The following is a 115,343-nucleotide window of genomic DNA, read 5'->3' as shown; positions in this document are numbered from 1 at the left end:
TCAACGACTCGGGCGGCGCGCGCATCCAGGAGGGTGTCGTCGCGCTCGGCCTGTACGCCGAGATCTTCAAGCGCAACACCCACGCCTCGGGCGTGATCCCGCAGATCTCCCTGATCATGGGCCCCGCGGCCGGCGGTGCGGTCTACTCGCCCGCGCTGACCGACTTCGTCGTCATGGTCGACAAGACCTCGCACATGTTCATCACCGGGCCGGACGTCATCAAGACGGTCACCGGCGAGGAGGTGACGTTCGAGGACCTCGGCGGCGCGCACTCCCACAACACCAAGTCCGGTGTGGCGCACTACCAGGCGACGGACGAGCAGGACGCCATCGACTTCGTCAAGGCGCTGCTGTCCTACCTGCCCTCGAACAACATGTCGGAGGCCCCCGCGTACGACGCGGACGCGCCGCTCGACGTGCTCGACGAGGACCTCGCGCTGGACACCCTCATCCCGGACTCGCCGAACCAGCCCTATGACATGCACACGGTCCTGGAGTCCGTCCTGGACGACGGCGAGTTCCTCGAGGTGCACCCGCTGTTCGCGCCGAACATGGTGTGCGGCTTCGGCCGGGTCGAGGGCCGCTCGGTGGGCATCGTGGCCAACCAGCCCATGCACTTCGCCGGCACGCTCGACATCGACGCGTCCGAGAAGGCCGCGCGGTTCGTCCGCACCTGCGACGCCTTCAACGTCCCGGTGCTGACCTTCGTGGACGTGCCCGGGTTCCTGCCGGGCACCGACCAGGAGTGGAACGGCATCATCCGGCGCGGCGCCAAGCTCCTGTACGCCTACGCCGAGGCGACGGTGCCGCTCGTGACGGTGATCACCCGCAAGGCGTACGGCGGGGCGTACGACGTCATGGGCTCCAAGCACCTGGGCGCGGACATCAACCTCGCCTGGCCGACGGCCCAGATCGCGGTGATGGGCGCGCAGGGCGCGGTCAACATCCTGTACCGCCGGGAGCTCGCCTCCGCCGACGACCCGGACACGCGCCGCGCCGAGCTCGTCACCGAGTACGAGGACACGCTCGCGAACCCCTACATCGCCGCGGACCGCGGTTACGTGGACGCGGTGATCAAGCCGTCGGAGACCCGCAGCCAGATCGTCAAGGCCCTGCGCGCGCTCCGCGAGAAGCGCAAGACGCTGCCGCCGAAGAAGCACGGGAACATTCCACTGTGATGCCCGAGCAGAGGTTCCTGCAGGTCGTACGCGGCGATCCCACACCCGAGGAGATCGCCGCACTGGTCGCGGTGCTGACCGCGCGTGCGCGTGCGGCCACCGGCCCCGCGCCACGCCCACGGCGGTCCGCGTGGTCGGACCCGTCACGCCGCCTCCGCCGCCCCCTGCCCCACGGCCCGGGCGCCTGGCGCACCTCGGCGCTGCCCGGCTGAGCCTCCCGGGCCCGTGACTTTCCGTGCGCGGATGGACACGCCTCATGGTGCTGTCTAGACTGTCTGGACAGAGGGGGTGCCGCGGTGACGCTGACGAATGAACGCGAGCCCGGACAGCGCTGGCAGGTCCAGGAGGCCAAGCAGCGATTCAGCGAGGTCCTGCGGAAGGCACACGACGAGGGACCTCAGATCATCACCCGGCACGGCGAGGAGGTGGCGATCATCATCGACATGGACGAATACCGCCACGGCACCGGCGCGAGGATGAGCTTCCACGACTATCTCGTGTCGGGCCCCCCGTTCCCCGACGACTTCGACGAGCTCATCGAACGCGACAAGGACTACGGCCGCGACGTCTCCTTCCTGTTCGAGGAGTGAGCGTGGCCTACCTGCTCGACACCAACATCATCTCCGAGCTGCGCAAGCCGAAATGCGACTCGAACGTCCGGGGCTGGTACGACTCGATCGAAGGTGCGGGCGAGTACATCAGCTCCCTGGTCATCGGGGAGCTCGCGCGAGGCATCCACCTCCTGGCCGGCCGCGACGACCCACAGGCCGACCGGCTCGCCGACTGGCTGAACGGGATCACCGAGGCGTACGGATCCCGCATCGTGCCCGTTGACACGGCCACGGCGGTCGTCTGGGGACGGTGGAACGCGTCGCGGCCGATGCCGGTCGTCGACGGTCTCATGGCGGCCACGGCGTACGTCCGCGACTGGACCTTCGTCACGCGCAACACCAAGGATGTCGAGCGCACGGGGGTGCGGACGCTCAACCCGTTCACCGCGGACATCATCTCTTCGTAGTTATCCGCTCACAACCTGTCCCCGAGTGGATAGAGTCCGACCTTTGTGGGGAGTTGCCGACGAGCACGCGGCGGCCGGGTCGCGACCGCCGCCTCGTTGGCCTTGGCCGGCGCGCTGTCGGGGCTGGTCAGCGGGTGCCGATCGCCGGTGCCGTTCCGCGGCGGTGCCGGGCCGGACGCGCCGGTCGCCGCGCTGGGCGCCCCGGTGCCCTACATCCCGCTCTCCCACGCGCGGCCGCCCGTGCTCGACCAGCGAGGCGACCTGCCCGAGGCTCCGCCGGACATCTACGCCTCCACCCAGGCAGGACCGCTGAGCGCCGCGGTCCGTGACCTGCCGCGCCGGGTGTACGTCCCCGACGCGGGCGGCGCGGCCGTCGACGTCGTCGACCCCGCCACCTACCGGGTCCTCCGCCGCATCCCGGTCGGACGCGCGCCGCAGCAGGTCGTGCCCTCGTGGGACCTGAGGACGCTGTGGGTCACCAAGCCGGCGGGCCTGGTGCCGATCAACGCACGTACTGGGGCCGTGGGCCGTACGGTCCCGGTCAAGGCACCGTCCGACCTGTACTTCTCCGTCGACGGCCGCACGGCGCTGGTGCTGGACTCCCGGCACGGGCGGATCGACCTCCGTGACCCGCAGACGATGCGCCACCGGAGCACGATCCGGGTGCCCTGCACGGGCCTGACCCGGGCCGACTTCTCCGCCACCGGCGACACACTGGTCGTCGGCTGCGCGTCCGGCCGTCTCGCCCGCGTGGACCTCGTCCGGCGCAAGGCCACGGGGACGCTACGGCTGAGAGCCGGCGCCGACCCGCAGGACGTACGCCTGTCCCCGGACGGGACGACGTTCTACGTCGCCGACCGGGACCATGGCGGCGTGTGGCTGGTCGACGCGGCCCGCTTCCGCGCGACCGGCTTCATCCGTACGGGCCGCGGCGCGCACGGTCTGTATCCCAGCCGCGACGCCACCGTCCTCTACGTCACCAACGGCGGCGAGCGCACGGTCTCCCTGGTCTCGTTCGCGGGCCGCCGGCGGATCGGCCGGTGGCGGCTGCCCGCGGCACCCGACATGGGCGGCGTGTCACCGACCGGCCGGGTGTTCTGGGTCTCGGCACGCGCGGCCGGCATGGTCTACGCGGTCTCCACCCGGACGGGCCGGGTCGTACGCAAGATCCGGGTCGGTGGCGGTCCGCACGGCCTGTGCGTGCACCCGCAGCCCGGCCGCTTCTCCCTCGGCAACACCGGCAACTACCGCTGACGCCCCTTCGTACGCCGTCAGCCGGCGCCACCGGCGGCGACGCCGCGCCACTGCGGGACGAGCTCCTCCATCAGGGCCTCGGTCTCGGGCTGCATCTGGTCGGTGTACGGGTCGGACTCGACGCGTTCGCGCAGCTCCTCGACGACGTCGCGTACCTGGGCCGCGTCGCCGGTGGCGTGGGTGGCCCGCAGCAGGTCGCGCCACAGGCCCTCGTCCGCGGTGGCGAGTCGCAGGCCGGCGCGTGCCGCCGCCACCGCGCCACGCGCGTCACCCTCGTCGAGACGCATCAGGACGAGCCGGTGCGCGACGTCGGTGATCCGCGCGGTCGCCTCGTACTCGAAGTCCTCGGCGGCCAGCCAGCCGTAGCGCCCACTCGGCCGGCCGTCCATCAGCCGCCCGCGTACGAGCTCCAGGGCATAGGTCATGTACGCCATCTCGGAACCGGGCTCGGCCGCCGACCGCCAGACCAGCCAGCGGAACGTCTCCCAGTCGACGCGCACCTCCGAGCCCAGCCGGATCCGGCCGCGCTCGTCGTAGTACAGGTTGGGACGGCCGCGTGAGTCGCGGCCCAGCCAGTCCGCGACCCGGGCCACGGTCGCGTCGCGGACGCTCGCGGACACTCCCCGCGGCCACACGGCGCCGCCGAGCACGGTCGGGTGCACGCCCTCCGGATGTGTCGCCAGGTAGACGAGGACCTCGGTACAGAGCACGCGACGGCTCTCGTCCAGGGGCTCAGGCGCGTCGACCTCGATCGCGCCGAGCAGGCGGATGTCGACCGACGGCTGCACGTCGGCGCCGGGCGGCGTGATCGGCGGCTCGTCCTCAGGGTCGTTGTACGGGATGCCGTCGGTACGACCGGCGGTGCGGAACAGCTCGACGACCGCCCGATAGTGGCGTTCGGGCACGAGCTGTGCGTCCACGTCGAAGCCGAGCACCCCGGCGCGCAGCTGGGCGTCGGCCGTGACATCCCAGGTCCAGGTCGCTCCCGGCGTCTCCCCGCCGACGATGTAGCCGGCCGCCATCCGCTGGCCGGTACGTGCGAGCGCCACGAGCCGCTCGACCTCATCCGGCTCCGGCGGGTCGGCCATGATCAGGTAGTGCGGCATCCACGCCTCGCCGAACACCCCGCGGCAGCGGCCGGTGAGCACCGAGTCAGAACCCGAGGCCGCGAGCGCCTGGCGTACCTCCTCGCTGCGTCCCTCCAGCTCCGGCAGCGCCTCGGTGAGGGAGCCGACCACGCGGATCCGGTCCGGGGCGACCAGCGCGAGCTCCTCGTCGAAGCCGACCAGCGTCACCCGCATGTGGTCCGACCAGCGGTTGGTGGCCAGCTCCACCGCGACCGCGGCGAGTACCGCGCGGCGCACGTCGTCGGGGCCGTGCAGGGCGATCAGGCCGTGCGCCGCCTCCAGGTCGACCAGGATCCGGCCGGTGTCGTTGACGCCGATCGAGACCAGGCCCGGGTACGGCGCGAGCACGTCGGCGAAGTCGGCGGTCGCCATGCCGTCGAGCGCGTTCGCGTTCAGCCGCCAGACCTGGCCGTTGTCGTACTCCTGCCACGGCGCGGGAGGGTTGCGGTCGGCCGGGGCGATCCACAGGTCCAGGCTGTCGGCGCCGAGGTGCACGCCGTACACCGTGGGCAGGGTCCGGTCGTCGGCGGCGAGGGCCTGGGACATCTGCCGGAGCCCGAGGTCGAGCAGGCGCGTCGCCTCGGTGTCGGCGCCGATGCGCAGGGCGTGCTCGGCCAGCGCCGCGTCACCCTCCGGCCGAGGGATCATGGTGCCGAAGGCGCGGCGCCAGAGCTGTTCGCGGCGGCGGCGGCCCAGGCCGGCGAGCAGCCCGGCCGCCAGCAGTGACGCGACGGCCAGCTCCTGCGGCCAGCCGAACGCCGGCCCCTGCTGCGTGGGCTGCGGCTGCTGCTGCGGGGGTTCTTGAGGCGGGGGTTCCTGGTGGGAGGGGTGCTCCACCGGCGGAGGCTGGACCTCGCCGCCCGGGGCGGGCACCTCCGGTCCCTCCTCGATCGGGGGGCGGCCGGCCTCCCGGTCGGCGCGGTCGTCGCGCGTCTCCTGCTGTGCGGCGTGCCGCGCGGCCTGAACGGCCTCCTGCTCGGTGTTGACGTACCCGTGGTGGTGCACGCCACCCGGCACGTCCGAGTGCGGTTCGCCGTGTTCGTGCTGCCCGTCGTGCGGACCCTTGTCGATGATCTCGACATGGGTGGCATCGGAGGGCATGTCGAGCACCCAGCCGGGCCGGATCAGGCTGGCCATGGTGAGACGGGTGCCATCGGGCTGCAGCTTGCCCTTGTTGAGCGAGTAGATCTCGCGATAGCGCCGTCCGTCGCCCAGGCACTTCTCGGCGATCTCCCAGAGGCTCTCGTGGTGCCGTCCGGCCGGCGGGCGTACGCGGTAGATCTTCCGTACGGCGTTCTTCTCCATCAGCGTCGGGTTGTCCGGGCTCTGCTCCTGGGCGATCGGCTCGGACGCCGGGCGCGCGTGCGCGGGCTCCCGGTGCTCGGGCGGGTTCACCCGCTGCTGGATGTGCGTCGACCGCACCCCGGTTATCACCGGCATGACCGCCGTGGTGGCGGTGAACAGCAGCAGCGCCGCGACGACCAGCCGGTGCGCGAGCGCCTGCGGCCCACCGGCGAGCGGCACGCGTGCCGGCACTCCGACCCCGCGGACGCCCGCGTACGCCTCGACCAGCACACAGGCGGCTAGCTGTATCCAGGCCAGCCACACGATGATCACCAGCACGTGCATCAGCGCGGTGGTGTCGAGCCGCTGGGTGAGGGTCTCGGTGGACGGCAGCTTGTGCGGGATCGGCGACCCGAAGAAGGTCAGCAGGGCGAACGGGACCCCGAGAAGGAGCGCGGCGAGCGCGACCATCGCGAGGACTCCGGCCAGCACGTCACCGGCACTCCGTCCCGGGTCGATCCGCACCGGAGGCCGCTGAATCGAGCTCATCGGGTGCGCGGCGTCGAGTCTCCGGCCTGCCGGCCGGGGAGAAGACGCCGCTCCCTCCTCGGGATCTCGGTGATGGTCGAGGGCGCGTCCAGCATGGGCGGCCGAGCCGTCCCGATCGGTTCTGGCGGTGGGGAGGCGTCTTTCGCCGGCCGGGTTCGCAGATGCCGCAGCAGGAGGCTGTCGGTGGTCTCACCGAGGCGGTGAGCGGTCTCTCCGGAGGGGCAGGTCGCGGGTCGGTCTGACATCACCCGGGTCGGCATGAGGACCCGCGGGTCCTCGCCCGCCACGACGGAGGCGGTGAGTGTTGTCCTCGCCTCGGCGTGATCCGGGCCGGGCGTCATGGTGTTCTCGGCCCGGCCGCCATCGGCCGTACTCGTCAGGACTCCGGCCACGGCCGAGCGTGCCGGGACCGGGGCGACCGGCACCGGCCGGCGATCCCACGGTCGACCGGGGGGCGAGGCCACGCCGGCTTCCGCTGATCCCATGAGCACGCGGGCTAGAGCCGCCCGGCCACGCGGCGCCCGGTCGCGTACACCGGCGTTCCACGCGCGCTCCGCGGGAGAGGCACCACGACCCGAGGCGACGCCGGTCTCCAGACCGGCTCCCGCCGACCCCAAGAGCACCCGCGCCAAAGCCACCCGGCCATACGGCGGCAGGTCACGTACACCGGCATTCCACGCGCGCTCCGCCGGAGAGGCGCCGCTGACGTCCTCACGGGGGGCGAGCCGCCGCGAGGGCCCGGCCCGCAGAACGAGCACATCGCCGCCGGGCGGGCGGTGACCGCTCGGGGAGGCCGGCCGGGTGGCCGGTCGGCGAACCGCGAACCTCAACCTGTTCACTCCTCTGCGTAGGACCGGGTGGAACTTCCTCGCCGTCGGGCGAGAGCCGAAGTCAGATTCCCTCCTGCGGATGGGCCGATGCCGCTGAGGACATTGTCATGTCCGAGAAGCCGAAAGCGCTAAGCAGTTGGAACTTCACCCGGATCTGCACGATGACGCGGGCGTCCTGGCCGTCGGAGGTGTCGCACTGGATCGGCCCCGTCACCTCGGGGTACTTGCTGGCGAGTAGCCGTGCCCGCCGGCACGGCGCGTCGGTGGCCACGATGCGCGCCCTGCCCGTCCGCCGGAGATAGTCGACGTCGACCTCGTCCGCGGCGGCGCGTGCCGCCTGTTCGGCGATGTCGGCGGCGCGCTGGCGGGCGTGGATCGTGAGGCCGCCGTCGACGAGGAGACCGGCCAGGATCAGGACGAACATGGCGAAGATCGTCGTGAAGAGGGCGACCGTCCCCCGGTCACCCCCGGGCCGCCTCACTCGATCCTCCTCAACGTGTCGATCGGCGCCGTGGCCGTACCGGTCATGGTCCTGGACGGGCTGAAGCCGATGAGCGACAGGCCTGCCAGGTTGATGTCGCAGCGGACCGCCACCGAGACCTGGCCGCCCCGCTGCCACTCGGAGAAGTCCACGTCGGTGGTCGGCTGCCTGCTGCACCACTTGCGGCCGCCCAGCGTCTGGTCCGCGGCGTCTTTCGCGGCCGCGTTCGCGCCCGGCTGGGTGCGCCCGAGGGAGGCGGCGCGCGCGGCGTCACGCGCGGCGCCGTCGACCTGGCTCTGCGCCTCGACCACGCGGCCCAGCCCGACCATCACCATCATGAAGGCCACGAGCAGCGGCGTCAGCAGCGCCAGCTCGAGTGCCATCGTCCCCGCGTCCCGTCTCTTGGCTATCCGCATGTCTCGCCCGCGCCTACGTCGGGCCGGTAGCACTCGACCGGGCCACCGGAGTGTTCGCTGACATGGAACTTGAAGAACGGCACCACCGGGACGGCATAGCCGCCGATGGTGACGCCGCGCTGGTTCGCGCCCCCGTCCGGGACCGCCTCGACCTTGGTCAGGAGCTGCGGGCCGATCTTGTTGACGTACTCGACCCCCTCGGTCCTGGCGGCCGACCGCCAGTCGCCGGTGCGCTGTTCGCGGGCGACACGTGCGGCGGCCTGCGCGGCTGCGAGCGCGACGTGGCGAGCGTGGAACACCAGGGCGAACTGAACGACGAACAAGATGACGAGAAGCAGGATCGGTGTCAGCAGGGCAAGCTCAAGGGTGTTCGCACCCCGATCGCGCCGCCCCCCGGCCGACGCGCGGCAGGCCGCCTTGAAGGCGGCGAGCCCCCCAGACCGACCGCGCATTGCTCTCACTTCCCCGCTCGTCCCTCCGCGATTTCACCTGGCTCGCGTATCAGCCACTACCAGGTCCGTTGTTCACGTTGATCTTGTTGGCGGCGGCCGTGACGCGCCGGTAGATGACCCAGCCCACCGTGATCGCGATAAGGGCGAGAATGCCGGTGATGATGGCCCATTCGATCGCCGAGGCGCCGCGCGTGCGATCGGTCTCATTGCGCAAGCGGTAAATCCGCGACCCAACGGATGACCGGAAATAGGCGACGCGGGGGTCATTCATCGGGTTCAGCCACTGCATGGAGCACCTCGCAGGGATAGGGACTGTCTGAACGAGAACCGAGCCATCACGAGGCGACCACGCGCATCACCGCCGGATAGGCAAGGAAGATCAAGAACCCGGCGCACAGCAGGAGCTGGGCGACGAGCATGGACTGGGATTGTTCACCGGCCTTTCCTTCGATGTCGGACAGCTCGCGGCTGCGCATGCTGGCCGCGCGGGCGGACAGGGACTGGCGCACCTTCGCCCCGTCGTCGGCCACCAGCGCGAGCGCGGCGGACAGGTCGCGCAGCTCGTCGACGTTCACGTCCTCGCCGAGCCGGCCCAGCGCCTGCCAGGGAGTGATCCCGGTGATCCGGGCGTTGGACAGCGCGTCCCGGATGCGGCGTACGGCCCAGCCGTCGCCGACGTTGGCCGCGGTCATCAGGGCTTCGGGCACACCGCGGCCACCGGCGAGGTTCATCGAGACGAGGTCGAGGAAGGCGCTGACCGCGTGCCGGAAGTCGCGCCGCCGTGACGCCGCCTCGCTCCTCAGCTGCATGTCCGGCAGCAGGAAGAAGATCAGCGCGAAGAAGATGCCCAGCCACACGGGGACCGCGATCACGACGTCGAGGCCCAGGACCGCGAAGTAGGCGACCAGGATCGGGATGAACACGATCGCCGCGGTCGCGAGCAGGAACTTCGTCGCCAGGAAGGTCTCGAACGAGCGGTCCAGCAGGGCCAGGTCCGCGCGTACCGAGCGCTGCTGCCACCCCCGCGCCTCGTAGAAGGCCGCGAGGGACTTGCCGACTCGGGCGCGCAGCCCGGTGACCCGCTCGGCGGCGCTCGTGGCGCGGGACGGATCGGCCTCGCCGCGCCGGCGTGCGGCGTCGAAGGCGGCGAGCCGCGCCGACAGGCCGGGGCGCGGCGGGAAGATCGCACGGAACAGCAGGTAAGCGCCGAGCCCGAAGAAGGCTCCGGCCAGCAGTGCGACGGTCATCGCGCGCCTCCTCGGGGGTCGGCCGCGGTGGTGCTGCCGTTCGCGGGGGTCTGGCCCTGCCAGCGCGCGACGGTCTCCGGCACCTCGGCGGGCACACCCGGCCTGGCCGACGACGGCTTTTCGGAGTCGGCCGAGGCCAGGAAGCGCTGCGGCGTCTCGTACTTGGCCAGGCGCCGGAGCCAGACGAACCCGGCCGCGAAAAGGCCCACGACGACCGCCAGGACCAGCTGGCCGGTGAACGTGTCGTACATCGAGACGTAGGCGCGGTTGACCACGGAGAGCAGCAGCGCGGTGCCCACCGAGACGCCGACGACGATCTGGACGCTGCGACGGGTGGTCCGGCGGTTCGCCTCGACCCGGCGGCGCATGTCGAGCTCGGCGCGGGCGGAGGTGGAGAGCGCGCCGAGCATGTCGCGCAGGCCCGGTCCGCGCAGCCGCGCGTTGAGGATCAGCGCGGCGACCACGAGATCGGCGGACGCGTCGTCGAGGTCGTCGCCGAACCGGCGCAGAGCGTCCGCGAGCGGCACGCGCGTGTGCATGCGGTCGACCAGCGCCTGTACGTGGGGATGCAGGACCGGGGCCACCGCACGCAGCGACGACGGGACGGCCTGTTCGAGCCCGACCGCGCCCGCGATGGTGTCGCGCAGCGACTCGGTCCACGCGGCGAGGGCCTCCAGGCGTGCCATCGAGCGGCGTTCTTCCGCGGCACCGCCGCCGATGCTGTTCCAGCCGAGGACGAGCAGTGCGGCGCCGATGCTCGCGACCGGCCACCGGGTGACGACCAGTACGACCACTCCGACGACGACGGCCAGCGCGGTGCGCGTCGTGAGGGTGCGTATCAGTTCCTCGCGGCTGCGTCCGGACGGCTTGCCGGGCCTTGGCCGGACGCCGCGTATCGCCACGATGAGCAGCAGCACACCGCCGCCGACCAGCGCTCCGGCGATGATCGCGAGTGCGAGGTCCCCCGAGAGTGCGCCTGTCACCAGACCGCTCCGTGTGACGGGTCGTAGCCGTAGGGCACGAGCTCCTGCGCGCAGGCGATCGGCGCGGCCGGCCGCGCGGTGCCGTCGTGGCCGGGTTCGAAGATCTCGCTGGACAGCACCCGGCCGTCGCAGCCGGTCACCTCGCGGATGCTGGAGACGAACCGGCGCAGCCGGCCGCCCTGCATGTAGTCGTTGCGCTTCTCGATGAACACCACGAAGTCGATGGCACCCGCGATGAGCATGTGCGTCGCCTCGATGGGCAGCCGCTCGTCGGACTGCAGCGCGTACGTCGCGATGCGGTTGAAGACCTCCCAGGAGGAGTTCGCGTGGATCGTGGACAGCGATCCGTCATTGCCCTGGGTCATCGCGTTGAGCATGGTGACGATCTCGTCGCCGAGGACCTCACCGACGATCACGCGCGAGGGGTTCATGCGCAGGGACCGGCGTACGAGCCCGGCCATCGTGATCGTGCCCTGGCCCTCGGAGTTGGGCAGGCGCTCCTCCAGCGCGACGACGTTGGGGTGCAGCTCGGGGAACTGGTCCAGGCCGAGTTCGAGGGCGCGCTCCACGGTGATGAGCCGCTCGTTGGCCGGGATCTCGTTCGCGATCGCCCGCAGCATCGTGGTCTTTCCGGCGTTGGTCGCTCCGGCGATCATGATGTTCTTGCGCGCTCCGACGGCCGCGCGCAGGAAGAGGCCGATCTCGGTGCTGATGCTGCCGTTGCCGATCAGGTCGGCGAGGAAGACCTTGCCGAGCCGCGCGCGCCGGATCGACAGCGCCGGCCGTACAGTCACGTCCATGACCGCCGACAGCCGGGAGCCGTCGGGCAGCCGCAGGTCGAGCTGGGGGTTGGCCGAGTCGAACGGCCGGCTGGACAGCCCGCTGTAGGCGGCCAGGATCTGGATCAGGTCGACGAGCTCCTCGTCGGACTCGGCGACCGGCTCGGCCATCACCTCGCGGCCGTCGGCGTACCCGATGAAGACCTTGTCGCAGCCGTTGACGTCGACGTTCTCGATCTCGTTGTCCTCGAGCAGCGGCTGGAGCCGTCCGACGCCGAACAGTGCGGCGTGCACACCCGCGGCGAGTTGCTCTTCTTCTTCGGCGTTGGGCGGACGGCGGCCGGCGCCGATCTCGGCGCGGGCGAACTCCTCCAGGACCTGGCCGATGAGGGCGCGGGCAAACTGGCGTTCGTCCTCGGGGTTCATCGCGGCGATGCCGTTGGCCGCGTCGAGCCGCCGCTGGTCGGCCAGCCTGGCTCCGACGTCCTGGCGAAGGCGCTTAACGAGGCTGTGGTCCACTTGCCACTCCCTGCGTCTCGCGATCCGCCCCCGGCCCACTCGCGACCCGTGCGGCGAGCTGACCCGCGATCTGCCGGGCCGAACGGATCAGCAGTGATCGGTCGAGTCGGCCACCCCACTGGCCCCTCAGCATTTCAGCACCCTTGGGATCCATGGCGAAACCCCCGAGGACGGTGGCCGGCAGTTTCGCGTTCGAAATGATCCGGCCGACCTCGGTTATGGAGGCCCGGTATTCGCTCGGATCGGCGACGACGACGATTCCGATCGGCGGCGCGGCGTGGCCGCCGAGTTCGCTGGAAAGGGAATTAATGCGTTCGCGCAGGTGAGCGACGTGCTCGAGAGTCGCGCGAGTGAACAGGAGAATCATTGACGCCTCGCGCAACAGATCGGTCACGGCCGATCCGGCGCCCAGGCGGCCACAATCGGCCACCACATCGGTGCCCGGCAGAGTCGCGAATGCACGGCCGAGGGGATTCCACAGCCAGGTGAGGCCCTGCGCCTGTTCGGCACGTGCGAGGCCGACGAGGACGTCCAGCCCGCCGTCGAGCCGCTGTGTGTGCTCCCAGATCTGCTCGGCGCGCAGGCCGCGCCGCGCGGTCGCGGCGAGGCTGAGCATGCCGCGGGCGGGGTTGAGCATGCCGCCGCCCTCCGCGGGCAGCCGGTAGACCAGGTCACCGCCGGCCTGGTCGCATTCGGCCAGCAGCACGGGGCGTGGCCAGACGGCTCCAAGGGCGACCGCGGCCGTCGTGACGCCCGGCGCTCCCTTGTCGGCCGCGAGGACGACGAGCCCCATCAGGGGGTGCCCGTCGATCGGGTGGTGTGCGGTGTGGCCTGGGGCTGGCTCGGTTGCTCGTCGCCTTGTTTGGGTGACGGCGCGGGCTGCCGGGGCGACTGCGGGGCCTTCTCCCCCGGCGGAAGCAGCGCGACCGCGACGGCGCCCGCGGACGACGCCTGGGTCACCTGGGGCGCCTGGTCGACCGGGACGGTCACCGAGACCGTGACCTGGTCGGCCTGGATGTCGTTCTCGCCGGGCCGCACGACGTCGTAGACGGTCGCGGCCGGGGCGAGCACGGTGCCGCTCTGCGCGCCGCTCTGGCCGCCCTGGGAGGCGACGGCGTACAGCGCGACCCGGTCGCCCGGCTGGAGGCCGCCCGCCGGCATCTGGCCGGGCTTGAGCGCGAGGCCGATCACGACACTGCCCTTGGCCACCGAGGAGTCCGTGCTGATCATGCCGTTGGTGAGCAGCGCGCCCTTCACGAGCGTCACCGTGGCGAAGGTCTGGGTCACCTTGGCCCGGTCGGCCCACGGAATGTAGTCGAGCCCGCCGGTGGCCGAGACCTGGACCTCGCGCAGCGCCGAGGCCGGGATCTGCTGGCCCGCCGCGACCGGCTGGGCGATGCTGATCACGGGGACGCGCCGGCCGCTCGCCATCACGAGATAGGCGCTGACCAGGGCGCCACCGACGATGAGCAGTACGGCCAACGCCGCCATGGCCGGCTTGCGCTCCCGCCGTGGAACCGGGATGCGCTGACCGGCGGCCGCTCCGAGCGAAGGACGCCCGTCGGTCTTGCGATCACTGCTCGTCGTCACAGGCTGCTCCGCCAATTCGGGTGATTGCGGACTGATTACGTTTGACGGGACGCGGCGAACCATCGTTCCGCCCTTAACGCCGTGCGTCAATGCGGCAACGACAGATTGTTTGCGCAGCAAGTCCCGCAACTTGTCAAGTGATCAAGAAACGACTCCCACCGAGGCGCTGCCGAGCGGCTCGCCTGCTCTCTATTGTGGTTCCGCAAGCTGGGGATGCGGAGGGTGAATGCGAATCTCGCTCACGGCGTTGACCGATCAAGGTCCCCGTGACGTTGTGGTCAGCGGCGATTCCGATATGACGGTCGGAACTCTTGCTCGGTCACTTATTGCCACATTGAACGCAGACGCTGTCAAGGAGCCGCTAGCGGAAGTCGTACGCCTTCCGAGCGCGCGCTGGATCGAAGATCCACCGCACCCGCTTTGGGCGAACGGCCGGATGCTCGATCCGTCCGCGCCGGCCGGCCGGCTGCTCCGCGACGGCGCGGTCGTGGCCGTCCATCAGAGCGCCGCGCCCGGGACCGTGCTCACCGAGCCGACCGGCATCGCCGAGGTACGGGTCAGCGGCGGCCCCGCGTCCGGGTCCGTGCACCGCCTGGGGATCGGCCAGACCACCTTCGGCACCGGCTCTGACGTGGACGTACGCCTGCCCGACCCCACCGTTCCCCCACACGCGCTGAAGGTCACGGTCGAGTCCCGTCGCGTGACCGTACAGGGCTCGGGCGTGCTCGACCAGGTCCCGCTGGACGGCACGGTGGAGTGGCCGCCCGGCGGGGTGCTCGCGGTCGGCTCGACCGTGCTCACGCTGGTTCCCCAGGTCGCACCGGACGCCCACCTGTCGGCGCTCGAGGACGGCGGCCTGGCCTACAACCGGCCGCCGCGCATCCGCGCGCAGTCCGGGCCGCGCCAGATCGAGGTGCCGCAGGAGCCGGAGAAGGGCCAGCGGGAGCGGCTGCGGCTGCTCGGCTCGCTGCTGTTCGCCGCGACCGGCGTCGTCATGGTCGTCTTCACCGGCCAGTGGTACTGGGCGCTGATGGCCCTCGCGTACCCCGTCATCCAGGTCGGCGAGTGGATCGCCGACCGCCTGTACGGCCGCAAGTCGTACAAGAAGGCTCTTCGCGAATACCGCGCGAAGAAGGCGGAGTTCGACGGCGCGCTGGAGAGCCTGCGGCGTGCCGACCAGGCGGAGTGGCGCGCGCTGGCACCGGACCCGGCCGAGGTCCTGCTCACCGCGACCGGCCCGCGCCGCCGACTGTGGGAGCGCCGCGTCACCGATCCCGACACGCTCCACCTGCGCATCGGCCTGGCCGACCTGCCCGCCCGCATCGAGCTGCGGGCGGGCCGCGGCGGTGGTGACGAGCCGTCGATGCCGCCGGCCCCCGTCGCTCACGCCGTGCCCGTACCCCTGCCCTTGGCCGAGCTGGGCGTGGTGGGTCTGTCGGGCGCCCGCGACCGTTCCCGTGCGCTGGCCCGCTGGCTGGTCGCCCAGGCTGCCGCGCTGCACAGCCCGCGCGACCTGTCGATCGTTGTCCTGTCGGCGTCGCCGGACGCCGCCTCGCACTGGAACTGGGTGCGCTGGCTGCCCCACTGCGCGCCGCGCGAGGGCGAGGACTGCGTCGCCCTCATCGGAGCCGACCCGGACACGGTGGCCCGGCGCGTGACGGAGCTGGCCATCCGCATCACCGAACGCCGCCGCTCGGCGGAGCCGTCCTTCGGTGTCACGCCGTCGGCTCCCTCGTCGTACAACATCCTCCTCGTACTCGACGGGGCCCGGCAGCTGCGCCGGGTCCCGGGCATGCCACAGGTACTGAGCGGCGGTCCTTCTGTCGGACTGCACGCGATCTGCATCGACGACGACGAACGCCTCCTGCCGGAGGAGTGCACGGCGGTCGCCGTGTGGGACTGGGACCGCCCAACGCACGTACGGCTGCACGGCAACGGCCTGGACTCGGTCGGCGCGGTACTGGCCGACCAGGTGACACCGGCCTGGTGCGACCGCCTGGCCCGAGCGCTGGCCCCCGTACGCGACGTGTCCCGAGACGACGCCGAGTCGATGATCCCGTCGTCGGCGCGGCTGCTGGAGCTTCTGCACATGCCGTCGCCTTCCGCCGCCCAGATCCAGGCGGTGTGGCAGGCCGGGGGCCGTACGACGTCGGTGCCCGTCGGCGTGTCCGCGGATGGCGTCTTCACGGTGGACCTGCGCTTTGACGGGCCGCACGGTTTGATCGCGGGGACGACGGGCGCGGGTAAGTCGGAGCTGCTGCAGACGTTGATCGCTTCTTTGGCCGTGGCCAACCGGCCGGACGAGATGACGTTCGTCCTGATCGACTACAAAGGTGGCGCGGCGTTCGCGGACTGCGCGTCCCTGCCTCATGTGGTCGGGATGGTGACGGACCTCGACGGCCATTTGACGGAGCGGGCGCTGGAGTCCCTGGGAGCCGAGGTACGGCGGCGGGAGTCACTGCTGCTGCACGCGGGTGCCAAGGACATCGAGGATTACTGCGCTTTGTTCGACGCGGGCGACCGGCGGGCGCCGTCGCGCGTACCGCGGCTGGTCCTGGTCATCGATGAGTTCGCGGCGATGGCGGGAGAGTTGCCGGACTTCGTCGAGGGTTTGGTCGATATCGGGCGCCGAGGGCGGTCGCTGGGGGTGCACCTGCTGCTGGCCACCCAGCGCCCGGCCGGTGTGGTCACCGGTGACATCCGGGCGAACACGAACCTGCGCATCGCGCTGCGGGTGACGGACGCGGACGAGTCGTCGGACGTTCTGGATGACCCGTCGGCCGCGCGCATCTCCAAGTCCTCGCCGGGGCGGTGTTATGTACGGTCGGGCGCGGCCGCGCCGGTGGCCGTCCAGGCAGCCCGAATCGGCGGCCGCCGCCCGGGGAACGTGTCCTCGGTGCCCGCGCAGGTCGTGCCTTTGCCATGGGCTCGCCTTGGCCGGCCATTGGCTCTGTCATCTGCTGTCGAGGACGAGTCATCGATGGTGACGGACCTGAAGGTGCTGGTGGCCGCTGTTCGCGAGGCGTGTGACCGGTCGGGGATCACGGAGGAGGCACCGCCGTGGCTGGCACCGTTGCCATCGGTGGTGACGCTGGATGACCTGCCCGCAGTGTTCGCCGATGAGGACGACGTGGCGCCGTTGGCCTTCGGCCTGACGGACCTGCCGGCCTCCCAGTCCCGGTCTGCGCTCTGTCTCGATCTGGTGCATGGAGGACATCTGTACGTGGCCGGTTCGTCGCGGTCGGGGCGTTCAACGGTGCTACGCACTCTGGCGGGAGCCTTGGCCTCGTCATGCGCACCTTCGGACGTCCACCTGTACGCGATCGACTGCGGCGCGAACGCCCTGCTGCCGTTGGTGGCCTTGCCACACTGCGGCGCGGTCGTGGGCCGCGACCAGATCGAGCGGATGGAGCGACTGCTGGCCCGGCTGCACACGGAGGTATCCCGTCGGCAGCAGGTGTTGGCGGCCACGGGGTTCGCGTCTTTGGCGGAACAGCGTGCGGCGGTAACGCCTTCGGAGCGGCTGCCGTGGATGCTCCTGATGCTGGACCGATGGGAGGGCTTCGTCGCGGCGTTCGAGAACTATGACTACGGGCGGCTGATCGATTCGGTGCTGCGTTTGCTCCGCGAAGGCACCGCCGTAGGCCTTCGTGCGGTCTTCACGGGCGACCGGTCGGGTTTGGGCGGTCAGGTGTCGACCGTCTTCGACGACCGCCTGATCCTGCGAATGTCGGACCCGAACGACTACAACTACGCCGGCATCAACGAACGGCATGTCCCATCGGAGATGCCGGCCGGACGAGTGCTGGAAGCCGTCGGTGCATCGTCTTTGCGTGCGTCCCAGATCGCCCTCCTTGACCCCAATGCAGCAGGCACTGCGCAGGTGGCTGCGTTGCAGCAACTGTCGCGCACCGCTGAACGGTCATTCAGTCGTCCATCGCCGGAGCTTCGACCCATGCATGTGGATGAACTGCCGGTACGGGTGACGTATGCAGAGGCTCTTGCCACGGATCCGGACTTCAAGGCGCCATCTCCGCTGTGGGCCATGGTCGGCGCCGGCGGGGACGAGCTTCGTCCGATCGGTGTCGATCTTCTGGCGGAGGGTCCGGGATTCACGATCGCCGGTCCACCCCGCTCCGGCCGATCGACCGTCCTCATGACCATGGTGAGGTCATTGCTGGACCCTGACATCGGCGAGGGTTCTGTCCCGGTCGCACTAGTCTGCCCTCGCCGCTCGCCATTGCTCATCCTGGAAGACGAGCCGGGCGTCCTCGGAGTCCTGTCAGCGGACGCTGACGAGGATGCGCTGGGGTCACTCATAGGTGATTGCCAGCGATACGTCGTCGCGGTCGATGACGCGGAGCTTCTGGACCGCAGCGACGTGGGCGAGGCTTTGGAAGGAGTTCTGCGGTCAGCGCGGGACGGAGATCATGGGGTGATAATCGCCGGCACGAACGAGGATCTCACGCGGGCGTACAACGGATTCATCCCCGGCTGCCGGCGTTCTCGATCCGGTGTGCTGCTGGCCGTACAGTCTTCGGACGACGGCGAGCTTTTGGGCCTCCGCCTCCCCCGCAACGCCTCGAGCACAGGTGCCATCGGCCGCGCACTCCACGTAAGCCTTGGCGTCGATGTCCCCGTACAGGTTGCAGTCACACACTGAGCCGACGCTCGTGTCCGCCTTCCGGACTAGCGCGGTACTTGGCCCTGGCGTAGGAGGTATGTCTGGGCGACCTCCGGCTTCACCATGTCGGGAGTGGATTTCAACTTCGCCTCCACATCGTCGACCAGGGCCCTCGCCAACGTCCTGAGCCGTTTCTTGTTGGGGGCCAATCCCCCGTCTCTCCACTGACGTGCCGCAGGCCCTATCCACACGTCGTCGGACTGCATGCTACTAACGGACTTGTCGAGCAGTGATCCGAGCGAGTGCTCTGCAGCCTTGACGTCGATAAGGAGCTTCTGCAGATCCTGATACAGCGGATTAGGAACAAGGTCACTCACGACGGCCGCCCCAAGAACACAAAGATCTAATATCGGGTGGGGGGGTTGCACCCTTTGCGTGAACGGTCGATGTACAGCGTTCTTGGCTTCTCCGGCGAAGGTCCCGCGCAATCTTGGAGTCAACCTTCAGGCAAGCCCCGTAGAGCCACGACCTGGCATGCGAGACTCCATCGAATCCCGTGAAATGGAATTCACTGCCATCTTTCTTTAGTCGGAAATCCAGATCACTAGCACCCGGTTCGACAATCCATCCGGACGGCACGAGCGTACGCTGGATATCATGAAGGTAGTCTACGCTTGAAGCCTTTTCGTCGTAAAACAAGACCGAACTCTGAACAAGATAATTAACGCCATTACTCCCACACGGGAGATATCCCGCAATTGCGGCACCACTCCACATAGTGCGCGGCAACTTGTTACGGAAGTCCTGAAATTGCAGTTGTACCGACCTTCGGCTTGCGTCAGCGAGCTCACGCTGCTTCTTCTCTGACCCCTCACCTCCTCTACAGCTTACCGCCGCAACCAGGGAAAGAAGCGCGAGACCTCCCGAAACCGCCAGGGAGCCCCGGGCCTTCGAGAGCCTAAGCATGCTCATACGGTCACCTTAATTCCCACCAGGGAGCCCTCGCTCTCGATTCACAAACCTCTCCGTTGCGCGAATTACAGCAGGATCTTTCAACCACTCATTATAAGCAAGTAGAGCTTTCGGATCTTGCGTAATTTTGTCCAGGGGCATGACATGCCCACTTTCGTCAGTAAACTTAGCCCCGAAATTCTTCTCAAATTTGCGAGGATCACCCTGCCAGGGCAGACCCCCCTGGTGCGCGTTCGCCAAACGCTGTTCCCAAACGTCTGCCGCATTTCCTTGCCAGGAATCCCGTCCTCCGAATTGCGGCCTATCTTGGAGCTGATCAACCTTACCGGGCTTATCGTCACCGAATAGAAAGTCGAGCCCCTTGCTCGCAACCAGGCTAGCAGTGCTCGTCGCCCAATCGATATCCGCTCCCGGATTCAACTTTTCGATGCCCTTATCGGCGAGCCATTTCGTCGCATCCTTAACCGAGCCTTTTACGTCGCCATTAAACTTATCCCTAGCATCACTTCCCTGCTTCGCAATATCGCTTGAAACGTCACTGTAGGTACCATGAAGGAAATCTCTCATGGCGGCAATCGACTGACCCTCCCAATTCTCCGGGGTCGCACCTATCGGCGTTTCAGAGACCGCCTTACGACGAGCGTCCTCCAGCCACTTCCTATGCTTGATCAGAATGTCTGCAGCAGCTTGCGGATCGTGCATTGTCTCATTAAGGAAAGGTTTCCAGGCATCTTCCGAGACTTCAATTCCTTTGCGAAACGGATTGTCAATAGCACCCGCTTCTTTTACAGGTGAGGACACGGAATACACTAGATCATCCCAATACTCCTTCGCCATGTCGGCGTACGCCAGCCTTATTGGACTGGTGGTGTGATCACCGGGGTGATTCTTCCAATAATAGATAGTCTGACCAGCATTGAACTCCGCAAGCCATCGATCTACTTTCCTGCCGTCGATAGTCGCCGCCCTTACGACACCCGCAAATGCATTGGCGACGCCGCCACTCAGCCCTGGGCCGTGGATGCTGACGTAATGCTGCACTGCAAGAAAATGATCATGATAGAACTCTGTTGATGCACGCGGGTTTTTGGCCAAAGCCTGCCAAATCTTCTGCGACGGACCAGGTTTGATATTTCCGGCCACGACATGAACACCGAGCAGCTTGAGCCAATCTTTGTCGAAGTTCCCATATTCCAAGAAAGGCGCGAGGGCCGCCGGTCCGTCACTGGCCGCGATCGCCGGGCTCGATGACAGCTGATTTAGCCACTTGTCATCTATGTGAATTCTATGGCTAGCCGTCGCCAACGATCTTCCTACTGCTTCCCGTGCGCTCTTCGGGTCGACCGAACTATTGTCCCCCATTTGGCCGATAGCAAGACTCAACGCGCGGATTCCGGAGGGCCCCAGCCTTCGATAAAAGGCTTCAGCATAGTCAGGATCCAGAGAGTTGATTTTAAGTCGCCTGAGGACATCCCCGATATCGTGCTCACTCTTCAGAGTTGAGAGCGCATCGTCAGCGTCCGCCTTGCCTGCCCGTTTAGCCTCGCCTGAATCCTTGAAACCATCGAGGACTCCAGCGCCAGCACTGACCATCGGGACCGAGCTTTGGAGATCAAACTTCTCCACTCCGGCTTGCTCCGCAAGACTCTGCCTACGGCGCAGCATAGGAATTTGGTCGTTAGCCCACTTGAGGACACTCTCAATCTGAGCGATATGACTGGTCGAGATACCGTAGCGTGAAAATGAGTTTTTCAAGCTGGATATCTGCGGATAGCCACTTTCCACCTTCGACTGCAGATCGGCGATGAATTCACTCAGAGCTGCGGGCGCGATCCCTACAGCTTTCGGATCTCGGCGAGATGTCATACGGCTACACTCTCAGTACTAGTCCAAAATAATAAGCTTAGACAACTAACCACTGGGCGCAATAGCAAGGTTAGAATGTTAACAACAAGCACCTTCAGCGACTAGTGTTCGGAATCTCATATGGACCCGCTTGATATTTTTCGCCCTCTTCGGTGATAAGAAACACGATGCCGAGCCGGGTCACGGCCCTCTGTCCAAGAGCCGTGACCCGGCACGACTTTAGCTGGTCGCGCGTTCGATGTTCTGTGCGGACTTCTTGACGTCCTGGCCGCCCTCTTCCAGGGCGTGGGCCATCTTGTCGAAGGACCCCTTGGCCTCCTGCCATGCCTGGCGGAAACGTTCCGCGCCGGGGCCCCACCAGTCGTTCTGGCTGTTGACGGTCTTGCCGTTCAGGTCACGGATGATCTGGTCGAGGTTCTTCGAGTGCTTACTGAACATCGTTGACAGGTCGTGCAGAGCGCCAAGATTTCCGCCGCGCTTGTCTCCGGACATTGTCTTTCCCTTCTTCGAGAACCTATTGAATGAAGCATGGCATTAGCTGAGCTCGTCCCTGACCTCTATAAACGGTGGAGTCCTCCGAACCGGAAGCATGATTCGGTGCCTTTCCGATCGGACGGCGGGTGACGAGCTCGGGTTCCACCTAGCTCATCCGCAGTCACCGAACGCCCGAGCACGCGACCTCCTCTTCGAGGCGGATACGGCCGGAGCGCTGATGTCGTCTTCTTCCCTCGCGCTGGTCTACTTCTCCTTCGGAGTGGACTCTGGTCGGCCGTGTTCGACCGAACGGGCAGCGACGGTGCGTGACGGATGCTGCATGTGTGAACGGCTGTTCGATCCGGTCGCCGGCATCTCCGACCAGCGAGCGAGTGAGGACGCCAGGTCGCGACGGGCTCCCCGTCCCCGCGGGGGGACGCGGGTAAGGGGAGCGTCATCTCGGGAACGGCCGTTCGCGCACAAGACCACTTGTTCGTGCTCCGAACCGAAATGGGCTTCAGTGCACGAACGCGGCATGGCGAGTGGTGCGGGAGGCGCCGTATCGAACATAGAGACTCAGCCTAACGAACTTTCGCCGCAGCTTTCCAGATCGCGCTGCAAATTAACCATCCGACCAGGCGTTGGTGACAGGTTCTTGACTGTCCGGTTCCGGACAGTCTCTCGAGAAGAGCAGCCACGTACCCGCGTGTCTCGCATAACCGGCATGCGCGATGGAAGACCAAAAGAGGCAAATTATGCATGCCGCCGTCCGAAATAGATGATCAATGATTCTGTTCCCTCTCGCGGCCCCTCATCGGCACCGCACATCCTGGGATCGCACCTACTCGCCGGCCGGCAGGAGCCTGGGACACCTTCCATCGCAGGGGTGCGCGGGCCGTTGGCGTCTAAGACCCACGTGCGGTGACCGAACGAGACGACCTCGCCGACCCCACGACGCACCCGATGAGCACCGACGCGAGCCGGACGTCGCGGTGGGCGAAGCCGACAACTCGGCGGGCATTGGTGAGGGGCATGACCGGCTTGCCTAGACTCTGTGCGATCGGCAAGAGCGAGGAGTCGTCGTGCGTAAGGTCATGATTGCCAACCGGGGTGAGATCGCGGTGCGGATCGCGCGTGCCTGTAAGGACGCTGGGATCGGCAGTGTTGCCGTCTACTCCGAGCCTGACCTCGACGGATTGCACGTTCAGGTCGCCGACGAGGCGTACGCGCTCGGGGGGCAGAGTGCGGCTGAGAGCTACCTCGACATCGGCAAGCTTCTCGGCGTCGCCAAAGAGAGTGGTGCCGACGCCGTGCATCCCGGCTACGGGTTCCTCGCTGAGAACGCCGGGTTCGCCCAAGCCGTCATCGACGCCGGGCTCACCTGGATCGGGCCTCCGCCCAGTGCGATCGAGGCGCTCGGGGACAAGGTGCAGGCGCGGCATATCGCGCAGAAGGTCGGGGCTCCCCTCGTCGCCGGTACCAAGGATCCGGTCAACGACGCCGGCGAGGTCGTGGAGTTCGCTAGAGAGCACGGCCTGCCGATCGCGATCAAGGCGGCGTTCGGCGGGGGTGGGCGGGGGCTGAAGGTCGCCCGCACGCTCGAAGAAGTGCCTGACCACTACGAGTCCGCCGTACGCGAGGCGGTCGGCGCGTTCGGGCGTGGGGAGTGCTTCGTCGAGCGGTACCTCGACAAGCCGCGCCACGTCGAGACCCAGTGTCTCGCCGACAAGGACGGCAACGTCGTCGTCGTCTCCACCCGCGACTGCTCACTGCAGCGCCGCCACCAGAAGCTCGTCGAAGAGGCGCCCGCTCCGTTTCTGACCACAGAACAGAGAGACCTCCTCTACAACAGCTCCAAGGCCATCCTCAAAGAGGCCGGGTACGTCGGCGCCGGCACCTGTGAGTTCCTCGTCGGCCAGGACGGCACGATCTCCTTCCTCGAGGTCAACACCCGCCTGCAGGTCGAGCACCCGGTGAGCGAGGAGGTCGCCGGGGTCGACCTCGTACGCGAGCAGTTCCGGATCGCGGACGGCGAGACGATCGGCTACGACGACCCTGAGCTGCGCGGGCACTCCTTCGAGTTCCGGATCAACGCCGAGGACGCCGGGCGTAACTTCCTGCCGGCGCCCGGGACCGTACGGAAGTGGAGCCCGCCCACCGGGCCCGGGGTGCGGCTCGACACCGGGTTCGAGCAGGGCATGACGGTTCCTCAGATGTACGACTCGATGATCGCCAAGCTCGTCGTCACCGGCGCGGACCGGACGCAGGCTCTGCAGCGGGCGCGGCGGGCGCTCGCCGAGTTCGAGATCGAGGGCATGCCCACCGTCATCGCGTTCCATCGGACGGTGGTCGAGGATCCGGCGTTCACCGACGAGCCGTTCCGTGTGCACACGCGGTGGATCGAGACCGAGTTCGACAACCGCATCGCGCCGTACGAGGGAGTGGCCGAGGGCGACGAGCCCGGCGAGCGGGAGAAGGTCACGGTCGAGGTCGGTGGCAAGCGCATCGAGGTCGTGCTCCCCGCGGGGCTGGGCGGCGGCGCCCCGGCCGCGGCGGCGTCCGCTCCGGCCAAGCGGAGGGGCGGGCAGAAGGCCGGCGCCCGCGAGATCGGTGGTGACGCCCTGGTCAGCCCCATGCAGGGCACCATCGTCAAGGTCGTGGCCGAGGACGGCGCCACCGTGGCGGCGGGCGACCCGATCGTCGTGCTGGAGGCGATGAAGATGGAGCAGCCGCTTACCGCGCACAAGGCCGGTACGGTCAGCGGGCTTTCCGCCGAGGTCGGCCAGACCGTCTCCAGCGGCGCGGTGATCTGTGAGATCAAGGAAGGCTGAGCGTCTCTAGCTCGTGAGCCTGGGCGAGGCGCTGGTGGGCGCCGGCGGCCGGCTGCGGGACGCGCCCGACGCCTACAGCGCGGCCGGGAAGGCCCTCGACGCGGCCCGTAGGGTGCCGGACCTGGCCGAGGTATCAGGGCCCTGTCTCAAAGTCCCGCTTTGCCGTGTGGCGCCGCCTGGGTGACGCCTGGGGTTATCCACAGAACCCCGCTCTGCTTTCGCCCGTCGTTGTTCTGGCTGGACAATGAGAGTGGGATGGCAACCCCCGGGTGGGTGGGCTCCAGGTGGGTGGGCTCCAGGTGGGTGGGCTCCAGACGGGAGGGCTCCAGACGGGAGGGCTCCAGACGGAGCGGGGCCCAGACCGAGGACTTCGGATGAGGCCTTAGTCCTGATCGACATGGGCCGCGGCGCGTCGGAGGCGGCCCGTAACGGGCGAGGGCTCACCCCTGCTGGTTCAAACCCACTGCACGGGGACGGCACGGTGGCAAGCGGCCGGCGGTACGCGCCTGCCCCGCGTACGCCCCGGCCGTGAGGGCCCGGGAGACCCCTGACCTGCTTCGAGAAGGGGCCACTCCGTACTACGAGGTCGATCCTGAGCGTAGCGTGTGGGCTACAACGGGCTACGGTCAGTTCAGGGGGGACCTCGTGCAGCAGTGCTACGCAACGATCTCCATCGCTCCTGATCGGAACAAACCAGGCGAGCTTTTCGTCCGTCGTAGTAAAACAAAGGTAAAACTGATCACTATGAAGGCGTCATGAAGATTCGCCGTATAACGATTCCCGCCGTACTGGCCGCGATCATCGCCGTGTTCCTGGGGTTCGCGTCCCCGGCCGGCGCCGACTCGTTCGACAAGGTGGTGCAGGGGCTGAAGTCCCAGCGCTTCTACCTGTCTCAGGACTCCGGCGCCAAGTTGTCCTCCGGGGACCAGCAGGCCGTGGTCAGCACGCTCAAGGACGACAAGTCCACGATCCGGATCGCGATCGTCAAGACCGAGCGTGTGAACTCCAGCGGCCTGACCCAGCTCGACCGCGCGCTGGGCCGGAAGGGCAGCCTGATCCTGCTCGACGCCCAGGGCTCCAAGGTGATCGCCGGATCCCACGACGGCCTGGACAGCAGCAAGATCAACGAGCTGGTCGCGCAGGCGCGCGGGCAGTCCTCCGACCTCAAGAGTCTGCTGCTCAACCTCGACCAGCAGTTCGACAAGGCCGTCCAGGACAAGAAGTCGAGCAGCGCCGCGGGCACGACCGTCGTCCTGGTCATCCTCGTCCTGCTCGTCGCCGGCGGTGTCGGCGCGATCATCTTCGTCTCCCGGCGCCGCAAGCGGCGCAAGGCGCAGGAGATGGCCGAGCTGAAGGACAGCGTGTACGAGGACGTCACTCGCCTGGGCGAGGACATCTCCGCGCTCAACCTCAACGTCATGGACCCCAGCCTCGACCCGCAGGCCAAAGAGGACTACGAGAAGGCCCTGGGCTCCTATGACCAGGCCAAGACCGCGGTCGACACGGCTCAGCGGCCCGAGGACATGCGCAAGGTCACCACGGCGCTGGAGGACGGTCGTTACTTCATGACCGCGGTACGCGCGCGGGTCGACGGCGAGCCGGTGCCCGAGCGGCGCGCTCCCTGCTTCTTCAACCCCCAGCACGGCCCGTCCGTGCAGGACGTCTCCTGGGCTCCTCCCGGCGGCGCACCGCGTTCAGTCCCCGCGTGCGCGGCCGACACGCAGCGTGTGCTGTCCGGCCAGGACCCCGACGCGCGGCTCGTCTCGGTCGGCGGTTACCAGCGGCCGTACTGGGACGCGGGACCGATGTACGCCCCGTACGCCGGTGGGTACTACTCCGGCTTCGGCGGCGGTGACATGCTGAGCGGCATCCTGATCGGCACCGCACTCGGCTCGATGTTCGGTGGCGGTTTCGGCGGCGGCTTCGGTGGTTTCGGCGGCGGATACGGCGGCTACGACGGAGGAGGCAACGACGGTGGCGGAGGCGACAGCGGCTTCGACATCGGAGGCGGCGACTTCGGCGGCTTCGACGGTGGAGACTTCGGTGGCGGTGACTTCGGCGGGGGCGACTGGTAAGCGGGGTTCCCGCTGACCCGGCTGCCCGGGGATCCGGGACCCCTGCGGCGTATCCGGTACGCCGCTGGGTTCCGGCTGCCGGAAGAACACCGCAGCTGGGTACAGCACGACCTGACCGACGCGGGGTGGCGTGGCCGCATACTGGCCCGCCACCTCGCGCTCATGGTCCCGCTGTGCGTCCTGCTCGGCCTGCTGCCCGCCGAGTGGGGCATCCGTGTGGCCGTCGCCGTACTGGCCCTGCTGGGCAGCACGTTCGTCGTGGTGATCAACTTCAGTGACATCCGCCAGGCCCGGCTACGCCAGCACGGCCTCCCTGTCCCCGACGATCCGCAGCGCGGCCACCCGCCCCACTGAACTTGTCCACAGCCCGTGGATGAGTCAGTGTCGAGCGGTGACGAGGAGCTCGGTGATGGCCTGGAGTACGGCGTCGGGGCGTTCCTCGTGGGCCCAGCCGTGACCGGCGTCCTCGAGGACGCGGTGCTCGCCACGCGGCACCGAGGCCGCCAGCTCCGCGTGCAGGGCGCGCTTGCCGTCATTGATCTCGCGCAGGAGCTCCTCGGGCCACAGGTGCGCCTGGGTGGCGTCGTGGCCCATCGCGGACAGGACGATCAGGGGCACGTCGGGGAGCTCGGGGGCGTTCCGGAGCTCGCCGGCGACCTCGTCGTAGAGATTGCGGCCCTCGTACCAGCCGGTCCGCCAGGCGGCCAGGTGGTATTCGACGAGCGGCCGGCGTACGCGCTCCGGCCACGTCTTGAAGTGCTCTTCGACAGGGCCTCGTGAGGCCTCGATCTGCTCCTCGGTCGCCTCCGGAAGCTCCTGGTTCTTCATCTGCTCCAGCATCTCCAGCACCTGCCGCGGGGCGCGGGCGGCCATGTCCTCGTGGAAGGGGTCCAGCAGGAGCAGCCCGGCCACCTCGCCGGGGAAACGCTGGGCGAAGTGGCGCGCGTAGGCGCCTCCCAGAGAGTGACCGGCCAGCACGTACGGGGCAGGTACGCCAGCGGTGCGCAGCAGGTCGTGCAGCTCGCCGGTGACCTCGGCCGCGGTACGGGGCAGGTCGGCGGGCTCGCTCCAGCCGGTGCCCGCCCGGTCGTACAGCACGCTCGTGGTCAGCTCGGCGACTCGCTCGTGGATGTTCACGTAGTCGAGGCCGACGAGGGCCGACCCTGGCAGGAACACCACCGCCGGGCCTCCCTGACCGGAGCGGTGCAGCATCAGGCGCCGCCCACCGGCCTCGTACAGGCGGCCCAGCGGTGGGGCGACGGCGGCGGTGGGTGATCGGTCGGGCATGGTCCACCTCTCTATCTTTCTCAAGTTTGAGAAAGGTATCAAGTGTGAGATCGTGCGTCCATGGACACGGTGGACCTGCTCCTGCATCCGGTGCGGCTCCGCATCGTGCACGCCATGTCCGGCGGGCGGGCGCTCACCACCGCGCAGCTCTGCGAACTGCTGCCCGACGTCTCCAAGGCCACGGTGTACCGCCACGTCGGCCTGCTGGCCGAGGGTGGTCTGCTCGAGGTGGACGGCGAACACCGGGTGCGCGGGGCCGTCGAACGCCGGTACCGGCTGCGTCGGGCACGAGCCGTGATCGACGCAGAGACGGCCGCGTCGGTATCCGTGGAGGATCACCGCCGGGTGTTCGCCCTGGCCATGGCCGTCCTGCTGGCCGAGTTCAACGCCTACCTCGACCGGGACCAGGCCGACCCCGCGGCCGACAACGTGGGCTACCGGCAGCACGCCCTCTGGCTCAGCCCGGACGAGCTGGTCGAGATGATCGGCGAGCTGCGCGCCGTGATCGTGCCCCGCATGAGGAACGGACCCTCACCGGAACGCACGCGGCACCTGCTCAGCCCGATCATGTTCCCGGCCGAGGAACCGCCCGGCCAGTAGTGCTACTGCTGCCTGTCTCGAAGTCCTCGGTCTGGGGTCCCGCCCCGCTCTGGAGCCGCCCAGTCCTGGAGCCGCCCAGTCCTGGAGCCCACCCGCCCGGGGGTGCCATCCCACTCTCATTGTCCAGTGGGATCAGCGGCGGGCGAAAGTAGAGCGGGATTCTGTGGATAACGCCACCCCGGCGCCACCCAGGCGGCGCCGCACGACAACAGCATGACTTCGGGACAAGTCCCTAGGGCCTGTTTTGTGGATCTTGGTTGAGCCACAAGATGAGGCTGGCGATGGTCACCACACTCCGATAATGAGCGGCGAGTTTTTCGTAGCGGGTGGCGAGTCCGCGGAAGCGTTTGAGGTGGCCGAAGCAGCGTTCGACGACGTTGCGGCGCCGGTAGATCTCCTTGTCGAAGCCGCAGCGGCGCCAACCACGCCGGGCGCGCACGGCGAGTTGGTCACGGCGTTCGGGGATGGTGTGCGGGATCCGGCGCAGGCGCAGGTAGAGGCGGATCTTGTTGGTGGAATAGCCCTTGTCGGCGATGAGGTGGATCGGCCGGACGCGCGGCCGCCCCGCGTGGGTGCGGGGGATCCGGATCGCTTCGATGACCTGGATCAGGCGGGTGCAGTCGTTGATGTTGCCGCCCGTGATCACGAACGCCAGCGGCAGGCCGCGTCCGTCACAGGCCAGGTGGACCTTGGTGGTCAGCCCGCCGCGGGATCGTCCGAGCGCCCGGTCCGTTTGGTGATCTTGCTGCCCGTTCGTCCCGGCAGGGTCCCCTTTTTGCGGGCGCCTGCGGAATGCTGATGAGCGCGCACGATGGTGGAGTCCACGCACACACCCGTCATGTCCACCTCACCGATCGCATCATCGCGGATCTGGACGTGTTCGAGCAGGCGGTTCCAGGTGCCATCGGCTGACCAGCGGCTGAACCGTTGATAGACCGTCTGCCAGGGCCCATACCGTTCCGGGATGTCCCGCCAATCGGCGCCCGTGCGGATCTTCCACACGATTCCGTTGACCACCTGCCGGTGATCCCGCCACCGCCCGCCCTGACGCGGATGAGCAGGCAACAACGGCTCGATCCGCGCCCACGCGGCATCACTCAACTCATGACGACGCACCATGACACGCCATCAACCCACACTCACCGACCAAGATCCACAAAACAAGTCCCTAGTAGGCCGAGTCCTGCATCAGACGGCGGGCCGCCTCGGTGATGCTGCCCGAGACCGAGGGATAGACGGCGAACGTGTGGGCGACCTGGTCGACGGTCAGGTGTTGCTGGACCGCCATGGACAGGCCGAGGATCAGCTCGCTCGCCCGCGGGGCGACGATCACGCCGCCGAGCACGATGCCCGTCGCCGGGCGGCAGAACAGCTTCACGAAGCCGTCGAGGAAGCCCTGCATCTTGGCGCGCGGGTTGGTCGAGAGCGGCAGCTTGACGATCCGCGCCGGCACCTCGCCCGAGTCGATCTGTGCCTGGGTGACGCCGACCGCGGCGACCTCCGGGTCGGTGAAGATGTTCGCGGACACCCAGCCCTGCTTCAGCGGCTGTACGGCCTCGCCGAGGGCGTGCCACATGGCGATCCGGCCCTGCATGGCGGCGACCGAGGCGAGCATCAGGATGCCGGTGCAGTCGCCCGCCGCGTACACGTGCGCCGCCGACGTGCGCGAGACCTTGTCCACGCGTACGAAGCCGCGCTCGTCCAGGACGACGCCGGCCTCCTCCAGGCCGAGGCCCTGGGTGTTGGGCACCATGCCGACGGTCATCAGGCAGTGCGACCCCTCGACCTTGCGGCCGTCCGTCAGCGTCACCTCGACGCCGTCGGCGGTCCGGCGTACACCGGCCGCACGCGAGCGGGCCAGCAGCTCCATGCCGCGGCGCTGGAAGACGTCCTCGAGCACGTGGGCCGCGTCCTCGTCCTCGTTGGGCAGGACGTGGTCGCGCGAGGACACCAGAGTGACCCGTGAGCCCAGGGCGAGGTACGCGCCGGCGAACTCCGCGCCGGTCACGCCGGAGCCCACCACGATCAGGTGCTCGGGCAGCTCGGACAGGTCGTACAACTGGCGCCAGGTGAGGATCCGCTCGCCGTCGGGCTCGGAGCCGGGCAGCTCGCGCGGCGTCGCGCCGGTGGCGATGAGGATGATGTCGGCCCGGATGCGCTCGTCGCCGACGGCCACGATCTGGGGGTCGACGAAGCGCGCGGAGCCATGGACGATCCGGACGCCCTCGCCGGCGACGCGCTTCTCGATGTCGCCGGACTGCGCCCAGGCGAGTTCCTTCACCCGTTTGTTCACGAGCGGGAGATCGACCTCGATGCCGCCGACGACACCGTCGCCGCCGCCGGAGAACCGGACTCCCAGTGAGGCCGACTCCGACAGGGTGGCCATGCGGGTCGAGGTCGCGATGAGTGTCTTGGAGGGGACGCAGTCGGTCAGCACGCAAGCGCCTCCGGGGCCGTCGCGTTCGACGACGGTCACGTCGGCGCCCAGCTGTGCGGCGACGAGGGCGGCTTCGTAGCCGCCGGGGCCCCCTCCGATGATGGCGATGCGTGTCACATCCTTCATTCTCCCGCACTCCGGGAGTTAACGTGCCGCCGCGCCCGTACAGGCCGTACGCTGGGCGACCGTGGCCTTGTATGCGGCGTACGCCTCCAACATGGATCCCGACCAGATGGCGCGGCGGGCTCCGCACTCGCCCCTGCGCACCACCGGCTGGCTGCAGGACTGGCGGCTGACGTTCGGCGGCGAGAACGTCGGGTTCGAAGGAGCCCTGGCCACCGTCGCCGAGGACTCCGGCGAGCACGTCTTCGTCTCGCTCTACGACGTGCCGGATCTCGACGAGCAGGCGCTGGACGAGTGGGAGGGCGCGGCCCTCGGGGTCTACCGCAAGACCCGCGTACGTATCGCCACCCTCGACGGTGACGTCCTCGCCTGGCTCTACGTCCTCGACGCTTACGAGGGCGGCCTGCCCTCCGCGCGTTACCTGGGCATCCTCGCCGACGCGGCGGAGAAGGCCGGAGCGCCCGACGACTACGTCAAGGATCTGCGCACCCGGCCCTGCCGCTCGCTCGGCGACTGATCGAAACCGGTCAGAGCTGGGTAATCTTGGCGCCTGTGAGCAACGACGCCTACGATCTCGCCCATTGGGCAGCCGACGGGCTGCGCCGGCACACCACGACCGAAACCTTCGACGTCGCCCTGGTCATGGGCTCGGGGTGGGTGCCTGCCGCGGACGCGCTGGGCACGCCCGACCTGGACCTCGGCATGACCGAGCTGCCCGGGTTCGCACCGCCGGCCGTACCCGGCCACCAGGGACGGATCCGCGTCCTCGATGTCGGCTCGAAGCGCGTACTGATCTTCCTGGGCCGTACCCACCTGTACGAGGGGCACGGCCCCGCGTCCGTCGTGCACGGCGTCCGTACGGCTCTGGCGGCGGGCGTCCAGACCGTCGTGCTCACCAACGCGGCGGGTGGCACCCGGCCGGAGACACAGCAGGTCGGCGACCCGGTCCTCATCTCGGACCACCTCAACCTCACCGGCCACAACCCCATCATCGGCCCGACCTTCGTGGACCTGACCGACGCGTACTCCCCGGCCCTGCGTGCCCTCGCCAAGGAGATCGACCCGACGCTCGCCGAGGGTGTGTACGCGGCGCTGCCCGGCCCGTCGTACGAGACCCCGGCCGAGATCCGGATGCTGCGGACGCTCGGCGCGGACCTGGTCGGCATGTCGACCGTGCCGGAGACGATCGCGGCGCGTGAGGGCGGCGCCGACGTACTGGGTATCTCCCTCGTGACGAACATCGCCGCCGGGCTCGCCGGCAAGCCCCTGGACCACCAGGAGGTGCTGGCCGCCGGCCGCGATGCCGCGGCGCGCATGGGCGAGCTGCTCGGCAAGCTCGTGAAGGGCCTGTGAGGGAGGCGCGGTGAGCGACAGGGCGCGGGCCGACGCGTGGCTGGAGCAGGACCCGGATCCGGAGACGCGCGCCGAGCTGGCGGCGCTTCTCGATGATCCGGAGGCCCTGGCCGACCGCTTCGGGGCGAAGCTGGAGTTCGGCACGGCGGGTCTGCGCGGTGAGCTCGGCGCGGGGCCGAACCGCATGAACCGCGTCACGGTGATGCGCGCCGCAGCGGGCCTGGCCTCCGTCCTGGCCTCGCGCGACGACCTCGCGGCGCCGCCTTCCGTGGTGATCGGCTACGACGCGCGGCACAAGTCCGACGTGTTCGCCCAGGACTCCGCGGCGATACTCGGCGGAGCCGGCATCACCGTGCACCTGATGCCCCGGCCACTGCCGACACCGGTCCTCGCGTACGCCGTCCGCCACCTCGGGTGTTCCGCCGGGATCATGGTGACGGCCAGCCACAACCCGCCGCGTGACAACGGGTACAAGGTCTACTGGGAGGACGGCGCGCAGATCATCCCGCCGCTCGACGAGGAGATCTCGACGGCGATCGACGCGGTCGGCCGGGTGGACGAGCTGCCGCGGGGCGACGACTGGCGCATGCTGGACGACGGGATCGTCGAGTCCTACCTGCGTTCGCTCGCGCGGCTGCCCCTCGGGACGCACCGCGACGTGACGATCGCCTACACGCCGCTCCACGGCGTCGGCGGCGCGGTGTTGCGGCGGGCGTTCGAATGGTGCGGGTTCCCGGTGCCGGACGTCGTGGCCGAGCAGGCCGAGCCGGACCCGGACTTCCCGACCGTCTCCTTTCCGAACCCCGAGGAGCCCGGCGCCATGGACCTGGCGCTCGCCCTCGGCAAGAACCGCGACCTGGTGATCGCGAACGACCCCGACGCGGACCGGTGCGCGGTCGCGGCCGGCGGGCGGATGCTGACCGGAGACGAGGTCGGCGGGTTGCTCGCCGAACACGTCCTGCGGCACACCGACGGGGCAGACCGGCTGGTCGCCACCACGATCGTGTCCTCGTCCCTGCTGGGCAAGATCGCGGCGGAGTACGGCGTGCGGTACGCCGAGACGCTCACCGGCTTCAAATGGATCATGAAGGGCGGCTCTGACCGGGACCGGCTGGTCTATGGGTACGAGGAGGCGCTCGGCTACTGCGTCGGCGGCGACGAGGGCGTGCCCGTACACGACAAGGACGGCATCGGCGCGGCGCTCACGGTGGCCGGGCTGGCCGCCGAGGCCAAGGCCGAGGGCCGTACGCTGCTGGACCTGCTGGAGGACCAGGCGCGGCGGTACGGCCTGCACGCGACCGCGCAGGTGTCGGTACGGGTGGACGACCTGTCGCTGATCTCGGACGCGATGGCACGGCTGCGGGAGGCCCCGCCGGCGGAGCTGGCCGGGCACGCGGTGACCGAGGCCGACGATCTGGCCACCGGTTTCGACGGCCTGCCGCCGTCGGACGTCCTGCGCTATCGCCTGTCCGGCGGCGGGCGCGTCGTCGTACGCCCGTCCGGCACCGAGCCCAAGCTCAAGGCGTACCTGGAGGTCGTCGTTCCGGTGACCGGCTCCACCGAGGAGGCTCAGGCGACGGCCACCGGCGAGCTGGCCGCCCTGCGGGAGTCCGTCGCCGACGCCCTGGGGCTCTGACGCCCGCCGTACGCCTTCCCGCCCAGGTGACCGCGACCGACGGCTAGCCGGCGTCGACTTTGGTCGCTATGCGGCACCCAGGCGGCCCGCATACCGTGGTGGACCATGAGCGGTATCGCGGCCCCCCGGCCCGACCATCCATCGCTGCTGCCGGCGCTGCTGGCCGCGGACGCCCCCGAGGACCGGATTCGCCGCTCGGGGCGCGACTGGGCGATCGACGTGCTGTGCTTCGTGCTGGCGGCCGGTTCCGGCGTGTTCATGCTCTACGTCACCAGCCATCCGCCCCACTCGATGCCCCACCCACCACGGCCCCCGGACGTCATCCTCGGGTCGGCGGCGTGCCTCCTGCTCTGGGTACGCCGCCGCTGGCCGGTGCCGCTCGCGCTCGCCCTCGCCGTCACCGGGCTCTTCTCGGTGACGTCCATCGGGGCGGCCGCCATTCTGGTCTTCACGGTCGCGGTCCACCGGCCGTTCCGTACGGTGGCGCTCGTCGCCGTGGCACACGTCGGCAGCAGCGCGGTCTACACGGCGATCTATCCCGACCCGACCCAGTCGTACTGGGTCTCGATGACCTGGACCGTCGTCCTGATCGGCGCGGTCGTCGCGTGGGGCATGTTCGTACGCGCGCGGCGGCAGCTGGTCCTCTCGCTGCGCGACCGGGCGGTACGCGCCGAGTCCGAGCAGCAGTTGCGCGTGGAGCAGGCGCGGCACCAGGAGCGGGCCCGGATCGCGCGGGAGATGCACGACGTGCTGGCACACCGGATCTCGCTGCTGAGCGTGCACGCGGGCGCGCTGGAGTTCCGTCCCGACGCTCCGCCGGTGGAGATCGCGCAGGCGGCCGGCGTCATCCGGGCCAGCGCGCACCAAGCGCTGCAGGACCTGCGGGAGGTGATCGGCGTGCTCCGCGACGACGCGGGCGACGGGGCGCCCGAGCGCCCGCAGCCCAGCCTGACCGACCTTCCCGCACTGATCGACGAGTCCCGCCGGGCCGGTATGGCGGTGAGATGGGACAACCAGGTCGACGACGACTCCATCGTCCCGGCCAACATCGGCCGCAGCGCCTACCGTACGGTCCAGGAGGGGCTGACCAACGCGCGTAAGCACGCGCCGGGAGCCGCCGTGCGGGTGATGGTGGGCGGCTCGGCCGGCTCCGGCCTCACTGTCGAGGTGCGAAACTCGCTGGTGAAGACCGCACCGGAGATCCCCGGTGCGGGCGCCGGACTCATCGGCCTCACCGAACGCGCGATGCTGGCCGGCGGCCGGCTGGAGCACGGCCGTACCCTCCAGGGCGACTTCCGCGTTCACGCGTGGCTTCCGTGGCCCGAGGCGACGTGAGGACCGGACCCGCGGCGGCCTGATCCGGCCGGAGCGCGACCACACGGCGCCGGTTAGTCTGAGCGGCGTGACCATCCGCGTGCTGATCGTCGATGACGATGCTCTGGTCCGTACGGGGTTGTCGATGATGCTGGCCGGAGCCGAGGATCTGCGGATCGTCGCCGAGGCCGATGACGGTGACAAGGTCGGCGCGCTGGTGGCCGAGCACACGCCGGACGTGGTGCTGATGGACATCCGGATGCCACGGATGGACGGGCTGGCCGCGACCGAGCAGATCCGGGGGCGCGACGGCGCACCCGAGATCATCATCCTCACCACGTTCGACGCGGACGAGCACGTCGTACGGGCGCTGCGCGCGGGCGCGGGCGGGTTCCTGCTCAAGGACACTCCGCCGGCCGAGATCATCAACGCCATCCGCCGGGTGGCGGCCGGGGAGCCGATCCTGTCCCCCAGCGTCACCCGCCGACTGATCGCGCAGGTCACAGAGGTGCACCGCAGTCCCGCGCGCGAGCTCCTGGGCCGGCTCAGCGACCGCGAGCGCGAAGTGGTCATCGCCATCGGGCAGGGCAAGTCCAACGCCCAGATCGGCACCGAGCTGTACATGAGCGTCGCGACGGTCAAGGCACACGTCTCGCGGCTGCTCACCAAGCTCGGCCTCAACAACCGTGTTCAGGTCGCCCTGCTCGCCCATGACGCCGGTCTCGTCTGAAGTCCGGTATTCTGGCGCGTAATGCGGACGTGGCTCAGCTGGTAGAGCATCACCTTGCCAAGGTGAGGGTCGCGGGTTCGAATCCCGTCGTCCGCTCCAGTCTTGTCCGGCTTTCAGGCCACCGCGATGGCGATCGTCACCACGACCAGCAGGCCCGGCACCACCAGCGCCAGAACCGCCGGCCAGAACCACGTCACGGCCGCCTCGGCGACGCCGTCCTTCGAACGGTGCCGTCCGGCCATCTCACGCAGCTGCTCGACCGTGAAGTCGGTCGCGGTACGGCCCCTCATGTACGCCGCGACGGCCTCGGGCAGCTTTTTCTCCTCGCGCCGGGCCTTCATCTCCGACCTGGCACGCGCGCGGGGCGACGTCTGCAGGATGAAGGCACGGAACCTGCGGTCGCCGACGTGCGCGTACACGGCGTCGCCGCCCTCGAAGCGCGTCACGGCCTCCCACGGCAGCCGTACGTCGCGCAACAGGTTGTGGAACGACACGGCCTCGTCGTCGGCGACGATGCGCGGCCGCAGCGCGACGGCGTACGCGATGCCGGTGCCCAGCAGCATCAGGGCCGCGGCGATCGCCGAGGCCATGTCACGGCCCCGCCAGATCAGGTCGACGAAGTTGAGGGCGGCGAACACCATCCACGCCCAGCCCGCGAAGCGCAGGACTCCCGAACGGAAGACGCGTGCGCCCGGCGGCGTCTTGCGGAACACCGCGGCGGTCATGGGTGGGACCTCCATTTCAGCTGGGCGAAGCCCGGCTTGATGACACCGTTGATGAGCTCCAGCCTTTCGTCGAAGCCGAGGAAGGCCGACTTCATGGCGTTGACCGTGAACCACTGCAGGTCGTCCCAGCCGTAGTCGAACGCCTCGACCAGCTTGGCGAACTCCTCCGACAGCGTGGTGCCGCTCATCAGCCGGTTGTCGGTGTTGACGGTGACGCGGAAGTAGAGACGGCGCAGCAGCCCGATCGGGTGCGCGGCGATCGACTTGGCCGCGCCGGTCTGGACGTTGGAGCTCGGGCACATCTCCAGCGGGATGCGCTTGTCGCGTACGTACGCGGCGAGCCGGCCCAGCTGGGGCTCCTCGCCGTCGCGGTCCGTGATGTCGTCGATGATCCGTACGCCGTGACCGAGCCGGTCGGCGCCGCACCACTGGATGGCCTGCCAGATCGACGGCAGCCCGAACGCCTCACCCGCGTGGATCGTGAAGTGGGAGTTCTCGCGCTGGAGGTACTCGAAGGCGTCCAGGTGCCGGGTGGGCGGGTAGCCCGCCTCCGCGCCGGCGATGTCGAAGCCGACCACCCCGGCGTCGCGGTAGCGGACCGCGAGCTCGGCGATCTCCATGCTCCGAGCCTGGTGGCGCATCGCGGTCAGCAGGGTGCCGACCCGGATGCCGTGGTCACGGCCGGCGTCCGCGAAGCCCCTGAGCACGGCCTCGACGACCTGCTCCAGGGTGAGCGCGCGCGAGCCGTCGCCGGGGGTGCCCCGGGTGTGCTGCTCGGGGGCGTAGCGGACCTCGGCGTACACGACGCCGTCGTTCGCGAGATCCTCGGCGCACTCGTACGCGACGCGGGTCAGCGCCTCCTCGGTCTGCATGACGCCGACCGTGTGGTCGAACGTCTCGAGGTAGCGCTCCAGCGATCCCGAGTCGGACGCCTCCGCGAACCAGGTGCGCAGGTTGTCCGGGTCGGTCGTGGGCAGCCGGTCATAGCCGCTCGCGCGGGCGAGTTCGGCGATGGTCGCCGGGCGCAGCCCCCCGTCAAGGTGATCGTGCAACAGCACCTTGGGGGCCCGCCGGATGTCATCGAGCACAGGCCGGTTCGTCACGCCTCGCACATTACCCGCCAGGGGTCATTGCCATCATCCGCCGGCGAGGGGCAGGCTGAGGGCGCTTCCGGCGTCGACCGACACCTTCGTACCCGCCGGATAACGCAGCGTGTAGTCGTGGTCGGTCGCCATGATCACCAGGCCGATCCGGTGGCCCGGCTTGAAGACGTAGTCGTAGGGGACCATCGGCCAGCCGAACCCGTACGTGCTGCCGGGGGTGACCGCCTCGGTCCGCGCCTGCGAACGGCGGTTGCGCGTGTCCAGCCAGCCGCGCGTGACGATCTGGTACGGCGTCCGCTTGGTGACGTACTGCCTCACCGGCCGGCACCCCTGGTCGCCCGGGATGCCGTCGCCGTAGCACCACCGCCTGCCCGTCGGGACGAAGCCGGCGAACCGGGTGTCCGTGCCGTAGTCGACGAGCATCGCCGACAGGTACGGCGACCGGCCGTCCACCCTGGCCCGGAGGTTCACCTCGGGGGTGCCGCTGAGCCGCATCGGCTTGGTGAGGGCGGGTGTCAGGTAGATCAGGCGGTTCGGGTCGGCGTGGTCCGGGTCGGCGCTGAGCTGCTCGGCCGTACGGGAGGGCGCGTCCGTGAATCCCTGGCTTGTCGTCAGTTCTTTGCCGCCCAGGGTGCCCGGCTGCGCGCCGCCGAGACGCATCGTGACCGTACGCGCGGCCGGGTCCGGCCAGTCCGCGGCGGTGGTCCACTGCCCCGGCGCGCGTTCCAGGTCGACCTTGGGCTCGGACATGATGCCGTTCGGGATGCCGTAGAGCCAGTACGCGAACCAGCGGTTGAGGGTGTCGAGCCAGACCTGGCCGCGTACGTCGATGGGGTCGTCGTGCTGGGCCTGGTGGATCCACAGCTTGCGGGGCACCCCGGCACGGCCGAGCGCCTTCCACAGGTTGAGGAACTGGTTCGGCTTGACGTTCCAGTCGTTCAGGCCGCCGGTCACGAAGACACTGGCACGGAAGCGCCCGGCGTCCTTGGCGAAGTTGCGCTCGTCCCAGAAGCGGTTGTAGTCGCCGCTGACCCGGTCCATCTCCTGCTCGATCCGGTGTATCGCGGGGGCGCAGACCGCCGGGTTCCTGCGGGTCAGCACGACCTTGGCGTGCAGGTCGGCGTCCTCGCCCTCGTAGCCGCCGGGGGCGATGACGCCGCCGTCGCCGCGGTAGTAGTCGTACCAGCTCGCGACGCCCGACACCGACACGACCGTCTTGAGCCCGTCGACGCCGGTGGCCGCCGTCGCCAGCGGCAGCGTGCCGTCGTAGGACTTGCCCGCCATGGCGACGTTGTGGGTGGACCAGCCGGCGGCGACCGGCCTGCCGTCTGCGGCGTACGCCTTGGCCCGGCCGGTCAGCCACTGGATGACGGCCTTCATCGCGGTGGTCTCATCCGGGCTGACGGCGCCGGGGCAGCCGGTGGAGTCACCGGTGCCGAGCGTGCTGGCGGCCAGGACCGCGTAGCCCCGGGAGACGAAGTAGTTGTCGTAGTAGACGCGGGTGTAGTCGGGCGGCCTCCAGGGACCGCGCGAGGGCGACCAGGGCGCGAGCCGCGGGCGGTCGGTGACGTCGGCCGGGTGGTAGGGCGTGTCGACGGTGCCGCCGAAGTACGGGCTCGCCTCCAGGATCGAGGCGACCTTGAGCCCTGAGGAGGTCTCCTTGGGCCGGATGACGTACACCGCCACCCGGTCGTGCCTGCCGTCATGGTCACTGTCGACGGGCGCGTCGACATAGACCGTCTCGCGGATGGCGTCCTGGTAGGAGAACGAGCGCTGCGTCATCCCGTCCTTGACGACGACGCGCGGGTCGGCGGTGGCCGGTAGCGGGGTAGCCAGTGGGGCGCCGTGCTGCGAGGCGAGTGCGGGTGGGGCCGTGGCGGGTGGGGCGCCGTGCTGGGGGGCATCTGCGGGTAGGGCGGCGGCCGGTGGCGCTGTGGCGGGTCGCACGTTCGCGGTGGCGGGTCGCACGGTGGTGGGTCGCGCGGCAGATGGCGGCGCGGCGGCCGGTAGGCCGGCGGCCTGTGGGGCGAGCAGCCCTAGGGTCACCATGGCCACCGACAGGCCTGGCAGTCGCATCGCCACTCCTTACACTCACCGCGCTGGACCGTGGCAAGTTATCCACAGCCTGTGGAACACCCTTGTGGCCAAACCCGCAGGCCACGAGGATAGGAGTGGGATAGTCCCCCCTGGGCGGGCGGGGAGTGCCTCCCTCCCGCGGCATGACGGGTCGATCAAGTGTCGCTTTCGGGGGTCGAGTTATGGAGTCAAGGAGCTTGCTGAGTTCGGTCAGGTGATGCAAATTCTGCGGCGAAGCCCCTGGTCCCATGAGTGATCGTGCCCGCTCGGGGGCGAGCGCATTCGTCGGGTGGGGGATCGATCGGTGGCTTGGGTGTTCGCGTTGGTGGTCGGCCCGGACGGCGAGTCGTCCCGGTAGGTCGGCGGCGGTGGCGTTGTGCCGAGGCAGGTCGACCTGCCTCGGCGCCTACGACCTGGGATAGGCGTGACAGGCCAGGTTCCAGCGCTTTCACGGCGTTCTGCGTGTACGGCGGGATCCGACGCTCCGCCCTGCCGGGCCATGAGCAGCGGTACGGCGCTGGCGCCCAGCGAGGCATCTCCGAGGACACTCCGCACGAATTCTCAACGAAATACTCACGCTCTGCGGCGGCCCACAGAATCGAATAGACACGTACCAACTAGCCGATTACGCCCACTGTGACGCGACCCAGCACGGACGCTAACCGCCTCGACAAAAAGGAGCTTGGCCATCTACCACGTCTCCTGCGAATTCGATGGGCGAGGAGGCCGGAGAAATCCACAGCACCCACTCTGCCTCACGACGCCGGCTCACTCGATTGACGCGCCGTTAACGATGACATCGAAGGCCGCGTCCAGCGCCCGTCTCGGGTCAGCCGAGCGGATCGCGAAAGTGATTGCCTCCAGGACGAAATGGGCGGTGACCGCCGGGCGCAGGTCGTCGTCCCCCGCGCCGATCTCATCGCGGATGGCCGTGGCGAGGACGTTCTCGTGTCCCATCCAGGTCTTGTGCCAGTACTCGGACAGGTCGCGGTTCTCCAGCACGAGTGCGATGAAGCGCTTCGAGTCCGGGTCGTTCGCCGCCGCGGCCCGGTCGACCCGGTCGCGGGCGTATCCCCGTAGCGCGTCGAGGATGCCGGTGTCAGGCGTGCGGTCCACCACGGCTCTCGTCAGCTCCACCGCGATCTCATCCCCGAGATCGACGACGAGGGCCTCTTTCGTCGGGAAGTGGTTCAGCAGCGTGGTGGGAGACACATCGGCCGCGGCGGCGACGTCGCGCACCGTCACGTTCTCGTAGCCCCTCTCCAGGAACAGGCCCAGCGCGGCATCCGCGATGTGCGTGCGAGTGGCCGCCTTCTTCCGCTCCCGGCGACCGACCGGACCCTGCGCTACATCCATGGCCCGAGGCTACCATTTATGGTACCAGACCAACATTGATGCAGTATCAAACATGGTACGGTACCACCCAATGGTTCCGACAGCCGTCGAAGGAGTTCCATGGACGCCGATGTGATCATCGCGGGTGCCGGGCCGACCGGCCTGACGGTGGCGACCGAGCTGGCCCTGGCCGGTGTGCGGCCGATCGTCGTCGAGGCACTCGACGTACGTAGTGGGCAGAGCAAGGCGATGAACCTGCAGCCGCGCACCGCCGAGCTCTTCGACCTGCGCGGGCTGCTGCCGGACGCGGGCGAACACGCGATCGGCCGGATCGACGGGGGCCACTTCGCGGGCGTCTCCCTCGACTACACCGCGCTCGACACCCGGTACCCGTACCAGATGGGGGTCCTTCAGGCACGTGTCGAGGAGCTTCTGGAGGACCGGCTCGGGGGCCTCGGTGGCGACCTGCGCCGGGACTGGCGGCTGATCGGGTTCGAGCAGGACGACGAGGGCGTCACCGTTCACGGACCCGAGACGCTGCGGGCGCGCTGTCTGGTCGGGTGCGACGGCGGTCGCAGCACCGTACGCAAGCTGCTCGGAGTGGCGTTCCCCGGCACCGACGCCACGCGATGGAACACCGTCGCCGACGTCATCCTCGGCGCGGGCACGGCACGACCACCGGCCGGGTGGAGCTCGATGGGCCAGGCGCGGCGGCGCCGACCCGACGGGACCTTCGCCAGCGTCGTGCCGATCGGTGAGCCGGGCCTGTACCGGTTCGTCTATTCCGGTGGGGACGCCGACGAGCCCACGACGGCGGAGGTGACCGACCGGTTCCACCTGTTCTACGGCGACGAGTACGAGCTGGTCGACATCCCGTACGCCTCACGCTTCGGCAACGCGGCCCGCCAGGCCGAGAAGTATCGCGTGGGCCGCGTGTTCCTGGCCGGCGACGCCGCCCACGTCCACCTGCCGATCGGCGGCCAAGGACTGAACACCGGCGTCCAGGACGCGTTCAACCTGGGCTGGAAACTGGCCGCCGTCCTCACCGGCCAGGTCCCCGACGGCCTGCTCGACACCTACGAGACCGAAAGGCACCCCGTCGGCGCAAGCGTGCTGGCCAACGTCCGCGCACAGTCCGCCGTGCAGGGCCCCGACCCCGGCAACACAGCCTTGCACGACATCCTGACCACCTTGCTCGCCCTACCCGACGCCAACCGCGTCACGGCCGGCATGATCAGCGGTCTGGGCGTCGACTACGGTGGCCCCGGCCACGTCGGCACCCGCCTGCCCGACTTCCGGACCGGAACCGGCTGGGCGAGCGAGTTGTTCCACACCGGCCACGGCGTCCTGCTGGCCACCCGCGAGGACCACCTCGCTCCCGCCCTGCCCTACCACGGCCGGATCGTATCCGCCCTGGTAGACGCCCTGCCCTGGGACGACGTCGAAGCAGTGCTGGTCAGGCCGGACGGGTACGTGTGCGCGGCGGCACCCGGCGAGGACGTCAAGGGGCCACTGCGGGCCTGGTTCGGCGCCGCGGAGTGCTCGAGCGCAAACATCTGACGGCCGGGCCCGAGGCCACGATGCCCCTCGCGTACGGTGCGGCCCGGACCGACAGATACCGGCAGGTCACGCGATCCGGTCGATGATCAGTGGCAGCCGTTCCGGCTCGCCACCCACCTCGTACGCGCCCTCCAGTGCCTCCAAGGCGCGCTCGAACCGGTCCGCCGAGTCGGCGTGCAGTGTCAGCAGCGGCTGTCCCTCGCGTACCGTGTCGCCCGGCTTGGCGTGCAGGGTGATGCCGGCGGCATGCGAGACCGGGTCCTCTTTGCGTGCACGGCCGGCGCCCAGGCGCCAGGCGGCCACCCCCACGCCGTACGCGTCCAGGCGTGAGAGTACGCCCGACTCGGGTGCCAGGACGTCGTGCGACTCGTTCGGCGTGGGGAGCGCGGCGTCCGGGTCACCGCCCTGGGCGGTGATCATGAGCCGCCAGGCGTCCATCGCCGAGCCGTCGCGTAGCGCCTCGGCCGGGTCCTTGCCGCCGGTCAGGTCGGCGGCGGCCAGCATCTCGCGGGCCAGGGCGACGGTCAGCTCGACCACGTCGGAGGGCCCGCCTCCCGCGAGTACCTCCACGGACTCGGTCACCTCGACCGCGTTGCCCACGGCGCGGCCGAGCGGCGTGTCCATGGCGGTGAGGAGCGCGACCGTCCTGACCCCGTGGTCGGTGCCGATGCCGACCATGGTCCGGGCCAGTTCGCGGGCGTCGTCGGCGTTCTTCATGAACGCCCCCGAGCCCGCCTTGACGTCGAGCACCAGAGCACCCGTGCCCTCGGCGATCTTCTTGGACATGATCGAGCTGGCGATGAGCGGGATGGACTCGACGGTGCCGGTGACGTCGCGCAGCGCGTACAGCTTGCGGTCGGCCGGTGCCAGGCCCGAGCCGGCCGCGCACACGACCGCGCCCGCCTTGGCGAGGACGTCCAGCATCTCCTCGTTCGACAGCGAGGCGCGCCAGCCGGGGATGGACTCCAGCTTGTCGAGCGTGCCGCCGGTGTGGCCGAGGCCGCGTCCGGACAGTTGCGGCACCGCCGCGCCGCACGCGGCGACCGTCGGCGCCAATGGCAGCGTGATCTTGTCTCCGACCCCGCCCGTGGAGTGCTTGTCGGTCGTCGGCCGCGAGAGCCGGGACCAGTCCATCCGCTCGCCCGAGCGGATCATGGCGTCGGTCCAGCGCGCGACCTCGGCACGCGTCATCCCCCGGAGCAGGATCGCCATCGCCAGGGAGGCCATCTGCTCCTCGGCGATCGTGCCCTGGGTGTAAGCGTCGACCGCCCAGTCGATCTGTTCGGGGCTCAGCGAACCGCCGTCACGCTTGGTCCGGATGACGTCGACCGCGTCGAAGATCATGTTCACCTTTCGAGGTCCTCGGGGCCGAACGCGTCCGGCAGCACCTCACGCATCGGCCGCACGCCGCGTACGGTCTCCAGGAGCAGGTCCGGGCCGCCGTGCTCCCACAGCAACTGGCGGCAGCGCCCACAGGGCATCACCGGCTCGCCGCGCCCCTCGACCACCGAGACCGCCACGAGCCGCCCGCCGCCGGTGCCGTGCAGCGCCGAGACCAGGCCGCACTCCGCGCAGAGCCCCAGCCCGTACGAGGCGTTCTCCACGTTGCAGCCGGTGACGATCCGCCCGTCGTCGGTCAGCCCGGCCGCACCGACCGGATAGCCGGAGTACGGCGCGTAGGCACCGGCCATGGCCGTACGCGCGGCCTCCCGCAGCGCGGGCCAGTCGACCATCAAGCTCCCTCACCCTTGCGATAACGCATGCCGTCGGCGGCGGGCATTCGCAGCCGTTGCGCGGCGAACGCGAGCACCAGCAGCGTCGTGATGTGCGGGCTGTACGTGACGATCTCCCGCGGCAGCTCGTCGGTCAGGAAGAACCACAGGAGCACGCCGACGGCGACCACGGCCGAGATCACCGCGGCGACGTAACGGCCCTTGTAGCCGCGCCAGACCGCCAGTGCCAGCAGGCCGATGCCGATCAGCAGCAGCATGGCGTGCACCGCGCCCGCGCCGCCGCGCAGCTGCAGCGCGTCGGCGTAGCCGAACAGGCCGGCGCCGCCGGCGACCATGCCCGGCCGCCAGTTGCCGAAGATCATCGCGGCGAGGCCGATGTAACCGCGGCCGTTGACCTGCCCCTCCTGGTAGTTCGAGGACGCCACCATGGCCAGGAACACCCCGCCGAGACCGGCGAGGCCACCGGAGATCACCACGGCGGCGTACTTCATCCGGTAAACCTTCACGCCGAGCGACTCGGCGGCGATGGGGTTCTCCCCGCACGAACGCAGCCGCAACCCGAAGGCCGTACGCCACAGCAGGAAGAAGGAGGCCGGGACCAGCAGGATCGCGATCAGCGTGATCGGCGAGAGTCCCGTCAGCACTCCGCGTACGAGGCCGGCCAGGTCCGAGATCAGGATCCAGTGGTGGTTCTCGAGCGAGCCGAGCGGCTTGCCGACGCCGGGCACGCTCCACGTCGGGAAGCTCGGCAGCGGCGGCGACTGGGTCGCGCCGCCGCCCTGCTCGTCGGTGAAGAGCAGGTCCGACAGGTAACGCGTGACGCCCGGCGCGAGGATGGTGATCGCCACGCCGGACACGATGTGGTCGACGCCGAAGGTCACCGTGGCGATCGCGTGCAGCAGCCCGCCCAGCGCGCCGCCGATGACGCCGCAGAGCAGTCCCAGCCAGGGGTTGCCGCTGAAGTACGCGCCGAAGGCCGCGCCCCAGGTGCCGAAGGTCATCATGCCTTCGAGGCCGATGTTGACCACGCCGGAGCGTTCGGACCACAGGCCGCCGAGCGCGGCCATGCCGATCGGCACCGCGAGGGCGAGCGTCGCGCCCATCGTGCCGCTGGACGTGATGTCGGTCTCGCCGGTGATCAGCCGCAGCAGGATCAGGGCGACGAAGACCCCCAGGCCGATGACCAGACCACGGGTGGCGCCCCGCGGACGCGCGCCGCCGGTGTCCGGCGCCGGGGTCCGGACCTCCTGTTCGATCATGCTGGGACCTCTCCGAGCTGCGCGGCGACGTGCCGCTGGTCGATGCGCTTACCGACTCGGTTGACGATCTCGTAGACGACCACCACCGACAGCAGGACCGCGGCCTGGGTGATCGCCACGATCTCCTTCGGGATGTCGTTGAAGTCCAGGATCTGCGATGACTGGTCCAGGAACGCCCAGAGCAGGGATGCGAACGCGATGCCGACCGGGCTGTTGCGGCCGAGGAGCGCGATGCCGATCCCGGTGAACCCGATCCCGGTGGGGAAGTCGAGTGAGTAGGAGTACGAGCCGCCGAGCAGCTGCGGCATGCCGACCAGGCCCGCGATCGCGCCGGACATGCACATCGCGACGACGACCATGCGCTTCGCGTCGACGCCGCTGGCCACCGCCGCACTCTGGGACAGGCCCGTGGCCCGCAGGTCGTAGCCGAACCGGGTGCGGTTGACCATGAACCAGAAGGCGAAACCGGCCAGGGCGGCGACCAGCACGAAGCTGTAGACCTTCAGCTCGCTGCCGGGGTAGGTGATGCCGGGCATCCGGCCGGAGGAGGAGATCGGCTTGGTGCCGATGTTGTTGCTGCCGGCCACCTTGGTCGCCAGGCGACTCGGGTTCAGCAGGAAGGCGATGACGCCGGAGGCGATGAAGTTCAGCATGATCGTCGAGATGACCTCGCTGACGCCCCGGGTCACCTTGAGGAAGGCCGCGATGGCGGCCCAGAGGCCGCCGACGACGACCGCCACCACGACGATCACGACCTGGTGCAGCACGACCGGCAGCGCCCACGCGCCTCCCGCCGCCGCCGCGAGCATCGCCGCGAGGCGGTACTGCCCGTCGACGCCGATGTTGAACAGGTTCATCCGGAAGCCGACCGCGACGGCGAGCGCGGACAGGTAGTACGTCGCCGCGCGGTTCACCGTGTTGACGATGCTGTCCGGCTCCTTGCCGAACTCGAACATCGCCTGGAACGTCGAGGGCGGGTTGAACCCGCTCACCGACAACACGATCGACGTGATGGCGATGGAGAAGATCAGCGCGACGAGGGCCGCGACGATGGTCCGCGTGTACGATTTCGCGAGCACTCGGTAGATCACGCGGCACTCCCCTCTCCGGCGCCGGTCATCAGGGAGCCGAGCTGGTCCGGTGTGGTGGTGGCGGGGTCCGCCTCACCGACGAGGCGGCCGCGCAGGATCACCCGCAGCGTGTCCGACATGCCGATCAGTTCGTCCAGGTCCGCCGAAATGAGCAGCACCGCGAGGCCGTCGGCGCGCGCGTGGCGCAGGTGATCCCAGATCGCGGACTGGGCGCCGACGTCGACGCCGCGCGTCGGATGGGCGGCGATGAGCAGTTTCGGCGCATCGGACATCTCTCGTCCGACGATCAGTTTCTGCTGGTTGCCGCCGGACAGCGACGACGCGGTGACGTCGATGCCGGGCGTACGCACGTCGTACTCGCGCACGATCCGCTCGGTGTCACGGCGAGCGCCCTGGCGGTCGATCAGACCACCCTTGACGTTCGGCGGCCTGGTCTGGTGGCCGAGGATGCGGTTCTCCCACAGCGGGGACTCCAGCAGCAGGCCGTGCCGGTGCCGGTCCTCGGGGATGAACCCGATGCCCGCCTCGCGGCGCCGCCGGGTCGCCAGGCCGGTCAGGTCGGTCTCGCCGAGGGAGATGACGCCGGAGTCGACGGGCAGCATGCCCATGATCGCCTCGACCAGCTCGGCCTGGCCGTTGCCCTCGACACCGGCGATGCCGAGGATCTCGCCCTCGTGGATCGTCAGGGAGACGTCGTCCACGATCGCGCGGCCGGCGGCGTCGCGTACGGTGACGTCGCGCAGGGTGAGCACCGGCACGTCGGTCACGGTGGATTCGCGCAGCTCGGGTACGGGCAGCTCGCTGCCGACCATGAGCTCGGCGAGCTGCCGGGCGGTGACGTCGCCGGGCCGGACCGTGTCGACCGTGGTGCCGCGCCGGATGACCGTGATGGTGTCGGCCACCGACAGCACCTCGTCCAGCTTGTGCGAGATGAAGATGACGGTCAGGCCCTCGCGCTTGAGGTCGCGCAGGTTGCCGAAGAGCTCCTCGACCTCATGGGGTACGAGCACGGCGGTGGGCTCGTCCAGGATGAGGATCTTCGCGCCGCGGTAGAGCACCTTGAGGATCTCGACGCGCTGCCGCGCGCCGACGCCGAGCTGTTCCACCAGCCGGCCGGGCTCGACACCGAGCCCGTACTGGCGGGAGATCTCCTCGATCCGGCGCCGCGCCTTGCCGCCGATGCCGTGCAGCTTCTCGGCGCCGAGTACGACGTTCTCCAGGACGCTGAGGTTGTCGGCGAGCATGAAGTGCTGGTGCACCATGCCGATGCCGCGCGCGATGGCGTCGGCCGGACTGTGCAGGCTGACCTCCTCGCCCGCCACCTTGATGGTCCCCTCGTCCGGCCGCTGCATGCCGTAGAGGATCTTCATCAGGGTGGACTTCCCCGCGCCGTTCTCCCCGACGATCGCGTGCACTGTGCCGGCCGCGACCTCGATCTCGATGTCGTGGTTGGCCACTACGCCGGGGAAACGTTTGGTGATGCCGTGCAGCTCGACCGCCGGCCCAGTGGTCGCCGACTCAGTGGTGGACATGCCCCGCTCCTACGCCAGTGAGCCCGGGAGGGAGGCCGAAGCGGCCGCCCTCCCGGGCCCGAGCACTGATCGTTGTCACTTCTCAGGCGGCGTGATCGCTCCGGAGATGATCTGCTGCTTGAGGTCGTTCAGCGTGGTCGGCAGGTCGCCGAGAGCCGCCGGGTTCGACGTCGAGTAGTCGATGCCGTCGTTCTTGAGGCTGAACCGGACATCGCCCTTCTGGACGGTGCCGTCGCCGACGCTCTTGACGAAGTTGAACACCGCGGTGTCCACCCGCTTGAGCATCGAGGTCAGGACCCAGGGCTGCTCGTCCGCCGGTGCGGTCTTGTACTGGTCGGAGTCCACACCGATGAACCACTTCTTGTCGGCGGTGGCCGCCTGGAGTGAACCGGTGCCGGACAGGCCCGCCGCGGCGTACACGACGTCGGCGCCCTGGTCGTACATGCCCTGGGCGATCGTCTTGCCCTTGGCCGGGTCCTTGAAGCCGGTGAAGTCCGGCGGCTGGGAGATGTACTTGACCTGGACCTTGATCTTCGGGTTGATCTTCTTGGCGCCCGCGATGTAGCCGACCTCGAACTTCTTGATCAGCGGCGTCTGCACGCCACCGACGAAGCCGATGTTGCCGGTCTTGGACTTCTTCGCGGCCGCGGCCCCGACGAGGTAGGACCCCTCCTGCTCGGCGAACAGCAGGTCGGTCACGTTCGGCAGCTGGACGGTGTTGTCGTCCACGATCGCGAACTTGGTGTTCGGGTACTTCTTGGCGACCTTGGCCAGCGCCGGGGCGTACACGAAGCCCACCGCGACGACCGGGTTGTAGCCCGACTTGGCCAGCAGGTCGAGCCGCTGGATCTTGTCGTTGTCGCTCTCGCCCTCTTTGGCCTCGAGGTCCTTGACGTCGAGCTTCAGCTCGCTCTGGACCTTCTGCAGGCCGGCGTAGGCGGCGTCGTTGAACGACTTGTCACCACGGCCGCCCACGTCATAGGCGAGGCCGACCTTCACCGTCTTCTTGCCATCGCCACCGCTGCCGCCACCGGTGGTCGCCTTCTTGCCACCACAACCGGCGGCGCTCAGCGCCATGACCGCACTCGCCGCAATGGCGGTTATCTTCACTCCATGGCGCAAGGTAGCTCCTCCGTTTGTCCAACCCCGCCCGAAATGTGCCACCGGCACGAATCTCCTGGAGATTAGTCCGCAGCGGCGGTTGGACGGAACAAAGCTACCGTGTCGCAACGTGTCCGTTATCAAGGCGAAAGCCCATCGTCACAGGTCAGGCCGGGTGAAGACCGGCCTGACCGGGCTCAGGCCGGCTCGCCGACGGGCTCGGTGGCGCCCGCGCGGCGACTTTCCCACAGCGCGGTGAGTGCGGTGGCGACCATGACGCGGACACCGATGGAAATGCAGCGTTCGTCCACGTCGAAGGTGCCCCGGTGAAGGTCGTACGCCCCGGCCATGCCGGGTGCGGCGACGCCGAGCCGTGCCAGCGCACCGGGAATCGACTCCAGGTACCAGCCGAAATCCTCGCCGCCGAGGCTCTGCGGCGTGCCGGTCACGCCCTCCTCGCCGAGCACACTGCCGACCGCGGCGCGGAACATGTCCACGCTGGTCTTCTCGTTGACGGTGGGGGGAACGCCGCGGACGTAGTCGAGCTCGGCCTTGACGTCGTACGCGCTGGCCACCGAGTCGAGCAGGGCCTTCATCAGGTCCGGAGCCGAGTGCCACGCCTCGTCGTCGAGGCAGCGCACCGTGCCCTGGGCGACGCCCTCGTCGGGGATGGCGTTGGCCACCGATCCGGCCGCGATCTGGCCCCAGACCAGGCTGAGGCTGGAACGCGGGTCGACCCGGCGCGACAACGCGGCCGGCAGCTCGGTCACGATCTTGGCCAGGGCGTAGACCAGGTCGGCGGTGAGGTGGGGGCGTGCGGTGTGGCCACCTGGGCCGCTGACCCGGACGTTGACCTTGTCGCAGGCGGCGGTGATGGGGCCGGCCCGCAGGCCGAGCCGGCCGACCTCCACGCGGGGGTCGCAGTGGAGGGCGAAGATCCGGTCGACACCGGCGATGCCACCGGCCGCCATGACGTCGAGGGCGCCGCCGGGGTTCTCCTCGGCGGGCTGGAAGATCAGGCGTACGCGTCCGGGCAGCTGCCCGGCGGCGGCCTGCTGGGCGAAGAACCGCGCCACGCCGAGCAGGATCGTGGTGTGGACGTCGTGCCCGCAGGCGTGGGCGACGCCGGGCACGGTGGAGCGGTAGGGGACGTCCTTCTCGTCCGGCAGCGGCAGCGCGTCGATGTCGGCCCGCAGCGCCACGACCGGTCCGTCGCCGCAGCCGACCTCGCAGATCAGCCCGGTGCCCTTGGGCAGCGGCGTCGGGCGCAGCCCGGCGGCGGTCAGCTCCTCCGCGATGCGTGCGGTCGTGCGGTGCTCGGCGAAACCGAGCTCGGGGTGCATGTGGATGTCGCGCCGGAAGGCGATCAGCCGGTCCCCTTGACCGGCGAGAAAGGAGTCGAGCTGTGCTTGCAGCCCTCCTCCCGGCCCGTCGGTGGGCTCATTGCCGCGGAGTTCAGATCCCCGCATGTGTCACCTCCCGTGGATTCACGAATCTGTCCTCCCGGAACTCCGTGATGCCCGCCGCGACGATGTCCTCCATCGAGCCGCCGGCGGCGATGATGCCGCGCTGGCGTTCGTACGGGGCGCCGTGGTCGAGCACGTCCGAGACGACTTTCAGGTCTTCGGCGCAGCCGAGCCGGTCCGCGATCGGCTCCAGCTCGTGCACCAGTTCGTACAGCTCGTCGCGGAGCGGGGCCGTCGTGCCCTGGTCGTCGGTGATGACGATGGCGTCCAGGCCATAACGGGTCGCACGCCACTTGTTGTCGCGTACGACCCAGGCGGCCGGGCTCGGCAGCGTGTAGCCCCGGTCGAGCTGGTGGTCGAAGAGTTCGACGAGCGACTGGCAGAGCGCCGCCGCCATCCCGACCTCGCGCAAGGTCGGGATCCCGTCGAACATCCGGATCTCGATGGTGCCGAAGTCCGGATGCGGCCGGATGTCCCACCACACCTCTTTGATGCTGCGGATCGTGCCGGCCCGCAGCAGCGTGTCCATGTAGTCCTCGAACTCGGCCCAGTCGGCGAGCAGGTGCGGCGGCCCGGCCGTGGGGAGCGAGCCGAACACGATCGCCCGGCTGGAGGCGAGCCCGGTGTCGCTGCCGCTCCAGAACGGGCTCGACGCGGTCAGCGCGAGGAAGTGGGGAAGGTAGGCGGACAGCGCGTTCACGATCGGCACGGCCTTGTCGGCCGAGCGGACGCCGACGTGGACGTGCACCCCGAAGGTCTGGATGCGCCGCGCGAGCCACTGCATCTGCTCGACGAGCTCGGCGTAACGCTGGACCGGCGCCATGACGGCGTCGCGCCAGTCACTGATCGGATGGGTGCCGGTGCACGCGAGAGCGGTGCCCCGTGGATCGGTCACGGAGCGCAGGTCGGCGATCGTGGCGGCGAGGTCGGCGCGGGCCTCGGAGACCGTGTGGCAGATGCCGGTGACGATCTCCACGGTGGATTCCATGAGCTCGTGCCGGATTTTCGGATTCTCCTGGGCCTCGCTGAGTCCGGGCAGCGCGGCCAGCACCTCGCGCGCGTCCTGCCTGAGACGCATGGTCTCGGCGTCGACGAGCTGGAGCTCCCACTCGACGCCGAGTGTGGCTCCCCGTGATGCGTTGAACTCGATGGCCACGGCCAACCTCCGATCTCAATCCTTGCAGGTTAATGCCACGCACGTGGCACAATCCGGCCAGCACGTCCACCGACCGGCGGCTCGTGGATACCGGATGGTCCCGCTTGGACCTGGGGACAATGATGCCGCTCATGGCGGCCGGGCTCGCGACGTCTTTGCCCCGCGATGTGCGGTTGACTCAAGCTGAGCACCCGTGCGCTCATCGTTGCCACCCGTTTCGGCTACACGCAATCCCTACTAATGACCAAATTGATCATGACCGGCCGATCGTCGGCGCTCGGGCATGGTCAAGGCGTGATGGCCATCCCCGCCAGGATGCGGCCCGCGAGGTCCGTGTCACCGTCGATCTCGACGTCGGCGCCGGTGGCCGGGATCCGGCCACCGCCGAGGCGTACGAACGTCTCCCACGCCATGCGGAGGCGTACGGCCTGCTCGGTCTCGCCGTCGCGAAAACGCGCCCGGCGGTCGTCGCCGATCTCGACGCGCCACCGGTGCTCCGGCGTCTCGATGACCACGGCCTGCCCGGGTGCGGCCCCCGCGCGCTTGCCGATCACGAACGGCAGGGCTCCGGCGAGGATCTGCCTCGAGCAGTCGGCGCCCGGCCCGTCCAGGTTGCCCGGACGCGCCACAGCCCGCCGTACGTCCTGTTCGTGCATCCAGACGTCGAACGCCCGGTTGGCCACGAAGTCGCCGTAGGGCATGGTGCGCCCGAACGGTGTGTCGGTCATCTCGGACAGATCGATCGCTCCGGAGCGCAGCATCGTCAGTCGCCGGTCGATGACGTCGCGCAGCTCACCGAGGATCTTCGCGGGCTCACTGTCGCGCCGCGCCTCGACGTCGATCGCGGTGTTGGCCGCGGTGCGGGTCTCACCGTCGTCGGTGTCACCGAGCAGATACCGCTCGACTCCCAGGATATGTGAGTACTGGTCTTTGACCGACCAGCCGGGGCACTCCGTCGGGCGGTCCCAGTCCGCCGGATCGAGCTCGTCGCCGAGCGCGAGCATCGACCATGACGTCTGCTCGAAGGCGTCGATGTTGGTCTGCCAGGCCGTCTCGCCCATGGATCTGTCTCCGTTCGCCGGGGGTGCGCTGGATCAGGTCAGTACGCGTCCGGCGGGACGTAGACGCCCCAGACGTCGCGCAGCGCGTCGCAGACCTCGCCGACCGTCGCGCGCGCCCGCAGCGCCTCCCGCAGCGGATAGAGGAGGTTGGCGTCACCGGCCGACAGGTCGCCCTCCTCGGCCTGCGCGCCTTCCTTCTCCGCGAGCCCGCGCAGCTCGTCGAGCCGCCGGCGTACCTCGTCACCGTCGCGTTCGTCGCGGAGCCTGGCCAGCTTGGCGGCCTGCGCCTCGCCGATCGACGGGTCCACGCGCAGCGGATCGTAGGGCTCGTCGCCGTCGGTACGGAACTTGTTGACGCCGACCACGACCCGCTCACCATGGTCGATCTCCAGCGCCGTGCGGTAGGCGGACCGCTCGATCTCGTTCTTCTGGAAGCCCTTTTCGATGGCGTTCACCGCGCCGCCGAACTCCTCGACCTGGTCCATGAGGGCGCGGGTGGCCTCCTCGATGTCATCGGTCATCGACTCGACGGCGTACGAGCCCGCGAACGGGTCGACGGTCCTGGTCAGGTCGGACTCGTTGGCGATCACCTGCTGGGTGCGCAGGGCGAGGCGCGCGGCCTTCTCGGTGGGCAGCGCGATGGCCTCGTCGTAGGAGTTGGTGTGCAGCGACTGGGTGCCGCCCATGACCGCGCCGAGCGCCTGGATGGCGACCCGCACCATGTTGACCTCGGGCTGCTGGGCGGTGAGCTGGACCCCGGCGGTCTGGGTGTGGAAGCGCAGCATCTGCGACTTGGGGTTCTTCGCGCCGAACTCCTCGGCCATGATGTGCGCCCAGATCCGGCGTGCCGCGCGGAACTTTGCGATCTCCTCCAGCAACGTGGTGCGGGCCACGAAGAAGAAGGACAGCCGGGGTGCGAACGCGTCGACCTCCAGACCGGACTCGACCGCGGCGCGCACGTACTCCTTGGCGTTCGCGAGGGTGAACGCGATCTCCTGTACGGGCGTCGCCCCCGCCTCGGCCATGTGGTAGCCGGAGATCGAGATGGTGTTCCACCTCGGGATCTCCTCCTTGCAGTAGCGGAAGGAGTCGGCGACCAGGCGCAGGCTGGGCTTGGGCGGGAAGATGTAGGTGCCCCGGGCGATGTACTCCTTGAGGATGTCGTTCTGGATCGTCCCGGTGAGTTTGCCGGCGGGTATGCCCTGCTCTTCGGCGACGAGCTGGTAGAGCAGCAGGAGCACCGCGGCGGGGGCGTTGATCGTCATCGACGTGGACACCTGGTCCAGCGGGATGCCGTCGAACAGCGTCCGCATGTCCTCGATGGAGTCGATCGCCACGCCGACCTTGCCGACCTCGCCGAGCGCCATCGTCGCGTCCGAGTCGTAGCCCATCTGGGTGGGCAGGTCGAAGGCGACCGAGAGACCGGCCGTGCCCGCCTCGATCAGCTGGTGGTAGCGGCGGTTCGACTCCGCCGCCGTGCCGAACCCGGCGTACTGCCGCATCGTCCACGGCCGGCTGGTGTACATCGTGGGATAGACGCCACGGGTGAAGGGGAACTCCCCCGGCTCGCCCAGCGCGGCGGGGTCGGCCCCGGCCCGCGTGTCCGGTCCATAGACGGGCTCGATCGGCAGTCCCGACTCCGAGTCCATGGTGCAATCACCCTTCCCACTCGATCCCCGGGCCGGTCAGCCGCGCCGCGAGGAACTCCAGGCGCGCCACCCGATGGTGCCGAGCACGATCGCCAGCACGATGTTCACACATACCAGGATTCCGTGCACGACGTAGAACGCCGTCGAGCGGGCCGGGCCACTACCCAGATTCTTCGCGAGCATGAGCCATTCAAAGATCATGAATGCGGCAAGACCCAGCACAAATCCTGATGCAAGCCGAGAGATGTTCATCAAGCACCATTATCAGGGGTAGACCCATGTGGTCATTCAGGTACTGGTCGTCTAGCGTTGGGCCGCCATGCGAAAAGTCGTCTCTTTGCTCGCCGTCTGCGGCACTGCAGGATCTCTTCTGTACGTCCCCGCGGCACATGCCGGCACCGCGAGCGCCGGCACCACGGTCGGCGGCGCCAAGCTGGCCGGCCACGGCTACATCCACGATCCGGGAACCGCGGAGCCGCCGCACATCACGGCGTCCTCGTACGTCATCGCGGACCTGGAGACGGGCCGTGTATTGGCGGCCAAGGACCCGCACGGGCACTACCGCCCGGCGAGCACGCTCAAGACGCTCACCGCGATCACGCTGATCCCCCGGCTGGACCCGCACAAGAAGTTCAAGCCCTCCCCCGCCGCCGTCAACGCCTCCGGCTCCGCGGTCGGCCTGGACACCAAGCTGTCCTACACGGTGAACGACCTGTTCCACGGCCTGCTGATGGTGTCCGGCAACGACGCCGCGATCGCGCTCGCCGAGGCGGGCGGCGGGATGCCGCACACGCTCGCCGCGATGAACGCCGAGGCCCACCGCATCCAGGCGCTCGACACCGTCGCCCGTACGCCGAACGGCCTGGACGACGACCCGCCGCTCACGCTGAAACAGCAGCACAGCTCCGCGTACGATCTGGCCCTGATCATGAAGCAGGGCCTGACCCTGCACGACTTCCGCAAGTACGTCGGGGCGACGCTCTACCAATGGCCGGCGCTGCCGACCAAGGAGGAGCGCAAGAAGGGCCACAAGACCGGCGGCTACGAGATCGGCACGCACGACCACCTCCTGCTCGGCGACCGCTACCCCGGCATGATCGGCGGTAAGAACGGCTGGACCAGCCACGCGCTGGGCAGCTTCGTCGGCGCGGCCACCCGCAACGGGCACACGATCATCATTTCGCTCATGCACGCCCAGTCCGACTTCTGGCCCGACGCCCGCGAGCTGCTGAACTGGGGCTTCGCGGAGCGCGCCAAGGCCGAGCCGGTGGGCACGCTCGTGGACCCGATACCGCCGCCGGCCAAGCCCACGCCGAAGGCCGTGGCGAACCGGCCGGTCTCCGACGCGCACGGGGCGTCCTCCGGCGGGCTCGACTGGTGGAAGGTCGGGCTGCCCGCGGGCGCGGCCGTCGCGATCATCGCCGGCCTGGTCCTCGGCCTGCGGCGGCGTCGCCGCCCCGCCGAAGAGCCTTCGGCCGGTGACCCGCTGCCGTCCGATGACTGGACCGACCCCGGATCCGGCGCCGACAAGCCACCACCGCCGTCACGCCGTCCGCCCGGCGACGTCAAGGTCGCGGGAGCGCCCTCGACACCGGACGGGGACGACGTCCCGCCCTCCTGGCAGACGCACCCGAACCCGATCCAGGAGCCCGCGGATGAGGGCGCCGGCGAGACGCAGAACGGACGCGGCCCGTTCGAGCCGGTCGATCAGGACAACGGCGAATCGGCCGAGGGGAAGAAGACGGCACGCGACGAGCCGTACGGCGACGAGGCCACGCACTCCTGATCAGGACTCGCGCGACGATCGCGGCGCCTCCGGCTCGGGCTCCTTCGCCTCGGGCTCCTTCGCCTCGGACTCGTTCGACTCCGGCTTCTCCGGCTGCGGCGCGTCCGCCTTGAGGATCACCCGGCGCGTCGCCGTCCACGCGGCGGTGAACAGGATGAACCGCGACGAAAGGTTGATCCACACCACCAGTCCGGCGATCACCGCAAAGGAGGCGTACACCGGGTTACGTACGGTGTGCGCGACCAGGAAGGCGCCGACGAGCTTGAGCACCTCGAACCCGATCGCGCCGAACACGCAGCCGCGCAGCAACTGCCGCCAGGACGCCTTCGTGCCGGCCAGCGTCGTGAACAGGATGAAGAAGATCAGGCCGTCCGCGACGACCGCCACGGACAGGGCGATGAGCCGCAGGAGACTGCCCGCGCCGGTCACGTCCGCGAGCCCCACCCAGTCGAGCACCGCGTGCGTCGCCGACGAGGCCGCGGAGGACAGGATCACCGACGCGAGCAGCGCCAGGCCGAGCAGCCAGAGCACGCCGAGATCGCGGAGCCGGTTGACGACGGTGTTGCCGTCGTCGGCGGCGCCTTGCCACATCGTGCGCAACGACTCGCGCCAGACCCCGATCCAGCCCAGCCCGCTCCACGCCAGCCCGAAGAGGGCGAGGACCCCGGCACCGGCCTTGGCCGAGGCGATCTGGGCCACCGGGAGCCGGTGGGTCAGCTCCGGCAGGATCTGGTCGATCGCCTTGGCGACCGCGTCGCGCGCGTGCGGGCTGATCGCCACCGCGTAGCCGGTGACGGCGAACGCCAGGGCGACGAGCGGGAAGAAGGACAGGAAGCCGTAGAAGCTGAGCGCGGCCGCGAGCCGGTCGCCGCGCTTGTCGCGGTAGCGGTCGTAGGCACGGCCCAGGTGGTCGAAGGTCCTCCACCGGGCGCGGGAACGGCGCAGGACGCCGGTGACGCCGTCTTGGAGTGAGCTGAACCAGTGACGCAGACTATCCACGACCGCCGCCATTTCGACGGACTACCCCCCGCAGGCACAAAGATTCAAAAGCGGAAACCCGGATTCGGCCCCAGGCGTCCGACGGGCACGTCTCAGCCCGAAACTCCGGCGCCGAAGGCGAAGTCGCGCTGGGGGCGCCACACGCCGTCAAGACCGTGTTCGTAAAGCGAGAAACCCCAGACCGGAAACTCCGCCTCGTATTCGGACAGCTCCTTGAACGCCCGATCGAGCAGCTCATCGGACAGATGATGAGCGACCGTCACGTGCGGATGGTAGGGGAATTTCAGCGCGCGCTCCAGCGGGCCGCGCCGTACGTGACGCTCGAGGTTCTCGCACTCGCTGATCCCGATGGCCAGGGCGACGAACACCACCGGCGAGATCGGCCGGAACGTTCCCGTGCCGCGCAGGAGGATCGGGAAGGGCCGCTCCTGCGCCGCCACCTCGCGCAGGTGTCCCTCGATCTCCACCAGCGCGGCCGGCGTGACCCGGATCGGGGGGATCAACGTGATGTGCGTCGGGATGGACCGCGCGAGCGGATCTCCGAACGACTGACGCGATCGCTGGAGTTCGAGGCCGTACGGGTCAGGTATCGGGATGGCCACCCCGATGGTTCTTTCCCCCGGGTCAGGCACGGCCCAGGAACCCGACCCGATCGCGCACGTTCTCCATGGTCCGCCGGGCGACCTGGCTCGCCCGCTCGGCGCCGCGAGCCAGCAGCCGGTCGAGCTGTGCCTCGTCGGCGAGGAGCTTTTCGGTGCGCTCGCGGATCGGCGTGAAGGTGTCGAGCACGGACTGGGCGAGATCCTTCTTCAACGTGCCGTACCCCTGGCCCTCGTAGCGGCGCTCCAGGTCCGGGATGGGCGTGTCGGTCAGCGCGGAGTAGATGCGCAGGAGGTTCGTCACGCCGGGTTTGTTCTGCTCGTCGGCGACGATCTCGGTGCCGGTGTCGGTGACCGCCCGCATGACCTTCTTGCGCAGCGGGCCCGGGTCGTCGAGCAGGTCGAGGATGCCCTGCGGCGACGACGAGGACTTGCTCATCTTGGCCGTGGGCTCCTGCAGGTCGGTGATCTTCGCGGTGGCCTTGGGAATGTAGGCCTCCGGCGTCACGAACGTCTCGCCGAACCGGTGGTTGAAGCGCTGCGCGAGCGTACGGGTCAGCTCCAGGTGCTGCCGCTGGTCCTCGCCGACCGGGACCTGGTCGGCCTGGTAGAGCAGGATGTCGGCGGCCTGGAGGATCGGATAGGTGAACAGCCCGATCGAGGCCGCCGAGGTGCCTTCCTTGGCCGACTTGTCCTTGAACTGCGTCATCCGGCTCGCCTCACCGAACCCGGTGATGCACCCCAGCACCCAGGCCAGCTCGGCGTGCTCGGGCACGTGGCTCTGCACGAACAGCGTGCTGCGTTCCGGGTCGATGCCGATCGCGAACAGCTGGGCCGCGGCGACCCGCGTACGCCGTCGCAGCAGCGCGGGATCGTGCGCCATCGTGATCGCGTGCAGGTCGACGACGCAGTAGAACGCGTCGTGGGTGTCCTGCATGGCGACCCACTGACGAAGGGCGCCGAGGTAGTTGCCGAGGTGGAACGAGTCGGCGGTCGGCTGGATCCCGGACAGGACGCGCGGACGCGCGGCACCCGACGGAGTGGACGACGGATTGGGCTCGGTGGGCATACGTGAATTCTCTCAGGACTCGTCGTGCTCCGGTTCGGGGACCGGCGGAGGAGTGACGCGTACGCGCGCGACCCTCCTGCCGTCCACCTCAGTGACAGAGAGACGATGCCCGCCGACCATGGTCATCTCCCCTACCTGGGGAAGATGACCGAGAACGGCCATGAGATAGCCCCCGACCGTCTCGTACGGGCCTTCGGGCAGCTCAACGCCGGTTTCGTCGGCGAAGTCGTCGAGGTTCAGCAGGCCGTCGATCTCCAGCGCGCCGCCGTGCAGGCGTCGTGCCTGGGCGTCCTCGACGTCGTACTCGTCGCGGATGTCGCCGATCAGCTCCTCGACGAGATCCTCGAGCGTCACGATCCCCGCCGTGCCGCCGTACTCGTCCACGACGATGGCCAGATGGTGGCCCTCACGTCGCATCTCGGACAGCACGGCCAGCACCCGTTTGCTGGCCGGGAGGTACAGCACCGGGCGGATGACGTCGCCGACCGGCGTCGAGAGCCCGGACTGCGCCGGGTCGAGCAGGTCACGGACGTGCACGAACCCGACGACGTCGTCATGGGACTCGCGGTAGACCGGATAGCGCGAGTGCGGGCTGCCCGCGGCGATCTGGGCGGCCTTGAACAGCGGCGTCGACTCGTCGAGGAACTCCACCTCGGTACGCGGCACCAGCACCTCGCGCAACTGGCGTTCGCCTGCCGCGAAGACCTCCTCGATGAGGTCGCGCTCGTCCGGGGCGATCTCGGTGTTGCCCGCGACCAGGGCCCGTACCTCCTCGGCGGTGATCGCCTCGCGTGAGGTGTTCGGGTCCCCGCCGAGCGTGCGCACGACGATGTTGGTGGACTTGGACAGCAGCCAGATGACCGGCCGCGCGATGATCGCCATCCGGTCCAGGAAGGGCCCGACCAGCACGGCCACACCCTCGGCGTTCTGCAGGGCGAGGCGCTTGGGCGCCAGCTCGCCGATCACCAGGGTGACGTAGGAGATGATCAGCGTGACGCCGACGACGCCGACGAACCCGGCCAGTCCGTCGGACATACCGGCATGCTTGACCAGGGCGTCCTTGGCGGTCCCCGACAGCGTCACGGCTCCGTACGCTGACGACAGCAGCGCGGTGAGGGTGACACCGATCTGCACGACGGCGAGGAAGCGATTGGGGTCGCTGACGAGCTTGGCCACCGCCGCGCCGCGCCGGCCGCGCTCGGCGAGCCGGCGGACCTGACTGTCACGGAGGGAGACAAGAGCGAGCTCGGACGCGACGAACAGCGCCTCGATCACGATGAGCGCCAAGACGATGGCAGCGCTGGCGAGCGTTCCCGTCATGGGAAACGCCGGTGTCTATGTGGGTCGTCCATGTCCTGGTCGGTTGTTCGGAAAGACTAGGGCTGTAAGCGTACCCGTTCATGGTTACAGGAGGTCTTCATGAAGCTACTCGTCACGGGTGGCGCAGGCTATATCGGCAGCGTGGTTTCCGCGCGGCTGCTGGAGTCCGGGCACGAGGTGGTCGTCCTGGACGACTGCTCGACCGGCCACGCCGACGCCGTGCCCTCCGGCGCCCGGCTGGTGCGCGCGACGCTCCGCGAGGCCGCCGGTGACGTGCTTTCGGAGGGTTTCGACGGGATTTTGCACTTCGCGGCCAAGTCGCTCGTGGGCGAGTCGGTGGAGAAGCCCGGGCTGTACTGGGACAAGAACCTCGGTGAGTCGCTGGCCCTGCTGGAGGCGATGCGGGTGCACCGGGTGCCGCGCATCGTGTTCTCCTCCACGGCGGCGACGTACGGCGAGCCGGAGCGCACCCCGATCGTCGAGACCGACCCGACCCGGCCGACGAACCCCTACGGGGCGTCCAAGCTGGCCATCGACACGACCCTCGCGGAGTACGCCCGGATGCACGGCATCGGCGGAGTGAGCCTGCGCTACTTCAACGTCGCCGGAGCGTACGGCGCGTACGGCGAGCGGCACACCGTCGAGACCCACATCATCCCCAACGTGCTCAACGTGCCCCTGGGGTCACGCGAGTCGGTGTCGATCTTCGGCACGGACTACCCCACGCCGGACGGCACGTGCATCCGCGACTACATCCACGTCGTGGACCTGGCAGCGGCCCATCTGCTGGCCCTCGACGCCTGCGCACCGGGTGTTCACGAGATATTCAACTTGGGCAGCGGCTCGGGCTACTCGGTACGCGAGGTCATCGACGTCTGCCGCGAGGTGACCGGACAGCCCATCCCGGCGGTGGAGGGCCCGCGGCGGCCTGGCGACCCTGCCGTCCTGGTCGCCTCTTCGGCCAGGATCAGCGAACGCCTGGGCTGGAAGCCCGAGCGCGACCTGCGCTCGATGGTGACCGACGCGTGGGAGTTCGCGCGCAGGTGAACGCTATGATCGCCCCTCCTGCGACTGACGTGGTGACACTTGAACTTCGATGAGATCTACGGGCGCCCGCCCGAGGGCGTCTGGCGCGCACCGGGCCGGGTCAACCTGATCGGCGAGCACACCGACTACAACGACGGCTTCGTCCTGCCGTTCGCGCTGAGCCAGGGCGTGACCGTGTCCGCCGCCCGGCGCGACGACGGGGTGTTCGCGGTGCGTTCCCTCCAGGCGCCCGAGACGGCCGAGGTGTCGGATCCGGTGCCGGGATCGGTCACCGGGTGGGCGGCGTACGCGGTCGGGGTGGCTTGGTCGCTGCGCGAGGCCGGTCACCCCGTCGGCGGGGCGTCGCTGCTGATCGACGCCGACCTGCCGCAGGGCGCGGGCCTGTCCTCCTCGGCGGCGCTCGAATGCGCCGTCGCGGTGGCGCTGTGCGACCTGTACGACCTGCCGGTGCCAGGGCCGGAGCTGGCCCGGATCGCGCAGCGCGCGGAGAACGACTTCGTCGGCGTGCCGTGCGGGATCATGGACCAGTCGGCGTCGCTGCTGTGCACGTCGGGGCACGCGCTGCTGCTCGACTGCCGTAGCGGCCTGTCGGCGCAGGTGCCACTGGACCTGACGGAGCTCACGCTGCTCGTCATCGACACCAGAGCCGAGCACGAGCTGGTCGACGGCGGGTACGCCGACCGCCGAGCGGCCTGCGAGAAGGCGGCCGAGCTGCTGGGCGTGCCGGCACTGCGGGACGTCACCGACCTGGGCGAGGCGCTGTCGCAGTTGGGCGACCCGGTGCTCCGGCGCCGTACCCAGCACGTGGTCACCGAAAATCACCGGGTCGAGGCGGCCGTGGGTCTCCTGCGGGCCGGGGTGGTCGGCGAGGTCGGCGCGCTGCTGACGGCCTCACACCTGTCGCTGCGGGACCAGTTCGAGGTGTCCTGGCCGGAGGCCGACGTGGCGGTCGAGGAGTCCGTACGCGCCGGCGCACGCGGCGCCAGGATGGTCGGAGGCGGCTTCGGCGGCTCGGTGGTCGCCCTGGTCCCGTCCGACCGCACCGACCGCGTACGCGAGGCGGTGAGGGCGGCCTACGCGGATCGAGGCTGGCCCGAGCCCCGCTTCCTGGACGCGACCCCCTCAGCCGGCGCCGGCCGCCTCAGCTGACCTGCCGCACGAGCGCCTCCCCGGCTCCGCCCGGAATCCGGCGAGGGCCCTCGGCTCTTTCCGCCGATCCAACGATCGACCCCGCACGCCCGCGCGGGGCCTGCACGCCGCGAGGAGAAGGAGCCAACTTGGCCCGCTCGGGCAGACCCGCTCGGGCAGTCACCGCCCACTCAGAGGGACCATCCCACTCCTATCCTTGTGGCCTGCGGATTCGGCCACAAGGGCGTTCCACAGGCTGTGGATAACCGGCTGCGGTCCCGTGCGTGTGAGGAGCCGGGGCCGTGCGCCGAGAGGCCGGGTATGAAGATCGGCGAAACGCCTGTGGCGCTCGGGTCGGTACCGCCATGCTTGGGGCATGCGGCGGTATGACGCGATAACGGTGTTCCTGCTCCTGGTCGGGGGCGTGATCCTTCCGGTGGTCGGCTGGGTGGCCGGGGCCGTGATGCTCCTGGTCTCGCGGCGGTGGACGTTCCGCGACAAGCTGGTCGGGCTGCTCGTCTGGCCGGGCGGGCTCGCGCTCGCCGCGGGGCTCATCGTCCTCGCGCCGACCCGTCAGTGCGTCTACGTCGACGACTCCGCCGGCCACCGTCATGGTGGCGAGTGCACGGGGGCGACGATCCCCGGCTGGCTCGGCGTTCCCCTGCTCGTCCTGGCGATCCTCGGGCCGCTGCTCACGGCGATCTACCTGGCACGGCGCTCGCGCCGGAGTGGCCGAGTGGCCGAGGCCGCAGCCGAATAGGAACGGCCGCCGTCCCCGCGAGGGGTCCGGCGGCCGTGACGTTGGCGTCGGCTCAGATCAGGCCGAGGTTGCGGACCGCGTCGCGCTCCTCGGCCAGCTCGCCCACCGACGCGTCGATGCGGTCGCGGGAGAACTGGTTGATCTCCAGGTCCTGGACGATCTCCCAGGCACCGTCCTTGCAGACGACCGGGAACGAGGACACGAGTCCCTCAGGGACGCCGTAGGAGCCGTCCGACACGACGGCCATGGAGGTCCAGTCACCCTCGGGCGTGCCGTTCACCCAGGTGTTGACGTGGTCGATGGCGGCCGACGCCGCGGAGGCCGCCGAGGAAGCGCCACGCGCCTCGATGATGGCCGCGCCGCGCTTGGCGACGGTCGGGATGAAGGTGTCGCGGAGCCACTCGGCGTCGTTCAGCGCCTGCGCGGCGTTCTGGCCGCCGACCTCGGCGTGGAAGACGTCGGGGTACTGCGTCGCGGAGTGGTTGCCCCAGATGGTGAGCTTCTTGATCTGCGAGACGGGTACGTCCAGCCGCTTGGACAGCTGCGCCATGGCGCGGTTGTGGTCCAGGCGGGTCATCGCGGTGAAGCGGTCCGAGGGCACGTCGGGCGCGTGGGACCGGGCGATGAGGGCGTTGGTGTTGGCCGGGTTGCCGACCACCAGCACGCGGATGTCGCTCGCCGCGCCGGCGTTGATGGCCTCGCCCTGCGGCTTGAAGATGCCACCGTTGGCCTCCAGCAGGTCGCCGCGCTCCATGCCCTTCGTACGCGGGCGGGCGCCGACGAGCAGGGCGACGTTGGTGCCGTCGAAGGCACGCTTGGCGTCATCGGTGACGTCGATGCCCTCCAGCAGCGGGAACGCGCTGTCGTCGAGCTCCATCGCGGTGCCCTCGGCGGCCTTGACCGCCGCGGGGATCTCCAGCAGGCGCAGGCGTACGGGCACGTCGGGGCCGAGCAGCTGCCCGGAGGCGATGCGGAAGAGCAGTGCGTAGCCGATCTGGCCCGCCGCACCGGTCACGGTCACATTGACGGTCATCGTTGGTTCTCCTGCTGTGAGAGGTCCTCGCCGAGCGGAACCGCGGAGGTCTCTCGCCGTCGAGATATTCCACGGGCCAGGTTATCGCGCGCCCTCCAGGGCGGGCCCCGAGGGTATGACAACCGGGACGCCGCGGCGTCCCGGTCGTCTCACAGCGTGTGGAACTTCCACGGCCCACCGGCACATGGAACCCGTACTCACATCGTGAACGGGCCGAACGGGTAGGCGTCCCACAGCGCACGCTCGGCGTCGCGCGGCGCGTTCACGACCCGGGACGGCAGGTCCCAGACCATCGTCGAGCGCACCGGAGCCCTGTAGGCCGGCCATACCGGGCGTGCGACGTGGCGGCGGCGGTTCGGGTCGCCGGTGCGCGCGAACGAGGTCCAGGCGTCGACCATCTGGCCGGACAGCCGGGTCAGCCGGGCCCGGTCGGCCGCCAGCGCCTCGTCACCGCCCTCGATCCCGGTGAACCGCAGCGTCCCGAACATGAACGGCAGGTCGATCGTGTGGACCGCCCCGACGCCCTTGGGCGGGCTCCAGTCGAACTCGTAGGCGTACGTCGGCCGCCAGCGGCTCTGCGCCTGCGCGAGCCGGGTCATCGGCACCCGCATGCCCTGGTCGCCGAACATGGCGAGGGCGGCGTCCCGCGGCGAACGGTCCTTCTCGTACGCCGCGACCATCCGCTTCTTCGACGCGGCGAGCTCCGGCGGGAAGAAGGCGGGGTACTGCGCGGCCAGCTTGTCCAGCCCCTGCGGATCCATCTGGCCGAAGAAGTTCATCTCGTCGCGGTCGGTGCCCATCAGCAGGTCGATCCCGCGGGCGTTGCCCGCCGCGACGCGGTCGGTCACCGGGCCGCGTACCAGCCGGCCGTCGACGTACGGGCCGAAGAACAGCGCGCCGCCCGCGGCGCCGGGCGCCTGCTCGGCCATCTTCTCCTGCAGCGCGAGGACCTGCTTCGTGGACATCGCCTTCAGGCCGGCGATCGTCCGCACCGGGAACCCGGCGGCGAGCTTCTTCTCGAACGCCGCCGAATGCACCAGGGCGCCACTGCCACTCTGCAGGATGGCGTGCCGGAACAGCCGCTCGGGATGGTCGGTGGCCAGCATCGCCGAGATCGAGAACGCGCCCTCGGACTCGCCGACCGCCGTCACGTTGCGCGGATCGCCGCCGAAGTCCGCGATGTGGTCGTGGACCCAGCGCAGCGCGGCCATCTGGTCGCGCAGCCCGTTGTTCCCGGACCCCTTGTACGTCGGGTCGAGCCCGCCGAGCTCGGACCAGCCGAACACCCCCAGCCGGTAGTTCAGGGACACGACGACCGCGTCGCCCCGCGTGGACAGGGTGGTGCCGTCGTAGCGGGCCTCGTTGGCCGTGCCGAACCGGGCCGCGCCGCCGTGGATGAACACGATCACCGGGCGTTCGGCCCGATCGGGCCTTGGTGTCCAGACGTTCAGGTACAGGCAGTCCTCGTTCGTGTACTCCTTCTTGTCGTCGGGATAGTCCTCCGAGTACTGGTCGCGGTCCTGCGGGCAGACACGTTTCCCCTCGGTCGCCTTCAGCGTGCCGTGCCAGGGCCGTACGGGCTGCGGTGGCTTGAACCGCCGCGGGCCGGTCGGCGGCGCCGCGTACGGGATCCCGCGGAAGGCGCAGACGCCGCCTGCGGCCGTACCGTCGACGGAGCCGAGCGAGGTCCGGGTCGCGCAGCCGATGCGGTCCGCCGCCTTGGCGGTGGTCGTGGTGTTCGCGGCGTTCGCCGCGCAGCCGGTGAGCGCCAGGGCGCCGAGAACGGCCGCCAGCCCGAGTCTTGTGTTCATGAGCGGTTCTCCTTTCGAGACCGCTCCGACACTCCGACGCCGGCGTACTTTCGCGGATCGCCGGGCGGAGCGAACCGCGTCTCACTCCTGCGAGCGACCCGCCACCGCCAGCCCGGACTCGTAGGCGAACACGACCGCCTGGGCGCGATCACGCAGCCCCAGCTTGGTCAGCACGTTACTGACGTGCGTCTTCACCGTGTGCTCGCTGACCACCAGCTCCGCCGCGACCTCGGCATTGGAAAGGCCGCGGGCGACCAGCCGCAACGTGGCGATCTCGCGTTCGGTCAGCTCGCCGAGGCGTGCGGCCAGCCGCGGTCGCGGGCCGCCCCGCCCGACGACGTCCGCGATCAGCCGCCGGGTCACCGACGGCGCCAGCAGCGCCTCGCCCGCGGCGACCGTACGTACGCCATGGACCAGTTCCTCGCGGCGTGCGTCTTTCAGCAGGAATCCGGCGGCGCCGGCGCGCAGTGCGTCGTAGACGTATTCGTCGAGGTCGTACATGGTGAGCACGAGCACCCTCGCCGACGTACGCGTACAGATCTCCGCCGTGGCCTCGACGCCGTCAACGCCCGGCATCCGGATGTCCATGAGCACCACGTCGGGTTCCAGCTCGACCGCGGCGGTGATCGCGGCGGCCCCGTCGGAGGCCTCGCCGACCACCGTGATGCCGTCTTGCGCGTTGAGGATCAGGGCGAAGCCGCCACGGAACAGGTCCTGGTCGTCGACGACGAGCACACGCAGCACGATGGTCCTCCGGTCGCTTATCCGATCGGCAGGGTCGCGGTGACGGCGAACCCGCCCGGATCGATGTCAAGCCTGCCGCCGCAGGCGTGCGCCCGCTCGCGCATCCCGGTGATGCCGTGGCCCTCGCGCGGCGCCGCCGTGCTGCCGCCATCATCACGGATCTCTACCGTGAGCGACGAATCCGCCCAGGCCAGGACGACGCGGACCGTACGGGCGGCGGAGTGCCGGAACGTGTTCGTCAGCGACTCCTGGACGATCCGGTAGGCCGCGACACCGACCTCGGCGGGAACCGGCACCGGCGTCCCCCGCTCCTCGAACGACGCGTCGAGCCCGGCACGGCGGGTCCGTTCCACCAGGTCGCGCAGGGTGTCCAGGCCCGGCTGCGGCTCGCGGCCACCGTCGCCCCGCAGTGCGTCGAGGATCAGCCGGAGCCGGCCGATGGCCTCCCGCCCGGTGTCCGCGATCGCCTCGAACGCCGCCTCCGCGCGCGCCGGATCGTCCCGTACGACCAGCGGGCCCGCCTCGGCCTGGACGACCATCAGCCCGACCGAGTGCGTCACGATGTCGTGCATGTCGCGGGCGATGCGGGTGCGCTCGCGCTCCACCGCGGCGGCCCGCTCCTCGGCCAGCCGCCGGGTGCGTTCCTCCTCCGCGCGACGCTGCGCGCGCCTTGCCCGCGTCCCGACCCCGAGGGCGTACGAGGCGACATAGACGGCGCCGACGTAGCGGTAGGTCTCGAGGTCCTCGTGCGGGATGACCAGGGTCACGATCACGCCCGCGGCCGTGAGGACGGCGGCACCCACGCGCGGCGCCGGCCGGTCCAGCGTCGCGAACGTGTAGGTGCACACCAGGCCCCCGTACGGCATCAGGACCAGGACGTCCCGGTGCGTCAGGGTCAGCACCATCGCCATGGTGGCGGAGCCCACGACGAAGGTGACCGGGACCAGGGCGCGGCGGCGCCACGCGATCGGTACGGACGCCGCGAACCCCAACGCGATCAGCCACCAGACCTGCCGGTGAGGGAGGAGCAGTGGCGTGACGGAGGCCACCGTGACGACCGAGGCGAGCACCGCGTCGGCCCCTGGCCTGATCCTCATTCCGGCTCTCCCGTGATCGGGTCCCCCGATGGGTCCTTGTGGTGGAGTGCCGTCCAGACTGCGCCACCCGGCCATGGCCGCGCCTCCCTCTACGGGACCGGTCACGTCTCACTCTCGCGACCCGGGTACGAGCGACGGGTCCCGGTCAGGTCAGCACTTGACCGGCCGGCCGCGGGCGATGTCGAGTACCGGTTCGTCCTCGACCTCACGTCCCAGGATGAGGGGCCCGGACATACGAAGGCCCCCTCTCCTGCGGAGAGGGGGCCTTCGGTCGGTCAGGCCTGCTTCTTCTGGAGGTTCTCATCCAGTGCGGTGAGGAACTCCTGGGTGGTCAGCCATCCCTGGTCGCCGCCGACGAGCAGGGCCAGGTCCTTGGTCATCTGACCGCCCTCGACGGTCTCGACACAGACCTTCTCCAGCGTGTTCGCGAACTCGGTCACCGCGGGGGTGTTGTCGAGCTTGCCACGGTGGGCCAGGCCACGGCTCCAGGCGAAGATCGACGCGATCGGGTTGGTCGACGTCGGCTTGCCCTGCTGGTGCTGGCGGTAGTGCCGGGTGACGGTGCCGTGCGCGGCCTCGGCCTCGACCGTACGGCCGTCCGGGGTCATCAGTACGGAGGTCATCAGGCCGAGTGAGCCGAAGCCCTGCGCGACGACGTCGGACTGCACGTCGCCGTCGTAGTTCTTCGTCGCCCACACGAAGCCGCCGTCCCACTTGAGGGCCTGGGCGACCATGTCGTCGATGAGGCGGTGCTCGTAGGTGATCCCCGCGGCCTCGAAGTCGGCCTTGAACTCGGCCTCGAAGACCTCGGCGAACAGGTCCTTGAAGCGGCCGTCGTAGGCCTTGAGGATCGTGTTCTTGGTCGACAGGTAGAGGGGGAACTTCCGGTCGAGCGCGTAGCGCATCGTGGCGCGCGCGAAGTCGCGGATGGACTCGTCGAAGTTGTACATCCCCATCGCGATGCCCCCGCCGGGGAACTCCGCGACCTGGAACTCCATCGGCTCAGAGCCGTCCGCGGGCTCGAACGCGATGGTCAGTCTGCCGGGGCCGGGGACGACGAAGTCGGTGGCGCGGTACTGGTCGCCGTGGGCGTGACGGCCGATGATGATCGGCCTGGTCCATCCGGGTACGAGGCGGGGGATGTTGGAGACGACGATGGGCTCACGGAAGACGACGCCGCCGAGGATGTTGCGGATCGTCCCGTTGGGCGAACGCCACATCTTCTTCAGGCCGAACTCCTCGACCCTGGCCTCGTCGGGGGTGATGGTCGCGCACTTGACGCCGACGCCGTGTTCCTTGATGGCGTTCGCCGCGTCGATGGTGACCTGGTCGTCCGTCGCGTCCCGGTGTTCCATCCCCAGGTCGTAGTACCGCAGGTCGACGTCCAGGTAGGGCAGGATCAACTGGTCCTTGATGAATTGCCAGATGATCCGTGTCATTTCGTCGCCGTCGAGTTCGACGACGGGGCCCGCTACCTTGATCTTGGGCATTGCTGTAGCTGTCCCTTCCTACGCCGTGGTAGCGAGGGCGCGATCGGCTGTTTCGCTCCACACTGGTCAGCAGTCCTTCGTTAGGCTCGCTGACGAGGCTATCGGAGCGTCGGCGTAATTCAGCCGCTGGTCCCCTTCGCGACAAAAGCGACAAGCGTGATGCCCACCGCGGCGGCCGTCATCAGGAACACATCCAGCCACCTGCGACGCACGGCGAGCATGCCCACCTGGCTTTCTGGCAGCAGCAGCCGCGCGAGCGCGCCGATGAAAACCGAGGCCGCGATGAGCATGCTTCCGCGCCGGAAGTGGTTGGTGGCCACGACGGCGAGGCCGGCCGCCACACCGCACAGCACCAGGCCGTACGGGAGCCTGCCGAACCAGCGCGGCACCGCCGGACGGGCCCGCCCGGCGTCGGTGCTGTGGGAGGGCGGTGGCGTCGCGGGGCCCGGCTGCGGGTGCACCTCCGGCGGATCCACCGCGTGCGCCTCGGAAAAGGCCCCGTACAGCGGCCGTGACCCCGGTGGCGCGACCGGAGCCTCATCGCCCGGCGACGCCGCCGGAGGGGGCTCGTGGATCGGCGCGGGCGAGTCCGGCGGACCGTACGGCTCTGACATGTCTCCTATCTTGGCAGCGGCCGTCAACCGGCACCGACCGTCCGCACGGATGGTCTGGTCCGTGTCTTCGGTCCCTCGTGTCACGGCCGCGCGCAGGCGCCTCTGAAATACCAGTCCAAAATGCTCGTCATGCCCCAGGATTCCCGTCGTACTCGGCCCTACCGGCCAGTAGGAGGGTGTGACCATGGCCCGTCCGGGTAACCCGCCAGACAGGGGTCGCTAACTAGCTGGGAGGGACCGCCGTGGAGGGCCCGTTCATACGGATCGAGGAGAACGGCACCGTGGTGCCGTTGCGACCCGAGGTGACGACGATCGGGCGGGGGCGAGGCGTGGACATACGACTCGACGAGCCCAGCGTCTCCCGGCTGCACGCCGAGCTTGTCCGGCGCGGCCCGTACGTCTACGTCGTGGACCTCGGACTTTCTCGCAACGGAACACGTGTCAACGGCCGCCCGATCGCGCGGCGCGTTCTCGAGGACGGCGACGTCGTGAGCTTCGGCGCCGCCCGCTGTCGCATGGGTGGCATCCCGCGCGAAGACGTCGACCCTGACGTCGAGCTGCGCCGGGCCGTCGCCCCTGACCTGACCCGCCGCGAGGTCGACGTGCTCACGTCGCTGTGCCGGCCGGCCCTGTCCGACGAGGCGTTCGTGGCTCCGGCCACCGCGCGCGAGATCGCGACGGACCTGGTCGTCACCGAGGCGGCGGTCAAGCAGCACCTGCTGCGTCTCTACCAGAAGTTCCGCATCCCGGAGGGTGCCAACCGGCGCACCCGGCTGGCCAACGAGGTCATCGCACTCGGCCTCGTACGCCCGCTGCCGCCGGTCCACGTGCCGCCACAGGGCGGTCGCACGCCCGAGACGGCACGGCGACCCGACGGCCCACGGCCGGGCGGCGGAGCCGGCACCGTCGGCGGCACCCCCGGAGCCACCCGTCCGGGCGCGACGCGCAGACCGACCGCACCCGGCCGGCGAGCGGCCAGCTGAGGCCCGCCAGGAGACATCCAGGGCAGACTCAGGCGTTCTCGGCGGACTCCACGACGTTCGCGAGGAGCATGGCGCGGGTCATCGGGCCGACGCCGCCGGGCATGGGGGCCAGCCAGCCCGCCACCTCGCGTACGCCAGGGTCGACGTCTCCGGTCAGGCCCGCCTCGGTACGCGTGATGCCGACGTCGAGCACGGCCGCGCCCGGCTTGATCATGTCCGCGGTCACGAGTCCCGGGACGCCCGCCGCGACCACGACGATGTCCGCGTCGCGCGTATGCGCGGCGAGGTCCTTCGTGCCGGTGTGGCAGGTGGTCACGGTGGCGTTCTCGGTCCGGCGGCCGAGCAGGAGGCCGAGCGAGCGGCCGACGGTGATACCGCGGCCGATCACGGTGACGTCGGCGCCTCGTAGCGGCACCTCGTAGCGGCGCAGGAGTTCGACGATGCCGTGCGGCGTGCAGGGCAGGGCACCCGGCTGCATCAGGACGAGCCGGCCCAGGTTGACCGGGTGCAGGCCGTCGGCGTCTTTGGCGGGGTCGATGCGCTCGAGCACGCGCTGCTCGTCCAGGCCCTTCGGCAGCGGCAGCTGCACGATGTAGCCGGTGCAGGCGGGGTCGGCGTTGAGCTCGTCGACGACGGCCTCGACCTCCTCCTGCGTGGCGGTCGCGGGCAGGTCGCGCCGGATGCTCGCGATCCCGACCTCCGCGCAGTCACGGTGCTTGCCGGCGACGTACGCCTGGCTACCCGGGTCGTCGCCCACGAGGACGGTGCCCAGCCCCGGGGTGATGCCTCGCTCGCGCAGAGCCTCGACACGTGCCTTGAGCCGGCTACGGATCTCCGCCGCGGTCGCCTTGCCGTCCAGAATCTGTGCGGTCACATGCGACATTGTGTCAGGCGCGCCCGCGAGGGCCCAACGGCCGGGGCCTGCCACAGGGGTGCCTCAGGCGAGCGGCCCGACGCGGCGCGTCGTCGTCATCCTGCCCTCCGGGGGATCCACCTGCGGGATCGTGAAGTCCCCGTTCGGACGCCCATGTAGGTCCGGCCGGTGCAGCTCCTCACTCATCCCCTGGACCGCAGGCGGTTATCCACAGCCTGTGGAACGCCCTTGCGGCCGAATCCGCAGGTCACGACCATAGGAGTGGGATGGTTCCCCCTGGGCGGGTGGGACCTGCGGGTGGGACCTGCGGGTGGGACCTGCGGACGGGACCCGCGGACGGGACCCGCGGACGGGACCCGCGGACGGGACCCGCGGACGGAACCCACGGACGGAACCCACGGACGGAACCCACGGACGGAACCCGCGGACGGAACCCGCGGACGGAACCCACGGACGGAGGCCGGCCATGGCGCCGTCGGCGCGTTTGATCGTGTCGCGGATCCCGCAGACGGGGACCTTCAGACGAGACCTGCGGACGAGACCTACAGACGGGAACCTGCAGACGGAACCTGCTCCCGTGAGGGGGACGGTGGCGGCGTCCGCAGGTGCGGCCGCGACGCGCATCTCGGTCTCCGTCCGGAATGGCAGGGCGCGGAGGACCGCGCCCTGCCATGGCGCGATCAGTGGAAGAAGTGCCGTACTCCGGTGAAGTACAGCGTGACGCCGGCCTTCTCCGCGGCCTCGATGACGTCCGCGTCGCGTACGGAGCCGCCGGGCTCGACGATGGCGCGTACGCCCGCCTCGGTGAGCACCTCCAGCCCGTCGGGGAACGGGAAGAACGCGTCGGAGGCGCCGACCGAGCCCGTCGCGCGGTCGCCGGCACGCGTCACCGCGAGGCGTGCGGAGTCGACCCGGTTGACCTGGCCCATGCCGACGCCGACGGTCGCGCCGTCGGCCGCCAGCAGGATCGCGTTGGACTTGACCGAACGGCACGCCCGCCAGGCGAAGGCGAGCTCGCGCAGGGTCTGCTCGTCCGCCGCGGAGCCGGCCCTGAGCTCCCAGGTGGCCGGGTCGTCGCCGGATGCGTCGATCTTGTCCGTGGTCTGGGTCAGCAGGCCGCCGTCGATGCGGCGGAACTCCGCCACCCCCGCCGGACCCTCCGGGCAGACCAGCAGGCGGATGTTCTTCTTCACCGTCAGGAGCTCGACCGCCTCGTCGTCGAAGCCGGGCGCGACGAGCACCTCGGTGAAGATGTCGGCGACCTGCCGGGCCATCTCCACCGAGACGGGCCGGTTGGTGGCGATCACGCCGCCGTAGGCGGACAGCGGGTCACAGGCGTGGGCCTTGCGGTGCGCCTCGGCGATGTCCGCGCCCACGGCGATGCCGCAGGGGTTGGCGTGCTTGATGATCGCCACACACGGCTCGTCGAAGTCGTACGCGGCGCGGCGTGCGGCGTCGGCGTCGACGTAGTTGTTGTAGGACATCTCCTTGCCGTGCAGCTGGTCGGCCTCGGCCAGGCCGCCGTGGCCGCTGGTGTAGAGCGCGGCGCGCTGGTGGGGGTTCTCGCCGTAGCGCAGCACGGCCTTGCGGTCCCACACGCTGGCGACGATCGGGGCCCAGCCGCTCTCCTCCCCGACCTCGTCAGCCGCGTAGGAGTTCGCGAACCAGGAGGCGACCGCGGCGTCGTAGGCCGCGGTGTGCGCGTAGGCCGCCGCCGCGAGCCGCTTGCGCTCGGTCAGCTCGAACCCGCCGCGGCGTACGGCGTCGAGCACGATCCCGTACGCGCCCGGGTCCACCACGACCGCGACACTCTGGTGGTTTTTGGCGGCGGCGCGGACCATGGCCGGCCCGCCGATGTCGACCTGCTCGACGATCTCGTCCGGTGACGCGCCCGAGGCGACCGTCTCCTGGAACGGGTAGAGGTTGGAGATCAGCAGGTCGAACGGCTCGACGTGCAGATCTTCGAGCTGCTGTACGTGGTCGGGGTTGCGCCGGTCGGCGAGCAGCCCGGCATGCACCTTGGGGTGCAGGGTCTTGACCCGGCCGTCCAGGCACTCGGGAAAGCCGGTGAGCTTCTCCACCTTCATGACCGGTACTCCGGCCCCGGCGATGCGCGCCGCTGTCGAGCCCGTGGAAACGATCTCGACCCCGGCCTGGTGCAGCCCCGTGGCGAGCTCCTCCAGGCCGGTCTTGTCATAGACGCTGATCAGCGCACGCTTGATCGCGATCCGGGTCACCCGATCCTCACTCTCCTGCTTTCGATGGTCCATCCCTCGCGGACCAGGCGGCCCACGGTCCGTACGAGCAGCGGACGCTCCGCGTCCTTGATCCGCTCGTGCAGCGTGTCTTCGTCATCGTCGTCGAGGACGGGCACTGCCTCCTGCGCGATTATCGGGCCGGTGTCGACTCCGGCGTCCACGAAATGCGCGGTGCAGCCCGTCACCTTGACGCCGTGGTCGAGAGCGTCGCGTGCGGCGTGCGTACCGGGGAATGACGGCAGCAGCGCGGGGTGCGTGTTGATCACTCGGCCGCCGAACCGGTCGAGGAAACGCTTGCCGAGAATCTTCATGAAACCGGCCGATACGACCAGGTCAGGGCTGTGTTCTTCGACCGCGCGGGTCAGGGCCGCGTCCCACGCGTCGCGCGTATCGTGGTCCTTGACACGTTCGACGAAAGTCGGCACTCCCGCCCGTCGGGCCCTGTCCAGTCCCTCGATCCCATCGCGATCGGCGCCCACGGCGGCGATCCGGGCACCGTAGGCTGGGTCGGCACACGCGTCGAGCAGCGCCTGTAGGTTGGTCCCCGCACCGGAGACGAGGACGACGAGCCGGGCGGACACCGTGACTCCCAGGGAGATACAGACTGGTTGGCGGGCCGCTCCAGCCTATCGGCCGCCGCTCGGCCGGGCTCAGCCGACACCGGTAAGGATCCGTTTCGTCGGCCGGGCCCCCTACAGCCTGCACCCGGCAGGCGGACTGAACCAGGAGACACTGTGAGCGACGCCCAAGGACCGGGCGAGAGCGGACCGCAGACACAGCTTCCCGCGCCGCCCCCGTCCTCACCCCCGCCCCCGCCACCCCCGACGGCGGCCGAGCGCGGCGGGATGCGAGCGCTGTTCCTGAGCATCACCGGTCTGCTGCTCTTCTTCCTGCCGATCCCCGGCATCGCCCTGATCGGCCTGGCCCTGCTCATCGCCGGTGTGGTCACCGGCGTACGCGCGCGGCGCCGGGCCCGCCGGATCCTCACCCGGGCGCCGGGCTCGATCGGGGCCATCGTCATCGGCACCATCGGCCTGTGCCTTGCCCTGATGGGCGTCGTCCTCGGCTCGCTGGTCGCGACGGAGTACGGCGACTACCTGAAATGCCGTTCCTCGGCCCTGACCATCACGGACAAGCAGACCTGCCAGGACCGCTACTTCCCGCAGATCGAGCACAAGCTGCACCTGCCCAAGGGCTCCCTGGACCGCTACCGCTCCATGATGTGACGCGCGGCGGATATTCGTTCGACACGCACCGCCGGACCCCTCAGGGTCGGTTCATGACGTTGAGAATTCAGTGCCTGGACGTCGACTGTCACGACCCAGGGGTCGTCGCCGGCTTCTGGGAGGCGGCGCTGGGCTGGCGGCGCACCCACGACGGCGCCGACCAGATCGTCCTCGAACCCCCCGCGGGCAGCGCCGAGGACGGCGTCGCCCCCGACCTGCTGTTCCTGCGGGTATCCGACCCGACTCCCGGCAAGAACCGGCTGCACCTGGACCTACGCCCCGAGGACCAGGAACGCGAAGTGGAGCGCCTGATCGCACTTGGCGCACGGCGGGCGGCGATCGGACAGTCCACCGACGTGTCCTGGGTCGTGCTGGCCGATCCGGAGGGCAACGAGTTCTGCGTCCTGCGCGCGCTCCCGGGCGACGCCTAGGGCGTGTCTGACAGACACGCCCTAGGTGTACTGCCCAGGCAAGTTGGTTGAGGTTGTGTGACGACACGGTCTGAATGTCCGTGACGGGTGAAGGCCTCCGGTTGTGGAGTGGAGCTGTCTAGGAACCGCTCCGCCAACAGGAGGCCTTCGTGTCCCACGCTAACGCTGCCCTGACCCCTCGCGGGCGTCTTCGCCTCGCGCGTCTGGTCGTTGATGAGGGCTGGCCGATCGCTCGGGTGGCGGAGCGTTATGAGGTGTCCTGGCCGACCGCCAAACGTTGGGCGCAGCGTTACCGCCGCGATGGCGTGGCTGGGATGGTCGATCGGTCATCGCGGCCACGCCATAGCCCGTCCAAGACGCCACAGCCGATGGTGCGCAAGATCGTGCATGTGCGGTTGAAGCAGCGGCTGGGGCCGGCGCAGATCGCCGGGCGGCTGGGCGTGCCGGCCTCGACCGTCCACGCCGTCCTGACCCGGTGCCGTCTCAACCGCTTGACCTACATCGATCGCGCTACCGGGGAGCCGATCCGGCGGTATGAGCACGACCGGCCGGGCGCGATGCTGCACGTGGATGTGAAGAAGTTCGGGAACATCCCCGATGGCGGCGGCTGGCGCTATGTGGGCAGAGTCCAAGGCGAACGCAACCGCGAAGCCACCGCTGATCGCACCGGCAACCGCAACACCCGTTATGAGCCCCGCCTGGGCACCGCGTTCGTGCACACCGTCATCGATGACCACTCACGCATCGCCTACGCCGAAATCCGCAATGATGAGAAGGCCACTACCGCGATCCAGGTGCTCCCCAACGCCGTGGCCTGGTTCGCCAGCCGTGGCGTGGTGATCGAACGAGTGCTCAGCGACAACGGCTCGGCCTACAAATCCCACGCCTGGCGTGATGCGTGCGCTGACCTCGGTATCCAGGCGAAAAAGACCCGACCCTACCGGCCACAGTCCAACGGAAAAGTCGAACGCTTCCACCGCACCCTGGCCGACGGCTGGGCACTCGGCCGCTTCTACACCTCCGAACAAGCCCGACGCAAAGCCCTCCCGGCCTGGCTCCACTTCTACAATCACCACCGACCCCACACCGCCACCAACGGCAAACCACCCATCACCCGCTTGACCAACCTCCCTGGGCAGTACACCTAGAGCGGGCGGTCGCGCGGCGGGCGCTTTCGCAGAGGTGAGACCGAGCCCGGCTCGGTCTCCGTACGCGGCCTGGGTACGCCCGGCAGTCCCGGTTTCTCGCCGATCGGCGTGACGCCATCGGGCAGGCGCGGCTGCATCTCCACCGTCGCCAGTACGGGTTCGGGGTCCTCGAACTCCACCCGGTCAGCGATCTTGGCAGGTTCTTCCGCCGGGACCGCCTCCGCACTCGGTGCACGGCGCAGGAGCCGCCAGTTCGCGGCCCAGGCGGCGATGGCCGCCGAGACGCCCACCTCGAGTGCCGCCATCAGGCCGGTCTGCCAGGCCGACGGGCCCATGACCGCCATGCGCTGGCCGCCGACCGGGCCGCCGGACAGTGCCGCCAGGAAGGCGACCACGCCTCCGGTCAGCACGCCGCACACGAAGCCCCACAGCGGCGCCGCCTCGGTGACCGGGGTCGGCAGGGCACGGACCGTCAGGACGCCTCCGACCACCCCGGCGGCGAACGGCACGACCAGCGCGAGCAGGGAGACCAACGGCGCCGGCCCTGGCGAGGGCAGCGCCGCGAACGGAGGGAAGGCCGGGATCATGCCGACGAACACCCCGGACGGGGCCACGCTCGTTCCCGCACCGACCGCGAAGCCCGGTCCGACGGCGTACGACACGGCCCAGATCGCCGCGTTGGGCAGGTAGGCCAGCGCCACGATGGACAGCAGGATGCCGCCCACGACGCCGGGGCCGAGTACGCCGTAGATGTTGGCCATGTCGGAGATGTGGAAGAGCAGGGAGACCAGGAAGATCAACAGTCCGGACCCGAGCAGCACCGCGGTGGCGCCCGTGACCCCGGCGGCCACTGAACGTGCCCGGTGGGGCAGCAGCATGAGCATCGCCACCCAGGGCGAGCGGTCGGTCGTCGAGGCGACCAGGGCACGCGCCGCGCCGAGGCCACCGGCGACGAGCGCGAGCAGGAAGCACGCGAGCAGCGCCTGCCAGGCCGACGGCGTCACCACCGTCGACCGTGCCAGGAGGGCGAGCAGGCCGGCGAGGACGGCGTACGGGACGGCGAGCGCGAGCGCGGCGTGCACGACCCCGATGCGATAGCGGCCACGTACGCGCCCGGTACGGGTGATCCACCCGCCGCCGCGGAAGAGCAGGGCGCCCGGCAGGACCGCCAGGCCGAGCGGCAGCAGGCCCACGCGGCCGTGCGGCACCGAAAAGCCCGCGTGGTGGGAGACCAGCCAGAAGTTGACCGCGGTACGGAAGACGCCCGGTAGGCCGGTGCCGAGCGGGGTACGGGGCGCGGCGATCCAGCCGATCAGGGTGATCGTGGTCAGGGTGGTGAGGCCCAGCCCGGCGCACCAGATGGCGGCGACGATGCCGGAGACGGCCAGCGGACGTACGGCATCGGAGGCGGCCTCCGTACGGTCATCCCCGTCACGCGTGGCCGCGTCCTCCGGTGGTCGTGGCCGCTCACCCCGCCGCGCGCCGGCGGGCTTCTTGTCAACGCCGCGTGTCCGGCCCTCGCTCGGCCGCCCATTCCGCTCCGGGCTCATCGGTCAGTCACCGCTCCTCGGCTGGGCTGGGCACAGGCGCCCATCATGGTCGCAGTCCGCGATCTAGGGCCGGGGCAGGGCGTCCGGCGTGTCGCGGGATCGTCGCCCGTACAGGCCGAAGCCCCGGCGCCACCGAGACCGGTGCCGGGGCTTCGGAACGCGGAGCTCCGCTGTGCGTCAGCGCGACATGATCTCGCGCATGAGGCGTGCGGTCTCGGACGGGGTCTTGCCGACGCGGACGCCGACCTTCTCCAGCGCTTCCTTCTTCGCCTCGGCCGTGCCGGACGAACCCGACACGATCGCACCCGCATGGCCCATCGTCTTGCCCTCGGGCGCGGTGAAACCGGCGACATAACCCACGACCGGCTTGGTCACGTGCTGCTCGACGTAGGCCGCCGCACGCTCCTCGGCGTCCCCGCCGATCTCACCGATCATCACGATCGCGTCGGTCTCCGGGTCGGCCTGAAAAGCCTCCAGAGCATCGATGTGCGTGGTCCCGATCACCGGGTCACCACCGATACCGATACAGGTCGAAAACCCGATGTCCCGCAGCTCGTACATCATCTGATACGTCAGCGTCCCGGACTTCGACACCAGCCCGATCCGCCCCGGCGTCGTGATGTCCGCCGGAATGATCCCCGCGTTGGACTTACCCGGCGAGGCGACACCGGGACAGTTGGGGCCGATGATCCGGGTCTTGTTGCCCTTGGCCACCGCGTGCGCCCACGCGTAGGTGCTGTCGTGGACCGGGATGCCCTCGGTGATCACGATGCACAGCGGGATCTCCGCGTCGATCGCCTCGATCAACGCGTCCTTGCTGAACCTGGGCGGCACGAACGCGACGGACACATCGGCGCCGGTCTGGGCCATCGCGTCCGCGACGGTGCCGAAGACCGGCAGGTCCTTGCCCTCGTGGGTGACCGACTGCCCGGCCTTGCGTGCGTTGACGCCACCGACCACGTTCGTGCCGGCACGCAGCATCCGCGCGGTGTGCTTCGACCCTTCCGAACCGGTCATCCCCTGAACGATGACCTTGCTGTTCTCGGTCAGCCAGACCGCCATGTCACACCCCTGCCGAAGCCAGTTCGGCGGCGCGACGCGCCGCCTCGTCCATCGTGTCGACCTGCTCGAGAACCGAGATCCCGGCCTCATTCAGAATGCGGCGGCCCTCTTCGGCGTTGTTGCCGTCCAGGCGCACGACGATCGGCCGGTCCACGGTCTCGCCGCGCTCACCCAGCAGCTTGACCGCCTGCACGATCCCGTTGGCGACCGCGTCGCCGGAGGTGATCCCGCCGAAGACGTTGATGAAGACGCTCTTGACCGCCGGGTCACCCAGCACGATCTCCATGCCGTTGGCCATGACCTCGGCCGAAGCGCCACCACCGATGTCCAGGAAGTTCGCCGGCTTCTGCCCGCCGAACTGCTCACCCGCGTACGCGACGACGTCGAGGGTGGACATGACCAGACCGGCACCGTTACCGATGATCCCGACCGAGCCGTCCAGCTTGACGTAGTTGAGGTCCTTCGCCTTGGCCTTGGCCTCCAGCGGGTCGGCGGCGGCGCTGTCCTCCAGAGCCTCGTGCTCGGCCTGGCGGAAGGCGGCGTTCTCGTCGAGGGTGACCTTCCCGTCGAGGGCCTTGACCTGGCCGTCCTTCGTGAGGATCAGCGGGTTGACCTCGACCAGGGTGGCGTCCTCGTCGACGAAGACGGCCCACAGGCGTTCGATCAGCTCGGCGGCGCCCTCGATGGCCTCCTGCGGCAGGCGGCCGGCGGTCGCGATCTCGCGGGCCTTGGCGCGGTCGACGCCGTCCAGGGCCGCGATCGGGATCTGGGCGACGGCGTCCGGCTTGGTCGCGGCGACCTCTTCGATCTCCATGCCGCCCTCGACGGAGCAGATGGACAGGAAGGTCCGGTTGGCGCGGTCGAGCAGGAAGGAGAAGTAGTACTCCTGCGCGATGGCACTGGCCTCCTCGACCAGAACCTTGTGGACCGTGTGGCCCTTGATGTCCATGCCGAGGATCTGGCGTGCCTTGTCCTCTGCGTCGGCCGGCGAGTCGGCGAGCTTCACGCCGCCGGCCTTGCCGCGGCCGCCGGCCTTCACCTGTGCCTTGACGACGACGCGCGAGGTGCCGGCAGCGGCGAGCTCCTCGGCGATCGCGCGGGCCTCCTCGGGCGTCTTGGCGATCTTGCCGGCAGGGACCGGGACGCCGTACTCCGCGAAGAGCTCCTTCGCCTGATGTTCGAACAGGTCCACGGGGGTCCGTCCTTAACGGGATCGAGAAGGTTGCGACCGCGCTCCGGCGGTCCGCTCCGACCAGGCAGCCTAGTCGCAACATGACCCGGCCCTGACCGCCGGGGCCCGGGGAGTGCTTCGTATCGGTGACACTCGGGTAATGAGCACATGAACCACAGGTGTTTACTGCTTATTGGTCCACTGGATGCCAGGATTTTCGGGAGTTGCGGGTGAGTAAGAACAAGGCACGGGATGTGCGCCGTGTCGCTTCTTTTCTCCTCGTCGCCGCACTTGCCGCGACCTGCGCCGCGACCATGCCGGACAACGACGGGCCCGCCTGGAGCAGCCCCGGGCTGATCGGCAACGGCGGCTGGCCGTTCTCCCGCGCCGCGATTCTCCCGGAGGAGGCCGAGAACGCCTCCTACATTCCGGGGAGTTCCGTTCTCGGGCTGCCGGGCGGCAAGGCGCGGCTCATCCCGTTCGGTCTCAACACTCCGGTGACACTCTCGCGAAGCGACCCGCGCGTGGCCGAGGCCGTACACGCCGACCAGGCGTGGCTCGCCGACGGGGCGGTGCCCGGCGGCACCCCCGCCGAACGCGACGCGTCCTCGCGCGCCCTGCTCGACCTGCGCATGCTGACGCTGCCGAACGGCGCCTCGACCGCCTCGTGGTACGCCTCGTGGAACTACATGTGGCCGCGCGACGGTGCCTTCACCGCCGCGGCGTTCGCCGTGACCGGTCACGGGGAGGAGGCACAGCGAGTGCTGTACTTCCTGGCCCGCGCGCAGGACCACGGCGGCCTGTGGGCGGCGCGCTACCGGCCCGACGGCACCGCCGTCGCCGACGGACGCGAGGTGCAGCTCGACAGCCTGGGCTGGGTCCTTTGGGCGACGTGGTTCCTGCACCAGACCGACCCGCAGGCGGCGAACATGACCACCCTGTGGCCGATGGTGCGCCGTGCCGCCGACCGCGCCGCCGACTCCCTGCGCTCCGACGGCATGCCGCCGCCGTCACCGGACTACTGGGAGCGCAGCACCTCACGCGAGCAGCTACCGCACGCGGCGACGCTCGGCGTGTGCGCGCCGATACTCGCCGGGCTCAGGGCCGCCGCCGCGCTGGCCACCGACCGCGGTGAGACCGAGGAGGCGCAGCGGTGGCACCGGAGCGCCGAACGCCTCGCGCAGGGCATCGAGCGGCGCTTCGCCCCGTACGGCTATCCGCGCTCGCCGATCCCGGGCGGCCTGCTGGACTCCTCGGTGACGTTCCTGGCGCCGCCGTTCGCGCCGTCGTCCGCGGCGGTGCTCAGCGCGGTCACGGCCACGGGCAATCGGCTGCGGCTGCCGGGAGGCGGCGTCGTGCCGGGTGAGGGGTACGGCGCACAGGTCGCCTGGACCCCGGAGACGGGCCTGTTCGCGCTCTCCGCGGCGGCCTCCGGTGATCTGCTGGGCGCGCAGAGCTGGCTCACCTGGCTGATCGGGCATCGCACGTCGCTGGGGTCGTTCCCGGAGAAGGTCGACGGCCGCGGCGCCCAGGCGGGCGTCGCACCACTGGGTTGGACCTCCGCGCTGGTCGTCCTCGCCCTGACCGCCGGCCAGACCGCGCTGCCGAGCCCGCCGGCCTGAGCCGGGCCGCCCGTCAGCCGAGGCGGGAGGCGATGTCCCGCGCGCACTCCATCGACTCCGTGTGGGTCGTGTCCACTTCCAGGTCATAGACCACACCGTGGTGCACCATGTCCGCCTGCAGGGCGGCCATGCCGGCGGCACGATCGCCCCGCGCGACCTCACGGCCCGCGGCGACCGCGCTCTCGCACCTGACACCGACCCACAGCGTGTCCAGGCCGGCGAGCGCCGTCCGCCAGCGCCGCTGGGACGCCGCTCCGCCGAGGAAGACCTCGTCGACGATGACCCGTGCACCGGCACGGGCCATCGCGGCCACCCCGTCGATCCATGCGGCCTCCAGCGTCCGGAAGTCCGGCCCGACGACGACCTCGCCGTCCGCGGCGAACTCGATCCCCGCCTCCGATGCCCGCATCGACGCGGGCATCGCCTCCACGAACGTGTCGGTCCCGAGCGCCAGCCACGGGTCCGGCAGCACCGCCTGCAGGCACCGGGCGATGCCGGACTTTCCCGAGCTGGAGCCGCCGTTGAGGACGATCACCTGAGGCATCACGACGCCACACTAGGGATGCCGCGACGGCGGACGGAACCGGGTTTCGGCCGGTCGGCGGCCTCAGCTCTCGGCGACGCTCTCCTTCGCACCCACGTTGGCGCGTACCCACTCGACGATGTCCTGGGTCGTCGCGCCGGGGGTGAAGATCCTCGCCACGCCGAGCCTGTCCAGCTCCGGGAAGTCACCTTCGGGGATGATGCCGCCCACGAAGACGGAGATGTCGAGGGCGTCGCGCTCCTTGAGCAGCTCGAGGACCTTGGCGCACAGCGTCATGTGCGCTCCCGACAGGATGGACAGGCCGATGCCGTCGGCGTCCTCCTGAATGGCCGCCTCGACGATCTGCTCCGGCGTCTGGTGCAACCCGGTGTAGATGACCTCCATACCGGCGTCACGCAGCGCCCTGGCGACGACCTTCGCGCCGCGATCATGCCCGTCGAGACCGGGCTTTGCGACGACGACGCGGATCGGACCAGCCATTACCGCCTCCTAGTGGAATACTTTTCCGCAGACTAGCCGTACCCACTGGAGAGCCGCCCGAGCGGGGCGATGCGCACCGGGCGAAGGGTGGCCCCGGCGCGAAGACGGGACCACCCCGGCATGCCAGGTCAGCCGGTGGCCTCGTTCAGCTCACCGGTCTTGACGTCGTAGACGAACCCGCGCACCGAGGACTTGTCCGGCACGAACGGGCTGGCCTTGATGCGTTCGATCGACTGCAGCACGTCGCCCTCGAGATCGGGGAACGCCTCCGCCGCCCATTCGGGCTTGATCCCGGTGTCGGCCTGCACCTGGGCACGGAACCCGTCGTCGGTGAACGTCAGCATCCCGCAGTCGGTGTGGTGGATCAGCACGATCTCCTTCGTGCCGAGCAGCCGCTGGCTGATCGCCAGGGACCGGATCTCGTCCGAGGTGATCACGCCGCCGGCGTTGCGGATGACGTGCGCGTCGCCTTCGGACAGGCCCAGCAGGCCGTACACGTTGAGCCGTGCGTCCATGCAGGCGACGATCGCCACCCCCTTGGCGGGGGGCAGTGGGAGGTCACCCTTGTCGAACCCGGCGGCGTAGCGCTGGGCGTTGGCCAGTAGTTCGTCCGTAACGGACATTCGACCGCTCCTTCTCTCCGTGGTGGGAAACCGGGGCGGGCCGCAGGCGGCCTGCAGGCACCGGCCTGCGACCCCTGCGACTGAGCTGGTCGAACAGGTAGAGGCGACGGCTCACCCAGAAGACGTCGAGCAGGATCCCGGGGCCGTCGGACATACCGCGATCACAGCACACGAAACGGTCCGTGGCCAGCCCCCCACCCACCGTCAGAGCAGGCTCGCGAGCAGGCGCTCCCGGAAGGCCTCGACGTCGGTGCGCACCACGACCTTGACCGGCGGGCGGCCGCCTTCGTCGGCGTACAACCGCCGGTCCCAGAGCGTCGCGCCGCGCGTACGGTCGCCGCGCAGCTCGACCCGTACCGGCCGTTCGGCGTACTCCCCGAGCGAGGGATCGACGGTCAGCATGGCGGCGAGCGCGTCGTGGATCACCGCGCCCCGTACGCCCAGCGAGCGTTCGTAGGCCGTGACGTAGAACTCCAGGATCCGGGCGGCGAACCGGGCGACGTCGCCCTCCGCCGCCGCCAGCCTGTCCAGCCACTCGCCGTCCAGCGCGGTCGGGTGGGTCGCGTCGAGCGGCACCAGCGTGACCGGCCAGCCCGCGGCGAAGACGAGCTCGGCCGCCTCGGGGTCGTGCCAGACGTTCGCCTCGGCGTGGCTCGTCATGTTGCCGCCGTACTCGAAGGCCCCACCCATCACGACGACCTCGCGGAACATGCCGGGCAGCGCGGGTTCGAGCAGGAGCGCGATGGCGAGGTTGGTCAGCGGGCCCACCGCCAGCAGGCTCAGCTCGCCGGGGTGCGCCCTGGCCAGCCGGATGATCTGCTCCGGCGCGGAGATGTCACCCGGACGGCCCGAGGGCTCCGGCAGCCCGGTCTCGCCGAGGCCGTCCGTACCGTGCCAGTCGTGGGCGTACGCGACCTCCTGGGCCATCGGCCGGGCGGCACCGACCGCCACCGGCACGTCGTGCAGCCCCGCACGCTCCAGCACCCGCAGGGTGTTGAGCGCACCGATCTCCGGAGCGACGTTGCCGTGCACCGTGCCGACGGCGACGAGGTCGACCTCACCGGACCTGACCAGCGAGGCCAGGTAGAGCAGCGTCAGGGCGTCGTCGATCCCGGTGTCGCAGTCGAGCAGGATCCTGGTCTTCAAGGGTTCTCCGGGGAAAGTCACGCCGCGGGGATGATCTGGAACGCCTCGGCCAGACGCCCCTCGGCGAGGCCGCCGCGCTCGGCGTTGGCGGACAGGAAACCGCGCAGCATTCCCTCGAGGTCGGCGGTCTCGGAGATCTGGCTGGCGTGCGCCCGCAGCGCCGCCACCTTGCGATCGAACACCTCGGTGATGTCGACGAGGTGCTCGCCCGACCCTGCGGCAGAGATCCACACCTCGCGTACGGTCCACGCCTCGTGGCCCTCGGCACGCAGCTCGGGGAAGGCGTAGGGGTTGCGTGCGTCCGGGTACACGGCGTCCAGGGCGGCCGAGCCCACCGCGCGGTGGTCGGGGTGGCTCGGGGCCAGGCGCTGGTAGTTGCGCTCCGGGCTCGGCACCACCACCCGGTCGGGACGCACCTGCCGGATGACCCGCGCGATGTCACGCCGGAGGTCGAGGGTCGCCTCCACCCGTCCGTCGGGATAGCCGAGGAAGCGGACGTCGGTGACGCCCACGCATTTGGCGGCGGCCCGCTGCTCGGCGCGGCGCAGCGGTGCGATCTCCTCTCGCGGCACGTCGTCGTCGAAGCCTCCCGCGTCGCCGTCGGTCACGATGAGGTACGTCACCTCAATGCCCGCGTCGGTCCAGGTCGCCACCGTCCCGGCCGCGGAGAAGTCGACATCGTCGGGGTGGGCCATCACCATCAGCGCGCGTGCCACGTCTTCGATCACGGTCACATCCTAGGAAAGCGCTCATGAAGAACACACGGGCTTTACCCTGCCGTCCCCCTCCGACTCTGGCGTTTTGCGTGTTGGCGGGGTATTCCGGACAGATGAAGAAACTGATTGACGCCGTTGACGACGTAGTCCTCGACGCCCTGCGCGGCATGGCCGCGGCCCACCCGTCCCTGCGCGTGGACCTGGACCAACGGATCATCGTGCGCGCCGACGCGCCGCGTACGGGCAAGGTCGGGCTCATCTCCGGGGGAGGTTCCGGGCACGAGCCGTTGCACGGAGGGTTCGTGGGGTACGGCATGCTCGACGCCGCCTGCCCTGGAGAGGTGTTCACCTCCCCGGTGCCCGACCAGATCCTCGCCGCGACGACCGCCGTCTCCGGTGGGGCCGGGGTCGTCCACATCGTGAAGAACTACACCGGCGACGTGCTGAATTTCCAGATGGCGGCCGAGCTTGCCGACGACGAGGACATCGAGGTCATCCCCGTCGTGATCGACGACGACGTCGCGGTGCAGGACAGCACGTTCACGGCCGGACGCCGTGGCACCGGCGCGACGGTCTTCGTCGAGAAGATCGCTGGCGCGCTCGCCGAGGCGGATGGTGCTGTGGCGGACGTGGCAGCCGTGGCCACCGAGGTCAACGAGCGGAGCCGGTCGTTCGGCGTCGCCCTGACCGCGTGTACGGTCCCGGCCGCGGGACGGCCCACCTTCGAGCTCGGCGAGGACGAGATCGAGCTGGGCATCGGCATCCACGGGGAGCCCGGCCGCGAGCGTACGAAGCTCCGGACCGCCACGGAGATCGTCGACTTCTCGCTGTCCGCGATCAACGACGACATGCCGCTGTCCGGGTCCGACGTGCTCGTCATGGTCAACGGCATGGGCGGAACCCCGCTGATGGAGCTGTACGGCGCGTACGCCGCGGCGGACAAATGGCTGACCGGGCACGGGGCCACCGTCTCGCGCCGCCTGGTCGGCAACTACGTGACGAGCCTGGACATGGCCGGGTGCATGATCTCGGTCTGCCGGCTGACGCCGCGGCTCGCCGAGCTGTGGGACGCGCCGGTGGAGACGCCCGGCCTGCGATGGGGACGCTGATGGACGTACGCCAATGGATCGTGCGGTTCTCCGAGCTGGTCACCGCCGACGCCTCGCGGCTGACGAGGCTCGACTCGGACATCGGCGACGGTGACCACGGGACGAACCTCGACCGCGGCCTGCGCGCCGCCGTGGCCGCGCTGGACTCGGACCTGCCGCCCGGCAAGGTGCTGATGACCGCGGGCCGCACGCTGGTCTCCAAGACCGGCGGAGCGTCCGGACCGCTGTACGGCACCGCGCTGCGCCGCGCGGGCAAGGCGTTCGGCGACGCGACCGAGGTCGACGCCGCCGGACTCGGCGCGGCCCTTCGCGCCGCGCTTGAGGGCATCAAGGAGCTGGGCAAGGCCGAGGAGGGCGACAAGACCATGGTCGACGCCCTGACCCCGGCGGTCGCCGCGTACGAGGGAGCGGCCGGCGAGGGTCTCGCGGCGGCGACACGAGCCGCGCTGGACGGCGCGGAGAAGGGCGCCGAGGCGACCGTGGCGCTCCAGGCACGCAAGGGGCGGGCCAGCTATCTGGGGCCGCGCAGCGTGGGCCACCTCGACCCCGGCGCCGCCTCGACCGTGCTGCTCTTCCGCGCCCTGGCCGACGTGGCCGGCCGGTCCTGAGGGGGAACGAATGGCCAACGTGGGAATCGTGCTGATCTCACACAGCCGGGCGCTCGCCGAGGGCGCGGCCGAACTCGCGCGCCAGATGGGCGTCGGCGAGGTCTCCGTGGAGCCCGCCGGAGGCACCGAGGACGGCGGACTGGGCACGAGCATCGACCTGCTCGAGGCGGCGGTACGCAAGGCCGACGGGGGCGGCGGAGTCGTGCTGATCGCCGACCTCGGCAGCTCGGTCCTGACGGCGAAGACCTACCTGGAGGACCTTGAGGAGGACACCGAGGTCGTCCTGGCCGACGCGCCTTTCGTGGAGGGCGCGGTGGCGGCCGCGTCGGCCGCTGCCGGCGGTGCCGATGTGGCCGGAGTGACCACCGCGGCCGGAGAGGCGTATCAGTTCCGCAAGACGTGATCCGGTCTTGGGGGGCGTCACACCGGGCGTACGCTCCCCCGCCCGGCGGATATCACCCGAAGACTCTTTTCGAAGGTTGATAGAACAGACGAAGGAGGTCATCCGCCATGATCCGATGGCGTAAGTCGAGCCGGAGTCAGGGCATCGAGAACAGCGACTGTGTAGAAGTCGCGAACCTCTCCGGTAACAGCGGCCTCCGCGACAGCAAGAAGCCGGACGTGAGCGACACTCCTCGCGCCGTACGGGCCGCCTTGCGGTAAGTGCCGGTCAACCAGCGAACCGCCTGCGACAGAAGGCACCCCTACACGTCCCCGTGATGCCAGGATCACGCGAAGGCTCCCCGTCCGCCGAGACGCCCACACTCCCGCCCGCCCTGGAAGCTCCCGCCCGCCCTGGGGGCTCCAGCTCGTCCGGGGGGCGCCGCCCGCCCTGGCATTCCCCGCCCGCCCAGGCACTCCTCGCCCGCCCTTGGGGCTCCCCGCCCGCCCAGGCACTCCCCGCCCGCCCAGGGGGCTCCAGCCCACTCCTATTGTCCAAGGGGAAGCGACCGGGGGAACAGGTCTCGGCCGAGCTGTGGATAACCGCTGCCGCCGTGGTTCGTTCCCGTGGCTCGCCGCCGGATGTCGGCGGTAGGCCGTAGGCTTCTTTGAGTGTCGACGCTTGTAAGCCATCCCCTTCTCGACGGCCTCAACGACGCTCAGCGCGCGGCGGTCGTGCATCACGGCGGTCCGTTGCTGATCGTGGCCGGAGCCGGCTCGGGTAAGACCCGTGTGCTCACCCACCGCATCGCCTACCTCCTCGCCGAGCGTGACGTTCAGCCCGCGGAGATCATGGCGATCACGTTCACCAACAAGGCCGCCGGTGAGATGAGAGAGCGCGTCGAGGCGCTCGTCGGCAACCGTTCCCGTGCGATGTGGGTGATGACGTTCCACTCCGCCTGCGTGCGCATCCTGCGTCGTGAGGCGAAGCGGCTCGGGTTCCCCAGCGGTTTCTCGATCTATGACCAGGCCGACTCACAACGCCTGATGGCGCTGGTCTGCCGGGAGCTCGACCTGGACCCCAAGCGTTACCCGCCGCGCGGTTTCTCCGCCCAGGTCTCCAACCTCAAGAACGAGCTCATCGACTACGAGACCTTCAAGTCCCAGGCGTCGACCCATCTCGAAAAGACGCTCGCCGAGGCGTACGAGACCTACCAGGCGCGGCTTCAGCAGGCCGGCGCGCTGGACTTCGACGATCTGATCATGACGACCGTCAACCTCCTGCAGGCGTTCCCGGACGTCGCCGAGCACTACCGGCGGCGGTTCCGTCACGTGCTCGTGGACGAATACCAGGACACCAACCACGCGCAGTACGTCCTGGTCCGCGAGCTGGTCGGCCAGCAGGGCGACGACGAGGGACTCAAACCCGCCGAGCTGTGCGTGGTCGGCGACGCCGACCAGTCGATCTACGCCTTCCGCGGCGCGACGATCCGCAACATCCTGGAGTTCGAGCGCGACTACCCCGACGCGAGCGTCATCCTGCTGGAGCAGAACTACCGCTCCACGCAGACGATCCTGTCGGCGGCCAACGCGGTGATCGAGCGCAACGCCGACCGCAAGCCGAAGCGCCTGTGGTCCGACCAGGGCAACGGGCCCAACGTCACCGGCTACGTCGCCGACAACGAGCACGACGAGGCGGCGTTCGTCGCGCAGGAGATCGACCGGCTCACCGACGACGAGGAGATCAAGCCCGGTCAGGTGGCGATCTTCTACCGCACCAACGCGCAGTCACGTGTGTTCGAAGAGGTCTTCATCCGCGTCGGCCTGCCGTACAAGGTCGTCGGGGGCGTCCGGTTCTACGAGCGCAAGGAGATCCGCGACCTGCTCGCCTACCTGCGTGTCCTGGGCAACCCCGAGGACACCGTGAGCCTGCGGCGCATCCTCAACGTCCCCAAGCGCGGCATCGGCGACCGTGCCGAGGCCTGTGTCGAGGCGCTCGCAGGGCGCGAGCGCATCTCGTTCTGGCAGGCGCTGCGGCGGGCCGACGAGGCGCCGGCCATCGCCACCCGGTCGCTCAACCAGATCAAGGACTTCGTCGCGCTCCTGGACGAGCTGGGCGAGATGGTGGAGACCTCCACGCCGGCCGAGCTCGTCGAGGCCATCCTGACCAAGAGCGGCTACCTCGCCGAGCTCGAAGGCTCGCGCGACCCGCAGGACGAGACCCGCATCGAGAACCTCCGCGAGATGGAGTCGGTGGCGGCCGAGTTCGAGGAGCGCCTCGCGACGGGCGTGCTGGCGGTCCAGCCCGCCGAGGGCGAGGAGGTACGGGAGCGTCCCGCCGAGGGCCGGCTCGTTGAGTTCCTGGAGCAGGTCGCGCTCGTCGCCGACGCCGACCAGATTCCCGGCGGGCAGAACGGCGTCGTCCCGCCCGGCGAGCGCAGCCCCGAGGGCGGCGACGGCGTCGTCACGCTGATGACGCTGCACACCGCCAAGGGCCTGGAGTTCCCCGTCGTCTTCCTCACCGGCATGGAGGACGGCGTCTTCCCGCACCTGCGCTCGCTCGGCGACCCCAAGCAGCTGGAGGAGGAGCGGCGGCTCGCCTACGTCGGCATCACCCGCGCCCGGCAGCGGCTCTACGTCTCCCGCGCGACCATGCGCAGCTCGTGGGGCGCGCCGTCCTACAATCCGGCCTCGCGTTTCCTCACCGAGATCCCCGAGACGCTGGTCGAGTGGCAGCGCTCCGAGGCCTCGGGCGCTCCGGCGATGGCCTCGGTCGCCCAGCGGCCGGGCGTACGCTCGCCGGGCAACCGTGAGGTTCCGGCCCTGTCCGCGGGCGACCGGGTCGTCCACGACGCGTTCGGGCTGGGCACGGTCGTCACCGTCGACGGCGCCGGTGAAAAGGCCGCCGCGACCGTTGATTTCGGCGGCGACTACGGCGTCAAGCGCTTCGTGCTCCGCTACGCGCCGATACAGAAACTCTAGGGTCTTCGAACGGCCACAAGCGGCGGCGAGGTCACTGTTCGGACAGGACGATGACGCGGTCGTCGGCCGACAGGGTGAGCGGGGCGGCCTTGTCGGGGTTCAGCACGACGCCGTAGGCGGGCGACCGGTGGAACTCCTCGCGACGGCGGTACCCCAGGGCCGTCTGACCTCGCCTGCGTGCGGCTTCGATGACGGTGGCGAAGTTCGCCGGCGTGCCGGGGAGCAGGTAGTCGGTGGCGGGTTTGAGGTAGATCTCCGAACCGGTCGGGTCCAGCAGGCTGGCGAACACATCCCGCAGGTGGTGGTTCTCGGTCAGCTGGGTCAGCAGCAGGCTGATGAGCCGGGCGCTGACGACGAAGTCATCGGCCCTGGTGACCTGGGCGACCTCCCGGTTGCCCTCGTCGTTGAGCTCGCTGACGATCGAGTAGGGATCACCGATGCGTTCTTCCATGTCACGCAGGTGCAGCAAGGTGACGAGAGTACGGGCGTCGGCGTGCTGCGGGGCGTGGGCATCGTCGGAGAGCACGATGACGTGCTGGTACGAGCCGGCGTCGAGGGCTTCCAGCGCGGCACGGTCGGTGGGGTCACAGCTGGTGAAGCCGATCGTGAGGTGGGCCGGATCGGTGAGCCGCTTTCGCGGGTCGTCCCTGAACGCCGCGACGTCCAGCACCGATCCTGGCTGGGCGAACGCGTCGAGCAGGCTGATGATCTTCGGGGCTCGCTGGTTCCAGCCGACCAGCAGCGTACGAGCGGGCTTGGCGCCCTCGGGTTCGGTGGTGCTGATCGCATCGGTCACGACCTGCGGAGGGCCGGCGGCGAGCCGGACCAGCAGGTCGTCCTCGGCCAGCACGATGAGCTGGTCGTCGGTTTCGATGACGGTGTCCATGGGCGGGTTCACCAGCACGGTGCCACCCGTTCGCCGTAGCCCGATCGAGATGCCGAGCTCGTACGCGTCCAGCGCGTCACCGAACGTCTTGCCCGTCAGGGACGGTTCGGACCGGAGGTAGAACTCGTTGCCGGAGAAGTCCAGCAGGTCCGTACAGACGGTGGACAGGCCGGATTGGCGGTGGGACTGGACGACCAGCCGGACCCCGATGTCATCGGCGTCGATCACGTGCGCGGCAGAGCCGCCGGCGAGCCTCGCGGCGGGCAGGTTCGCCGAGTTGGTCACGGCGGCCACGACCGAGGGCCGGTGCGAGCTCCAGTCCCTCGCGCCGAGAGAGAGCAGCACTTTGATCACATGGGTGTCGGGATCCTCGGCGGGCGGCGCGATGACCATGATGGATCGTGCCGTGTCCGGACTGACCAGGTCCAGGTCGGCGACCTTGAGAGGGTCACCACGGCGGCAGACCACCCGGGTGTTGCCGAGGTCGACGTGGCGGCGGATCGCCTCTTCCATGTCGACCTTGTCCTGGTCGGCGAGGATCGCCACGCAGGAGCGGCGCTGGCTCTCGTTGGCCTTCCCGAGTTCGGAGATCACGGTGAAGACCTGATCCGACCAGCCCAGCAGCACGGTGTGGTTCCGCTCGATGATCTTCGAGTGGCCCTTGCGCAGGTCAGCGATCTTGGTTTCCAGACCGGTGGTGAGCACACCGATCAGGGCACTGACGATGAAGATGCCGCCGACCGTGACGGCCAGCATCAGCGCCAGGTACATCGGGCTGCCGGTGTCCCCGCCCACGGTTCCGGGGTCGATGGCGCGCATCAGGGTGCGCCACAGCATCCCTGGCCAGTGCCCGTTGTGACCGGCGTCGCCGGGGGTGAGCGCCACGGTCAGGGAGGCGAACACGACGATGAGGATCGCTGAGGCCAGGCCGAGCCAGCCGATCAGCGCCGACGGGCCCTTCGACATGGTGTTGTCGAACGCGTACCGCCCGCGATCCCGCAACCGCACCTGAGCCAACCGAATCCCCCACATCCAAGCGCGCCGTGCCGTGCGCCGGATGAAGCTACCAGCCCGTACGGACAAGACCGGGTGAATCGCCCATTTGGGCGACGAACGCTGTACCCGCGGGCCCGGCACCGGCGTATCCAGGCCTTCCCGCCGTCCGGGAGCTGCCGTCGAAGGATGAGCCGGCCGGACCTCTCGAGCGCGCCGCCGCCATCAGACCGGCCGCTCCGCCAAACCGGCCGCTCCGCCAGACCGGCCGCTCCGCCAGACCGGCCGCTCCGCTCGCGCCGTCCGCGACGGTGGCGCACCACTCATGAAGGACCCGGTCGTGAAAGGATCCCTGCCAGGTCTTCCCGGATCGCGCGAACCCCCATCGGCGCGATGGCCAACGGACCGGCGGGATTTCAGGCGCACGTGCGCCGGCCAGGTTGCACGTTTCGGATGGCCGGATGCGGGCGTCGACATGTTGCGCGCGGACCTGCATGATGCACCTGGGAGCACCTGCGGCCCGTTGGGAGGAAAATGGGGCGGTTCGCGCGGCGTCTCCTCGTCGCAGTCGTCTTCATCGTGACCACGGTCTCGTTCGCCTCGCCGGCCCTCGCCGCTGACGCGCGACCCGGCACGTCTCCGGCCACGGCCACCTGGCCGGCCACCCCGACCCCCGGGACCTACCACGTGCCGGTCTACCGCCCGGCGACCGCCTCGCCGCACCTGGTCGTCTGCCGGCCCGGCGCCCGGCTGACCGGCGTCGCGAAGCAACTGGCGGGTTCGTGCGCCTACCACGAGATCCAGAAGGCGATCGACGCCGCGACCACGCGCGGGACGACGATCTACGTGCTGCCCGGCACCTACCGCGAGAAGTCCTCGCTGGCCGCGCCGAAGGGCCGGTGCGCCAAGCTCGACGACGAGGCGCCCCTGTCCTACGACGACCAGCGCGCCTGCCCCCACCTGCAGAGCCTCATCAGCATCGCCGGCATGCCCGACCTGCAGATCGAGGGCGTCGGCGGCCCTGTGATCATCGAGGGCGGCAAGCAGGTCGGTATCCGCGCCGACCGCGCCGACGGGTTCTACCTGCGCGGCGTGACCGTCCGCGGCTTCGGCGAGGACGGCGTGAGCGTGTCCGAGACCGACGGCTTCGTACTGGACCAGGTCAGCGGCCTCGGCAACGGCGGGCACGGGCTCGCCTCCTACACCTCCGACCACGGGCTGGTCACCGACTGCACGGCGTCCGGCAACGGTGACGCCGGCATCGCCACCGCCTCGGCCGCCGACCGCCAGGGCGACCGGCTGGCCGTCGAGATCCGCCGCTGCCGCTCGTACGGCAACCTGGTCGGCTACTCCGGCACCGCGGGCGACTCGGTGTACGTCCACGACAACGTGTTCAACGGCAACTCCACCGGCGCGATGCTCGACAGCAGCGTGCAGGCGGTCGGCATGCCGCAGAACCACGCGATGTTCGTCGCGAACCGGGTCTTCGGCAACAACGCGGACCTCTACCACGACTGCCACGCACGGTGCCCGCGCCGGGCGGTACCCGTCGGCACCGGCATGCTGCTCGCGGGCGGCGACGAGAACACCTACGCGAGCAACCTCGTCTACGACAACTGGCGGTTCGGCATCGCGCAGTACTGGATCCCGGCGAGCCGCCGCGGGGAGACCGACCCGGCCAAGCAGCGCGACACCTCACACGGCAACCGCTACGTCGGCAACCTCATGGGCGTGACACCGGCCGGCCTGCCGGCGCCCAACGGCACCGACTTCTGGTGGGACGAGCAGGGCGACCGCAACTGCTGGCAGAGCAACGCCTCGTCGACGGGCACCCCGCGCAGCGATCCCGCCCTCCTGCCGACCTGTGACCACCCCTCCTCGGGCGGCCCGTACGCGCAGCAGGGCAATCCGGCGAAGACCTTCACCGTCACCGCCTGCGCGGCCTACCGCCCGGACGACAAGAGCCGCCTGGATCCGCCCGGCTGCACCTGGCTCACCGCCCCGCCTCGCCCGGCCTCGTAACCCGCGACGTCACACGAGGCGGCGGGCGGCGGCCCAGCGGGAGAGTTCGTGGCGGTTCGAGAGCTGGAGCTTGCGCAGGACGCTGCTCACGTGCGTCTCGACGGTCTTGACCGAGATGAACAGCTCCTTGGCGACCTCTTTGTACGCGTAGCCACGGGCGATCAGGCGCAGGACCTCGCGCTCGCGCTGGGTGAGCTGGTCGAGCTCGGGGTCGATGGACGGGGCGTCGGAGGCGGCGAACGCGTCCAGGACGAAGCCCGCCAGGCGCGGTGAGAACACCGCGTCGCCCTCGGCCACGCGTTCGATCGCGTTGGTCAGCTCGCCGCCCGAGATGGTCTTGGTGACGTAGCCGCGGGCGCCGCCGCGTACGACGCCGATGACGTCCTCCGCGGCGTCCGACACCGACAGGGCCAGGAATTTGGTCTCCGACGGGAGCACCTGGCGCAGCACCTCGACGCCCCCGCCTCCAGGCAGGTGGACGTCGAGCAGCACCACCTCCGGCACGGTCTCCTTGATGACCGCGACCGCCTCGTCCACGTCGCCGGCCTCACCGACGATCTCGACGGAGTCGCCCAGCTCGGCCTTCACGCCGCTCCGGAACATCTGATGGTCATCGACCAGCACCACACGTGTCATGGCCGCATCATCCCTGTTCGCCCGTCATTTCGCATCGCGCCGCATCTCCAGTCTGACCTCGGTGCCCTCGCCCGGGGCCGTACGGATCTCGGCCTTTCCGCCGTTGCGCTCCATGCGTCCGATGATGGACTCGCGCAGGCCCATCCGGTCCTGGGGGACGGCGTCGAGGTCGAAGCCGCGGCCACGGTCGCGTACGAAGATCGAGACGTCCTCGCCGGCCACCTCGGCGTAGACCGACAGTGACGAGGTCCTGGCCTCGTCTTCCGGGTCGCCATCGGCGTACTTGGCGGCGTTGACCATGGCCTCGCGGGCCGCCTGGAGCATGGCGCCGAGGCGTTCGTCCAGCGGGCAGTCGCCCACGCACACCACCTCGATCGGCATCCCATGATGATCCTCCACCTCGGCGGCGGCCTTGCGCACCGCGGCGGCGAGATCCTGTTCGGCGTCGGCCTTGGGTTCGTACAGCCAGGCGCGCAGGTCGCGTTCCTGGGAGCGGGCCAGCCGCTGTACCTCGCGCACGTCGTGGGCGTTGCGCTGGATCAGCGTGAGCGTGTGCAGGACGGAGTCGTGTACGTGCGCGGCGACCTCGGCGCGTTCCTGGGAACGGATGCGCTCGCGGCGTTCGCTGTCCAGGTCGCGCCACATCCGCAGCAGCCAGGGCGCGACGACGACGCCGAACCCGGCCAGCACGACGATCGAGCCGAACAGCACCTGCCCGGCCTCACCCGGCTGGACCTTCCTGGCGAGGAAGGCGACCAGGCCGCCGGCCACCAGCAGCATGCCGATGATGCTGCGGAGCCACATGGCCTGGCTGTTGCGCACCCAGCGCTGCCGCCGCTCCGGATCGGCCTGCTGCCAGATGATCCCGACCCCGATGCCGCCGGCGACGATCGGCCACGCGGCCCAGTTGAGCGCGCCCGCCCCCCACGTGAACAGGCAGAGTCCTCCGACCAGCGCGCCGTACGCGACGAGCCGGCCCAGGTCACGGCGGCCCTCGGGCTCCTCACGGCGCGACACCATCAGCCAGAGCGCGACGTACGCGATGATGCCCACGCCCGTGGAGATGAGCACGGCGAACGCCACGCGTACGACGGTCAGTTCGAGGCCGAGGTGCTCGGCCAGCCCAGAGCACACGCCGGCGACGAGCCGGCGGTCGGCTCGTCGTTCGAGGCGTGGGGGGGTCAGCTCGACGGTCTCCCCGCTGGGCGTTTCAGACACAAGGAGATGGTCACACGTTCCAGGCCATCAGCGCATCGGGGACCGCCCTGGGAGATCCCGGAGACCCTCAGGGATGAGTCAGGGTCCTCCCGGATGGTCGTCGCGGCGCGGACCCGCGACGATGGGACCATGAACGAGGACAGCGACCCACCGCGGAGCTCCGAGCCTGGACCCCAGGCCGAGGCTCCGCCAGGCCCCCGAGCGGGCGCCGAGCCGCGACGGCTCATCCGCTCTCAGGAGGGACGCCTGATCACCGGTGTCTGCGCCGGCCTCGCCCGTTATACGCGCATCGACGCCATCGTGTTCCGAGTGGCGTTCGCGCTGCTCGTACTCGCGACCGGCGTCGGTGTGCTGCTGTACATCGCCGCCTTCCTCCTCATGGGTGCGCCGGACGGCGGCCCTTCGAAGATCGAGAGGATGGGCCGGCGCATCTTCGACGGCGACACCGCGCTGGCGCTGCTCGGCGCGGTGTTCGCCGCGGGCATGGTGTTCGGCATTGCCGGAAACTGGGGCTCCGGCAAGGCACTGGCCGTGGTCGTGGTGTTCGGCCTGACACTGCTCGTGGCACGGTCGCGTGGCGTCGACCTCGTTCAGGTCGCTCGCGGCCTGCCGGACCACATCAAGGGCCGGCCGCTGTCGTCCTGGACGCCGCCACCCGCGCCGGCCCCGGGGCTGTCCGACGGCATGGTGGACCTCGCCCGGCTCGGCCGGCGCGGAGACACGTACGCCGCGGGCCCCTACGCCGCCGCTTCGGGCTCCACGGCCGCGCACACGCCGCCGGCGGACACGGCCGAACCCTCCGACACCGTCCCCGGCCCGTACGGCACCGACCCCTATTCCCAGGGCCCGCACGCGGCCGACGCCGCGCCGCCGCCCGCCGAGTCCCCGTGGGTCCGGCCGCATCGCCGGTCCTACCTCGCCACGCTGACCTTGCTGACGGCCGTGATCGTCGGCGCCGTGCTGTACCTGACCGTCGACGACCGGACCGCTTTCAGCCGGTACCAGGTCGTCATCGCCGGGGCGCTGGCGGTCATCGCCTGCGGCCTCTTTCTCGGTGCCTGGTTCGGCCGGGACCGCAAGCTCGTCCTCGTTGGAGCCATCATGTCCTTCGCCCTCGCATCGACCTCGATCGCCGGCAACGCCGCCGTCGCACGGAAGACGCATCATCAGATCTGGCGCCCGGTCGCGACCGCGCAGGCCGAGCAGTCACACAAGGTCCTCGTCGGCCAGGGTGTCGTGGACCTGACCACGGTGCCGCTCTCGCCGGGCGAGTCGCTCCGCGTGAACGCCCAGGTGACGCTGGGTGTGCTGGCGGTGAGGGTGCCGGCCGCAGCACGCGTGGAGATCGACGGGCATGCCTACCTCGGCGACATCACCATCGACCGGCAGGTGACGAGCGGCCCCGGCGCACGCGTACGCCGAGTGCTCGAGCCCGAAGGCCAGGTCGCCGGGCCGATCCCCACCATCGTGCTGCACATCCGGAGCAAGGTGGGCGACATGGAGGTCACGCGTGTTCCGGCATAGGTTCGACCCGTCCTCGCTGGTGGCCGCGGTCCTGTTCGCCGGCATCGCGGCCCGCTATCTGGCCGAGGGACTCGGCGGCCACCCGGTCTCGTTCCCCTGGGCCGTGCCGGCCGTCATCGCCGCCATCGGGGCGATCGCCCTGTTCCGCCTCGTGTTCCAGTCCCGCCGCCGCGACCCGTGAGCGTATCCGCGCGATGGTACGCGGAGTTCACCCGACCATCACGCGGTGGTCGCGTGCAGGCTCAGGGCGTACGCGGGGCCGAGGTTGACCAGCTCACGGGGGGCGTCGGTGCCGTAGACGCGGATCCGGTTGGCCCGCAGGGTGCGTTCGGCGACGCCCTGGCCGGTGATGGTCCGCTCGGACAGCTCACCCGCGAGCACCGCGAGTACGCCGGGGCCGGCCGGGACGCCGCGGTGGCCGGGCGGCCAGGCCGAGAGCCACAGGTCGTCCGCCGCCGCCACCGGCACCGGGGTGCCGTCGAACCGGGCGAGATGCCACCAGTACGCCGGCCGGGCGGCCATCTCGCGTACGACACCGGCCAGCCGGCCGATCGTGGATCCGCCGGCCAGGTCGTGGTGGGCCTGCATGGTGATATCGGGGATGACCGAGAAGTTCATGGAAAGTCCTTCGGACAGCGGCCGAGCGCCGCGGGCTGACGAGACGGAGGTCAGGTCAGCGACAACACGAAGGACACAGCGCGACGACCGCGTGGCGGGACTCCACGTCGGCGGCCGGAAGGGTACGCGCTGGCATGGGAGAAGTCTGCTAGCCGCGTTCGCGCCCTGTCAAGCTGGACTAATGCCGCGACCAGCCACAAAGCACGCCGTTCGCCCAGGCGCAGACGTCGAATAGTTCACCGGTTGGCCACCTTCGGTCCTGGCGCCGTACGCCGCGCCACGCCACGATCAGTGCGGCTTGAGGCCGCCTGGGCGACGCGCGGTAGCGCGGTCCCATCCACGCGGGCTCTCACGAGACGGGAGTGGGGACATGGGTCTGGACCGGCGTTCTTTTCTTCGCAACGGCCTCGTCGCGGGCGGAGGGGCCGCGCTGCTGGGCACCGGCCCGCGCGCCACCGCCCTGGTGCGCTCCGGCCGCCCGCAGCTAACGCATGGCGTGCAGAGCGGTGACATGTCCGCCCACGGCGGCGTCGTCTGGACCCGCGCCGACCGGCCCTCGCGGATGCTGGTCGACGTCAGCACGCGCCCGGACTTCAAGCACTTCTCGACCGTGCGCGGACCGCTGCTCACCCCGGACACCGACCTGACCGGAAAGGTGCGGCTGGACGGGCTGCCCGCCGGGCAGCAGATCCACTACCGGGTACGCGCCGCCGACCTGCACGACTCGTCCCTCGCCTCCGCGGCGGTCACCGGCGCCTTCGGCACCGCCCCGACGACGCGCCGTGACGTCAGCTTCGTCTGGTCCGGCGACCTCGCCGGGCAGGGCTTCGGCATCAACCCCGACATCGGCGGATACCGGATCTTCAAGGCGATCCAGGCTACCGACCCGGACTTCTTCCTGTGCAACGGCGACCACTGGTACGCCGACAACCCGATCCTGCCCACCGTCACGCTCCCGGACGGCCGGATCTACCGCAACCTCACGACTCCGGAGAAGTCGAAGGTCGCCGAGACCCTCGCGGAGTACCGCGGCCAGCACAAGTACAACCTGATGGACGACAACCTGCGCGCCCTCGCCGCCGCCATCCCGCAGATCAACCAGTGGGACGACCACGAGACGCACAACAACTGGTACCCGGGCGAGATCCTGGACGACCCGAACTACACCGAGAAGCGCACGGACGTGCTGTCGGTACGTGCCCGGCAGGCGTTCTTCGAGTACCTCCCGATCACCCAGCAGCCGCACCAGGACGGCCGGATCTACCGGAAGATCTCCTACGGCCCGCTGCTGGACGTGTTCGTGCTCGACATGCGGACCTACCGCAACGCGAACGGCCCGGACGACCAGACGGCCGACGACCAGGGCATCCTCGGCGCCCGCCAGGCCGAGTGGCTGAAACGCTCGCTGGCCGCCTCCAAGGCCACCTGGAAGATCGTCGCCGCCGACATGCCGCTGTCGCTCGTGGTGCCGGACGCCGACCGCATCGAGGCCGTCTCCCAGGGCGACAACGGCACACCGCTGGGCCGCGAGCTGCAGATGGCCGGCGTGCTGTCCTCGATCAAGAAGCACCGGGTGCGGAACGTCGTCTGGATCACCACCGACGTGCACTACACGGCCGCGCACTACTACGACCCCGCGAAGGCGGCGTTCCAGGACTTCGACCCGTTCTGGGAGTTCGTGTCCGGGCCACTGAACGCCGGCGCCTTCGGCCCGAGCGTCCTGGACACGACCTTCGGCCCCACGGTGAAGTTCCAGGCGGTGCCGCCGCACGCCAACACCTCACCGCTGGAAGGCTCGCAGTTCTTCGGCGAGATCGCCGTCGACGGGCACTCCGGCGAGCTGACGACCCGCCTGCGCGACTACAGCGGCAAGGTCCTCTACACGGTCGCGCTCCCCGCGCAGCGCTGACGGCCCCCCGGACGCCGCAAAAAAGAGATCAGATCAACACCAGATGGAGCTAATGCGACGCTGCCACCCTTATGGGGCTCGCAACTACTAACTAATACGGCAGTTTCCCTGCCGCGAAACTCGCGTGACTCCTGAGGCGATCACACGGTGCTCAGGTCTGGTCTCACGGGGGTATTGAGGCTTACGTTGGCACTAGAAGCCTCCTCCCATGGGAGATCGTGATGGCGCGCAGCCGTACCAAACGCATTCGCCGGGCATCCGCGCGGTTACGTCGCAAGCACCGCTCGGCCGTACGGCGGACACGCGAGGCGAAAACGCCTGATAAATCCGGTAAGGACTGACGCAAACCCAGCACGGAAAGCGCCAGAGGGGGCTGGCGTGGAGCTTCCGCATGGGCGAACGTCGCCAATGCCACTTCCTTCGACGAAGAAGGCAATGCGATGTGGCCAGCAGCAATTCCCTTCACGGTCCGCGGACCTCCTCCCTGATTCGGCACGGCCCTATCCGAATCACATCTCCCAGGGAGGACGAATGCCGCGCGTGTCCGTAGAGGTCGACGGAGTCAAGTACGACGATGACGTCGAACCCCGTCTTCTACTCGCCCACTATCTCCGCGACCGTCTGGGCAAGGTGGGTACACCCATCGGCTGCGACACATCGAACTGCGGCGCCTGCACCGTTCTCCTCGACGGGATGAGCGTCAAGAGCTGCTCCGTCCTCGCCGTACAGGCGGACGGCAAGGACGTCACCACCATCGAGGGCCTCGGCGACGGCCATGGGCTGCATCCCCTGCAGCAGGCCTTCCACGAGGAGCACGCCCTGCAGTGCGGCTACTGCACCCCCGGCATGATCATGGCGGCGCTCGACCTGATCCGCGAGAACCCCGACCCGTCCGACCAGGAGGTCCGCGAGGGGCTCGAAGGCAACCTGTGCCGGTGCACGGGCTACCAGAACATCGTGCGCGCCGTGCGTAACGCCGCCGGTGCGATGCGGCAGAGCCCGGCACAAGAGGAGGCCACGCGATGACGGCCGCTCCCGAGATCGGCAGCGCGCGCCTGCGCTCCGAGGACGCCAAGCTGATCACCGGCCAGACCAACTGGACCGACAACATCCAGCTTCCCGGCCTGCTCCATGTCGCGTTCCTGCGCAGCCCCGTCAGCCACGCTCGCATCACCCGCGTCGACGTCGAGGCCGCGCGCCAGCGGCCCGGCGTGGTCGCCGCGTTCAGCGGCGCGGACTTCGCCGACGAGCAGGGCAGCCTGCCCTGTGCGTGGCCGGTCACCGAGGACATGGTGCTGCCGGACCATCCGCCGATCGCGGTGGACGAGGTGCGCTACGCCGGTGAGCCCGTGGCCGTCGTCGTGGCCCGCGACCGGTACGCCGCGGCGGACGCGCTCGAGGCGATCGACGTCGACTACGAGACGCTCCCGGCCGTACTCGACATGGAGGAGGCGATCAAGGAGGGCGCCGACCTCGTCCACTCCGACAAGGGCACCAACCAGTCCTACGAGTGGGTCTTCGAGGCCGGTGACATCGACGCCGCCTTCCGCGACGCCCCCGTCGTGATCGAGCGCCGCTACATACAGCAGCGCCTCATCCCGACCGCCATGGAGCCCCGTGCGGTCGTCTGTTCCGTGGTCGGCGATGAGTACACGATGTGGTCGGCCACGCAGATCCCGCACATCCTGCGGCTCATGCTGGCCACCGTGACCGGCATCCCCGAGCACCGGCTGCGGGTCATCGCGCCCGACGTCGGCGGCGGGTTCGGCTCGAAACTGCAGGTGTACAGCGAGGAGGTCATCTGCCTGCTGCTGGCCAGACGGCTCGGCCGTCCGGTCAAGTGGACCGAGTCGCGCAGCGAGGGCAACGCGTCCGTGCACCACGGCCGCGACCAGATCCAGCGGTTGTCCCTCGCCGCCGAGGCGGACGGCCGCATCCGCGGCCTGAAGGTCGACCTGCTCGCGGACATGGGCGCCTATCTGATGCTGGTCACGCCCGGCGTTCCGCTGCTCGGCGCGTTCATGTTCAACGGCATCTACAAGATGGACGCCTACACCTTCAAGTGCGCCGGGATCTTCACCACCAAGACCCCGACCGACGCCTACCGGGGAGCCGGCCGGCCCGAAGCGACGTTCGGGATCGAGCGCCTGATGGACGAGCTCGCGAACGAGCTGTCTCTCGACCCGCTCGAGGTGCGCCGCCGCAACTGGATCACGCACGAGGAGTTCCCCTACGACACGATCGCCGGGCTCACCTACGACTCGGGCAACTACGAGGCCGCCACGGACAAGGCCACGGAGCTGTTCGACTACGACGCGCTACGCGCCGAACAGGCCGAGCGGCGTGAGCGGCAGGACCCCGTACAGCTCGGCATCGGCGTCTCGACCTTCACCGAGATGTGCGGCCTGGCCCCGTCCCGTGTGCTGGGCTCGCTGGCGTACGGCGCCGGTGGCTGGGAGCACGCGTCCGTACGCGTACTGCCGTCCGGCAAGGTCGAGGTGGTGACCGGTTCCTCCGCCCACGGACAGGGGCATGAGACCGCGTGGGCACAGATCACCGCCGACCGGCTCGGCGTGCCGTTCGAGGACGTACGCGTGCTGCACGGCGACACCGGCATCTCGCCCAAGGGCATGGACACCTACGGCTCCCGGTCGCTCGCGGTCGGCGGCGTCGCGCTCTACAACGCGTGCGACAAGGTGGTCGAGAAGGCCAAGCGGGTGGCCGCCCATCTGCTGGAGGCCGACGAGAAGGACATCGAGTTCGCGGGCGGCTCGTTCTCGGTACGCGGCGTGCCCGACCAGACGCGGAGCATCCAGGAGATCTCGCTGGCCACCTTCGCGGCGCACGACCTGCCGGAGGGGTTCGAGCCCTCACTGGACTCCGACGCCACCCATGACCCGGACAACTTCTCCTTCCCCCACGGCACGCACCTGTGCGCCGTGGAGGTGGACACCGAGACCGGGTTCGCCAAGATCCGCTCCTACATCGCGGTGGACGACGTGGGCAAGGTGGTCAACCCGCTCATCGTCGAAGGGCAGGTGCACGGTGGCCTCGCCCAGGGCATCGCGCAGGCGCTGTACGAGGAGGCGGTCTACGACGCCGACGGCAACCTGACGACCACGACGATGGCCGACTATCTGGTGCCCTCGGCCACGGACCTGCCGACGTTCACCACCGACCGCACCGAGACGCCCGCCACGACCAACCCCCTGGGCGTCAAGGGCGTCGGCGAGGCCGGCACGATCGCCTCTACTCCCGCCGTGGTCAACTCCATCGTCGACGCGCTCCGCCCGTACGGCGTGGCCGACGTGCCGATGCCCTGCACTCCCGAACGCGTCTGGCGGGCGATCAGAGGCGGCGGGCCCGAACACTCTCCCCGGCCCGGAGCGGGCGGCGGGCTTGGATCGGCCGGAGGTGAGGCATGATTCCCGGATCGTTCGACTACGTACGGCCGTCGTCGCTGGACGAGGCCGTCACGGCGCTACGCGATGCCGGCGACGAGGGCAAGGTGATCGCCGGCGGGCAGAGCCTGCTGCCGCTCCTGCGGCTGCGGCTGGCCTATCCGGAGGTCCTCGTCGACGTCGGTTCGGTGCCGGAGCTCCACGGCGTACGCGATGAGGGCTCGTCGCTGCTCGTCGGCGCCATGACCACGCACTACGAGGTGATGCGCGACCCGCTGATCCGCGAGTACGCGCCGCTGGTCGCGGCGGCCACCTCGACCGTCGCCGACCCTGCCGTACGCCATCGGGGCACGTTCGGCGGCTCCCTGGCGCACGCGGACCCGGCGGGCGACCTGCCGGCCGTCGCGGTCGCCATGGACGCGGTGTTCGTGACCTCGTCGCGGGAGATCCCGGCCGGTGAGTTCTTCTCGGACTACCTGACCTCGGCGCTCGAACCCGACGAGGTCCTGGTGGGCGTGCGTCTGCCGAAGGCGTACGCGGGCTGGGGCTTTCACTACGAGAAGTTCCACCGCACCGCGCAGGCCTGGGCCATCGTCGGCGTCGCGTGTCTCGTCGAGCGTTCGAACGGCGGGATCACCGGGGCACGGATCGGCCTGACCAACATGGGGTCCAGGCCGGTACGCGCGTCCGCGGTCGAGGACGCGGTCGCCGGTGGCGCCGCGGACCGCGAGGCGTTCCGCGCGGCGGCCGAGAACGCCGCCGATGGCACCAGCCCGCCGAGTGACCTGCACGGGTCCGCCGAATATCGCCGGCACCTCGCCCAGGTCCTGACCGCACGGGCCCTGTCCAAGGCGGCCGGCGCGTAAGCGCGGTCACATTTCGCCTCGCCGGCGCCGGGGTACGCATCGTGTGTACCCCGGCGCCGGCGGAGCAGGGCCCTTCGCCGGCCTCGTTGACGGCCCCCGTACGCTGCTTTGGAGGAGGCTAGGAGGAAGGCAATGGAACTCGATCACGAATTCACCGTTCCCGTGCCGGTCGACCAGGCGTGGCCGGTCCTGCTCGATGTCGAGCGGATCGCACCCTGCTTGCCCGGAGCGACATTGGACTCGGTCGACGGCGACGAGTTCACCGGCCGCCTCAAGGTCAAGCTCGGGGCGATGACCATCACCTACAAGGGCTTGGCCAGGATCGCCTCGCAGGACGAGGGCGCCCACACAGTGACCATCGAGGGCACCGGCAAGGAGGCGCGCGGCTCCGGTACGGCCAGCGCCACCGTACAGGCGCAGATGCACGACGAGGGCGAGCGGACGCGCGTCACCGTGCACACGAAGCTGAACGTCACCGGGCGTCCCGCGCAGTTCGGCCGCAACATCCTGTCCGAGGTGGGCGGCAAGCTGATCACCCGGTTCGCCGGCAACCTCGAGAAGGAGATCACCCGCGAGGAGTCCCCGGCCGAGGCGAGCGCCGCCGCGCCGGAGGCGCCCGCCGCCGCACCGGCGCCCGAAACCGCCGCAGCGGAACCGGCCGAGCCGCAGGTCGTCCCCGCGGAGGCCGGGACCGGCGAGGACGCCGCGCCGCAGGAGACTCCCAAGCCCTCACCGGCCCCCGCACCGAGAGAACGCGCGGCCCGCTCCTCAGATGAGGACGCCATCGACCTGCTGGAGTTCGCGGGCCCCTCGATCGCCAAGCGCCTGGCCCCCGTGGTCGCGGGCCTGGCCGCCGCGTGGACACTCCGGCGCATCATCAGGCGGATCCGCCGCCGCTGAGCCCAGGCGCTCTGTTCCCCGGCCGGCGTCAGGCGAGCGAGTCGATCCAGCGCTCGAGGCGGCGGCCTTCGGTGGCCATGAGCTCGGGGTCGCGGAAGGTGTTGGTGAGCAGGGAGATCCCCTGGTAGGCGGCGACCAGCGCGACCGCCAGCTCTCTCGCGTCGCTCCGGCCCATCTCCTCGAACTGTCCCTCCGCCCAGTCGAGCAGCCGGCGCATGACCTCGGCGACCTCTCGGCCGAGGCCGCCCTCGTCGCTTTCCGGGGAACGTTTGTCGAGCTCGGAGGCGAGGGTGCCGGTGGGGCAGCCGTAGCGCGCCGCGAGGTCACGCTGTTCCACCCAGCCACGGATGAGGGCCTTCAGCCGCTCCTGCGGCGCAGGCAGCCGGTCGAGCGCGTCGATGACGACCTGGAGACCGCGCGCGTGCGCGTCGATCGCCGCCCCGACGAGCTGGTCCTTGGTCTTGAAGTAATAGTAGACGTTGCCCACCGGGATGTCGGCCGCCTGGGCGATGTCGGCGAGTGTGGTCCGCTCGACGCCCTGCTCGTGGAGCACCCGCGCCGCGGCGGTGACCAGCCGCTCCCGCTTCCCTGATCGCCGCGGGGCCGTTTTTGAGTCAGTCACCCGACTAACTGTAGACGCACGGCACCGGCGGCCGTTAGGTTCTTTGTCAGTCAGTCGACTAACTAAGGTGGAACCATGATCGTGGTAACGGGTGCGACCGGGAACGTCGGACGCGAGCTCGTACGGACTCTCGCCTCGGCGGGCGAGACGGTGCGGGCGGTCTCCCGGCGACCGGAGCGGACGCCCGAGGGCGTACGGCACTGGCAGGCCGACCTCGCCGAACCCGTGAGCCTGCGGACCGCGATGGAGGGGGCCGACGCGCTGTTCCTGCTCGTCGCGGGTGAGGATCCGCGGGGGATCCTCGACGTGGCCCGCGCGGGCGGGGTCCGGCGCGTCGTCCTGCTCTCCTCGCAGGGCGCCGGGACGCGGCCGGAGGCCTACCCCCACCCTGTGGCGTTCGAGGACGCCGTGCGCCGGTCGGGCCTGGACTGGACGGTCCTGCGGCCGGGCGGCTTCCACACCAACACCTACGCGTGGGCCGAGTCCGTACGCGCGGAGCGGACGGCCGCCGCGCCGTTCGGGGACGTCGGGCTGCCCGCCATCGACCCCGGGGACATCGCCGAGGTCGCCGCCGCGACCCTGCGCCAGGCCGGCCACACGGACCGCACTTACGAACTCACCGGACCGGCGCCCATCACCCCGCGCGAGCGCGCGAGGGCCATCGGCGACGCGCTGGGCACGCCGGTGCGGTTCGTCGAGCAGACACGGGAGGAGGCGCGTGCGCAGATGCTGGGGTTCATGCCCGAGCCGGTCGTCGAGGGGACCCTCGCCATCCTCGGTGAGCCCACCGCCGCCGAACGCGAGGTGAGTCCCGCCGTCGAGCACATCCTCGGCCGCGCGCCGCGTACCTTCGCCGACTGGGCGAGGCGTAACGTCGCGGCCTTCCGGTGAGAAATCGAGGCGCGCCCGGGTCAGGACCAGGAGATCTCGCCGGTCCGGTCGACGAAGCGTCCGGAGCCCGCGCCGGGCTTTTCGGTCGCCAGGCCGACGATCGCGTCCGTGCCCTCGGTGACGGTCTGAGGGCCGCTGTTGCCGTTCAGATCGGTCGCCGTGTAGCCGGGGTCGGCGGCGTTGACGCGCACGTCCGGCAGTGCCTTGGCGTACTGGGTGGTCAGCATCGTGAGCGCCGCCTTCGAGGCGGTGTAGAGCGGTGCGACCACCGAAGACTCGGGCCGTGCCGGGTCATGGGTGTAGGCCAGCAAGCCCATTCCGCTGCTGACGTTGACGATGACCGGGTCCGATGATCGGCGCAGCAGCGGCAGGAACGCGGTGGTCGTACGGACCACACCGGCGATATTGACGTCGAAGACACTGAGCGCGTCGGTACCGGTCAGGCCGGTGGGGTCACCGAAGGGGCCGTGAACGCCGGCGTTGTTGACCAGAACATCGATCAAGCCCTCGTGATCGGCGACGTCCGCGGCCGCGGCGGCGACGGACGCGTCATCGGTCACGTCGATGCGGACGAACCGCGCGCCGAGCGCCGCGGCGGCCCGTGCGCCCCTTTCGGGGTCGCGGGCCCCGACGAGCACGGTGTGCCCGAGTTCGATGAGGCGGCGGGCGGTCTCGCGGCCGAGCCCCTTGTTCGCTCCGGTGATGAAGGTGATCGTCATGTGGCCAGTGTCCGGTCCGCCCGTGGCGTCCAGCCAGAGACGCCTCGACGGTAGGAACAGCGGTACCACCATCGATAGCGCGTTCGAGGACCGGAGAGCAGCAAGATGGATGTCATGACCACGACACCCGGGGCCGGGCTGGGCGCGATGATCCGCACGTGGCGGGATCGGCTGCCCCCGTCGGCCGCGGCGCTGCCGGTGGGCCGGGCACGCCGCGCGATCGGGCTACGCCGCGAGGAGCTCGCCGAACTCGCCGGGGTGTCGGTCGACTACGTCGTACGCCTGGAGCAGGGACGGGCCACGACGCCCTCGGCACAGGTGATCGCGTCCCTCGCGCGCGCCCTGCAGCTGACCCTCGCCGAACGGGACCATCTGTACCGGCTGGCCCGTCTCGTACCGCCGGCGGACGACGCGATCTCCGACCACATCCCACCCGGCGTTCACCGGGTGCTCACTCGGCTCGGAGATGTCGCGGTCGCCGTGTTCGCGGCGGATTGGCAGCTGATCTGGTGGAACCGGAGCTGGGCCGCGCTGCTGGGCGATCCCTCGTCGTCACCACCGCGGCTGCGCAATTTCGCCCGTGACAGGTTCCCGGTGGATGACGGTCCCGCTCGCCTCGCGGCATGGCCGGTGACCGAACTGGACAGGGACACCACCGACCTCGCCGTCGTGTCCGACCTGCGCCGCGCCACCGGCCGCTTCCCTCAGGACGCGCGCCTCGCAGAGCTGATCCACGACCTGAGCATGGGCAGCCGGCGGTTCGCCGAACTCTGGGCGACCGGCACGGTGTCCGCTCACCGCGAGGACCACAAGACGATCGAGCACCCGTCGGTCGGGCCGGTCACGGTCGACTGCGACGTGCTGACCGACGGCGACTCCGATCGCAAGATCGTGATCATGACCACCGCGCCCGGCAGCGCGGACGAGACCAAGCTGCGGCTCGCCGCGGTCACCGGCCACGCTCACACCCCGGTGGGCGGGTGAAGGCAAGCCGTCCGCGACGGGTGACACCCGTGCCCGTCGCTACCGGGACGGGCAAGCGGCTTGGCCGTGGGGCCGCAGAACGGTTGAGGATCCCGCCGGCGGCGGAGCGCACGCGCCTAAAGTGAGCTCATGACCGATTTGTCCCGTGAGCGTGCCGTCGCGCTCGATGCGGCCGATCCGCTCGTGTCACTGCGTGACGCCTTCGTGGTCGACGACCCCGAGCTCATCTATCTCGACGGCAACTCACTCGGCCGGCTGCCGAAGGCGACCGCGGACCGGATCGCCCAGGTCGTACGGGACGAATGGGGGGCCGGCCTCATCCGGTCCTGGCGGCACTGGGTGGACCTGCCGTCACGCGCGGGCGACCTGATCGGCTCCACGCTCCTCGGCGCGGCCGCGGGCCAGGTCGTGGTCTCGGACTCGACCACGGTGAACCTGTACAAGCTGGCCGCGGCCGCACTGGACGCCCGGCCGGACCGCAGCGTGATCATCACCGACGACGACAACTTCCCCACCGACCGCTACGTCCTGCAGGGGCTGGCGGCTCAGCGCGGCGCCGAGCTGCGCGTCGTGCACACCGACATCGACGACGGTCTCGACCCGGACCTGCTGCGCGACGTCGTGGACGAGAACACCGCGCTGGTCAGTCTCTCCCACGTCGCCTACCGCTCCGGCGCGCTGCTCGACATGGCGGCCGTCAACGCGATCGTCCACGACGCGGGAGCCCTGGTCCTGTGGGACCTGTGTCACTCCGCCGGCTCCGTACCCGTCGAGCTGGACGCCTCCGGCGCCGATCTCGCGGTCGGCTGCACCTACAAGTATCTGAACGGCGGCCCCGGATCCCCGGCGTTCCTCTACGTGCGCGACGAGCTGCAGGCCGCGCTGCGGCAGCCGATCTGGGGCTGGTTCGGCCAGCGGGACCAGTTCGCGATGGGCCCCTCCTATGATCCCGTGCCGGGAATCGACCGCTATCTGGCCGGGACGCCGGCCGTGGTGGGGATCGCCGCCGTCGAGGAGGGTGTACGGGTGCTCGCCGAGGCCGGCATCGACCGGCTGCAGGCCAAGGGCATCGCGCTCACCGACTACGTCATCGAGCTGGCCGGCGCCTGGCTGCCCGGCTTCGACCTCGCCACCCCCGCCGATCCGCGACGGCGCGGCTCGCACGTCTCGCTGCGCCACCCGGACGCCTGGCGCATCACGCAGGCGCTGGTCGAGGCGAAGGTGATCCCGGACTACCGGACCCCCGACCGCCTGCGCCTTGGCCCCGCGCCGGTCAGCACCGGCTTCACGGACGTCTGGGACGGCCTGAGCCGGCTGCGGCAGATCATGGCCGACAGGTCCTACGAGCGCTTCTCCGGCGAGCCGGCGCGGGTGACCTGACCGGTCACTCCCACTCGATCGTGCCCGGCGGCTTGCTCGTGATGTCGACCACCACGCGGTTGACGTCGGCGACCTCGTTCGTGATGCGGGTGGAGATCCGCTGCAGGACGTCGTACGGCAGCCGCGCCCAGTCGGCGGTCATCGCGTCCTCGCTGGTCACCGGGCGGAGCACGACGGGGTGTCCGTAGGTGCGGCCGTCGCCCTGCACGCCCACCGAGCGCACGTCGGCGAGCAGCACGACGGGGAACTGCCAGATGTCGCGGTCGAGACCGGCCCTGGTGAGCTCCTCGCGGGCGATCGCGTCGGCCTCGCGCAGCAGGTCGAGCCGGTCGTGCGTCACCGCGCCGATGATCCGGATGCCGAGCCCCGGGCCGGGGAACGGCTGACGCCAGACGATCTCCTGCGGCAGCCCGAGCTCCTCGCCCAGCCGGCGTACCTCGTCCTTGAACAGCGTGCGCAACGGCTCGACCAGGGAGAACTGAAGATCGTCCGGCAGGCCGCCGACGTTGTGGTGGGACTTGATGTTGGCCGCACCCGTGCCCCCGCCGGACTCGACCACGTCGGGGTAGAGCGTGCCCTGGACGAGGAACTCCACGGCCTCGCCGTGGACGTCCACGACCTCGCGCGCGGCCTCCTCGAAGACCCGGATGAACTCCCGACCGATGATCTTGCGCTTGTCCTCGGGATCGGTGACGCCGTCGAGCGCCTTCAGGAACCGGTCGGCGGCGTCGACGACCTTGAGGTCGACACCGGTCGCGGCGACGAAGTCCTGCTCGACCTGCTGCGCCTCGCCCTTGCGAAGAAGCCCGTGGTCGACGAAGACGCAGGTGAGGCGGTCGCCGATCGCCCGCTGGACGAGCGCGGCGGCCACCGCGGAGTCGACCCCGCCGGACAGTCCGCAGACCGCCCGCTTGCCGCCGACCTGGGAGCGAACGGCCTCGACGGACTCTTCGACGATGTTGACCATCGTCCACGACGGGCGGCAGCCGGCCGCGGCAAGGAAGTGCCGCAGCACCGCGAGCCCGTGGTCGGTGTGCATGACCTCCGGGTGGAACTGCACGCCGTAGAAGTCGCGCGAGGGGTCCTCCATCGCCGCGACCGGAGCGCTGCCGGTGCGCGCCGTCACCGTGAAGCCGGTGGGCGGCACGCTGCAGGTGACCCGGTGCGACATCCAGACGGACTGCTCGTCGGGCAGCCCGGCGAGGAGCGTGCCCTCCTCGATCACGGTCAGGTCGGTACGGCCGTACTCGGCGATGTCGGAGTTGGCGACCGTGCCGCCCAGGTCGCGCGCCATCACCTGGAAGCCATAGCAGATCCCGAGTGTGGGCACCCCGGCCTCGAACAGGCCGTCGGGCACCGCGGGAGCGCCGGGCTCGTACACCGACGCGGGACCGCCGGACAAGATGATCGCCCTCGGCCGCTTGGCGAGCATCTCGGCGACCGGCATGGTCGAGGGCACGATCTCGCTGAACACGTGACACTCTCGGACGCGGCGCGCGATGAGCTGCGCATACTGCGCCCCGAAGTCGACAACGAGGACCGTGTCGAAGGACTGCTCGACTGACTCGACGGACACCAAGAACGCCTTTCGGAGTCGCGGGATGGCAACAGTCTAGTGCCGGGACCGGGGGTGTTTTTCCTCGTGGGGGCCATACTGATCCGATGACGGCCGCAGGCGAGATCGAGGCACGGCTGGGCGAGCTGGCCGACCCGGTCCGCGCCGAGCAGGACAAGCGCTATCTGAAGAGCGACCTGCGCCATCTGGGCGTGGGCCTGCCCGCCCTGCGCGGGGTCGCGGTCGCCGCCGCGAAAGGACTGGACCGCGAGCGGACGCTGGCCCTGGTCGAGGAGCTCTGGCACGAGCCGGTGCACGAACACCGGATGGCGGCGATCGAGGTACTGATCCGCAACACCCCGCTGCTGACCGCGACCGACCTGGCCGTGGCCGAACGGCTGATCCGCGCCTCCCGCACCTGGGCGTACGTGGACGCGCTGGCCGTCAAGGTCGTCGGTGGCCTGGTCACGCGGTATCCGCCGCTCGCCGCCACCCTCGACACGTGGGCGGGCGATGACGACTTCTGGATCCGTCGCACGTCGCTGCTCGCGCTGCTGCCGGGCATCCGCTCGGGCGGCCCCGACCTGGACCGGCTCTCCCGCCACGGCGACGCCCTCATCGGGGAGCGGGAGTTCTTCATCCGCAAGGCACTCGGCTGGGTGCTGCGCGAACTGGCCAGGTCCGACCCGGCATGGGTGACCACCTGGGTACGCGACCGCGTGGCCGTGGTGTCGGGCGTCACGATCCGCGAGGCCGTACGCCACCTCCCCGAAAAGGACCGTGAGGACCTGCTCGCCGCCTACCGGGCCCGCTGACTAGGCCGGTGAGATGGGGAGCCGCAGGGCGGACGGGGCGCCGGTGGGCACGGCCGGGGAGTTCGGCGGCACCGGGCTGAGGCGTTCGTAGGCCGTCCCGAGGTCAGGGCGTGGGTCGGCCTCGTCGCGGTTGGGCCAGAACGCCATCGCGCGTTCGGCCTGGGCGGTGATCGTGAGTGACGGGTTGACCCCGAGGTTGGCCGAGACCGCCGAGCCGTCCACGATGTGCAGGCCCGGATGGCCGTACACCCGGTGGTACGGGTCGATCACGCCCTCCGCCGGCGACGAGCCGATCGTGCAGCCGCCGATGAAGTGCGCGGTCGTCGGGATGTTGAACAGGTCCAGCCAGGTGCCTCCGGCCATGCCGCCCATCTCCTCGGCCAGCATCCGGACCGCCCGGTGCGCCTGCGGGATCCAGGTCGGGCTCGGCTCGCCGTGGCCACGCCGGGCCCGCATGCCGCGCCCGGACGCCGAGGGCACGACGGTGATCGAGTTGTCGAGGGTCTGCATGACCAGGGCGACGATCGTACGGCGGGACCAGTCCCGGAGGTTCGGCAGGTGCACGAGGTCCCGCGGGTGGGCCGCGGCCTGGCCGAGGAACTTCACCCAGCGGGGCGTACGGCCGCCGCCGTCGACGAGCAGCGACCGGAGGCCGCCCATGGCGTTGGAGCCCGGACCGTAGCGCGTCGGCTCGATGTGGGTGTGCTCGTCCGGGTGGAACGAGGAGGTGATCGCCACCCCGCGGGAGTGGTCATCGCCCTCGCGGCCGAACCTCTCGACGCCGAGGATCGCCTCGGAGTTGGTCCGGGTGCGCACGCCGAGCCGCTCGGAGAGATGGGGCAGCACTCCGGTGGTCCGCATCCGGTGCAGCAGCCGCTGCGTGCCGTACGTCCCGGCGGCGAACACCACGTGCTCGGCGGTGAGGGTACGCCGCGCCCGCCGGCCCGTACGCCGGGTCTCGACCGAGTAGCCGCCCTCGGGCCTCGGCCGTACGGCGGTCACCGTGGTCATCGCCACTACGTCGGCGCCGGCGTGCTCGGCCAGGTAGAGGTAGTTCTCGGTGAGCATGTTCTTGGCGCCGACGCGGCAGCCGGTCATGCACGAGCCGCACTCGGTGCACGCGACACGGCGCGGGCCGGCGCCGCCGAAGTAGGGGTCCTCGACCCGCTCGCCGGCCTCGCCGAAGAGCACGCCGACCGGGGTGAGATGGAAGGTCTCGCCCCGGCCCATCCGCTCGGCGACCCGCTTCACCGCCGCGTCGGCCGGTGTCGTCGTCGGGTTCGTACGGACGCCGAGCATCCGCCGCGCCTGGTCATAGAAGGGCCCCAGCTCGGCTCTCCAGTCGGTGATGTGGCGCCACTGGGGGTCCTCGAAGAACGGAGCCGGGGGTTCGTACAGCGTGTTGGCGTAGACCAGCGATCCCCCGCCGACGCCGGCCCCGGCGAGGATGAGGACCCGCGAGCCCTTCTCGCCGCGCAGCAGGTGGATGCGCTGGATGCCGGTCATGCCCAGGCCCGGCGCCCACAGGTACTTGCGGGTGCGCCAGGAGGTCTTCGGCAGCTCGCGGTGGCGGGTGCCCGGCTCGCCGTCCGGGTCGTCGAACCGGCGCCCGGCCTCGACCACGGCGACCCGGTATCCCTTTTCGGTGAGGCGCAGCGCGGTGACACTGCCGCCGAACCCCGAACCGACCACGACGACGTCGTAGTCCGTACCGGTGCTGACCACGGTCCCTCCCAGCCGGCCCCTACCTGAAACGAAGGCGCTTCATGGTCTTCAACGCGCCGCTGAGCATGGCCGCGTATCTGGCGTACGACATCTTCCCAGCCGGTTCGAATCCGATCCAGCGCTGGCTGGCGACGGCCTGGGCCTCCGTGTACTTCAGCAGACCCTCCGATCCGTGCCGCCGGCCCACGCCGGAGCTCTTCATCCCGCCCATCGGCGCGTCATAGGAAGCGTACGTGGCGCCGTATCCCTCGTTGATGTTGACCGAGCCGGCCTTGATCCGCGCGGCGACGCGATTTCCGCGGCCGACGTCACCGGTCCAGACGCTGGCGTTCAGCCCGTAGTCGGTGTCGTTGGCGAGTTCGACGGCCTCGTCGTCACCGGAGAACCGGTAC

At 69.9% G+C, this 115,343-nt stretch carries 103 protein-coding genes, 1 tRNA gene and 1 pseudogene (2 of these 105 cut by a window edge); 43 read left to right on the top strand and 62 right to left on the bottom strand.

The window, feature by feature from the left end; genetic code table 11:
- The 5 genes from FB559_RS19105 to FB559_RS19085 all read left to right on the top strand — a co-directional run.
- A protein-coding gene (locus FB559_RS19105) for an acyl-CoA carboxylase subunit beta (protein ID WP_141956885.1) crosses the window boundary here: on the top strand, positions 1–1,178 show its 3' portion. It extends 427 nt beyond the left edge of the window; the window shows 1,178 of its 1,605 coding nt (coding positions 428–1,605); its start codon lies beyond the left edge, outside the window; its stop codon occupies positions 1,176–1,178.
- On the top strand, positions 1,178–1,390 hold the full coding sequence (locus tag FB559_RS19100; protein WP_141956884.1) for an acyl-CoA carboxylase subunit epsilon: 213 nt from the start codon (positions 1,178–1,180) through the stop codon (positions 1,388–1,390). Before FB559_RS19105 ends, FB559_RS19100 begins: the two co-directional genes overlap by 1 nt.
- 84 nt (positions 1,391–1,474) lie before the next feature.
- Complete coding sequence (locus FB559_RS19095; protein ID WP_246121739.1) at positions 1,475–1,768, top strand: type II toxin-antitoxin system Phd/YefM family antitoxin; 294 nt, start codon at positions 1,475–1,477, stop codon at positions 1,766–1,768.
- 2 nt (positions 1,769–1,770) lie between these two features.
- Positions 1,771–2,196, top strand: a complete 426-nt coding sequence (locus tag FB559_RS19090) for a type II toxin-antitoxin system VapC family toxin (RefSeq protein WP_141956883.1) — start codon at positions 1,771–1,773, stop codon at positions 2,194–2,196.
- Between the two features lie 96 nt (positions 2,197–2,292).
- On the top strand, positions 2,293–3,450 hold the full coding sequence (locus FB559_RS19085; protein WP_221640078.1) for a YncE family protein: 1,158 nt from the start codon (positions 2,293–2,295) through the stop codon (positions 3,448–3,450).
- A gap of 17 nt (positions 3,451–3,467) precedes the next feature.
- On the opposite strand, the gene FB559_RS19080 is transcribed toward FB559_RS19085, so the two are convergent.
- From FB559_RS19080 to FB559_RS19035, 10 genes are all read right to left on the bottom strand, one after another.
- On the bottom strand, positions 3,468–6,410 hold the full coding sequence (locus FB559_RS19080; protein ID WP_141956882.1) for a LysM peptidoglycan-binding domain-containing protein: 2,943 nt from the start codon (positions 6,408–6,410) through the stop codon (positions 3,468–3,470).
- 891 nt (positions 6,411–7,301) lie between these two features.
- Positions 7,302–7,721, bottom strand: coding sequence for a pilus assembly protein TadG-related protein (locus FB559_RS19075; protein WP_246121737.1), 420 nt, complete (start codon positions 7,719–7,721; stop codon positions 7,302–7,304).
- Positions 7,718–8,104 (bottom strand): TadE/TadG family type IV pilus assembly protein, encoded by a 387-nt coding sequence (locus FB559_RS19070; protein WP_141956881.1) that lies wholly within the window; start codon positions 8,102–8,104, stop codon positions 7,718–7,720. The genes FB559_RS19075 and FB559_RS19070 overlap by 4 nt, the downstream gene beginning before the upstream one ends.
- A gap of 23 nt (positions 8,105–8,127) precedes the next feature.
- Positions 8,128–8,589: a TadE/TadG family type IV pilus assembly protein gene (locus FB559_RS19065; protein ID WP_141956880.1), complete on the bottom strand. Its 462-nt coding sequence runs from the start codon at positions 8,587–8,589 to the stop codon at positions 8,128–8,130.
- 49 nt (positions 8,590–8,638) lie between these two features.
- Entirely contained in the window at positions 8,639–8,878 is a 240-nt protein-coding gene (locus FB559_RS19060; RefSeq protein WP_246121736.1) for a hypothetical protein, read from the bottom strand.
- Positions 8,879–8,924: 46 nt separating this feature from the next.
- The gene (locus FB559_RS19055) at positions 8,925–9,836 is read right to left on the bottom strand and encodes a type II secretion system F family protein (RefSeq protein ID WP_141956879.1); all 912 of its coding nucleotides are present in this window, start codon (positions 9,834–9,836) and stop codon (positions 8,925–8,927) included.
- On the bottom strand, positions 9,833–10,819 hold the full coding sequence (locus FB559_RS19050; protein ID WP_185792290.1) for a type II secretion system F family protein: 987 nt from the start codon (positions 10,817–10,819) through the stop codon (positions 9,833–9,835). Before FB559_RS19050 ends, FB559_RS19055 begins: the two co-directional genes overlap by 4 nt.
- On the bottom strand, positions 10,816–12,117 hold the full coding sequence (locus tag FB559_RS19045) for a TadA family conjugal transfer-associated ATPase (protein WP_141956877.1): 1,302 nt from the start codon (positions 12,115–12,117) through the stop codon (positions 10,816–10,818). The genes FB559_RS19050 and FB559_RS19045 overlap by 4 nt, the downstream gene beginning before the upstream one ends.
- Positions 12,098–12,910: a CpaE/TadZ family protein gene (locus FB559_RS19040; protein ID WP_141956876.1), complete on the bottom strand. Its 813-nt coding sequence runs from the start codon at positions 12,908–12,910 to the stop codon at positions 12,098–12,100. The genes FB559_RS19045 and FB559_RS19040 overlap by 20 nt, the downstream gene beginning before the upstream one ends.
- Complete coding sequence (locus tag FB559_RS19035; protein WP_141956875.1) at positions 12,910–13,707, bottom strand: CpaB family protein; 798 nt, start codon at positions 13,705–13,707, stop codon at positions 12,910–12,912. The genes FB559_RS19040 and FB559_RS19035 overlap by 1 nt, the downstream gene beginning before the upstream one ends.
- A gap of 436 nt (positions 13,708–14,143) precedes the next feature.
- Here FB559_RS19035 and FB559_RS19030 point away from each other — a divergent pair, with 436 nt between their 5' ends.
- Positions 14,144–18,370: a type VII secretion EssC family protein gene (locus FB559_RS19030; protein ID WP_246121734.1), complete on the top strand. Its 4,227-nt coding sequence runs from the start codon at positions 14,144–14,146 to the stop codon at positions 18,368–18,370.
- Positions 18,371–18,396: 26 nt separating this feature from the next.
- Here the strand turns inward: FB559_RS19030 and FB559_RS19025 are convergent, their stop codons facing one another.
- The 3 genes from FB559_RS19025 to FB559_RS19015 all read right to left on the bottom strand — a co-directional run bounded on the left by FB559_RS19025 (position 18,397) and on the right by FB559_RS19015 (position 21,661).
- Entirely contained in the window at positions 18,397–18,708 is a 312-nt protein-coding gene (locus tag FB559_RS19025) for a hypothetical protein (RefSeq protein WP_141956873.1), read from the bottom strand.
- A 604-nt stretch (positions 18,709–19,312) separates the two neighbouring features.
- Positions 19,313–21,169 (bottom strand): hypothetical protein, encoded by a 1,857-nt coding sequence (locus tag FB559_RS19020; RefSeq protein ID WP_141956872.1) that lies wholly within the window; start codon positions 21,167–21,169, stop codon positions 19,313–19,315.
- A gap of 219 nt (positions 21,170–21,388) precedes the next feature.
- A complete protein-coding gene (locus tag FB559_RS19015; RefSeq protein ID WP_141956871.1) occupies positions 21,389–21,661 on the bottom strand; it encodes a WXG100 family type VII secretion target in 273 nt (90 codons plus the stop codon).
- A 1,064-nt stretch (positions 21,662–22,725) separates the two neighbouring features.
- Between FB559_RS19015 and FB559_RS19010 the strand changes: the two genes are divergently transcribed.
- The 3 genes from FB559_RS19010 to FB559_RS43965 all read left to right on the top strand — a co-directional run bounded on the left by FB559_RS19010 (position 22,726) and on the right by FB559_RS43965 (position 26,903).
- Complete coding sequence (locus FB559_RS19010; RefSeq protein WP_141956870.1) at positions 22,726–24,474, top strand: acetyl/propionyl/methylcrotonyl-CoA carboxylase subunit alpha; 1,749 nt, start codon at positions 22,726–22,728, stop codon at positions 24,472–24,474.
- Between the two features lie 755 nt (positions 24,475–25,229).
- The gene (locus tag FB559_RS43970) at positions 25,230–26,549 is read left to right on the top strand and encodes a hypothetical protein (protein ID WP_185792289.1); all 1,320 of its coding nucleotides are present in this window, start codon (positions 25,230–25,232) and stop codon (positions 26,547–26,549) included.
- 12 nt (positions 26,550–26,561) lie between these two features.
- The gene (locus FB559_RS43965) at positions 26,562–26,903 is read left to right on the top strand and encodes a DUF5313 family protein (RefSeq protein WP_185792600.1); all 342 of its coding nucleotides are present in this window, start codon (positions 26,562–26,564) and stop codon (positions 26,901–26,903) included.
- A gap of 24 nt (positions 26,904–26,927) precedes the next feature.
- Here FB559_RS43965 and FB559_RS18995 read toward each other — a convergent pair whose 3' ends face one another.
- Entirely contained in the window at positions 26,928–27,836 is a 909-nt protein-coding gene (locus FB559_RS18995) for an alpha/beta fold hydrolase (protein WP_221640077.1), read from the bottom strand.
- A 60-nt stretch (positions 27,837–27,896) separates the two neighbouring features.
- Between FB559_RS18995 and FB559_RS18990 the strand changes: the two genes are divergently transcribed.
- Complete coding sequence (locus tag FB559_RS18990) at positions 27,897–28,436, top strand: helix-turn-helix domain-containing protein (protein WP_141956868.1); 540 nt, start codon at positions 27,897–27,899, stop codon at positions 28,434–28,436.
- A 232-nt stretch (positions 28,437–28,668) separates the two neighbouring features.
- Here FB559_RS18990 and FB559_RS18985 read toward each other — a convergent pair.
- Positions 28,669–29,555, bottom strand: a pseudogene (locus tag FB559_RS18985) (IS5 family transposase).
- Positions 29,556–29,604: 49 nt separating this feature from the next.
- Positions 29,605–30,990: an NAD(P)H-quinone dehydrogenase gene (locus FB559_RS18980; RefSeq protein ID WP_141956867.1), complete on the bottom strand. Its 1,386-nt coding sequence runs from the start codon at positions 30,988–30,990 to the stop codon at positions 29,605–29,607.
- A gap of 70 nt (positions 30,991–31,060) precedes the next feature.
- Here FB559_RS18980 and FB559_RS18975 point away from each other — a divergent pair, with 70 nt between their 5' ends.
- From FB559_RS18975 to FB559_RS18950, 6 genes are all read left to right on the top strand, one after another.
- Entirely contained in the window at positions 31,061–31,513 is a 453-nt protein-coding gene (locus tag FB559_RS18975) for a gamma-glutamylcyclotransferase family protein (protein ID WP_141956866.1), read from the top strand.
- A gap of 35 nt (positions 31,514–31,548) precedes the next feature.
- Complete coding sequence (locus tag FB559_RS18970) at positions 31,549–32,349, top strand: purine-nucleoside phosphorylase (RefSeq protein WP_141956865.1); 801 nt, start codon at positions 31,549–31,551, stop codon at positions 32,347–32,349.
- 10 nt (positions 32,350–32,359) lie between these two features.
- Positions 32,360–33,985 carry a phospho-sugar mutase gene (locus tag FB559_RS18965; RefSeq protein WP_141956864.1) on the top strand — a complete coding sequence of 542 codons (1,626 nt, stop codon included), beginning with the start codon at positions 32,360–32,362 and terminating at the stop codon, positions 33,983–33,985.
- 105 nt (positions 33,986–34,090) lie between these two features.
- A complete protein-coding gene (locus FB559_RS18960) occupies positions 34,091–35,320 on the top strand; it encodes a sensor histidine kinase (protein ID WP_141956863.1) in 1,230 nt (409 codons plus the stop codon).
- A 67-nt stretch (positions 35,321–35,387) separates the two neighbouring features.
- Positions 35,388–36,029: a response regulator gene (locus FB559_RS18955; RefSeq protein ID WP_141956862.1), complete on the top strand. Its 642-nt coding sequence runs from the start codon at positions 35,388–35,390 to the stop codon at positions 36,027–36,029.
- Positions 36,030–36,052: 23 nt separating this feature from the next.
- Positions 36,053–36,128: transfer RNA gene (locus FB559_RS18950), tRNA-Gly, on the top strand.
- A gap of 14 nt (positions 36,129–36,142) precedes the next feature.
- Here the strand turns inward: FB559_RS18950 and FB559_RS18945 are convergent.
- The 4 genes from FB559_RS18945 to FB559_RS18930 form a co-directional block, all read right to left on the bottom strand.
- Positions 36,143–36,754, bottom strand: a complete 612-nt coding sequence (locus tag FB559_RS18945; protein WP_185792287.1) for a PH domain-containing protein — start codon at positions 36,752–36,754, stop codon at positions 36,143–36,145.
- Positions 36,751–37,857 carry an adenosine deaminase gene (locus tag FB559_RS18940; protein WP_141956860.1) on the bottom strand — a complete coding sequence of 369 codons (1,107 nt, stop codon included), beginning with the start codon at positions 37,855–37,857 and terminating at the stop codon, positions 36,751–36,753. Before FB559_RS18940 ends, FB559_RS18945 begins: the two co-directional genes overlap by 4 nt.
- A gap of 33 nt (positions 37,858–37,890) precedes the next feature.
- Positions 37,891–39,933, bottom strand: a complete 2,043-nt coding sequence (locus tag FB559_RS18935) for a Xaa-Pro dipeptidyl-peptidase (protein WP_246121732.1) — start codon at positions 39,931–39,933, stop codon at positions 37,891–37,893.
- Positions 39,934–40,701: 768 nt separating this feature from the next.
- Positions 40,702–41,289, bottom strand: a complete 588-nt coding sequence (locus tag FB559_RS18930; RefSeq protein WP_141956859.1) for a TetR/AcrR family transcriptional regulator — start codon at positions 41,287–41,289, stop codon at positions 40,702–40,704.
- A gap of 99 nt (positions 41,290–41,388) precedes the next feature.
- On the opposite strand from FB559_RS18930, the gene FB559_RS18925 reads away from it, so the two are divergent.
- On the top strand, positions 41,389–42,828 hold the full coding sequence (locus FB559_RS18925; protein WP_141956858.1) for an FAD-dependent monooxygenase: 1,440 nt from the start codon (positions 41,389–41,391) through the stop codon (positions 42,826–42,828).
- A gap of 66 nt (positions 42,829–42,894) precedes the next feature.
- Here the strand turns inward: FB559_RS18925 and FB559_RS18920 are convergent, their stop codons facing one another.
- The 11 genes from FB559_RS18920 to FB559_RS18870 all read right to left on the bottom strand — a co-directional run bounded on the left by FB559_RS18920 (position 42,895) and on the right by FB559_RS18870 (position 55,128).
- Positions 42,895–44,172, bottom strand: coding sequence for a thymidine phosphorylase (locus FB559_RS18920; RefSeq protein ID WP_141961778.1), 1,278 nt, complete (start codon positions 44,170–44,172; stop codon positions 42,895–42,897).
- A 2-nt stretch (positions 44,173–44,174) separates the two neighbouring features.
- Complete coding sequence (locus FB559_RS18915) at positions 44,175–44,561, bottom strand: cytidine deaminase (protein ID WP_141956857.1); 387 nt, start codon at positions 44,559–44,561, stop codon at positions 44,175–44,177.
- Entirely contained in the window at positions 44,561–45,817 is a 1,257-nt protein-coding gene (locus FB559_RS18910) for an ABC transporter permease (RefSeq protein ID WP_425455118.1), read from the bottom strand. The genes FB559_RS18915 and FB559_RS18910 overlap by 1 nt, the downstream gene beginning before the upstream one ends.
- Positions 45,817–46,911 carry an ABC transporter permease gene (locus FB559_RS18905; protein WP_246121730.1) on the bottom strand — a complete coding sequence of 365 codons (1,095 nt, stop codon included), beginning with the start codon at positions 46,909–46,911 and terminating at the stop codon, positions 45,817–45,819. Before FB559_RS18905 ends, FB559_RS18910 begins: the two co-directional genes overlap by 1 nt.
- Complete coding sequence (locus FB559_RS18900; protein WP_141956855.1) at positions 46,908–48,443, bottom strand: ABC transporter ATP-binding protein; 1,536 nt, start codon at positions 48,441–48,443, stop codon at positions 46,908–46,910. Before FB559_RS18900 ends, FB559_RS18905 begins: the two co-directional genes overlap by 4 nt.
- A 75-nt stretch (positions 48,444–48,518) precedes the next feature.
- Entirely contained in the window at positions 48,519–49,565 is a 1,047-nt protein-coding gene (locus tag FB559_RS18895) for a BMP family lipoprotein (protein WP_246121728.1), read from the bottom strand.
- 176 nt (positions 49,566–49,741) lie between these two features.
- Positions 49,742–51,013, bottom strand: a complete 1,272-nt coding sequence (locus tag FB559_RS18890; protein WP_141956854.1) for an amidohydrolase — start codon at positions 51,011–51,013, stop codon at positions 49,742–49,744.
- Positions 51,000–52,166: a glutamate--cysteine ligase gene (locus FB559_RS18885; protein WP_141956853.1), complete on the bottom strand. Its 1,167-nt coding sequence runs from the start codon at positions 52,164–52,166 to the stop codon at positions 51,000–51,002. Before FB559_RS18885 ends, FB559_RS18890 begins: the two co-directional genes overlap by 14 nt.
- Before the next feature lie 287 nt (positions 52,167–52,453).
- Positions 52,454–53,227, bottom strand: a complete 774-nt coding sequence (locus FB559_RS18880) for a maleylpyruvate isomerase family mycothiol-dependent enzyme (RefSeq protein ID WP_141956852.1) — start codon at positions 53,225–53,227, stop codon at positions 52,454–52,456.
- A 38-nt stretch (positions 53,228–53,265) separates the two neighbouring features.
- The gene (locus tag FB559_RS18875) at positions 53,266–54,876 is read right to left on the bottom strand and encodes an acyl-CoA mutase large subunit family protein (RefSeq protein ID WP_141956851.1); all 1,611 of its coding nucleotides are present in this window, start codon (positions 54,874–54,876) and stop codon (positions 53,266–53,268) included.
- Positions 54,877–54,912: 36 nt separating this feature from the next.
- Positions 54,913–55,128 (bottom strand): SCO4848 family membrane protein, encoded by a 216-nt coding sequence (locus FB559_RS18870; RefSeq protein ID WP_141956850.1) that lies wholly within the window; start codon positions 55,126–55,128, stop codon positions 54,913–54,915.
- A gap of 67 nt (positions 55,129–55,195) precedes the next feature.
- Here FB559_RS18870 and FB559_RS18865 point away from each other — a divergent pair, with 67 nt between their 5' ends.
- Complete coding sequence (locus FB559_RS18865; RefSeq protein ID WP_141956849.1) at positions 55,196–56,662, top strand: D-alanyl-D-alanine carboxypeptidase family protein; 1,467 nt, start codon at positions 55,196–55,198, stop codon at positions 56,660–56,662.
- Here FB559_RS18865 and FB559_RS18860 read toward each other — a convergent pair whose 3' ends face one another.
- From FB559_RS18860 to FB559_RS18845, 4 genes are all read right to left on the bottom strand, one after another.
- On the bottom strand, positions 56,663–57,661 hold the full coding sequence (locus FB559_RS18860) for a YihY/virulence factor BrkB family protein (protein WP_185792286.1): 999 nt from the start codon (positions 57,659–57,661) through the stop codon (positions 56,663–56,665). It lies immediately after the preceding gene.
- 92 nt (positions 57,662–57,753) lie between these two features.
- Entirely contained in the window at positions 57,754–58,263 is a 510-nt protein-coding gene (locus FB559_RS18855; RefSeq protein WP_141956847.1) for a 2'-5' RNA ligase family protein, read from the bottom strand.
- 22 nt (positions 58,264–58,285) lie between these two features.
- On the bottom strand, positions 58,286–59,329 hold the full coding sequence (trpS, locus tag FB559_RS18850) for a tryptophan--tRNA ligase (protein WP_141956846.1): 1,044 nt from the start codon (positions 59,327–59,329) through the stop codon (positions 58,286–58,288).
- Between the two features lie 12 nt (positions 59,330–59,341).
- Positions 59,342–60,649 (bottom strand): hemolysin family protein, encoded by a 1,308-nt coding sequence (locus tag FB559_RS18845; RefSeq protein ID WP_141956845.1) that lies wholly within the window; start codon positions 60,647–60,649, stop codon positions 59,342–59,344.
- A gap of 99 nt (positions 60,650–60,748) precedes the next feature.
- Here FB559_RS18845 and galE point away from each other — a divergent pair, with 99 nt between their 5' ends.
- The 3 genes from galE to FB559_RS18830 all read left to right on the top strand — a co-directional run bounded on the left by galE (position 60,749) and on the right by FB559_RS18830 (position 63,584).
- Positions 60,749–61,696, top strand: coding sequence for a UDP-glucose 4-epimerase GalE (gene galE / locus FB559_RS18840; RefSeq protein WP_141956844.1), 948 nt, complete (start codon positions 60,749–60,751; stop codon positions 61,694–61,696).
- A gap of 39 nt (positions 61,697–61,735) precedes the next feature.
- On the top strand, positions 61,736–62,845 hold the full coding sequence (galK, locus tag FB559_RS18835) for a galactokinase (protein WP_141956843.1): 1,110 nt from the start codon (positions 61,736–61,738) through the stop codon (positions 62,843–62,845).
- A gap of 355 nt (positions 62,846–63,200) precedes the next feature.
- A complete protein-coding gene (locus FB559_RS18830) occupies positions 63,201–63,584 on the top strand; it encodes a hypothetical protein (protein WP_141956842.1) in 384 nt (127 codons plus the stop codon).
- Positions 63,585–63,636: 52 nt separating this feature from the next.
- Here the strand turns inward: FB559_RS18830 and FB559_RS18825 are convergent, their stop codons facing one another.
- From FB559_RS18825 to FB559_RS18800, 6 genes are all read right to left on the bottom strand, one after another.
- Entirely contained in the window at positions 63,637–64,617 is a 981-nt protein-coding gene (locus FB559_RS18825) for a malate dehydrogenase (RefSeq protein WP_141956841.1), read from the bottom strand.
- Between the two features lie 197 nt (positions 64,618–64,814).
- Positions 64,815–66,428 (bottom strand): carboxylesterase/lipase family protein, encoded by a 1,614-nt coding sequence (locus FB559_RS18820; RefSeq protein ID WP_141956840.1) that lies wholly within the window; start codon positions 66,426–66,428, stop codon positions 64,815–64,817.
- A gap of 81 nt (positions 66,429–66,509) precedes the next feature.
- Positions 66,510–67,175, bottom strand: a complete 666-nt coding sequence (locus FB559_RS18815; protein WP_141956839.1) for a response regulator — start codon at positions 67,173–67,175, stop codon at positions 66,510–66,512.
- A 14-nt stretch (positions 67,176–67,189) separates the two neighbouring features.
- Positions 67,190–68,269: a sensor histidine kinase gene (locus FB559_RS18810; protein WP_185792285.1), complete on the bottom strand. Its 1,080-nt coding sequence runs from the start codon at positions 68,267–68,269 to the stop codon at positions 67,190–67,192.
- Between the two features lie 275 nt (positions 68,270–68,544).
- Positions 68,545–69,759 (bottom strand): NADP-dependent isocitrate dehydrogenase, encoded by a 1,215-nt coding sequence (locus tag FB559_RS18805; RefSeq protein WP_141956837.1) that lies wholly within the window; start codon positions 69,757–69,759, stop codon positions 68,545–68,547.
- Positions 69,760–69,878: 119 nt separating this feature from the next.
- Positions 69,879–70,373: a DUF3017 domain-containing protein gene (locus FB559_RS18800; protein WP_221640076.1), complete on the bottom strand. Its 495-nt coding sequence runs from the start codon at positions 70,371–70,373 to the stop codon at positions 69,879–69,881.
- Between the two features lie 242 nt (positions 70,374–70,615).
- On the opposite strand from FB559_RS18800, the gene FB559_RS18795 reads away from it, so the two are divergent.
- Complete coding sequence (locus tag FB559_RS18795) at positions 70,616–71,356, top strand: FHA domain-containing protein (RefSeq protein ID WP_246121727.1); 741 nt, start codon at positions 70,616–70,618, stop codon at positions 71,354–71,356.
- 28 nt (positions 71,357–71,384) lie between these two features.
- Here the strand turns inward: FB559_RS18795 and FB559_RS18790 are convergent, their stop codons facing one another.
- The 4 genes from FB559_RS18790 to purN form a co-directional block, all read right to left on the bottom strand.
- Positions 71,385–72,230 (bottom strand): bifunctional methylenetetrahydrofolate dehydrogenase/methenyltetrahydrofolate cyclohydrolase, encoded by an 846-nt coding sequence (locus FB559_RS18790; RefSeq protein ID WP_141956836.1) that lies wholly within the window; start codon positions 72,228–72,230, stop codon positions 71,385–71,387.
- A gap of 63 nt (positions 72,231–72,293) precedes the next feature.
- Positions 72,294–72,416 (bottom strand): hypothetical protein, encoded by a 123-nt coding sequence (locus FB559_RS46230; RefSeq protein ID WP_281286271.1) that lies wholly within the window; start codon positions 72,414–72,416, stop codon positions 72,294–72,296.
- A gap of 494 nt (positions 72,417–72,910) precedes the next feature.
- A complete protein-coding gene (gene purH / locus FB559_RS18785; RefSeq protein ID WP_141956835.1) occupies positions 72,911–74,467 on the bottom strand; it encodes a bifunctional phosphoribosylaminoimidazolecarboxamide formyltransferase/IMP cyclohydrolase in 1,557 nt (518 codons plus the stop codon).
- The gene (gene purN / locus FB559_RS18780) at positions 74,464–75,069 is read right to left on the bottom strand and encodes a phosphoribosylglycinamide formyltransferase (protein ID WP_141956834.1); all 606 of its coding nucleotides are present in this window, start codon (positions 75,067–75,069) and stop codon (positions 74,464–74,466) included. The genes purH and purN overlap by 4 nt, the downstream gene beginning before the upstream one ends.
- Before the next feature lie 153 nt (positions 75,070–75,222).
- Here purN and FB559_RS18775 point away from each other — a divergent pair, with 153 nt between their 5' ends.
- The 3 genes from FB559_RS18775 to FB559_RS18765 all read left to right on the top strand — a co-directional run bounded on the left by FB559_RS18775 (position 75,223) and on the right by FB559_RS18765 (position 77,293).
- Complete coding sequence (locus FB559_RS18775) at positions 75,223–75,714, top strand: hypothetical protein (protein WP_141956833.1); 492 nt, start codon at positions 75,223–75,225, stop codon at positions 75,712–75,714.
- Between the two features lie 53 nt (positions 75,715–75,767).
- Positions 75,768–76,145, top strand: a complete 378-nt coding sequence (locus FB559_RS18770) for a VOC family protein (RefSeq protein WP_141956832.1) — start codon at positions 75,768–75,770, stop codon at positions 76,143–76,145.
- Between the two features lie 149 nt (positions 76,146–76,294).
- The gene (locus tag FB559_RS18765; RefSeq protein WP_141956831.1) at positions 76,295–77,293 is read left to right on the top strand and encodes an IS481 family transposase; all 999 of its coding nucleotides are present in this window, start codon (positions 76,295–76,297) and stop codon (positions 77,291–77,293) included.
- Here the strand turns inward: FB559_RS18765 and FB559_RS18760 are convergent.
- The 3 genes from FB559_RS18760 to sucC all read right to left on the bottom strand — a co-directional run bounded on the left by FB559_RS18760 (position 77,290) and on the right by sucC (position 81,097).
- Entirely contained in the window at positions 77,290–78,843 is a 1,554-nt protein-coding gene (locus FB559_RS18760; protein ID WP_221640075.1) for a cell division protein PerM, read from the bottom strand. The two genes, FB559_RS18765 and FB559_RS18760, sit on opposite strands and share 4 nt — an antisense overlap.
- Positions 78,844–79,020: 177 nt before the next feature.
- Positions 79,021–79,905 (bottom strand): succinate--CoA ligase subunit alpha, encoded by an 885-nt coding sequence (sucD, locus tag FB559_RS18755; RefSeq protein WP_141956830.1) that lies wholly within the window; start codon positions 79,903–79,905, stop codon positions 79,021–79,023.
- Position 79,906: 1 nt separating this feature from the next.
- Complete coding sequence (gene sucC, locus FB559_RS18750) at positions 79,907–81,097, bottom strand: ADP-forming succinate--CoA ligase subunit beta (protein WP_141956829.1); 1,191 nt, start codon at positions 81,095–81,097, stop codon at positions 79,907–79,909.
- A 209-nt stretch (positions 81,098–81,306) separates the two neighbouring features.
- On the opposite strand from sucC, the gene FB559_RS18745 reads away from it, so the two are divergent.
- Positions 81,307–82,698: a glycoside hydrolase family 15 protein gene (locus FB559_RS18745; protein WP_246121725.1), complete on the top strand. Its 1,392-nt coding sequence runs from the start codon at positions 81,307–81,309 to the stop codon at positions 82,696–82,698.
- 13 nt (positions 82,699–82,711) lie between these two features.
- Here FB559_RS18745 and cpt read toward each other — a convergent pair whose 3' ends face one another.
- From cpt to FB559_RS18720, 5 genes are all read right to left on the bottom strand, one after another.
- Positions 82,712–83,242, bottom strand: a complete 531-nt coding sequence (cpt, locus tag FB559_RS18740; protein ID WP_141961773.1) for a chloramphenicol phosphotransferase CPT — start codon at positions 83,240–83,242, stop codon at positions 82,712–82,714.
- Positions 83,243–83,305: 63 nt separating this feature from the next.
- Complete coding sequence (gene icmB, locus FB559_RS18735) at positions 83,306–83,722, bottom strand: coenzyme B12-dependent isobutyryl CoA mutase small subunit (protein WP_141956827.1); 417 nt, start codon at positions 83,720–83,722, stop codon at positions 83,306–83,308.
- A 128-nt stretch (positions 83,723–83,850) separates the two neighbouring features.
- Positions 83,851–84,345 carry a beta-class carbonic anhydrase gene (locus FB559_RS18730; RefSeq protein WP_141956826.1) on the bottom strand — a complete coding sequence of 165 codons (495 nt, stop codon included), beginning with the start codon at positions 84,343–84,345 and terminating at the stop codon, positions 83,851–83,853.
- 204 nt (positions 84,346–84,549) lie between these two features.
- Positions 84,550–85,491, bottom strand: coding sequence for a nucleoside hydrolase (locus FB559_RS18725; protein WP_246121723.1), 942 nt, complete (start codon positions 85,489–85,491; stop codon positions 84,550–84,552).
- Between the two features lie 17 nt (positions 85,492–85,508).
- Positions 85,509–86,219, bottom strand: coding sequence for a PIG-L deacetylase family protein (locus FB559_RS18720; protein WP_425455075.1), 711 nt, complete (start codon positions 86,217–86,219; stop codon positions 85,509–85,511).
- Between the two features lie 101 nt (positions 86,220–86,320).
- On the opposite strand from FB559_RS18720, the gene dhaK reads away from it, so the two are divergent.
- From dhaK to pcrA, 5 genes are all read left to right on the top strand, one after another.
- The gene (gene dhaK / locus FB559_RS18715; RefSeq protein WP_141956825.1) at positions 86,321–87,316 is read left to right on the top strand and encodes a dihydroxyacetone kinase subunit DhaK; all 996 of its coding nucleotides are present in this window, start codon (positions 86,321–86,323) and stop codon (positions 87,314–87,316) included.
- Positions 87,316–87,924, top strand: coding sequence for a dihydroxyacetone kinase subunit DhaL (gene dhaL, locus FB559_RS18710; protein ID WP_246121721.1), 609 nt, complete (start codon positions 87,316–87,318; stop codon positions 87,922–87,924). Before dhaK ends, dhaL begins: the two co-directional genes overlap by 1 nt.
- Positions 87,925–87,934: 10 nt before the next feature.
- Positions 87,935–88,327: a dihydroxyacetone kinase phosphoryl donor subunit DhaM gene (gene dhaM, locus FB559_RS18705; protein ID WP_141956823.1), complete on the top strand. Its 393-nt coding sequence runs from the start codon at positions 87,935–87,937 to the stop codon at positions 88,325–88,327.
- Positions 88,328–88,434: 107 nt separating this feature from the next.
- A complete protein-coding gene (locus tag FB559_RS18700) occupies positions 88,435–88,587 on the top strand; it encodes a DUF397 domain-containing protein (protein ID WP_141956822.1) in 153 nt (50 codons plus the stop codon).
- Between the two features lie 390 nt (positions 88,588–88,977).
- On the top strand, positions 88,978–91,287 hold the full coding sequence (gene pcrA, locus FB559_RS18695; protein ID WP_141956821.1) for a DNA helicase PcrA: 2,310 nt from the start codon (positions 88,978–88,980) through the stop codon (positions 91,285–91,287).
- 31 nt (positions 91,288–91,318) lie between these two features.
- Here the strand turns inward: pcrA and FB559_RS18690 are convergent, their stop codons facing one another.
- On the bottom strand, positions 91,319–93,190 hold the full coding sequence (locus FB559_RS18690) for a CASTOR/POLLUX-related putative ion channel (protein WP_425455074.1): 1,872 nt from the start codon (positions 93,188–93,190) through the stop codon (positions 91,319–91,321).
- Positions 93,191–93,700: 510 nt separating this feature from the next.
- On the opposite strand from FB559_RS18690, the gene FB559_RS18685 reads away from it, so the two are divergent.
- The gene (locus FB559_RS18685) at positions 93,701–95,188 is read left to right on the top strand and encodes a right-handed parallel beta-helix repeat-containing protein (protein ID WP_141956819.1); all 1,488 of its coding nucleotides are present in this window, start codon (positions 93,701–93,703) and stop codon (positions 95,186–95,188) included.
- A 9-nt stretch (positions 95,189–95,197) separates the two neighbouring features.
- Here the strand turns inward: FB559_RS18685 and FB559_RS18680 are convergent, their stop codons facing one another.
- Together FB559_RS18680 and FB559_RS18675 are read right to left on the bottom strand one after the other, a co-directional pair.
- On the bottom strand, positions 95,198–95,824 hold the full coding sequence (locus FB559_RS18680) for a LuxR C-terminal-related transcriptional regulator (RefSeq protein WP_141956818.1): 627 nt from the start codon (positions 95,822–95,824) through the stop codon (positions 95,198–95,200).
- 24 nt (positions 95,825–95,848) lie between these two features.
- Positions 95,849–97,042: a PspC domain-containing protein gene (locus FB559_RS18675; RefSeq protein ID WP_141956817.1), complete on the bottom strand. Its 1,194-nt coding sequence runs from the start codon at positions 97,040–97,042 to the stop codon at positions 95,849–95,851.
- A 129-nt stretch (positions 97,043–97,171) separates the two neighbouring features.
- On the opposite strand from FB559_RS18675, the gene FB559_RS18670 reads away from it, so the two are divergent.
- A complete protein-coding gene (locus tag FB559_RS18670) occupies positions 97,172–98,566 on the top strand; it encodes a PspC domain-containing protein (RefSeq protein WP_185792284.1) in 1,395 nt (464 codons plus the stop codon).
- On the top strand, positions 98,553–98,747 hold the full coding sequence (locus tag FB559_RS18665; protein WP_141956815.1) for a hypothetical protein: 195 nt from the start codon (positions 98,553–98,555) through the stop codon (positions 98,745–98,747). The genes FB559_RS18670 and FB559_RS18665 overlap by 14 nt, the downstream gene beginning before the upstream one ends.
- Before the next feature lie 38 nt (positions 98,748–98,785).
- Here the strand turns inward: FB559_RS18665 and FB559_RS18660 are convergent, their stop codons facing one another.
- Positions 98,786–99,184 carry a cupin domain-containing protein gene (locus FB559_RS18660; RefSeq protein ID WP_141956814.1) on the bottom strand — a complete coding sequence of 133 codons (399 nt, stop codon included), beginning with the start codon at positions 99,182–99,184 and terminating at the stop codon, positions 98,786–98,788.
- A gap of 370 nt (positions 99,185–99,554) precedes the next feature.
- Here FB559_RS18660 and FB559_RS18655 point away from each other — a divergent pair, with 370 nt between their 5' ends.
- From FB559_RS18655 to FB559_RS18635, 5 genes are all read left to right on the top strand, one after another.
- Positions 99,555–101,093, top strand: coding sequence for an alkaline phosphatase D family protein (locus tag FB559_RS18655; protein WP_141956813.1), 1,539 nt, complete (start codon positions 99,555–99,557; stop codon positions 101,091–101,093).
- 531 nt (positions 101,094–101,624) lie between these two features.
- Complete coding sequence (locus FB559_RS18650) at positions 101,625–102,119, top strand: (2Fe-2S)-binding protein (protein WP_141956812.1); 495 nt, start codon at positions 101,625–101,627, stop codon at positions 102,117–102,119.
- The gene (locus FB559_RS18645) at positions 102,116–104,518 is read left to right on the top strand and encodes a xanthine dehydrogenase family protein molybdopterin-binding subunit (protein WP_141956811.1); all 2,403 of its coding nucleotides are present in this window, start codon (positions 102,116–102,118) and stop codon (positions 104,516–104,518) included. The genes FB559_RS18650 and FB559_RS18645 overlap by 4 nt, the downstream gene beginning before the upstream one ends.
- Entirely contained in the window at positions 104,515–105,360 is an 846-nt protein-coding gene (locus FB559_RS18640; RefSeq protein ID WP_141956810.1) for an FAD binding domain-containing protein, read from the top strand. The genes FB559_RS18645 and FB559_RS18640 overlap by 4 nt, the downstream gene beginning before the upstream one ends.
- Positions 105,361–105,492: 132 nt before the next feature.
- Entirely contained in the window at positions 105,493–106,260 is a 768-nt protein-coding gene (locus FB559_RS18635; protein ID WP_141956809.1) for an SRPBCC family protein, read from the top strand.
- A gap of 28 nt (positions 106,261–106,288) precedes the next feature.
- Here the strand turns inward: FB559_RS18635 and FB559_RS18630 are convergent, their stop codons facing one another.
- A complete protein-coding gene (locus FB559_RS18630) occupies positions 106,289–106,882 on the bottom strand; it encodes a TetR/AcrR family transcriptional regulator (RefSeq protein ID WP_141956808.1) in 594 nt (197 codons plus the stop codon).
- A 75-nt stretch (positions 106,883–106,957) separates the two neighbouring features.
- Between FB559_RS18630 and FB559_RS18625 the strand changes: the two genes are divergently transcribed.
- Positions 106,958–107,773 carry an NAD(P)H-binding protein gene (locus FB559_RS18625; RefSeq protein ID WP_141956807.1) on the top strand — a complete coding sequence of 272 codons (816 nt, stop codon included), beginning with the start codon at positions 106,958–106,960 and terminating at the stop codon, positions 107,771–107,773.
- Positions 107,774–107,793: 20 nt separating this feature from the next.
- On the opposite strand, the gene FB559_RS18620 is transcribed toward FB559_RS18625, so the two are convergent.
- Entirely contained in the window at positions 107,794–108,492 is a 699-nt protein-coding gene (locus FB559_RS18620) for an SDR family NAD(P)-dependent oxidoreductase (RefSeq protein WP_141956806.1), read from the bottom strand.
- Positions 108,493–108,606: 114 nt separating this feature from the next.
- On the opposite strand from FB559_RS18620, the gene FB559_RS18615 reads away from it, so the two are divergent.
- A complete protein-coding gene (locus FB559_RS18615) occupies positions 108,607–109,476 on the top strand; it encodes a helix-turn-helix domain-containing protein (RefSeq protein WP_221640074.1) in 870 nt (289 codons plus the stop codon).
- A gap of 129 nt (positions 109,477–109,605) precedes the next feature.
- Positions 109,606–110,856 carry a kynureninase gene (gene kynU / locus FB559_RS18610; RefSeq protein ID WP_141956804.1) on the top strand — a complete coding sequence of 417 codons (1,251 nt, stop codon included), beginning with the start codon at positions 109,606–109,608 and terminating at the stop codon, positions 110,854–110,856.
- A 4-nt stretch (positions 110,857–110,860) separates the two neighbouring features.
- On the opposite strand, the gene guaA is transcribed toward kynU, so the two are convergent.
- The gene (guaA, locus tag FB559_RS18605; protein WP_141956803.1) at positions 110,861–112,432 is read right to left on the bottom strand and encodes a glutamine-hydrolyzing GMP synthase; all 1,572 of its coding nucleotides are present in this window, start codon (positions 112,430–112,432) and stop codon (positions 110,861–110,863) included.
- 86 nt (positions 112,433–112,518) lie between these two features.
- Here guaA and FB559_RS18600 point away from each other — a divergent pair, with 86 nt between their 5' ends.
- On the top strand, positions 112,519–113,226 hold the full coding sequence (locus FB559_RS18600) for a DNA alkylation repair protein (protein ID WP_141956802.1): 708 nt from the start codon (positions 112,519–112,521) through the stop codon (positions 113,224–113,226).
- On the opposite strand, the gene FB559_RS18595 is transcribed toward FB559_RS18600, so the two are convergent.
- Positions 113,227–114,951, bottom strand: coding sequence for a GMC family oxidoreductase (locus FB559_RS18595; RefSeq protein ID WP_141956801.1), 1,725 nt, complete (start codon positions 114,949–114,951; stop codon positions 113,227–113,229).
- A gap of 19 nt (positions 114,952–114,970) precedes the next feature.
- Positions 114,971–115,343, bottom strand: the final stretch of a protein-coding gene (locus tag FB559_RS18590) for a succinic semialdehyde dehydrogenase (protein WP_425455073.1). Its footprint extends 1,166 nt past the window's final position; only the last 373 of its 1,539 coding nucleotides appear in the window; its start codon lies off the right edge, out of view — the gene reads right to left on this strand; it ends in the stop codon at positions 114,971–114,973.

The sequence above is a fragment of the Actinoallomurus bryophytorum genome, assembly GCF_006716425.1.
In the GTDB taxonomy this organism is placed as follows: Bacteria; Actinomycetota; Actinomycetes; order Streptosporangiales; family Streptosporangiaceae; genus Actinoallomurus; species Actinoallomurus bryophytorum.
Note: the sequence above shows the minus strand (reverse complement) of the source record. Positions and strands in the feature narration are given on the sequence as shown.

Excerpts from the sequence above, each read along its gene's own strand:
- kynU (WP_141956804.1), top strand. The coding sequence starts at position 109,606 with ATGACCGATTTGTCCCGTGAGCGTGCCGTCGCGCTCGATGCGGCCGAT.
- dhaK (WP_141956825.1), top strand. The coding sequence starts at position 86,321 with ATGAAGAAACTGATTGACGCCGTTGACGACGTAGTCCTCGACGCCCTG.
- FB559_RS18680 (WP_141956818.1), bottom strand. The coding sequence starts at position 95,824 with ATGACACGTGTGGTGCTGGTCGATGACCATCAGATGTTCCGGAGCGGC.
- trpS (WP_141956846.1), bottom strand. The coding sequence starts at position 59,329 with ATGCCCACCGAGCCCAATCCGTCGTCCACTCCGTCGGGTGCCGCGCGT.
- FB559_RS18770 (WP_141956832.1), top strand. The coding sequence starts at position 75,768 with ATGACGTTGAGAATTCAGTGCCTGGACGTCGACTGTCACGACCCAGGG.
- galE (WP_141956844.1), top strand. The coding sequence starts at position 60,749 with ATGAAGCTACTCGTCACGGGTGGCGCAGGCTATATCGGCAGCGTGGTT.
- FB559_RS19030 (WP_246121734.1), top strand. The coding sequence starts at position 14,144 with ATGCTCGATCCGTCCGCGCCGGCCGGCCGGCTGCTCCGCGACGGCGCG.
- FB559_RS18935 (WP_246121732.1), bottom strand. The coding sequence starts at position 39,933 with ATGCGACTGCCAGGCCTGTCGGTGGCCATGGTGACCCTAGGGCTGCTC.
- FB559_RS19070 (WP_141956881.1), bottom strand. The coding sequence starts at position 8,104 with ATGGCACTCGAGCTGGCGCTGCTGACGCCGCTGCTCGTGGCCTTCATG.
- FB559_RS18960 (WP_141956863.1), top strand. The coding sequence starts at position 34,091 with ATGAGCGGTATCGCGGCCCCCCGGCCCGACCATCCATCGCTGCTGCCG.
- FB559_RS18620 (WP_141956806.1), bottom strand. The coding sequence starts at position 108,492 with ATGACGATCACCTTCATCACCGGAGCGAACAAGGGGCTCGGCCGCGAG.
- FB559_RS18625 (WP_141956807.1), top strand. The coding sequence starts at position 106,958 with ATGATCGTGGTAACGGGTGCGACCGGGAACGTCGGACGCGAGCTCGTA.
- FB559_RS18915 (WP_141956857.1), bottom strand. The coding sequence starts at position 44,561 with ATGGTCGACTGGCCCGCGCTGCGGGAGGCCGCGCGTACGGCCATGGCC.
- FB559_RS18830 (WP_141956842.1), top strand. The coding sequence starts at position 63,201 with ATGCGGCGGTATGACGCGATAACGGTGTTCCTGCTCCTGGTCGGGGGC.
- FB559_RS19040 (WP_141956876.1), bottom strand. The coding sequence starts at position 12,910 with ATGGGGCTCGTCGTCCTCGCGGCCGACAAGGGAGCGCCGGGCGTCACG.
- FB559_RS18920 (WP_141961778.1), bottom strand. The coding sequence starts at position 44,172 with ATGATCTTCGACGCGGTCGACGTCATCCGGACCAAGCGTGACGGCGGT.
- FB559_RS18635 (WP_141956809.1), top strand. The coding sequence starts at position 105,493 with ATGGAACTCGATCACGAATTCACCGTTCCCGTGCCGGTCGACCAGGCG.
- FB559_RS18900 (WP_141956855.1), bottom strand. The coding sequence starts at position 48,443 with ATGTCCACCACTGAGTCGGCGACCACTGGGCCGGCGGTCGAGCTGCAC.
- FB559_RS18685 (WP_141956819.1), top strand. The coding sequence starts at position 93,701 with ATGGGGCGGTTCGCGCGGCGTCTCCTCGTCGCAGTCGTCTTCATCGTG.
- FB559_RS18730 (WP_141956826.1), bottom strand. The coding sequence starts at position 84,345 with ATGTCCGTTACGGACGAACTACTGGCCAACGCCCAGCGCTACGCCGCC.
- FB559_RS18800 (WP_221640076.1), bottom strand. The coding sequence starts at position 70,373 with ATGTCAGAGCCGTACGGTCCGCCGGACTCGCCCGCGCCGATCCACGAG.
- FB559_RS18655 (WP_141956813.1), top strand. The coding sequence starts at position 99,555 with ATGGGTCTGGACCGGCGTTCTTTTCTTCGCAACGGCCTCGTCGCGGGC.
- FB559_RS19080 (WP_141956882.1), bottom strand. The coding sequence starts at position 6,410 with ATGAGCTCGATTCAGCGGCCTCCGGTGCGGATCGACCCGGGACGGAGT.
- FB559_RS18825 (WP_141956841.1), bottom strand. The coding sequence starts at position 64,617 with ATGACCGTCAATGTGACCGTGACCGGTGCGGCGGGCCAGATCGGCTAC.
- FB559_RS19060 (WP_246121736.1), bottom strand. The coding sequence starts at position 8,878 with ATGCAGTGGCTGAACCCGATGAATGACCCCCGCGTCGCCTATTTCCGG.
- FB559_RS18925 (WP_141956858.1), top strand. The coding sequence starts at position 41,389 with ATGGACGCCGATGTGATCATCGCGGGTGCCGGGCCGACCGGCCTGACG.
- dhaL (WP_246121721.1), top strand. The coding sequence starts at position 87,316 with ATGGACGTACGCCAATGGATCGTGCGGTTCTCCGAGCTGGTCACCGCC.
- FB559_RS18870 (WP_141956850.1), bottom strand. The coding sequence starts at position 55,128 with ATGAACATCTCTCGGCTTGCATCAGGATTTGTGCTGGGTCTTGCCGCA.
- FB559_RS18805 (WP_141956837.1), bottom strand. The coding sequence starts at position 69,759 with ATGCCCAAGATCAAGGTAGCGGGCCCCGTCGTCGAACTCGACGGCGAC.
- FB559_RS19015 (WP_141956871.1), bottom strand. The coding sequence starts at position 21,661 with ATGTCCGGAGACAAGCGCGGCGGAAATCTTGGCGCTCTGCACGACCTG.
- FB559_RS18615 (WP_221640074.1), top strand. The coding sequence starts at position 108,607 with ATGACCACGACACCCGGGGCCGGGCTGGGCGCGATGATCCGCACGTGG.
- FB559_RS18810 (WP_185792285.1), bottom strand. The coding sequence starts at position 68,269 with ATGAGGATCAGGCCAGGGGCCGACGCGGTGCTCGCCTCGGTCGTCACG.
- FB559_RS18645 (WP_141956811.1), top strand. The coding sequence starts at position 102,116 with ATGACGGCCGCTCCCGAGATCGGCAGCGCGCGCCTGCGCTCCGAGGAC.
- icmB (WP_141956827.1), bottom strand. The coding sequence starts at position 83,722 with ATGGCTGGTCCGATCCGCGTCGTCGTCGCAAAGCCCGGTCTCGACGGG.
- FB559_RS18760 (WP_221640075.1), bottom strand. The coding sequence starts at position 78,843 with ATGAGCCCGGAGCGGAATGGGCGGCCGAGCGAGGGCCGGACACGCGGC.
- FB559_RS18600 (WP_141956802.1), top strand. The coding sequence starts at position 112,519 with ATGACGGCCGCAGGCGAGATCGAGGCACGGCTGGGCGAGCTGGCCGAC.
- FB559_RS18945 (WP_185792287.1), bottom strand. The coding sequence starts at position 36,754 with ATGACCGCCGCGGTGTTCCGCAAGACGCCGCCGGGCGCACGCGTCTTC.
- FB559_RS18890 (WP_141956854.1), bottom strand. The coding sequence starts at position 51,013 with ATGCGGGGATCTGAACTCCGCGGCAATGAGCCCACCGACGGGCCGGGA.
- FB559_RS18875 (WP_141956851.1), bottom strand. The coding sequence starts at position 54,876 with ATGGACTCGGAGTCGGGACTGCCGATCGAGCCCGTCTATGGACCGGAC.
- FB559_RS18845 (WP_141956845.1), bottom strand. The coding sequence starts at position 60,649 with ATGACGGGAACGCTCGCCAGCGCTGCCATCGTCTTGGCGCTCATCGTG.
- FB559_RS18670 (WP_185792284.1), top strand. The coding sequence starts at position 97,172 with ATGAACGAGGACAGCGACCCACCGCGGAGCTCCGAGCCTGGACCCCAG.
- FB559_RS18990 (WP_141956868.1), top strand. The coding sequence starts at position 27,897 with ATGGACACGGTGGACCTGCTCCTGCATCCGGTGCGGCTCCGCATCGTG.
- FB559_RS43970 (WP_185792289.1), top strand. The coding sequence starts at position 25,230 with ATGAAGATTCGCCGTATAACGATTCCCGCCGTACTGGCCGCGATCATC.
- sucD (WP_141956830.1), bottom strand. The coding sequence starts at position 79,905 with ATGGCGGTCTGGCTGACCGAGAACAGCAAGGTCATCGTTCAGGGGATG.
- FB559_RS19055 (WP_141956879.1), bottom strand. The coding sequence starts at position 9,836 with ATGACCGTCGCACTGCTGGCCGGAGCCTTCTTCGGGCTCGGCGCTTAC.
- FB559_RS46230 (WP_281286271.1), bottom strand. The coding sequence starts at position 72,416 with ATGAGTGAGGAGCTGCACCGGCCGGACCTACATGGGCGTCCGAACGGG.
- FB559_RS18700 (WP_141956822.1), top strand. The coding sequence starts at position 88,435 with ATGATCCGATGGCGTAAGTCGAGCCGGAGTCAGGGCATCGAGAACAGC.
- FB559_RS18660 (WP_141956814.1), bottom strand. The coding sequence starts at position 99,184 with ATGAACTTCTCGGTCATCCCCGATATCACCATGCAGGCCCACCACGAC.
- FB559_RS18865 (WP_141956849.1), top strand. The coding sequence starts at position 55,196 with ATGCGAAAAGTCGTCTCTTTGCTCGCCGTCTGCGGCACTGCAGGATCT.
- FB559_RS18650 (WP_141956812.1), top strand. The coding sequence starts at position 101,625 with ATGCCGCGCGTGTCCGTAGAGGTCGACGGAGTCAAGTACGACGATGAC.
- cpt (WP_141961773.1), bottom strand. The coding sequence starts at position 83,242 with ATGCCTCAGGTGATCGTCCTCAACGGCGGCTCCAGCTCGGGAAAGTCC.
- FB559_RS18820 (WP_141956840.1), bottom strand. The coding sequence starts at position 66,428 with ATGAACACAAGACTCGGGCTGGCGGCCGTTCTCGGCGCCCTGGCGCTC.
- FB559_RS19065 (WP_141956880.1), bottom strand. The coding sequence starts at position 8,589 with ATGCGCGGTCGGTCTGGGGGGCTCGCCGCCTTCAAGGCGGCCTGCCGC.
- FB559_RS19020 (WP_141956872.1), bottom strand. The coding sequence starts at position 21,169 with ATGACATCTCGCCGAGATCCGAAAGCTGTAGGGATCGCGCCCGCAGCT.
- FB559_RS18995 (WP_221640077.1), bottom strand. The coding sequence starts at position 27,836 with ATGCCCGACCGATCACCCACCGCCGCCGTCGCCCCACCGCTGGGCCGC.
- FB559_RS18930 (WP_141956859.1), bottom strand. The coding sequence starts at position 41,289 with ATGGATGTAGCGCAGGGTCCGGTCGGTCGCCGGGAGCGGAAGAAGGCG.
- FB559_RS18880 (WP_141956852.1), bottom strand. The coding sequence starts at position 53,227 with ATGGGCGAGACGGCCTGGCAGACCAACATCGACGCCTTCGAGCAGACG.
- FB559_RS18640 (WP_141956810.1), top strand. The coding sequence starts at position 104,515 with ATGATTCCCGGATCGTTCGACTACGTACGGCCGTCGTCGCTGGACGAG.
- dhaM (WP_141956823.1), top strand. The coding sequence starts at position 87,935 with ATGGCCAACGTGGGAATCGTGCTGATCTCACACAGCCGGGCGCTCGCC.
- FB559_RS19100 (WP_141956884.1), top strand. The coding sequence starts at position 1,178 with ATGCCCGAGCAGAGGTTCCTGCAGGTCGTACGCGGCGATCCCACACCC.